Annotated in this window: 100 protein-coding genes, 1 tRNA gene, 4 pseudogenes and 1 riboswitch (1 of these 106 running past the window's edge); of the genes and pseudogenes, 42 read left to right on the top strand and 63 right to left on the bottom strand. The window is 71.3% G+C overall.

The window, feature by feature from the left end; genetic code table 11:
* The 4 genes from PV396_RS06930 to PV396_RS06915 all read right to left on the bottom strand — a co-directional run.
* On the bottom strand, positions 1–381 hold the 5' portion of the coding sequence (locus tag PV396_RS06930; protein ID WP_319201485.1) for a flavodoxin domain-containing protein. Its footprint begins 123 nt before the window's first position; the window shows 381 of its 504 coding nt (coding positions 1–381); its start codon is at positions 379–381; its stop codon lies beyond the left edge, outside the window.
* A 16-nt stretch (positions 382–397) separates the two neighbouring features.
* Positions 398–1,129 (bottom strand): CBS domain-containing protein, encoded by a 732-nt coding sequence (locus PV396_RS06925; RefSeq protein ID WP_319201483.1) that lies wholly within the window; start codon positions 1,127–1,129, stop codon positions 398–400.
* 23 nt (positions 1,130–1,152) lie between these two features.
* Positions 1,153–3,867 (bottom strand): acetate--CoA ligase family protein, encoded by a 2,715-nt coding sequence (locus PV396_RS06920; RefSeq protein ID WP_319201482.1) that lies wholly within the window; start codon positions 3,865–3,867, stop codon positions 1,153–1,155.
* A 61-nt stretch (positions 3,868–3,928) separates the two neighbouring features.
* Entirely contained in the window at positions 3,929–4,873 is a 945-nt protein-coding gene (locus PV396_RS06915) for a universal stress protein (protein ID WP_319201480.1), read from the bottom strand.
* Between the two features lie 455 nt (positions 4,874–5,328).
* On the opposite strand from PV396_RS06915, the gene PV396_RS45025 reads away from it, so the two are divergent.
* From PV396_RS45025 to PV396_RS06895, 6 genes and pseudogenes are all read left to right on the top strand, one after another.
* Complete coding sequence (locus PV396_RS45025) at positions 5,329–5,775, top strand: SulP family inorganic anion transporter (protein WP_416071348.1); 447 nt, start codon at positions 5,329–5,331, stop codon at positions 5,773–5,775.
* Positions 5,661–6,085, top strand: a pseudogene (locus tag PV396_RS45020) (SulP family inorganic anion transporter); the annotation flags it as partial. The gene PV396_RS45025 and the pseudogene PV396_RS45020, both read left to right, overlap by 115 nt.
* Positions 6,082–6,552, top strand: a pseudogene (locus PV396_RS45015) (STAS domain-containing protein); the annotation flags it as partial. The pseudogenes PV396_RS45020 and PV396_RS45015, both read left to right, overlap by 4 nt.
* A gap of 470 nt (positions 6,553–7,022) precedes the next feature.
* Positions 7,023–8,237: a globin domain-containing protein gene (locus tag PV396_RS06905; RefSeq protein WP_319201478.1), complete on the top strand. Its 1,215-nt coding sequence runs from the start codon at positions 7,023–7,025 to the stop codon at positions 8,235–8,237.
* Between the two features lie 40 nt (positions 8,238–8,277).
* Positions 8,278–8,697, top strand: a complete 420-nt coding sequence (locus tag PV396_RS06900) for a hypothetical protein (RefSeq protein WP_319201476.1) — start codon at positions 8,278–8,280, stop codon at positions 8,695–8,697.
* 53 nt (positions 8,698–8,750) lie between these two features.
* Positions 8,751–10,496 carry an oleate hydratase gene (locus tag PV396_RS06895; RefSeq protein WP_416071363.1) on the top strand — a complete coding sequence of 582 codons (1,746 nt, stop codon included), beginning with the start codon at positions 8,751–8,753 and terminating at the stop codon, positions 10,494–10,496.
* Positions 10,497–10,577: 81 nt separating this feature from the next.
* On the opposite strand, the gene PV396_RS06890 is transcribed toward PV396_RS06895, so the two are convergent.
* Positions 10,578–10,991: a hypothetical protein gene (locus PV396_RS06890; RefSeq protein ID WP_319201474.1), complete on the bottom strand. Its 414-nt coding sequence runs from the start codon at positions 10,989–10,991 to the stop codon at positions 10,578–10,580.
* A gap of 134 nt (positions 10,992–11,125) precedes the next feature.
* Here PV396_RS06890 and PV396_RS06885 point away from each other — a divergent pair, with 134 nt between their 5' ends.
* Positions 11,126–11,269, top strand: coding sequence for a hypothetical protein (locus PV396_RS06885; RefSeq protein WP_319201473.1), 144 nt, complete (start codon positions 11,126–11,128; stop codon positions 11,267–11,269).
* Positions 11,266–11,679: a hypothetical protein gene (locus PV396_RS06880; protein WP_319201471.1), complete on the top strand. Its 414-nt coding sequence runs from the start codon at positions 11,266–11,268 to the stop codon at positions 11,677–11,679. The genes PV396_RS06885 and PV396_RS06880 overlap by 4 nt, the downstream gene beginning before the upstream one ends.
* 21 nt (positions 11,680–11,700) lie before the next feature.
* Here PV396_RS06880 and PV396_RS06875 read toward each other — a convergent pair whose 3' ends face one another.
* A complete protein-coding gene (locus tag PV396_RS06875; protein WP_319201469.1) occupies positions 11,701–12,609 on the bottom strand; it encodes a universal stress protein in 909 nt (302 codons plus the stop codon).
* 459 nt (positions 12,610–13,068) lie between these two features.
* Between PV396_RS06875 and PV396_RS06870 the strand changes: the two genes are divergently transcribed.
* A complete protein-coding gene (locus PV396_RS06870) occupies positions 13,069–13,794 on the top strand; it encodes a CBS domain-containing protein (RefSeq protein WP_319201467.1) in 726 nt (241 codons plus the stop codon).
* Positions 13,795–14,153: 359 nt separating this feature from the next.
* Entirely contained in the window at positions 14,154–14,888 is a 735-nt protein-coding gene (locus tag PV396_RS06865; RefSeq protein ID WP_319201465.1) for a dienelactone hydrolase family protein, read from the top strand.
* Positions 14,889–15,130: 242 nt separating this feature from the next.
* On the opposite strand, the gene PV396_RS06860 is transcribed toward PV396_RS06865, so the two are convergent.
* The 3 genes from PV396_RS06860 to PV396_RS06850 form a co-directional block, all read right to left on the bottom strand.
* Complete coding sequence (locus tag PV396_RS06860; protein ID WP_319201463.1) at positions 15,131–15,346, bottom strand: hypothetical protein; 216 nt, start codon at positions 15,344–15,346, stop codon at positions 15,131–15,133.
* A 171-nt stretch (positions 15,347–15,517) separates the two neighbouring features.
* Positions 15,518–16,393, bottom strand: coding sequence for a universal stress protein (locus PV396_RS06855; protein ID WP_319201461.1), 876 nt, complete (start codon positions 16,391–16,393; stop codon positions 15,518–15,520).
* 41 nt (positions 16,394–16,434) lie between these two features.
* Positions 16,435–17,340, bottom strand: coding sequence for a universal stress protein (locus tag PV396_RS06850; protein ID WP_319201459.1), 906 nt, complete (start codon positions 17,338–17,340; stop codon positions 16,435–16,437).
* Positions 17,341–18,049: 709 nt separating this feature from the next.
* Between PV396_RS06850 and PV396_RS06845 the strand changes: the two are divergent.
* A pseudogene (locus PV396_RS06845) lies at positions 18,050–18,412 on the top strand (tyrosine-type recombinase/integrase); the annotation flags it as partial.
* Between the two features lie 100 nt (positions 18,413–18,512).
* On the opposite strand, the gene PV396_RS06840 reads toward PV396_RS06845, so the two are convergent.
* Positions 18,513–18,586 (bottom strand) — tRNA-Pro (locus PV396_RS06840).
* Between the two features lie 137 nt (positions 18,587–18,723).
* Between PV396_RS06840 and PV396_RS06835 the strand changes: the two genes are divergently transcribed.
* Both PV396_RS06835 and PV396_RS06830 read left to right on the top strand, forming a co-directional pair.
* Entirely contained in the window at positions 18,724–19,455 is a 732-nt protein-coding gene (locus PV396_RS06835) for a transketolase (RefSeq protein WP_319201457.1), read from the top strand.
* Positions 19,456–19,536: 81 nt separating this feature from the next.
* A complete protein-coding gene (locus PV396_RS06830) occupies positions 19,537–20,433 on the top strand; it encodes a transketolase (protein ID WP_319201455.1) in 897 nt (298 codons plus the stop codon).
* A gap of 33 nt (positions 20,434–20,466) precedes the next feature.
* On the opposite strand, the gene PV396_RS06825 is transcribed toward PV396_RS06830, so the two are convergent.
* The 4 genes from PV396_RS06825 to tdh all read right to left on the bottom strand — a co-directional run bounded on the left by PV396_RS06825 (position 20,467) and on the right by tdh (position 24,124).
* A complete protein-coding gene (locus tag PV396_RS06825; protein WP_319201453.1) occupies positions 20,467–20,826 on the bottom strand; it encodes an MmcQ/YjbR family DNA-binding protein in 360 nt (119 codons plus the stop codon).
* 91 nt (positions 20,827–20,917) lie between these two features.
* Positions 20,918–21,820, bottom strand: coding sequence for a LysR family transcriptional regulator (locus tag PV396_RS06820; RefSeq protein ID WP_319201451.1), 903 nt, complete (start codon positions 21,818–21,820; stop codon positions 20,918–20,920).
* An 8-nt stretch (positions 21,821–21,828) separates the two neighbouring features.
* Positions 21,829–23,067 carry a glycine C-acetyltransferase gene (locus PV396_RS06815; protein ID WP_319201450.1) on the bottom strand — a complete coding sequence of 413 codons (1,239 nt, stop codon included), beginning with the start codon at positions 23,065–23,067 and terminating at the stop codon, positions 21,829–21,831.
* Positions 23,068–23,095: 28 nt separating this feature from the next.
* Positions 23,096–24,124: an L-threonine 3-dehydrogenase gene (tdh, locus tag PV396_RS06810; RefSeq protein WP_319201449.1), complete on the bottom strand. Its 1,029-nt coding sequence runs from the start codon at positions 24,122–24,124 to the stop codon at positions 23,096–23,098.
* A gap of 221 nt (positions 24,125–24,345) precedes the next feature.
* Between tdh and PV396_RS06805 the strand changes: the two genes are divergently transcribed.
* Positions 24,346–26,232, top strand: coding sequence for a DUF2264 domain-containing protein (locus tag PV396_RS06805; protein WP_319201447.1), 1,887 nt, complete (start codon positions 24,346–24,348; stop codon positions 26,230–26,232).
* A gap of 9 nt (positions 26,233–26,241) precedes the next feature.
* On the opposite strand, the gene PV396_RS06800 is transcribed toward PV396_RS06805, so the two are convergent.
* The 7 genes from PV396_RS06800 to PV396_RS06770 form a co-directional block, all read right to left on the bottom strand.
* On the bottom strand, positions 26,242–26,820 hold the full coding sequence (locus PV396_RS06800; protein ID WP_319201445.1) for a GAF domain-containing protein: 579 nt from the start codon (positions 26,818–26,820) through the stop codon (positions 26,242–26,244).
* Entirely contained in the window at positions 26,817–27,425 is a 609-nt protein-coding gene (locus tag PV396_RS06795; RefSeq protein WP_319201443.1) for a GTP-binding protein, read from the bottom strand. The genes PV396_RS06800 and PV396_RS06795 overlap by 4 nt, the downstream gene beginning before the upstream one ends.
* The gene (locus PV396_RS06790) at positions 27,403–27,774 is read right to left on the bottom strand and encodes a DUF742 domain-containing protein (protein ID WP_319201441.1); all 372 of its coding nucleotides are present in this window, start codon (positions 27,772–27,774) and stop codon (positions 27,403–27,405) included. The genes PV396_RS06795 and PV396_RS06790 overlap by 23 nt, the downstream gene beginning before the upstream one ends.
* 2 nt (positions 27,775–27,776) lie before the next feature.
* The gene (locus PV396_RS06785) at positions 27,777–28,211 is read right to left on the bottom strand and encodes a roadblock/LC7 domain-containing protein (RefSeq protein ID WP_319201439.1); all 435 of its coding nucleotides are present in this window, start codon (positions 28,209–28,211) and stop codon (positions 27,777–27,779) included.
* 92 nt (positions 28,212–28,303) lie between these two features.
* Positions 28,304–30,664, bottom strand: a complete 2,361-nt coding sequence (locus tag PV396_RS06780; RefSeq protein ID WP_319201437.1) for an ATP-binding protein — start codon at positions 30,662–30,664, stop codon at positions 28,304–28,306.
* 588 nt (positions 30,665–31,252) lie between these two features.
* Positions 31,253–31,783: an ABC transporter substrate-binding protein gene (locus PV396_RS06775; RefSeq protein ID WP_319201435.1), complete on the bottom strand. Its 531-nt coding sequence runs from the start codon at positions 31,781–31,783 to the stop codon at positions 31,253–31,255.
* Positions 31,780–32,082: an Ada metal-binding domain-containing protein gene (locus PV396_RS06770; RefSeq protein WP_319201433.1), complete on the bottom strand. Its 303-nt coding sequence runs from the start codon at positions 32,080–32,082 to the stop codon at positions 31,780–31,782. Before PV396_RS06770 ends, PV396_RS06775 begins: the two co-directional genes overlap by 4 nt.
* Positions 32,083–32,272: 190 nt before the next feature.
* Here PV396_RS06770 and PV396_RS06765 point away from each other — a divergent pair, with 190 nt between their 5' ends.
* Positions 32,273–33,256, top strand: coding sequence for a carbohydrate kinase family protein (locus PV396_RS06765; RefSeq protein WP_319201431.1), 984 nt, complete (start codon positions 32,273–32,275; stop codon positions 33,254–33,256).
* Positions 33,253–34,152, top strand: coding sequence for a methylenetetrahydrofolate reductase [NAD(P)H] (gene metF / locus PV396_RS06760; RefSeq protein WP_319201429.1), 900 nt, complete (start codon positions 33,253–33,255; stop codon positions 34,150–34,152). The genes PV396_RS06765 and metF overlap by 4 nt, the downstream gene beginning before the upstream one ends.
* A gap of 67 nt (positions 34,153–34,219) precedes the next feature.
* Here the strand turns inward: metF and PV396_RS06755 are convergent, their stop codons facing one another.
* Positions 34,220–35,728, bottom strand: a complete 1,509-nt coding sequence (locus PV396_RS06755; protein ID WP_319201427.1) for an FAD-dependent monooxygenase — start codon at positions 35,726–35,728, stop codon at positions 34,220–34,222.
* Between the two features lie 105 nt (positions 35,729–35,833).
* Positions 35,834–37,486, bottom strand: coding sequence for an FAD-binding oxidoreductase (locus PV396_RS06750; protein WP_319201424.1), 1,653 nt, complete (start codon positions 37,484–37,486; stop codon positions 35,834–35,836).
* Between the two features lie 217 nt (positions 37,487–37,703).
* On the opposite strand from PV396_RS06750, the gene PV396_RS06745 reads away from it, so the two are divergent.
* The 4 genes from PV396_RS06745 to PV396_RS06730 all read left to right on the top strand — a co-directional run bounded on the left by PV396_RS06745 (position 37,704) and on the right by PV396_RS06730 (position 42,131).
* On the top strand, positions 37,704–38,510 hold the full coding sequence (locus tag PV396_RS06745) for a 2-amino-3,7-dideoxy-D-threo-hept-6-ulosonate synthase (protein WP_319202280.1): 807 nt from the start codon (positions 37,704–37,706) through the stop codon (positions 38,508–38,510).
* The gene (locus PV396_RS06740) at positions 38,507–39,616 is read left to right on the top strand and encodes a 3-dehydroquinate synthase II (RefSeq protein ID WP_319201422.1); all 1,110 of its coding nucleotides are present in this window, start codon (positions 38,507–38,509) and stop codon (positions 39,614–39,616) included. The genes PV396_RS06745 and PV396_RS06740 overlap by 4 nt, the downstream gene beginning before the upstream one ends.
* A 69-nt stretch (positions 39,617–39,685) precedes the next feature.
* On the top strand, positions 39,686–41,071 hold the full coding sequence (locus PV396_RS06735; RefSeq protein WP_319201420.1) for a fatty acid--CoA ligase family protein: 1,386 nt from the start codon (positions 39,686–39,688) through the stop codon (positions 41,069–41,071).
* A gap of 103 nt (positions 41,072–41,174) precedes the next feature.
* Positions 41,175–42,131 (top strand): bifunctional transcriptional activator/DNA repair enzyme AdaA, encoded by a 957-nt coding sequence (locus PV396_RS06730; RefSeq protein WP_319201418.1) that lies wholly within the window; start codon positions 41,175–41,177, stop codon positions 42,129–42,131.
* A gap of 549 nt (positions 42,132–42,680) precedes the next feature.
* Here the strand turns inward: PV396_RS06730 and PV396_RS06725 are convergent.
* The 3 genes from PV396_RS06725 to PV396_RS06715 are packed head-to-tail and all read right to left on the bottom strand — an operon-like array spanning position 42,681 to position 46,094.
* Entirely contained in the window at positions 42,681–43,916 is a 1,236-nt protein-coding gene (locus PV396_RS06725) for an MFS transporter (protein WP_319201416.1), read from the bottom strand.
* Position 43,917: 1 nt separating this feature from the next.
* Positions 43,918–45,498 (bottom strand): 4-hydroxyphenylacetate 3-hydroxylase family protein, encoded by a 1,581-nt coding sequence (locus PV396_RS06720; protein WP_319201415.1) that lies wholly within the window; start codon positions 45,496–45,498, stop codon positions 43,918–43,920.
* A gap of 26 nt (positions 45,499–45,524) precedes the next feature.
* Entirely contained in the window at positions 45,525–46,094 is a 570-nt protein-coding gene (locus PV396_RS06715; RefSeq protein ID WP_319201413.1) for a flavin reductase family protein, read from the bottom strand.
* A 201-nt stretch (positions 46,095–46,295) separates the two neighbouring features.
* Here PV396_RS06715 and PV396_RS06710 point away from each other — a divergent pair, with 201 nt between their 5' ends.
* The gene (locus tag PV396_RS06710; RefSeq protein WP_319201411.1) at positions 46,296–46,958 is read left to right on the top strand and encodes a class I SAM-dependent methyltransferase; all 663 of its coding nucleotides are present in this window, start codon (positions 46,296–46,298) and stop codon (positions 46,956–46,958) included.
* A gap of 63 nt (positions 46,959–47,021) precedes the next feature.
* On the opposite strand, the gene PV396_RS06705 is transcribed toward PV396_RS06710, so the two are convergent.
* Positions 47,022–48,698, bottom strand: coding sequence for an FAD-binding oxidoreductase (locus tag PV396_RS06705; protein ID WP_319201409.1), 1,677 nt, complete (start codon positions 48,696–48,698; stop codon positions 47,022–47,024).
* Between the two features lie 221 nt (positions 48,699–48,919).
* Here PV396_RS06705 and PV396_RS06700 point away from each other — a divergent pair, with 221 nt between their 5' ends.
* The 3 genes and pseudogenes from PV396_RS06700 to PV396_RS06690 form a co-directional block, all read left to right on the top strand.
* Positions 48,920–49,546, top strand: coding sequence for a cupin domain-containing protein (locus tag PV396_RS06700; RefSeq protein ID WP_319201407.1), 627 nt, complete (start codon positions 48,920–48,922; stop codon positions 49,544–49,546).
* Between the two features lie 126 nt (positions 49,547–49,672).
* Complete coding sequence (locus PV396_RS06695; RefSeq protein WP_319201405.1) at positions 49,673–50,479, top strand: SDR family NAD(P)-dependent oxidoreductase; 807 nt, start codon at positions 49,673–49,675, stop codon at positions 50,477–50,479.
* A gap of 470 nt (positions 50,480–50,949) precedes the next feature.
* Positions 50,950–52,503: pseudogene (locus PV396_RS06690) on the top strand (MFS transporter); the annotation flags it as partial.
* Between the two features lie 180 nt (positions 52,504–52,683).
* Here PV396_RS06690 and PV396_RS06685 read toward each other — a convergent pair.
* Complete coding sequence (locus PV396_RS06685) at positions 52,684–53,556, bottom strand: AfsR/SARP family transcriptional regulator (RefSeq protein WP_319201403.1); 873 nt, start codon at positions 53,554–53,556, stop codon at positions 52,684–52,686.
* Between the two features lie 142 nt (positions 53,557–53,698).
* Positions 53,699–55,408: an FAD-dependent monooxygenase gene (locus PV396_RS06680; protein WP_319201401.1), complete on the bottom strand. Its 1,710-nt coding sequence runs from the start codon at positions 55,406–55,408 to the stop codon at positions 53,699–53,701.
* 227 nt (positions 55,409–55,635) lie between these two features.
* Between PV396_RS06680 and PV396_RS06675 the strand changes: the two genes are divergently transcribed.
* From PV396_RS06675 to PV396_RS06625, 11 genes are all read left to right on the top strand, one after another.
* Complete coding sequence (locus tag PV396_RS06675; RefSeq protein WP_319201399.1) at positions 55,636–57,354, top strand: class I adenylate-forming enzyme family protein; 1,719 nt, start codon at positions 55,636–55,638, stop codon at positions 57,352–57,354.
* A 2-nt stretch (positions 57,355–57,356) separates the two neighbouring features.
* Complete coding sequence (locus PV396_RS06670; protein WP_319201397.1) at positions 57,357–58,400, top strand: methyltransferase; 1,044 nt, start codon at positions 57,357–57,359, stop codon at positions 58,398–58,400.
* A gap of 17 nt (positions 58,401–58,417) precedes the next feature.
* Positions 58,418–60,388: an FAD/NAD(P)-binding protein gene (locus PV396_RS06665; protein ID WP_319201395.1), complete on the top strand. Its 1,971-nt coding sequence runs from the start codon at positions 58,418–58,420 to the stop codon at positions 60,386–60,388.
* Entirely contained in the window at positions 60,385–61,794 is a 1,410-nt protein-coding gene (locus PV396_RS06660) for an adenylosuccinate lyase family protein (RefSeq protein WP_319201393.1), read from the top strand. The genes PV396_RS06665 and PV396_RS06660 overlap by 4 nt, the downstream gene beginning before the upstream one ends.
* A 34-nt stretch (positions 61,795–61,828) precedes the next feature.
* Entirely contained in the window at positions 61,829–63,049 is a 1,221-nt protein-coding gene (gene metK, locus PV396_RS06655) for a methionine adenosyltransferase (RefSeq protein WP_319201391.1), read from the top strand.
* 90 nt (positions 63,050–63,139) lie between these two features.
* Positions 63,140–64,108 (top strand): PfkB family carbohydrate kinase, encoded by a 969-nt coding sequence (locus PV396_RS06650; protein WP_319201389.1) that lies wholly within the window; start codon positions 63,140–63,142, stop codon positions 64,106–64,108.
* A gap of 263 nt (positions 64,109–64,371) precedes the next feature.
* Complete coding sequence (locus PV396_RS06645) at positions 64,372–65,148, top strand: AfsR/SARP family transcriptional regulator (RefSeq protein WP_319201387.1); 777 nt, start codon at positions 64,372–64,374, stop codon at positions 65,146–65,148.
* 52 nt (positions 65,149–65,200) lie between these two features.
* Positions 65,201–65,791, top strand: a complete 591-nt coding sequence (locus tag PV396_RS06640; RefSeq protein WP_319201385.1) for an RNA polymerase sigma factor — start codon at positions 65,201–65,203, stop codon at positions 65,789–65,791.
* Complete coding sequence (locus PV396_RS06635) at positions 65,788–66,588, top strand: MGMT family protein (RefSeq protein WP_319201383.1); 801 nt, start codon at positions 65,788–65,790, stop codon at positions 66,586–66,588. The genes PV396_RS06640 and PV396_RS06635 overlap by 4 nt, the downstream gene beginning before the upstream one ends.
* Positions 66,589–66,645: 57 nt before the next feature.
* Positions 66,646–67,194, top strand: a complete 549-nt coding sequence (locus PV396_RS06630; RefSeq protein ID WP_319201381.1) for a methylated-DNA--[protein]-cysteine S-methyltransferase — start codon at positions 66,646–66,648, stop codon at positions 67,192–67,194.
* Positions 67,195–67,359: 165 nt separating this feature from the next.
* A complete protein-coding gene (locus tag PV396_RS06625) occupies positions 67,360–68,046 on the top strand; it encodes a 2OG-Fe(II) oxygenase (protein ID WP_319201379.1) in 687 nt (228 codons plus the stop codon).
* 112 nt (positions 68,047–68,158) lie between these two features.
* Here PV396_RS06625 and PV396_RS06620 read toward each other — a convergent pair whose 3' ends face one another.
* The 3 genes from PV396_RS06620 to PV396_RS06610 form a co-directional block, all read right to left on the bottom strand.
* Positions 68,159–69,016, bottom strand: coding sequence for a caspase family protein (locus tag PV396_RS06620; RefSeq protein ID WP_319201376.1), 858 nt, complete (start codon positions 69,014–69,016; stop codon positions 68,159–68,161).
* A 196-nt stretch (positions 69,017–69,212) separates the two neighbouring features.
* Positions 69,213–70,379, bottom strand: a complete 1,167-nt coding sequence (locus PV396_RS06615) for an FAD-binding oxidoreductase (RefSeq protein ID WP_319201374.1) — start codon at positions 70,377–70,379, stop codon at positions 69,213–69,215.
* 34 nt (positions 70,380–70,413) lie between these two features.
* Positions 70,414–71,124, bottom strand: a complete 711-nt coding sequence (locus PV396_RS06610) for a GntR family transcriptional regulator (RefSeq protein WP_319201372.1) — start codon at positions 71,122–71,124, stop codon at positions 70,414–70,416.
* A 215-nt stretch (positions 71,125–71,339) separates the two neighbouring features.
* Between PV396_RS06610 and PV396_RS06605 the strand changes: the two genes are divergently transcribed.
* Complete coding sequence (locus PV396_RS06605; RefSeq protein WP_319201370.1) at positions 71,340–72,326, top strand: NAD-dependent epimerase/dehydratase family protein; 987 nt, start codon at positions 71,340–71,342, stop codon at positions 72,324–72,326.
* An 80-nt stretch (positions 72,327–72,406) separates the two neighbouring features.
* Here PV396_RS06605 and PV396_RS06600 read toward each other — a convergent pair whose 3' ends face one another.
* From PV396_RS06600 to PV396_RS06585, 4 genes are all read right to left on the bottom strand, one after another.
* Positions 72,407–73,138 (bottom strand): alpha/beta hydrolase, encoded by a 732-nt coding sequence (locus tag PV396_RS06600; RefSeq protein WP_319201368.1) that lies wholly within the window; start codon positions 73,136–73,138, stop codon positions 72,407–72,409.
* 55 nt (positions 73,139–73,193) lie between these two features.
* Positions 73,194–74,837: an NAD-dependent malic enzyme gene (locus PV396_RS06595; RefSeq protein ID WP_319201366.1), complete on the bottom strand. Its 1,644-nt coding sequence runs from the start codon at positions 74,835–74,837 to the stop codon at positions 73,194–73,196.
* 103 nt (positions 74,838–74,940) lie between these two features.
* Positions 74,941–78,285 carry a BTAD domain-containing putative transcriptional regulator gene (locus PV396_RS06590; RefSeq protein WP_319201364.1) on the bottom strand — a complete coding sequence of 1,115 codons (3,345 nt, stop codon included), beginning with the start codon at positions 78,283–78,285 and terminating at the stop codon, positions 74,941–74,943.
* Positions 78,286–78,497: 212 nt separating this feature from the next.
* Positions 78,498–79,685, bottom strand: coding sequence for an MBL fold metallo-hydrolase (locus PV396_RS06585; RefSeq protein ID WP_319201362.1), 1,188 nt, complete (start codon positions 79,683–79,685; stop codon positions 78,498–78,500).
* A gap of 225 nt (positions 79,686–79,910) precedes the next feature.
* Between PV396_RS06585 and PV396_RS06580 the strand changes: the two genes are divergently transcribed.
* On the top strand, positions 79,911–81,101 hold the full coding sequence (locus tag PV396_RS06580; protein ID WP_319201360.1) for a Glu/Leu/Phe/Val dehydrogenase dimerization domain-containing protein: 1,191 nt from the start codon (positions 79,911–79,913) through the stop codon (positions 81,099–81,101).
* A gap of 119 nt (positions 81,102–81,220) precedes the next feature.
* Positions 81,221–81,835 carry a TetR/AcrR family transcriptional regulator gene (locus tag PV396_RS06575; RefSeq protein ID WP_319201358.1) on the top strand — a complete coding sequence of 205 codons (615 nt, stop codon included), beginning with the start codon at positions 81,221–81,223 and terminating at the stop codon, positions 81,833–81,835.
* Positions 81,836–82,001: 166 nt separating this feature from the next.
* On the opposite strand, the gene PV396_RS06570 is transcribed toward PV396_RS06575, so the two are convergent.
* The 4 genes from PV396_RS06570 to PV396_RS06555 all read right to left on the bottom strand — a co-directional run bounded on the left by PV396_RS06570 (position 82,002) and on the right by PV396_RS06555 (position 87,288).
* The gene (locus PV396_RS06570) at positions 82,002–82,787 is read right to left on the bottom strand and encodes an SGNH/GDSL hydrolase family protein (protein WP_319202278.1); all 786 of its coding nucleotides are present in this window, start codon (positions 82,785–82,787) and stop codon (positions 82,002–82,004) included.
* 122 nt (positions 82,788–82,909) lie between these two features.
* Complete coding sequence (locus PV396_RS06565; protein WP_319201356.1) at positions 82,910–83,629, bottom strand: DUF6250 domain-containing protein; 720 nt, start codon at positions 83,627–83,629, stop codon at positions 82,910–82,912.
* Between the two features lie 142 nt (positions 83,630–83,771).
* Positions 83,772–84,728, bottom strand: a complete 957-nt coding sequence (locus tag PV396_RS06560) for a LysM peptidoglycan-binding domain-containing M23 family metallopeptidase (protein WP_319201354.1) — start codon at positions 84,726–84,728, stop codon at positions 83,772–83,774.
* 3 nt (positions 84,729–84,731) lie between these two features.
* Positions 84,732–84,911: riboswitch (cyclic di-AMP (ydaO/yuaA leader) on the bottom strand.
* A gap of 283 nt (positions 84,912–85,194) precedes the next feature.
* Entirely contained in the window at positions 85,195–87,288 is a 2,094-nt protein-coding gene (locus PV396_RS06555) for an alpha-galactosidase (protein WP_319202276.1), read from the bottom strand.
* Between the two features lie 170 nt (positions 87,289–87,458).
* Here PV396_RS06555 and PV396_RS06550 point away from each other — a divergent pair, with 170 nt between their 5' ends.
* Complete coding sequence (locus tag PV396_RS06550) at positions 87,459–88,256, top strand: tyrosine-protein phosphatase (protein WP_319201352.1); 798 nt, start codon at positions 87,459–87,461, stop codon at positions 88,254–88,256.
* An 18-nt stretch (positions 88,257–88,274) separates the two neighbouring features.
* Here PV396_RS06550 and PV396_RS06545 read toward each other — a convergent pair whose 3' ends face one another.
* From PV396_RS06545 to PV396_RS06455, 20 genes are all read right to left on the bottom strand, one after another.
* A complete protein-coding gene (locus PV396_RS06545) occupies positions 88,275–88,397 on the bottom strand; it encodes a DUF6126 family protein (RefSeq protein ID WP_319201351.1) in 123 nt (40 codons plus the stop codon).
* On the bottom strand, positions 88,394–89,008 hold the full coding sequence (locus PV396_RS06540) for an XRE family transcriptional regulator (protein WP_319201349.1): 615 nt from the start codon (positions 89,006–89,008) through the stop codon (positions 88,394–88,396). Before PV396_RS06540 ends, PV396_RS06545 begins: the two co-directional genes overlap by 4 nt.
* Before the next feature lie 69 nt (positions 89,009–89,077).
* Complete coding sequence (locus PV396_RS06535) at positions 89,078–90,487, bottom strand: aspartate aminotransferase family protein (RefSeq protein WP_319201347.1); 1,410 nt, start codon at positions 90,485–90,487, stop codon at positions 89,078–89,080.
* Positions 90,484–92,406, bottom strand: coding sequence for a 1-deoxy-D-xylulose-5-phosphate synthase (gene dxs, locus PV396_RS06530; RefSeq protein WP_319201345.1), 1,923 nt, complete (start codon positions 92,404–92,406; stop codon positions 90,484–90,486). The genes PV396_RS06535 and dxs overlap by 4 nt, the downstream gene beginning before the upstream one ends.
* A gap of 42 nt (positions 92,407–92,448) precedes the next feature.
* Positions 92,449–93,606, bottom strand: a complete 1,158-nt coding sequence (gene ispG / locus PV396_RS06525) for a flavodoxin-dependent (E)-4-hydroxy-3-methylbut-2-enyl-diphosphate synthase (RefSeq protein WP_319201343.1) — start codon at positions 93,604–93,606, stop codon at positions 92,449–92,451.
* A 4-nt stretch (positions 93,607–93,610) separates the two neighbouring features.
* Entirely contained in the window at positions 93,611–94,633 is a 1,023-nt protein-coding gene (gene hpnH / locus PV396_RS06520; RefSeq protein WP_319201341.1) for an adenosyl-hopene transferase HpnH, read from the bottom strand.
* Positions 94,634–94,638: 5 nt separating this feature from the next.
* Positions 94,639–95,274, bottom strand: a complete 636-nt coding sequence (locus tag PV396_RS06515) for a 1-hydroxy-2-methyl-2-butenyl 4-diphosphate reductase (RefSeq protein ID WP_319201339.1) — start codon at positions 95,272–95,274, stop codon at positions 94,639–94,641.
* The gene (gene shc, locus PV396_RS06510) at positions 95,274–97,271 is read right to left on the bottom strand and encodes a squalene--hopene cyclase (RefSeq protein ID WP_319201337.1); all 1,998 of its coding nucleotides are present in this window, start codon (positions 97,269–97,271) and stop codon (positions 95,274–95,276) included. Before shc ends, PV396_RS06515 begins: the two co-directional genes overlap by 1 nt.
* Positions 97,272–97,385: 114 nt before the next feature.
* Complete coding sequence (locus PV396_RS06505) at positions 97,386–98,453, bottom strand: polyprenyl synthetase family protein (RefSeq protein ID WP_319201335.1); 1,068 nt, start codon at positions 98,451–98,453, stop codon at positions 97,386–97,388.
* 62 nt (positions 98,454–98,515) lie between these two features.
* On the bottom strand, positions 98,516–99,955 hold the full coding sequence (gene hpnE, locus PV396_RS06500) for a hydroxysqualene dehydroxylase HpnE (protein ID WP_416071347.1): 1,440 nt from the start codon (positions 99,953–99,955) through the stop codon (positions 98,516–98,518).
* Positions 99,931–100,071 (bottom strand): DUF6380 family protein, encoded by a 141-nt coding sequence (locus tag PV396_RS45010; RefSeq protein ID WP_416071346.1) that lies wholly within the window; start codon positions 100,069–100,071, stop codon positions 99,931–99,933. The genes hpnE and PV396_RS45010 overlap by 25 nt, the downstream gene beginning before the upstream one ends.
* The gene (gene hpnD, locus PV396_RS06495; protein WP_319201331.1) at positions 100,071–101,021 is read right to left on the bottom strand and encodes a presqualene diphosphate synthase HpnD; all 951 of its coding nucleotides are present in this window, start codon (positions 101,019–101,021) and stop codon (positions 100,071–100,073) included. The genes PV396_RS45010 and hpnD overlap by 1 nt, the downstream gene beginning before the upstream one ends.
* Positions 101,018–101,950, bottom strand: coding sequence for a squalene synthase HpnC (gene hpnC / locus PV396_RS06490; RefSeq protein WP_416071345.1), 933 nt, complete (start codon positions 101,948–101,950; stop codon positions 101,018–101,020). The genes hpnD and hpnC overlap by 4 nt, the downstream gene beginning before the upstream one ends.
* Before the next feature lie 353 nt (positions 101,951–102,303).
* Entirely contained in the window at positions 102,304–103,083 is a 780-nt protein-coding gene (locus PV396_RS06485; protein WP_319201327.1) for an ABC transporter ATP-binding protein, read from the bottom strand.
* Positions 103,076–104,005, bottom strand: a complete 930-nt coding sequence (locus PV396_RS06480; protein WP_319201325.1) for an ABC transporter permease — start codon at positions 104,003–104,005, stop codon at positions 103,076–103,078. Before PV396_RS06480 ends, PV396_RS06485 begins: the two co-directional genes overlap by 8 nt.
* Positions 104,006–104,106: 101 nt before the next feature.
* Positions 104,107–104,979 carry a glycosyltransferase family 2 protein gene (locus tag PV396_RS06475; RefSeq protein ID WP_416071362.1) on the bottom strand — a complete coding sequence of 291 codons (873 nt, stop codon included), beginning with the start codon at positions 104,977–104,979 and terminating at the stop codon, positions 104,107–104,109.
* 8 nt (positions 104,980–104,987) lie between these two features.
* Complete coding sequence (locus PV396_RS06470) at positions 104,988–105,770, bottom strand: CDP-alcohol phosphatidyltransferase family protein (protein ID WP_319201321.1); 783 nt, start codon at positions 105,768–105,770, stop codon at positions 104,988–104,990.
* A complete protein-coding gene (locus tag PV396_RS06465; RefSeq protein ID WP_319201319.1) occupies positions 105,748–106,809 on the bottom strand; it encodes an iron-containing alcohol dehydrogenase family protein in 1,062 nt (353 codons plus the stop codon). Before PV396_RS06465 ends, PV396_RS06470 begins: the two co-directional genes overlap by 23 nt.
* Positions 106,797–107,549 (bottom strand): phosphocholine cytidylyltransferase family protein, encoded by a 753-nt coding sequence (locus PV396_RS06460; protein WP_319201317.1) that lies wholly within the window; start codon positions 107,547–107,549, stop codon positions 106,797–106,799. Before PV396_RS06460 ends, PV396_RS06465 begins: the two co-directional genes overlap by 13 nt.
* Positions 107,546–109,375 carry a DUF5941 domain-containing protein gene (locus tag PV396_RS06455; protein WP_319201315.1) on the bottom strand — a complete coding sequence of 610 codons (1,830 nt, stop codon included), beginning with the start codon at positions 109,373–109,375 and terminating at the stop codon, positions 107,546–107,548. The genes PV396_RS06460 and PV396_RS06455 overlap by 4 nt, the downstream gene beginning before the upstream one ends.
* A gap of 400 nt (positions 109,376–109,775) precedes the next feature.
* Between PV396_RS06455 and PV396_RS06450 the strand changes: the two genes are divergently transcribed.
* Together PV396_RS06450 and idi are read left to right on the top strand one after the other, a co-directional pair.
* Positions 109,776–110,714: a cation diffusion facilitator family transporter gene (locus PV396_RS06450; protein ID WP_319201313.1), complete on the top strand. Its 939-nt coding sequence runs from the start codon at positions 109,776–109,778 to the stop codon at positions 110,712–110,714.
* A 231-nt stretch (positions 110,715–110,945) separates the two neighbouring features.
* Positions 110,946–111,542, top strand: a complete 597-nt coding sequence (idi, locus tag PV396_RS06445; RefSeq protein WP_319201311.1) for an isopentenyl-diphosphate Delta-isomerase — start codon at positions 110,946–110,948, stop codon at positions 111,540–111,542.
* 6 nt (positions 111,543–111,548) lie between these two features.
* Here the strand turns inward: idi and PV396_RS06440 are convergent, their stop codons facing one another.
* Positions 111,549–112,073 carry an ATP-binding protein gene (locus tag PV396_RS06440; RefSeq protein ID WP_319202274.1) on the bottom strand — a complete coding sequence of 175 codons (525 nt, stop codon included), beginning with the start codon at positions 112,071–112,073 and terminating at the stop codon, positions 111,549–111,551.
* 245 nt (positions 112,074–112,318) lie between these two features.
* Between PV396_RS06440 and PV396_RS06435 the strand changes: the two genes are divergently transcribed.
* The gene (locus PV396_RS06435) at positions 112,319–113,083 is read left to right on the top strand and encodes an enoyl-CoA hydratase/isomerase family protein (RefSeq protein WP_319201309.1); all 765 of its coding nucleotides are present in this window, start codon (positions 112,319–112,321) and stop codon (positions 113,081–113,083) included.
* On the opposite strand, the gene PV396_RS06430 is transcribed toward PV396_RS06435, so the two are convergent.
* Together PV396_RS06430 and PV396_RS06425 are read right to left on the bottom strand one after the other, a co-directional pair.
* On the bottom strand, positions 113,070–113,705 hold the full coding sequence (locus tag PV396_RS06430) for a DJ-1/PfpI family protein (RefSeq protein WP_319201307.1): 636 nt from the start codon (positions 113,703–113,705) through the stop codon (positions 113,070–113,072). The two genes, PV396_RS06435 and PV396_RS06430, sit on opposite strands and share 14 nt — an antisense overlap.
* 10 nt (positions 113,706–113,715) lie before the next feature.
* Positions 113,716–114,678, bottom strand: a complete 963-nt coding sequence (locus tag PV396_RS06425) for a GlxA family transcriptional regulator (RefSeq protein WP_319201305.1) — start codon at positions 114,676–114,678, stop codon at positions 113,716–113,718.
* Positions 114,679–114,868 lie beyond the last annotated feature (190 nt).

Here is a 114,868-nt window from a genome sequence, read left to right as displayed (position 1 = left end):
GCCCTCCTCCAGGCAGCCCCCGAAGGTGACGTGCTCCCTGGCGTCGAGCCGGGTCATGGCCTTCTTCACGCCGGGTACGGGCGGGATGTCCCGCTCGGAGGCCGAGGCGTCGAGCGGGCCGCTGCTGAACATCCACAGCGGGCGTCCGGCCAGGGCACGGCTGTGCTGGCGGACGAAGCGGCGGGCGTGCTTCTGCCAGCGCCCGGCGTACACGCCGCCTCCGACCACCACGGCCTCGTACGAGGCCACGCTCGCCACGGACTGGGCGGGCAGTACATCGACCGTCAGTCCGTCCTTGCGCAGGACCTCGGCCACGGCCTCGGCGATCTGCGCGGTGGATCCGTTCGTCGTCCCGTAGGCGACCAACACGCTGCTGGGCATGGCGGTGCGCCTCCTCTCATGTCCTGCGCAGCCAGTCGTCGGCCACGCCGTGGAGCGCCTGTTCCTGGATGCGCAGGTGTGCGTCGTCCAGTCGGTAGGTGAGTTCGTCGACCACGCCGACCACGCCGTCGACCCGGCGGGTCATCGACGAGGCGATCTCCGTCTCGCTCTTGCGTTCCATGTGACCGGTGAGCGTGACAACGCCCTGCACCACGGACACGTCGATGCTGCGGGGCGCCAGCCACAAGGTGCGTACAAGTACGTCCTCGATCACCTCGTCGCGGATCTCCTCGTCGGGTCGCAGGAAGACCTGGAGCAGGTCCCGCCGGGTGACGATGCCGACCAGCCGGTCCGCCTCGTCGAGCACCGGCAGCCGTTCCACCTGGTGCTGGGCCATGGTGCGGGCGGCCTCGACGATGGTGTCGTCGGCGTGGGCGGTGACGGGCGGGGCGGTCATGAGCCGGCCGGCGGTGCGGGCGCGCACCTTCGCTGCCTGCCGTCGGGTGCCGCGCGTCAGCCCGGGGAACGTGAAGCGGCGGCGCGGAGCGTACGGGTCGGGGGTGGCGGCCTGGCGTGCGACCAGGTCCGTTTCGGAGATGACACCGATGACCTTGTCGTCCTCGTCGACCACCGGCAGTCCGCTGATCCGGTGGGTTGCGAGAAGCCGCGCGACCTCCTTGAACGGGGTGCCGTACTCGGCGCGGACGACATCCGTGGTCATCACGGAGCCGACCTTGTTGTGCTTCATGTCTGTTCCCTCCTCGGCTTCGCTCAGCGGAGCCGGCGCAGATAGGGGTCCTGGGGCCTTGACGGCACCAGGCGGATTCGCGCGTCGAGCACGGTGACGCCGTCCGGTGTCGCGAGGACCGGGTTGAAGTCGGCCTCGGCGAGCTGCGGCAGGTCCGCTGCCATGCGGGACAGCCGCAGCAGCAGTTGCTCCAGCCCCTTGCGATCGACGGGTCCGTTGCCGTGCGCGCCGAACAGGAGTGGGGCGCAGCGCGGGGCTGTGATCAGGTCGTGCACGTCGTGGTCGGTGAGTGGGGCGAGCCGGGCCGCGTGGTCGGCCAGTACCTCCGTGGCCGTACCGCCGAGGCCGAGCAGGACGAGCGGGCCGAACACCTGGTCCTGAACGACGCCGGCGAACAACTCGGTGCCACGGTCGGCGAGCGGCTGCAGCACGACGCCGGTCATCAGCCCGGCGAAGCGGGCCTCCAGGTCGCGGAACGCGGCCCGGATCCGGGAGTCGCCGCGCAGGTCGAGGTGGACGGCGTGCTGCCGGCTCTTGTGCACCAGACCGGGCCAGTGCGCCTTCATGACCACGCGTCCGTCGACGCCACACAGCCGGTCGGCGGCCAGGACGGCTTCGTCCTCGGTCTCGGCCCAGGCCCACGGGATCTGCGGGACGCCGTACAGGGCCAACAGGTCGGCGCAGGTGCGTGGTTCGAGCCAGCCGCCGTCAGGGTGTGCGGCGAGGTAGTCCTCGACGACCGCGTGGGCACGCTCCGTCTCGACGCGGTCGAGGTCGGGGACAGTCCCTGCGGGCCGGGCCAGCCAGGCCGCGCGGTGGGCGGCATGGGCCAACGCCCGTGCCGCGGCGTGGGGCTCGGCGTACGACGGGACGGTGCCGCCTTCGGCGGCGGGCAACAGCTCGACGGGCAGGCCCTGTTCGAGCCGTACCGCGACGACCGGCTTGGCCCGGCGTCCGGGGGCGCCGGTGAGGGCCCGGACGAGATCGTCGCCGGTCGCCGCGGCGACCGCGGTGGGCACGAGGGCCACGAGGACGGCGTCGACACCGCCGTAGCGCATGATCCGCTCCACACACTCGGTGAGCTGTTCCTCCGTGACGGCGGCGGTGGCGTCGACCGGGTTGCCCACCGCAGCCCCGTCCGGCAGGACGGCGAGCAGGTCGTCGACCAGCTCGGAGGTCGGCGCCGGCAGCGACAGCCCGGCCTCGGCGCAGGCGTCGGCCGCGAGGACACCGGCCCCGCCCGCGTTGGTGACGATCGCCACCCGGCTGCCTGCGGGCAGCGGCTGCGAGTGCAACAGCGCGGCGGTTTCGAGGAGTTCACCGACCGAGCGGGTCGCGGTGATGCCGGCCTGGGTGAACAGCGCGCCGCGGGTCATGGTGCGGGTGGCGGCGGCCGCGGTGTGCGAGGCGGCGGCACGGCGGCCCGCGTCGGTACGTCCGGCGTCGACGGTCAGCACCGGCATGCGGCGGGTGACGCGCCGGGCGGTGCGGGAGAACGCGCGCGGGCTGCCGAAAGACTCCAGGTGCAGCAGGGCGAGGTCCGTGCGACCGTCGCTCTCCCACCACTGGAGCATGTCGTTTCCGCTGACGTCGTACTTGTCGCCGAGCGAGACGAATGAGGACACGCCGATGCCGAGCCGGGACATGCCGTCGAGCAGGGCGATGCCGACGCCGCCGGACTGCACGGCGACGCCCGCCGTGCCGGGGCGCGGATGCCCGGCGGCGAAGGTGGCGTCGAGCCGCAGCTCCGGATCGGTCTGGGAGATTCCGAGACTGTTGGGGCCGACGAGCCGCATCCCGTGGGCGCGGCAGGCGGCCAGCAGGGCGTGCGCCTGGTCGGCGTCGAGACCGGCTGAGACCACGAGCAGGGCCCGTACGCCCGCCTTGCCGCACTCCTCGGCGGGCGCCGGCACCGCGGCGGCGGGCACGGCGAGGTCGGGGGTTCGGGGCAGGGCGCTCACCGAGGAGTAGGAGGGCACACCCAGGATCGACTGCGCTGCGGGGTTCACCGCGAACAGGCGCCCGGTGTAGCCGCCCGCGTGCAGCTGGTGCAGAACCGCCCGGCCCACCGAGCCCGGTGTGCGCCCGGCGCCGATGACGGCGATCGCACCCGGCCGCAGCAGCGTCTCGAGGCTGGCGACGCCGGCGGCCCGGCCGCGTTCCTCCACGGCCGTGAGGTAGGCGTCGCTCTGGTCGAGGGCGATGGTGCAGCGCACCTCCGGGCCGTCGAAGTGGCGGGCCGTGTGGTCGGTGGTCTCGTGCGCGGGGCAGCGCCAGGCGCGTACGGCCTCCAGAGGCACCCCGCGTCGTCGCGCCTCCTCGGCGGCGAACCTCGTCACCGCCGCCGACTCCTTCGCGTCCTCGCCGACGCCCAGCACGACCTGCCTGTGGACCGGGGGCGTCGCCTGGTTGTCGTGGCTGCCGCGCAGCACGATCACCGCGGAGGCGTGCCGGGCCTCGCGGACCAGGGCGTACTCCGGCTCCTCGAACACCACGTCGGTGCTCACCTGCAGGCCGGGGTGGCGGGCGAGTGCCCGCTGAGCTGCGGCGCCCACCACGTCCTGGGCCAAGGGCAGCCTGGTCGGCTTGCCGATGTCCCGGGCGAGGGCGGCACCCTCGTACCGCTCCCACAGGCAGGCGTACACCATCCGCAGCGGGACCCCGCGCAGCACGGCCTCGTCGGCCGCCCGGTCAACGGCGCGCAGGCTCGGCTCGGAACCGTCCACGCCGGCGACCACGGGCTCACTGAGGGCCCGTCGACTGCTGCGTCCATGATCTCCACTCCCTCGGGTGGTGCGTTCAGTCGTGCGCGATGACGGCGACAGGGGCGGTGGCGTGGTGCAGTACGGCGTGCGTGACGGGTCCGATGTGGGCGCCGATCGGGCTGCGGCGGATCCGGCGGCCGACGACGACCAGCGATGCCTCGCGGGAGGCGTCGATGACGTGGTTGGCGGGGCTGCCGAGGCGGGACTCCTCGAGAACCTCGACGGCCGGGTACTTCTGCCGCCAGGGGCTCAGAACCTGGGCCAGAGCGGCGGCGTCCTGCCGGCCCAGCTCCGTGCCCACCTCGGGGGCGGCGGGCAGGCTGGAGACGTAGTAGGGCGGCAGGATCCAGCCGTGTACGACCCGCAGGGACGTCTGCCGTCGGGCGGCCTCATCGAACGCGAAGGCGATCACCGTGTCGTCGGGGTGATCGGTGTCGAGGCCGAGCACCACGGGCCGGTACGCGGTGGCGGCGGACGGGATGCCCGCGGGGTCCTTCTCGTGCTCGTCGGCGGCATGCTCTCCGGATCGCACGAGGACGACGGGGGTGTCGGTGTGCGCGATCACGGCCATGCCCACGGACCCGACGAGAAACCCGCCGATGCCGCTCAGCCCACGCGAGCCGAGGACCAGCAGCTCAGCGTCCTTCGACGCCTCCGCCAAGACGTCCACCGGCCTGCCGGGAATCTGCTCCCTGTCCACATGCACGCCGGGGTGGCGCAGGCGGAGCCCCTCGGCCGTCTCGCGCGGAATCCTCCCCCAGCCTTCGGCCGGGGGTGCCCCCATCTCGCTTCGCTCGCTCCAGTGCGCTTGCGTCTCGGCGCCCAGGAGCGGGGCCTGCGCCATCGGCTCCGGGACGGGTTCCCAGACGTGCACCAGCCGCAGCGGCGCGCCGCGCAGCCGCGCCTCACGGGCCGCCCACTCGGCAGCGGCGCGGCTCTCGGGCGAGCCGTCGAGGCCCACGGTGACGTTGCGGGACATGCTGTCCACCTCCTGAATCGGGGTTCCGATCCCAGGGTGGTGTCGGGGGAAGGCCACGGCGCAGAGACCGCAGGTCCCCGGTCGGGGGCCGATAGGCCCCATGGGCCGAGCGGCGTCCCCGCCGGGGCAGTACCGGCCCGTTCCTCAGGAAGTGCCGACTGCCACTCCCCAGCACGTCGACCAGCCGGGCTGCACTGGCAGACGATGTCCCGCGAGCCGTTCTGCATCTCGCGGTCGACCAAGGTCCCGGAGGATCCTGAGATCCTTCCGCCCAAGGAGGATCATGTCCCAGAGCTCGGCCGGCCGTGCTCCGCGGTGGCGCCGTCCGCTACCCGGGCTCAGTGCCCTGCTCGGCTGTCGGCGCTCCTGACCGAAGGGCGACGTCCTGGCCGGAGTGACAGTGGCCGCGTATCTCGTCCCCCAGGTGATGGCGTATTGATGGCGTACGCGAGGGGGTGACCGGCCTGCCCCCGGTCGCCGGGCTGTGGGCCATCCTGCCCGCGCTCGCCCTGTACGCCCTGCTCGGCTCCTCTCGCCTGCTCTCGGTCGGCCCCGAGTCCACGACCGCGCTGATGGCGGCCACGGTGATCGGGCCGCTCGCCGCCGGAGACCCGGCCCGTTACGCGACGCCGGCGGCCACCCTCGCGATCCGGTCGGCCTGCTGTGCCTGCTGGAATGGGCGACACGACTCGGATTCGTCGCGGATCTGCGCTCCCGGCTGGTCCTCCCCCAACTGTGTTCCTTCGCAATGCACTTGTCACAGATCCACCTGGCCACAGCACTGTTCTCCCTCGTGTCGCTCGGGGTCCTCTGCACAGTGGCGCATCTCCTCCGCTCCTTCCCCTCCTTCCCCGGTCCCCTGCTCGCCGTGGTCTTCGGCACGGCTGCCGTGTCCCTGTTAGACCTGGACGACGGATACGGAATCCAGGTGATCGGCGACGTCCCGTCGGGCCTGCCCGCCGTCTCGACGCCAACCGGGAGTTCCTCGCGCTGGACGCGGCCGGCCTCGGCGCGGGCACGCTGCACGGCTTCCCCGTCAGCAGCAGCGCCGACCGTACCGCTCCGGCGTCCTCAGCGGGTGGGCGCAGCCAGGCGTACTCACTGGTCGCCGGCGCGGCTGTCCTCGCGGTCCTGCTCTTCCTGAGCCGGCTGCTCTCTCGCACCCCACGGCGGTCCTCGGCGCGCTCGTCGTCCACGCGGCCGTCCGCATGATCGACCTGGCGGGTTTCCGGCGCCTGGCGTCCTTCCGCCGCCGCGAACTCCTGCCGGCGCTCGGCTGCCTGGCCGGAGTCCTGGCCCTGGACATCCTGTACGGCGTACTGGTCGCCGTCGGACTGTCAGTCGCCGAACTGCTCACCCAGGTGGCCCACCCGCACGACGCCGTCGAGGGCCTGGTGCCCGGCGTGGCCGGCATGCACCACATCGACGACTACCTCGAGGCCCGCACCGTCCCCGGCCTGCTCCCCGGCCTGCTCGTCCACCGCTACGGCTCTCCGCTGTTCTTCGCGAACGCCGAAGACTTCCACCGCCGGGCCCTGGCCGCCGTGGACGAGCAGACCGAACGGGTCCGCTGGTTCGTCCTCAACACCGAGGCCCATGTGGAGGTCGACATCACGTCCCTGGACGTGGTCGACGAACTCTGCCGCGAACTCGCCCACCGCGACATCGTCTTCGCCCTCGCTCGCGTCAAGCAGGACCTGCTGGACGATCTGACCGCGTGCGGTCTGGCGAACTCCGTCGAGAGCGAGCGGTCTTTCCCACACTTCCGACGGCGGTGGCCGCGTACCGGGTGTGGTGCCGCGACCAGTAGGCCGTCTCCCAGGTCCGGGCTCCGTGGCACTGCGCTCGTCGGGATCGGGGGCTTTCACTTGAGTGCCAGGCTGACGCCCACGCAACCGCTGTCGCTCCTCGTTCGCCTCAACCGACCGCGAGGCAGGGCCGTCGGTACACCGTTGCGGCTCCGTCCGACCCTGTCTTCGGGATGTCCCGTTGGGCCTATGCGCCCGAGTCGGTGGGGCCGTTCGGCCCCTCTTCGCCCTGCGCCGCGAAACGACGCCGGAACGCGGCTCGGTGCCTGCTACACAGGAGTCGGCCGCCGTCGTCGGACGCGGTCCCCCTTCCCCCTCATCAGCCCTGTCCGGGAGGCATCATGCTGTCCGCAGAATCCGCCGCCGTGGTCCGTGCCACCCTGCCCGCCGTGGCCGGCGCGCTCGACGAGATCACGACACGCTTCTACGGCGCGATGTTCCGCGACCGGCCGGAACTGCTGGATGGGATGTTCAACCGCGGCAACCAGGCCGGCGGAACCCAGCGCCGCGCGCTGGCCGGCTCGATCGCCGGGTTCGCGACCGCGCTTGTCGACGCCCCGGACACCCGCCCGGACGTCCTGCTGGAGCGGATCGCGCACAAGCACGCCGCCGTCGGGGTCACCGACGACCAGTACACGATCGTGCACAAGTACCTGTTCGGCGCGATAGCCGACGTGCTCGGCGACGCGGTCACCCCGGAGGTAGCGGCAGCCTGGGACGAGGTGTACTGGCTGATGGCCGGCGCCCTGATCGGCCGGGAGGCCCGCCTGTACCAGGACGCGGGCGTGGAGCCCGGCCGGATCTGGCGGCAGTGGACGGTCGTCGAGCGCCGCACCGAGACCCCGGACGTGGTGTCCTTCCTGCTCCAGCCGGCCGACGGCGAACAGGCACCTCGTGCGCGAGCGGGCCAGTACGTCAGCGTGCGCCTGCGCATGCCCGACGGAGTACATCAGCTGCGCCAGTACAGCCTCTCCTCCGACCCCGGCGGGGATCTGCGGCGCATCACCGTCAAGCGAGTCGCCGGCACGGCCGACGCGCCGGACGGCGAGGTCTCCAACCTGCTGCACCACCATGTCCGTACCGGAGACGAGTTGACGCTCTCCGCTCCCTTCGGCGATGTCTTCCTCGACGACGCGGCCGACGCCGGCACTCCGGTCGTCCTGGTCTCTGCGGGCATCGGCGGCACTCCCATGACCAGCATCCTGGCCCATCTCACCACCCTCGGTTCCACTCGCCCGGTGCTGGTCCTGCACGCCGACCGCTCCCCCGCCGACCACGCCCTGCGCACCGAGACAACCGGGCTGGCCGAGCAACTGCCGGGCGCCCGCGCCGTCTTCTGGTACGAGCACCCCGGCCCGGAGGAACCGGACGCCCGCGATGGCTTGATGAACCTCGACGGCATCGAACTGCCTGAGAACGCCGGCGTGTTCCTGTGCGGCCCACTGCCGTTCATGCGCGACATCCGCGCACAGCTGCTGAGCGCCGGAGTTCCCCCGCAGCGCATCCGCTACGAGGTCTTCGGCCCCGACCTGTGGCTGCCCGGCCCGGCGGCCTGAACGCCGGACGTCCCACCGCACTCCAGGAAAGGAAAACGGCATGACCAGCAATGACACCCAGACCGCCGCCCCCACCGTGCTGCTGCGTTCGGAAGGCGAGGTGGACGAGGAGGCCCTCTCGTACGCCCGCGAGAAGATCGACGCCGTCGTGGGTCGGCCGGGGCTGCCCACCGTCACCGGCGAGGTGCGGATCACGCGAGTGGCCGCTCACCACGCGGACCGTCCCTGGACGGCGACGGCCGCCCTGCACGTCGGACGGCGAGAGGTTGCCGTGCTCGCCGAAGAGGCCACCGGCCGGGAAGTCGTCGACCGGCTCCAGGACCGGCTGCGCCGCCAGATCGACAAGGCGGCCCGCGCCGGACACGACGACCACCGGACGGCGGCCCCGCCGTGGCGCGGCGGCCCCGGTATCCGTCCGGCCGAAGGCAGCGGCCCGACGGCGGACTCTCACCCGGCGTGAGTCCGCGGTGAGCACAGGCCCGGTCGGTGGCGTGTTCCAGCGACCGGGCCTCTGTGATTCCGCGCCGGCGCGGCGTCGGTGAGCGTGCAGCGCTCCCGCACGTGGGAGCCGACCTGGCGGGCCGTTCGGCTCCCTCGGGTGACCAACGGCCCACTGACGGCGCTCACTGTCACCGGAAACGCTGCTGGTGTGCGGTTCCCGGTCAACCGGCCAGAACGAGGAGTTGTGTGATGGCAAAGGCTTATCTGGTGGGCAGCGGTATCGCGGCGCTCGCCGCCGCCACGTTCCTGATCCGCGACGGCGGATTCGACGGCGGCGACATCCACCTCTTCGAACAGCAGGAACGCACAGGCGGCAGCCTGGACGCCGGCGGAACGCCCGAGGCCGGCTACACCATGCGCGGCGGGCGGATGTTCGAAGCCGAATTCCGCTGCACCTACGACCTGCTGTCCACCATCCCCACCCTCGATGATCCGTCGGTGTCGGTGACCGAGGAGATCCTCGCCGCGTACGAGGAGTTCGGCTGGGACGACGCCGCACGCCTCGTCGACGCGGACGGGAAGATCACCGACGTACGGTCCATGGGGTTCTCCGAGCTCGACCGGCTGGAGCTGGTGAAGTGCCTGGCGACCCCGGAGGCGGTGCTGGACGGCGAGAAGATCAACGACTGCTTCGGCGAACACTTCTTCACCACGAACTTCTGGTCCATGTGGTGCACCATGTTCGCGTTCCAGCCCTGGCACAGCGCGATCGAGTTCCGTCGCTACCTCAAGCGGTTCATCCACCTCTTCCCGTCGTTCGCCTCGATGACGGGCATCCAGCGCACCCGCCACAACCAGTACGACTCGATCGTCCGCCCGTTGCAGGCGTGGCTGGCCGGGCAGGGCGTCACCGTCCACACCGGCTGCGCGGTGACCGACCTGGACATCGCACCGGGCCCCGGAACCCGGGTCGAAGGCATCCGGCTGGACCGCAGCGGCCGCCACGAGCGCATCCACGTGGCACCCCAGGACCTCGTCCTGATCACCAACGGATCCATGACGGACTCCTCCAGTCTCGGCTCGCACACCACCGCTCCCCCACCGCACCCGCGGCGATCGGACGCCTGGCTGCTGTGGCACCGGTTGGCGAGGGGGCGCGACGACTTCGGAAACCCGGACGCCTTCGACAAGAACATCCCCGCCTCCCAATGGGAGTCGTTCACCGTCACCGGCACCGACCCCGTCTTCCTCGACGCCCTGGAGAAGTTCAGCGGACGTCAGACGGGCAAGGGCGGCCTGATGACCTTCACCGCCTCCAACTGGCTGCTCACCATCGTCGCCAACCACCAGCCCGTCTACCGCGACCAGCCCGACGGCGTGACGGTCTGGTGGGGCTACGGCCTGTTCCCCGACCGCCCGGGCAATCGCACCGGCAAGCCGATGACCGCATGCACCGGCCGGGAGATCCTCCAAGAGGTCCTGCACCACCTGCGGTTCGACCCGGAGCTGACCGACCGTGTTCTCGCCAACTCCACCGTCGTCCCCTGCGTGATGCCGTACATCACCAGCCAGTTCCTGGCCCGTCGGCGCGACGACCGGCCGCAGGTGGTGCCCGAGGGGTCGGTGAACCTCGCCTTCATCGGCCAGTTCGCCGAAGTACCCGATGACGTCGTCTTCACCGTCGAGTACTCGGTGCGCACCGCCTGGACCGCCGTCGCCGACCTCCTCGGCCTCGAACGGCGCCCGCCCGAGGTCTACAAGGGACACCACGACCCGCATGTCCTGATGGAGGCGCTGGAGACCATGCACCGGCGGTGACCGCCCGATGCATGAGGGGACCGGGCCGCAGGCGCAGCTTCCCGAGCGCCCGCGATTCACGTGGAGGGCCCGAGGCGTTGATCACTGCTCGCGCTCGGCGAACCACTCGTCGAGGGCATCCGTACAGCCCCCGTACCACTCGTCGGGGTTCAAGTGGAACCCCGTGGGGGCCTGCCCGCCCGCCATGATCCGCTGGACGATGACCTGGCAGTTCTTGAGCAGAGTGTCTTGTTCGGTCCCCGGTCCGAAGCCGGGGACCTCCAGCATGATCTGGTGGTTGGCCAGCACGGTCTTGGTGATCGAATACCCGTTCTCGTACACACTGGCGGAGCCCTTGCCGCCGGACGCCTCCGGTGCACCGCCGACGTCGGTGTCTCCGTTCCAAAGGGTCCGTCCCGAAACAAGGATGACCGCGAAGAGGGCTAACCAGACGAGCCCCTGGAGCACCGCGGGGAGGTTGCAGAACCATCGGTAGACACGAGACACAACGCGCACCGGTCAAGGTTACAAGGCACCCGAACGCCGCTACCCCTCCCGGAAGTTGACCACCGCCCGTCACCAGGCCGGGGCCGTCCCGGGCAACGAGTGACCGTACCGCTGGGTGCACTCCGTCGCGGAGACTGGCGCTCATGGACCGGCTCTCACCCGTATCCGGACTCGTCGGCGCCCTGGTGGGTGCCGGGCTGTCCTACCTCGCCACCCACCGGGCAGAGGCCAAGCGCCGGCCGACGGCCACCAAGCGCGCCTTGAAGCCAAGCAGGACCAAGCCGTGACCACACTGGCGCAAGCCTTCGGAGACCTTCACCAGCACGTCCGGAGCGTCCCCGACGACCGGGAGCCGGGGATGAGCGCCGAAGACGCCGCCGCGCTCACGACGGCGCGGCAGGCGTGGGACGAGAAGCTGCAGGACCACATCGCGCCCGCCCGGCCGGCCATCGGCGTCATCCGGGACAGGAAGGTCCGCCATCGCCTCGACGAGGCGCGGGAGGAGACGTTGCCGGAACCGAACCGCCCTTTCGGGCAGGCCCGGGAATCGTTGGCGGCCAAGAACGACGAGTGGGGGCCATCGCGGAGGCCGAGGAGGAGGACCGGCGCCGACGGCGCGCCCAGAGGGCAGGCAACGGCTCGTAACCGCCCGGATCGGCGCCGAATACCGACGTTGACAATGGGGAGAAGCCGATGACACCCAGGCACGGATGCTGGTTCAGACGTGAGGCACAACGGCGACGGGGCAGCCGACGTGGTGCAGCACCGCGTGAGTGACCGGACCGGTGTGGATACCGAGACGGCTGTCCCGTATCCGGCGCCCTACCACCACCAGGGCCGCCCCGGCAGCGGCACGGACCAGTTCGGTGGCCGCCCGGCCCTCGGCGACCGTCTCGGTGACGGCGACCTGGGGAAACTTCTCGCACCACGGGCGCAGAGCAGCGACCACCGCATGCTCGTGCTCCGCGAGCAGTTCCGGGCCGGGCGGCGGGACGACCCGGTCGGCGGTGGCGTGTCCCGGCGGGACGGTGAAGGTGTGGACCACGCGCAGCCCGGTGCTGCGGCGCCGGGCCGCCGCGAAGGCGAACTCGATGAGGTCGTCGCAGGGTTGGCCGGTGTCGAGGCCGAGGACGACGTCGCGGTACGGAAGCTCGGGGATCTCCTCCGGGAAGACACCGCCGGGGGCCGGGAGGTGTTCGGCGGCGGAGCTCTCACCTGCCCGGACCAGGACGACGGGGCGCGGGAACCTGGCCAGGACCCGCTGCGAGACCGAGCCGAGGAGGAAGCCCGTGACACCGCTGAGACCGCGGGAGCCGAGCACCAGGAGGTCGGCGCGTTCGGCCGCTTCGAGCAGGGCGGCAACCGGTGACTCCTTCACCTGCTGGTCGGCGATGCTCAGCGCGGGGTGCGCGGCACGGACACTGTTCGACACCTCTGCCAGGATCTGCTTGGCCCAGCCGCGCTCGGTCATGCCCATGGGCACATTGGCCGGAGGGCGCGCGTGCACCTGCCAGGCGTGCACCAACTGCAGCTCCGCGCCGCGGCGCAGGGCCTCCCGGGCCGCCCAGTGCGCGGCGGCGAGGCTCTCGGGAGAACCGTCGACCCCTACGGCAACGTGTCGATCCATGACCTGTGCCTCCTCTGTGTCCGCGCGTGCGCGCGTCCGCTCTGAAGCCTGCTACGAACACCGAGCAGCGCGCAGGGACCGAAGGTCCCTTTCCTCGGGCTTCACGGCCCCCGTGCTTCTCGCGTTGTTTCCCGGGGGCGTTGTCCCGCGATGCCGACCGTGGGTGCATCCCTCACCGCCCCTCGCGCGCCACGAGAAGGGGACGGTTCGGCCCGGACCGTCCGGGACGACCGGCCCTACCTCCTCACGTCGTTGCACGAGAGGCTGAAGTGGCATCGCGGGGCCGGTTACCCGGGACAGTCCACAGGGACAGCAACGGCCGGACCGGCCGCTCGAACCCGCGAGTCCCGGCCCCGATGCACATCGCGGGGCCACGACACCCCGCGGTGTCCGTCAGGCCCGTACGCGCCACAGACCACGTCACGCTCCGCATGACGCCGTGAAGGAGGGAGGACAGCCATGAAGACCCGCACGGTCGGCGAGGTCATGACCAGGGAGGTCGTCGGCACCCGCCAGGAGACACCCTTCAAGGAGGTGGCGCGCCTGCTGGGCCGGCATCGGATCAGCGGCCTGCCGGTGGTGGACGCCGACGACAAGGTCGTGGGCGTGATCTCCGAGACCGACCTGATCCTCCGGCAGGCGGCGCAAGCCGAACGGGAGCGGGGACGCGGCTTCCGGCTCCCGGCACTGCGCCGCAGGACGCGGCGCACGACCGCCAAGGCCCGTGCCACCACCGCCGGGCAGCTGATGTCGACGCCCGCGATCACGGTGCACCCGGAACAAGGTGTCACGGACGCGGCCCGGGTGATGGAGCGTCATCACGTCGAACGGCTGCCCGTGGTCGACGAGGAGGACCGCCTCATCGGCATCGCCACCCGCCGTGACCTGCTGCGGGTCTTCCTGCGGACCGACGACGAGATCCGCCAGGAGATCATCGACGAGGTCCTCACCCGCACCATGTCCCTGCCGCTCCACACGGTCATCGTCTCCGTCCACGACGGCGTGGCCACACTGGAAGGCCGCCTGGAACAGCGCAGCGACATCCCGCTGGTGCTCCGGCTGACCTGGAAGGTGGACGGCGTCGTCGGCGTGATGAACAGCCTCACCTTCCACTTCGACGACACCCACCCACCAGAGAAGCACCCCTCACGCAGGATCGAGCACTACTGGCTTCCTGCGCGGTGACCCCCAGCGCCGTTCGGGCGGCGTGCCGCCGGGACGGCCACGACCGTCCCCTCCCCTGTGCCGGCGATGCCCGCACCACCGCCGACTCTCCGACCTCCGACCGGCTCCACAGCCACCGGACAGAACCGTAGGTCGGACCGGGGTGCCGGCATCGGCATTCGCCTGGTGGGCTAGGCTGTGCGGCCATGAATACCGGGACGGCATTGCGCCACACACGGATTGGTGACCCGGTGCTCTTCTGAGCGCCGTGCGGGCCGGCGCGGGCCCGCTGTTCGATCGAGGATCGTGCACCGCTGCGCGGGCTCCACCTCCGTCGTGTTGATCACAGGCTGTACACATCAACCACGACAGGGGAATTCATGCCCACCAAGACGTTGCGGATACCCACCACGGACGGCCAGGCCGACGCCTTCGCCGTCTTCCCCGACCACGGGGAGCGGCACCCAGGGGTGCTGATGTACGCGGACGGCTTCGGCATCCGGCCCGTGCTGCGGGAGATGGCCCGCGAACTGGCCGGGCACGGGTACTACGTCCTCGTCCCCAACCTCTTTTACCGGCACGGCCCGGCACCGCTGATCGAACTTCCCGAGCACATCGGAGAAGAGGAGCGGCCCGCGCTCATGGCCCAGCTGATGCCGTTGATCGAAGCGCACACCGTTGAACGCGTACGGCGTGACGCCGACGCCTACCTCAGGTTCCTCACCACCCGGCCAGAGGTCGCCGCCGGACCGGTCGCGGTGACCGGCTACTGCATAGGCGGCCTCCTGGCGACGCGCACCGCCGCGGCCCACCCCGGCCAGGTGGCCGCCCTCGCCGCATTCCACGGCCCCGTGGGCGCGGACGGGCCCGACACCCTCGCCGGGATCACCGCTCAGGTCCACTTCGGCCACGCGGAAAGCGACCTGACGCCCGAGGCCCTGGGCGAGCTCAACCAGGCCCTGGACGCCGCGAAGGTCGACTACACCTCCGAGATCTACCCCGGCACCGTCCACGGGTTCACCATGTCCGACACCGACGCCTTCGCCCCCGCCGGACTGCAGCGCCACTGGGACCGCCTGCTCCCCCTCCTCGACCGCACACTGACCAACACCTGAGGTTCCGGCTCGGAAACCAAAACCTGAAGTACACGGCCGCGACCGGCAGACGGCTCGGCCGGCCACGCCGATGTCGGCATGGCCGACCCGCCCGGCCACCGAACGCTGGACGGCCGACGAACAGGCTGACTTCGTCCAGGAGCCTTCGGCCGGCGCGGCGGAAAACGGATTCCCGTGGGTCTGGCTGGGCCGACCGCGACCACCCCCTCCCGCCACCCGGTTGCGGGCAGCTGCTTCGGCGGCTACCGGGAGTGCCCGCCCACCGATGCCTGGGCGGGCGTCCCCGTCGAGGAGCCGGCACGGGGACGACGACGGCGGATGGCCGCCTGCCGGCACGTGTGCAGGCGCCGCACGAGCAGTTCGTCGGCGACCGCGGCCACGACGCATGTCGCGGCCGTCGCCGCGACCAACAGCACGGCGAACATCTGGTAGAACTCCGGCGTGAGTGTCGTACGCACTGGCCTTGCCTCCTCCGGGACTGCTGCGCATCGGTCAGTTCGTTCAGGTTCATCCAAGCCGCCCGCTGTGCACGGCACTTGAGTCGGGCGGTACCCGCTCGGGTGCCGGTCGGCCCTGTCATCCGGGCGCGCGGGCCTACGTCCCGGCCACGCGGCGAACCGCTGCACCGGTCAAGTCCACTGGGGTACGACCGCCACTGGGCAGGAAGAGTGGTGCAGGGCCGCGTGGGCGACCCTGCCGAGCTGGAGCCCGGCGTGTCCGTGGCGCCGCTGGGCGCCGACGACGAGCAGATCGGCGGTGTGCGAGGCGTCCAGCAGCACCTGGTGGGCGGGACCCTCGACCGTGCGTCGGCGCACCGGCACGGACGGGTGGGCGGCCGCCGCGTCGGACAGGGCCGCTTCCAAAGTCCCGGCGGCGTGCTGCTCAGGATGAGGGGCGGGCTCTCCCGCAGGCAGGGCCTGTGTGGGGCGGTGCCAGGCCCGTACGGCCTGCAGGGTGGCGTAGCGGGCTGCCGTCTCCGCGAAGGCGAAGCGCACGGCTGCCCTGTTTGCCGGTTCCTCGTCGAGGCCGAGCACGATGCGCTGGTAGGTCCGGGACGTGCGGCGGTTGTCGTGGCCGCCTCGCAGCACGATCACCGGGCAGTGGGCGCGGGCGGCGACGGCCAGGCTGACCGAGCCGAGCAGCCGCTCGGCGATACCGCTGCGGCCCCGCGATCCGACGACGAGTGCGCCGGCGTGGTGGCCCTCGTCGAGCAGCGCGCTGACGGCGTCATCGGGCAGGACCGCTGTGGTGATTTTCAGCTCCGGGGCCCGTCGGTGGGCGCGGCGCGCGGCGTCCTCGACGATGTTGTCGGCCAGCACCTGTTCCGAGGATCTGCCCAACCCTTCCGCGAGGGCGGCGCCTTCGTACCGTTCCCGCAGGGAGGCGTACACCAGCCGCAGCGGCACCCCGTGCAGGGCGGCCTCGTCGGCCGCCCAGTCCACCGCCCGCATGCTCGACTCAGAGCCGTCGACGCCCACGGTCAGGGGCAGCTCCACGTTCCTCATCCCCCTTGCTGTCCCTTCCTTCTACTCTTCTGCCAAGCGGCTCAGTCGTGCGGGACGACGGCGACGGGGGCAGCGGCGTGGTGCAGTACGGCGTGCGTGACGGGGCCGATGTGGGCGCCGAACGCAGAGCGGCGGATCTGGCGCCCGACCACAACCAGGGAGGCGTCGTGGGAGGCGGCCACCAGTTGGTCGGCGGCCTTCCCGACCCGGGAGCTCTCGACGATCTCCAGGGACGGGAACTTCTGTCGCCAGGGACGCAGGACCTCGGTCAACGCTGACGCCCATTCTGCGGCGATCAGGGCGTTCAGCTCCGGGTCGTCGGGCAGCCCGTAGGCGAAATAGGGCGGCAGGGTGAAGCCGTGGACGACCTGCAGCATGGTGGCGCGGCGCATGGCCGCGTCGATCGCGAACTCGATCACCGCCTCGTGGGGATGCCCGGTGTCGAGCCCGAGGACGACGGGCCGGTACCCGGTCGCGGCGGACGTAATGCCTGCTGGGTCCATGGCGTGCTCGTCAGCGGCCGCTTCCCCGGCCCGTACGAGAACCACGGGCCGCTCGGTGCGCGCGACGACGGCCTGGCCGACCGAGCCGACCAGGAACCCGCCGACGCCACTCAGGCCCCGGGATCCCAGCACCAGGAGCTCAGCCTCCTCGGCCGCGTCGGAGAGCACCTCGCCCGGTCGCCCGGTGAGCTGTTCCCCGACGACCTCCACGCCGGGGTGGCGCAGCCGCAGCCCTTCGGCTGCCTCGCGCAGGATCCGATCCGGCCACTTCTGCTGCGCTTCGGTGCTCACCAGGGGTGCCAGGGCCATCGGCGCCGGCACCGGTTCCCAGACGTTCACCAGCCTCAACGGCAACCGGCGCAGCTGCGCCTCACGGGCCGCCCACTCGACGGCGGCCCGGCTCTCGGACGAGCCGTCGAGCCCTACGGTGACGGTGCGGGACATGGGACGTACCTCCTGGGGCAGGTCGAGCGCATGGAGTATCCGGCTACAACCTCGCAGCCGGGGACGGTGTGTTGGAGAGGCCACAGGCCCCCTGGCACGGGGCCGATCGGCCCCATGTGCGGGCCCAGAGCGTGTGCAGAAGCGCGATCGCGGCACAGGGGCTGCGGGCCCGCGTGTGCGCAGTACGGTGACGATCGCCAGCGCCAAGAGCGGTGCGCCGTCGCGACGGCGGTCGGTGATCCGGAGGGCAGGGAGCCGTGAGGGCCCGGGCCGCCACGGTGCGGCAGTGTTCAGGCGTGCTTGCGGCCCAGTGCGGTCCGGCCTCGGCCCATTCGCGTTCCCACCCGGCCGCGCGGCGCGTGTCCAGGCGCCGTCGGACGACCCAGGAGCCGGTCAGGAGCACGGCGCAGGCCCCGACTGCGGCCAGGACCCCGGACAGGCCGGCCGTGGTTTCCACCTCGGCCGGGCTGAGCGGTCCGTCGCGGAGGGCTCCCGTGTCATCGGTCCAGGCGGTGGCACGGTCACCGGCCTTGAGGCCCGCCTTCACCTGCGCGTCGCCGGTACGGGTGGTTCCGTCGGGCGCGGTCCACCGCGCCGCCGCACGGACTGTTGCCCCGCCGATGGCAGGTCGCGCCGGATTCCGGCCACTCCGAAAGCGCGTCCTGCTTGTGGCCGCCGGCCGACGACACTGAGAGTCACCACGACGACTGACCGCATCCTCTCCGCCGGCCCCGCCCCTGACGCACGTCTGTTCACCGGCCCGCGCGGAGGACGCGTCTCCACCGCGGTCCTGCGCGACGCGACCCACTGGGAGGAGGTTGTCACCCGCCTCGGCTACGAGCACCTGCGCCGCCACTGTCTCCGCCACACCGGACCGACCTGGTTCGCGGACGCCGGAGTCCCCCTCCACGTACTGCGCAGGATCGCCGGCCACGGATCGCTGACGACCACTCAGCGCTACCTGCACCCGGACGTCCACAAGATCACGGCTGCCGGTGCGGCACTCTCCGCACACCTCAGCGTGCTGCGCGCCCCGCGCACGCTTCCCGTAACGACGGTCCTCACCCGGTGACACCGGTCAAGGACCGCTGGTCCCCATCTGGTCCCCAAGAATGATCGAGGGGCGGTTTCGGATTCCTCCGAAACCGCCCCTCACCTGCGACTCCATAGAGTCGGGACGACAGGATTTGAACCTGCGACCCCTTGACCCCCAGTCAAGTGCGCTACCAAGCTGCGCCACGTCCCGATGCTGTCTGACCTGGGGTTTCCCCTGGCCGAACGCGCATGGAAACCATACCGCACTCGGGTCGATGGTCGCGCACCTGTTTATCCACCCGGCCACCGCTTGACCTCAAGTTTGCTTGAGGTAGCACGATCGTCCTCATGACGACAACAGCCACGCATGTCGACCCGAACCGGACACACGGCACACGCACGTACGCGTACGACGAGCTGACCGGCCTCATGGGTCTGATGACCGGCGACGAGAAGCACGGCCCGGCGGCGACCTCCACGTTGGACGTCCTCTGGGTGCTCTACGACCGGGTCCTGCGGGTCGGCCCGGACCGAATGACGGACCCCGGGCGCGACAGGTTCCTGCTGTCCAAGGGGCACGGGCCCATGGCGTACTACGCGGTACTCGCCGCCAAGGGTTTCCTGCCCGTGGACCGGCTGCCGGGGTTCGGCTCGTACGACTCGCCGCTCGGCCACCACCCCGACCGGGTGCTCGTGCCGGGGGTGGAGATCGGCAGCGGTTCGCTCGGGCACGGTCTGCCGATCGCGGTCGGTACGGCGCTGGGGCTGCGCGGACAGCGGCTCGACGAGCCCGCGGTGTGGGTGCTGGTCGGCGACGCCGAACTGGACGAGGGCAGCAACCACGAGGCGATCGCCTTCGCCGGTCCCGCCGGCCTCGAGCGCCTCCACACGGTCGTCGTCGACAACGCGTCCGCCAGCCATGCCCGGCCCGGTGGCATCGCCGCCCGCTTCGAGGCCGCCGGCTGGTCCACGGCAACGGTGGACGGCCGTGATCACGAGGCCCTGTACAGCGCCTTCACCGCACCCCATCCCGGCCGCCCGCACGCGGTCGTGGCACGGGTCGAACCGAAGTCCGACTGACCCGGCGGGCCAGGCACGACCGAACCGGCCCCTGCCACCCGCATCTACCGCCTTCCCAGACCTGAAGGGATCCACTCCCCCATGGACACCATGCGTGACCGCTTCGCCCCCGTCCTCTCCCGGCTGCTCGACGAGGATCCACGTGTCGCCGTCGTACTCGCCGAGATCGGCACGGCCCAGTTCACCCAGGCCCAGGCCAGGCATCCCGACCGGGTGATCAACGTGGGCATCCGTGAGCAGCTGCTCATCGGTACGGGCGCCGGTCTGGCGCTCACCGGTCTGCGCCCCGTCATGCACACGTTCGCGAGCTTCCTCGTCGAGCGCCCCTTCGAGCAGGTCAAGCTCGACCTCGGGCACCAGGACGTCGGCGCGGTGCTCGTGAGCGCCGCCGCCTCCTTCGACTGGCCCGCGGGCGGCTACACGCACATGGCGCCCGGCGACGTGGCCCTTCTCGACACCCTGGACGGCTGGACCGTCCATGTGCCGGGACACCCGGACGAGGCCGAGACGCTACTGCGGCACGCCGTCGCCGCAGGGGACGACAGGGTGTACGTACGCCTCTCCACACAGTCGAACAGGGAGGGGCTCCCGGTCGACGGCGAACGGTTCCTCACCGTTCGCGAGGGCCGCTCCGGCGTCGTGCTCGCCGTCGGGCCGATGCTCGACGCGGTCCTCGACGCCACGGAGGGGCTCGACGTCGCCGTCCTGTACGCGACGACCGTACGGCCCTTCGACACGGCCGCGCTGCGCCGGGCCACGGAGACGGCGGGCACGGACGTCGTCCTCGTCGAGCCGTATCTCGCGGGCACGTCGACGGCCGTCGTGAACGACGCGCTCCACGATGTGCCGCACCGCGTCCTGGGCCTCGGCGTTGGCCGTCGCGAACTCCGCCGTTACGGGGACGTCGAGGAGCATCTGGCCGCGCACGGGCTCGACGCGCGAACGCTCCGCGAGCGAATCCGAGGATTCGTGTCCTGAGCCCTCCGTTCCGGTGCCGACATAGGTTCAGGTTCAGCGGGCATTCGGCATCCCCAACTCCGGGTAGGCGTCGATCAGTCGGGGCGGGGCGGCCTGGCGCCAGGAGTCGGCGAGGATGTCGTGCAGTTCACCCTCGTCCTCCAGAGCGGCCAGGCGCACTCTCACCCAGGCGAACCCCGCCTCGTGGTCGGCGATCCAGAACTTCTCCGGCTCGGCCAGCACGAGTTCGTCGCGCTCGTCCTTCGGGCAGCGCACGGCGATGGACGTCTCGTCCTCGGGCAGCGTGGCGAACATCTTCCCCGCGACTCGGAAGGTGGGCATGCTCCAGGCGATCTTCTCGGTCGTGTCCGGCAGAGAGAGGGAGATACGGCGTACGTCTTCGGCTTCCGGCATACAACGCACCGTAGCCAATGCCACTGACATTCACCCGCGGTGATCCGCGATCGTCGGCGGGAGTGCGCAGACCTTGCGCGAAGGGGTGCGCCTACGCCTGGGCGGCCGTGCCGAGCGCGCCCAACACCGGGCGGATCAGCGGGTGTTCCTCCGCTCCCCTGCGGACGGCCGCGAAGACCCTCCGGGTGGGGGCGACCCCGTCGACCGGACACACGACGACACCCGTCAGATCCATGCCCCGCAGCGCCGAACGCGGTACGAGGGCCACACCGGCGTCGGCCGAGGCGAGGGCCACGACCGCGCGGAAGTCGTCGGAGGAGTGTTCGAGGCGAGGCCGGAAACCGGCGTTCTCGCAGGCCAGGACGACCACTTCATGGCAGGGATTGCCCGGGTAGGGCCCGATCCACGGATCCTTGGCCAGTTCCGCGAGCTGCACCTCGCGGGCGTCGGCGAGACGGTGGGTGACCGGGACGACCGCGTCGAAGGGCTCGGCGTAGAGCGGGACGTGGGTGAGACGGGGGTCGTCGGCGGGCGGCGCTCCCCGGTACTCGACGGCCACCGCGACGTCGACCTGCCGGTCCAGCACCATCGGCAGACTGGCGTCACCCTCGGCGTCCTGGACGCGGAGACGGATTCCGGGGGCGGTGTCGGCGAGGCGGGCCAGGGCGGGCGCGACGACCAGCGCGATGCCGGTCGCGAAGGCCGCGACGGTGACCGTGCCGGCGGCGCCCTTGTCGTAGGCGGCAAGCTCGGCCTCGGCCCGCTCCAGCTGGGCGAGGACCAGGTTGGTGTGCACGAGCAGGATCTCGCCGGCCGGGGTCAGCCGTACGCCCTTGGCTCCGCGCTCGACGAGCCGGCGGCCGGTCTCCTGCTCCAGGGCCGTGAGCTGCTGGGAGACGGCCGAGGGAGTGAGGTACAGCGCGGCGGCAGCCGCCGTCACCGTGCGATGGTCGGCCACCGCACGCAGGATGTGGAGCCGCCGCGCTTCGATCATGCGATCGATTATCCAGTAGGTCCGGAACGGTGCGCCTGGGCCCTCCGATCAGCCACCAGATCCTCCGAGGCCGCGTGGAAGGCGTCGACGGCACGATCGACGTCTTTGGACGAGTGCGCCGCCGACAACTGGACACGGATCCGGGCCTGCCCCTGCGGCACGACCGGGTACGAGAAGGCGATCACATACACACCGCGCTCCAGCAGAAGCTCCGCCAGCCGACCGGCCCTCGCGGCGTCCCCGATCATGACGGGCACGATGGGGTGATCGCCGGGGAGGATGTCAAAGCCGCTCTCGCTCATCCGGTGGCGGAATCGGGCGGTGTTCTCGGCGAGCCGCTCGCGCAGGTCGTCCGCGGACTCCAGCAGGTCGAGCACCTTCAGCGACGCGGCGGCGATCACCGGGGCAAGGGTGTTCGAGAACAGATACGGCCGTGAGCGCTGCCGCAGAAGGGCGACGATCTCGGCGCGCGCGGCCACGTAACCGCCGGACGCGCCGCCCAGCGCCTTGCCCAGCGTGCCGGTGACGATGTCCACGCGGTCCATGACGCCGTGCAGCTCGGGGGTGCCCCGGCCACCGGGGCCGACGAAACCGACGGCGTGCGAGTCGTCGACCATGACCATCGCGTCGTGGCGGTCGGCGAGGTCGCAGATCTCACGCAGCGGGGCCACATGGCCGTCCATGGAGAACACGCCGTCGGTGACGATCAGCTTCCGGCGCGCGCCGCCCTCCGCGGCCTCCTTCAACTGCCGTTCCAGATCGGCCATGTCGCGGTTGGCGTACCGGAAGCGGCGAGCCTTGGACAGACGGATGCCGTCGATGATCGAGGCGTGGTTGAGGGCGTCGGAGATCACCGCGTCCTCGGCGTCGAGGAGTGTCTCGAAGACACCTCCGTTGGCGTCGAAGCAGGAGGAGTAGAGGATCGTGTCCTCCTGCCCGAGGAAGGCCGACAGCCGGGCCTCCAACTCCTTGTGCACCTCCTGCGTACCGCAGATGAACCGCACGGAGGCCATGCCGTAGCCCCAGCGGTCGAGAGCCTCGTGGGCGGCGGTGACGACCTCGGGGTGGTCGGCGAGGCCGAGGTAGTTGTTGGCGCAGAAGTTGAGCACCTCGCCGGGGCGCCCGCCCGCGGTCACGGAGACGGTCGCGGACTGCGGGGTGCCGATGACACGCTCCGGCTTGTGCAGACCGGCGGCGCGGATGTCGTCGAGGGTGGCGCGCAGGTCGTCGCGCACGGAGTCGAACATGACAGGGGCTCCTGAGGCTGTGAGGGAGTTAGGTGGTCCAGTCGAGGATGACCTTGCCGCCCCGGCCGCTCGCCGCGTCCGCGAACGCGGCCTCGTGGTCGCGGTGGTCGTAGCGGCCGGTGATGACCGGGGCGAGGTCGAGGCCGCCCTCCAGCAGTACGGACATCGCGTACCAGGTCTCGAACATCTCCCGACCGTAGATGCCCTTGATCGTGATCATGGAGGTGACGATCCGGGACCAGTCGACCGGAAACTCCTCGGACGGCAGGCCGAGCATGGCGATCCGTCCGCCGTGCGTCATGTTGGCGATCATGTCGCGCAGGGCCTCCGGGCGGCCGGACATCTCCAGGCCGATGTCGAAGCCCTCGCGCAGCCCGAGGGCGCGCTGTCCGTCGGCGACGGTCGCGCCGGAGACGTTCAGCGCCAGGCTCGCGCCGATCTTGCGTGCCAGTTCGAGCCGCTCCTCGCTGACGTCGGTGACGACGACGTTCCGCGCCCCCGCGTGCCGGGCGACCGCCACCGCCATCAGCCCGATCGGGCCGGCCCCGGTGATCAGGACGTCCTCGCCCACCAGCGGGAAGGACAGAGCCGTGTGCACGGCGTTGCCGAACGGGTCGAAGATCGCCGCCACGTCGAGGTCGACGGGCACGCGGTGCACCCACACGTTGGCGGCGGGCAACGCCACGTACTCGGCGAAGGCACCGTCCCGGCCGACACCGAGTCCCACCGTGGCTCGGCACAGATGACGGCGCCCGGCGAGACAGTTGCGGCACCGGCCGCACACGAGGTGCCCCTCGCCGCTGACCCGGTCGCCGACACCGATGTGGGTGACATCGCGGCCGACTCCGACGACCTCGCCGACGAACTCGTGCCCGACGATCAGTGGCGTACGGATCGCCTGTCGCGCCCAGCCGTCCCAGGCGCGGATGTGCAGGTCGGTGCCGCAGATCCCGGTCCTGAGCACCTTGATCAGTACGTCACCGTGGCCGACTGCCGGTTCCGGTACGTCCGCGAGCCACAGCCCGGGCTCCGCCTTCTTCTTGACCAGCGCTTTCAAGGCAGCGGCTCCTGTGGGTGAGGGCCCGTGGCAGGGCATGAACGCGAGAAGAAATCTGCCGTACGACGGCTCGCCGGTCCATCGAGGATTTCTTAAGCTCCGCCGCAGCTTTCCTTCACGTGTTGATCCGACCGGAACCATCAGCCGTATCCCTTCTGAGAATCGCGCGAATCCCCATGTGAGACCCCGCCGGGGCCCATCGAAGGAGTCAGGAACCCGTCATGCCCGCACCGCACTTGGCGCTCCCGCCCAACGACCGGGTCCTGTCGCTGTTCACCGGCTGGACCCGGGCACACTGGGAGACGCTTGCAGACCGGCAGTTGGCGGCGCTGGTCCCCTACGCGACGCCGGGTCTCGCGCAGTACCGGCTGCCGGGCCGCAGCTCCTCCGCCGGCGTGGTGGCGGACGGACTCGAGGGCTTCGCGAGGTCGTTTCTGCTGGCCTCCTTCCGGATCGCGGGAGCGGCGGGCGAAGCCGATCCCCGTCTCGTGGAACGCTACGCCCGGGGTCTGACAACGGGCACGGACCGTGACAGCGGCGAGGCCTGGCCCGAACTCACCGACTGCTCCCAGCCGATGACCGAGGCGGCCTCGATCGCCATCGGGCTGCACGAGACCCGCCCGTGGATCTGGGACCGGCTCGACGTGGACGTGCAGGAGCGGATCGTCGACTGGCTGTGGGGTTTCGTGGGCCGCCGTACCCGGGACGACAGCGGGCGGCTGTGCCAGGTGGTCGCCGAACAGTTCCTGGCGTCGGTGGGCGCGCCGCACCGCCAGGAGGACATAGACGGCGGACTCGACCGGATGGACGACTGGTATGTCGGCGGCGGCTGGTACAGCGACGGCGACGGCCGTACGTTCGACCACCACGTCGGCTGGGCACTGCACATCTATCCGCTGCTCTGGGCCCGGATGACAGGCGGCGAGGACGGCGGCCGCGGCCGGGTCCACCGGCGTCGGCTCGCCCAGTTCCTCGCCTCCTACCCCCACTTCTTCGGCGCGGACGGCGCCCCCGTCCACCAGGGGCGCAACCTGACGTACCGTTTCGCCGCGACGGCTCCCGTCTGGCTGGGCGCGCTGGCGGAGTGCACTCCCCTGGCGCCGGGGCTGACCCGTCGGCTTGCCTCGGGCGCGGTGGCGCACTTCGTGGAGCGCGGGGTGCCCGACGAGCGCGGGCTGCAGCCACTGGGCTGGTACGGCACGTTCCTGCCGGCGACCCAGGCGCACTCGGGGCCCGGATCGCCGTACTGGTCGAGCATGGCCTTCCTGGGGCTGCTGCTCCCGCCGGAGCACGCGGTGTGGACCGCTCACGAACGCCCGCTGCCCGTCGAGGAGTCCGACCAGTACACGGCGCTGCCGGGGCCGGGGTGGCTGCTGCACGGCACCCGGCACGACGGCATCGTGCGCCTCGTCAACCACGGCAGTGATCGCAATCCGATGGAGGGACCCGCCGACGACGATCCGCACTACGCCAAGTTCGGCTACTCGACGGCCACCGCGCCGGAGACGGGCTCGGTGGCCTGGGAGCGGAACGTGGACGGTCACCTCGCGCTCCTCGCCCCCGACGGCACGGCGTCGCGTCGGCGCAGAATCCTTCCGCTGCACTGTTCGGGACGGGTTGCGGCCTCCCGGTGCGAAGCCGAACTCCCGGGTTTCGAAGGGGAGTTCCGGGTCGAGTCGACAAGCCTGCTGCACGGTACCTGGGAGATCCGCGTGCACCGGGTCCAGGCGCCGGCCGACGCGGCGGTCCGCGAGGGCGGGTACGCGGTGGCCGACACCGCCCTGCCCAGGGCCGAGCGGGGTGACGGCTGGGCCCTGACCCGTACCGGCTCGGGGCTGACCAGTGTGGTCGTCGCCCTGCACGGCTGGGACGACGCGACGGGCGTGGCCCGGGAGGTCGACGCGAACGCCTTCGGGCCGCACTCGGCGACGCCCTACCTCCAGCGCGCGGCCGAATCACCGGGAGCGACCAGGCTGTTCGTGACCCTGGTCGCGCTGACCCGGGACACCGTGCATCCGCAGGCCCTGCGGGAGGCGGTGTCGTGCGCGGTGACCGAGGAGGGCCGCGCCCTGATCATGTTCCCGGACGGCGAGACGGTCTCCGTGTGATCCACCGAGTCACCCTCCCGGCGCGAGTCGCCCCACCAGTTCCGCCGCCATCGCCTTGATGGTCTCGAGGCCCGCCCTCCCCCACGGGCGCGGCTCGAAGGCGGCGACACACACCGTGCCCAGCGCCATGCCCGTGCTGTCGATGAGCGGCGCGCCCAGATAGGAGTGGATGCCGAACTCGTCGACGACGGGGTTGCCCGCGAACCGCGGATAGTCCCGGACGTCCTCCAGGACGAGCGCCTTGCGCCGCACCACCACATGCGGGCAGAACCCGTGATCGCGCGGCAGCCGCCGGCCCACGCACGGCTTCACCTCGTCGGAGTCGGCACCGGCCGCGCGACGGCCCGCGGTGTCGGCGTCGCCGGGGACATGGAGTCCGGCGAAGAACTGCCGTTCCTCACCGATGAAGTTGACCATCGCGTACGGCGTGCCCACCAGCTCCGCGAGCCGGTCCGCGAAGGCGTCGAGGGCCGGCTCGGGCCGTTCCCCGAGGCCGAGGCCGTGCAGCCGCCGGGTGCGGGCGGGAGCCTCGCTGTCCTCGGGAGTCAGCAGCAGACGACCGGCCGGGCGTGGCGGGTCGTAGCTCATGGGCGGGCTCCCTCACTGTGGGCGCTGGGTGCGGGCGCGGGCGCGTGGGCGAGCAGATGCCGTACGAGAGTGAGCAGGGTCTGCACGCCCGAACTGGAGATACGGGCGTCGCAGCGCACGATCGGGATGTCGGGGTCCAGGTCGATCGCGGCGCGCACCTCCTCGGGGTCGTAGCGGTACGAGCCGTCGAACTCGTTGATCGCCACGATGAAGCCGAGGCCGCGCTGTTCGAAGAAGTCGACGGCCGCGAAGCAGTCCTCCAGGCGCCGGGTGTCGGCGAGGATCACCGCGCCGAGCGCGCCCTCGGAGAGCTCGTCCCACATGAACCAGAACCGCTCCTGTCCGGGCGTGCCGAACAGATAGAGGACGTGTTGCGGGTCCAGGGTGATGCGGCCGAAGTCCATCGCCACGGTGGTCTCGACCTTGTTCTCGATGCCTTCGAGACTGTCGGTCGAGGCACTCACCGTGGTGAGCAGTTCCTCCGTACTGAGCGGCGCGATCTCGCTCACCGCGCCGACCAGGGTCGTCTTGCCGACTCCGAACCCGCCCGCCACCAGGATCTTCAAGGCGGTGGGGAAGGGATCAGAGCTGTCGTCGTAGTCCATCGAGCACTGCCTCCAGAAGAGACCGGTCAGTGGGGTTGTGGTAGAACTCGGGCGGTTTGGTGGTGAGCGCCCCGCAGTCGACGAGGTCGGAGAGCAACACCTTGGTGACCGCCGCCGGCAGCTTCAGATGGGCGGCCATCTCGGCGACCGACACGGGCACCCGGCACAGGTCGAGTGCAGTTGCGTGTTCGGGGCCGAGGTAGCCGAGAGGGGTGGCCCCGGTGGCCATCACCTGGGACATGAGGTCGAGGGCGGTGGACGGCCGGGTCCGACCGTTGCTGACGGTGTAGGGGCGCACGAGCCGTCCGGCCGCGTCGTCGAGCCAGGGCCCGTCGCCGGCCGCCGTCACGCTCAAGGCCTCATCGCCGACGGTTCGACGGCGGACTGCCGGGGCGCGGTCATCAGATACGGACGGACGCTCTTGACCAGCATCGCCATCTCGTACCCGAGCACCGCGGCATCGGCCTCCCGGCCCGCGAGCACGGCGAGACAGGTGCCGGAGCCCGCGGTGGTGACGAACAGCAGGGTCGAGTCGAGTTCGACGACGACCTGCCGGACCTCACCGCCGTCCCCGAACCGGACGCCCGCGCTGCGTCCGAGGGAGTAGAGACCGGAGGCCAGGGCGGCCATGTGGTCGGCGCTGTCCGGGTCGAGTCCGTGCACGGACTTGACGAGTCCGTCGCAGGACAGGAGTACCGCGCTCGTGGTGTGCGGTACGCGCTGGACGAGGCCGCTCATCAGCCAGTCGAGGTCGGATACCTGGCCGGTCGGCACATCGCTCGCCATGGTGGATCGACTCCTTGGGGTACGAAGGTCTGCGGGAGCGCTGGGGGTGGGGGCAGGACTGGTGGTGCGGGGGATGGTGCTGTGGGGGATGGTCATCCGGCCGGTGCGCTCCCGTCGTGCCGGGCAGTGAGGTCCAGGTCGTGTCCGGGCGCGCGCAGCCGGTGCGCCTCGGGTATGGGGGAGGTGTCCGGGGGCGGTACGGCGATGAAGCCGCTGCCGTCAACGGCCTCCGCAGAGTCCCGGTGGCCCGCGGCGGCATCGGTACGGCTCGTGTCCGGAGCCGCCGGGGTCAGGCCGGGCCCGGTCGCCCTCGGCGACACCCGTTCCATGGACGCGGGTTCCAGGGGCGCGGCTCCCGAGTCGGCCGGGTACGCGGGCTCCGCGTACGAGGGCTGCGGGGACGCCGGTAGCCCGGAGGGCACTTCCGCACGCGCCCGCTCCCCCGAGTCGGCCGGGTACGCGGGCTCCACGTACGGCGGCTGCGGCGACGCCGGTAGCCCGGAGGGCACTTCCGCACGCGCCCGCTCCCCCGAGTCGGCCGGGTACGCGGGCTCCACGTACGGCGGCTGCGGGGACGCCGGTTGCCCGGAGGGGACTTCCGCACGCGCCCGGTCCCCGTACCGCGCCTCGTACTCCCGCTCCATCGCCGCCACCGCCGGGTCCGTGTAGTCCGCCTCCAGTTGGCGGGCCTCGGCGAGTCCGATGCCGCGCTGGAAGGCGGCCATGAGGCCGGGATCGTGTTCGACGACCTGTTCGCTCTCCGGGCGGGGAGCCGCCGGGCCGCCGCGCAGTTGGGGTGCGATGTGTTCCTGCGCGCGGCGGCGGGGCAGTTGGGGCTTGCCCATGGTGCCGCGCACGGCGCTGTTGTTGCGGGGGGTGGGCGGCGTGCTCGTGTGGTCCGCGACGGTCCGCCGGTCGTCGGGGCGGATGCCGGGCGTCGCCTCCGCGGGGTTGGGCCGCTCGAGGTGCGCCCCGCGTACGGGCAGCGGCGCCGGGCCCCGGCCGTTCGGCGCCGGTGCGGCGGGGCGGACGGGTGCCTCCGGACGGCGGCTCGCCGGGCCGCCGGGCTGCGTGCCGGGTGCCGGGGACCGTCCCTCGCGGCCGGCGGCCGAAGGACGTTGCCGGGGCGGCTCGGCCACCCTCCGCATGCCCCCGGTCTCCTGGATCTGGGCCTGGGTCTGCGTCCGGGGCTGCGGCGTCGCCTGGGGGCGCGGCTGCGGTACGGCCACGGGGGCGCCCTGCCCCGCGGCGGTGCCCAGCAGCCCCTGCGGCACGACGAGTACGGCCTGCACTCCGCCGTAGATGTTGGTCTGCAGGCGGACGTGGATGCCGTGCCGGCGGGCGAGCTGGGAGACCACGAAGAGCCCGATGCGGCCGTCCTGGAGCAGGCTGGCGACATTGACCTGGTCGGGGTCGGTGAGCAGCGCGTTCATCTTGTGCTGCTCGTCCACGGGCATGCCGAGGCCGCGGTCCTCGACCTCGACGGCGAGCCCCGAGGTCACGAGGTTGGCGCGCAGCAGCACCTGGGTGTGCGGCGCGGAGAACAGGGTGGCGTTCTCGACGAGTTCGGCGAGCAGGTGGATGACGTCCGCGACGGCGTGTCCGCGCAGGGTGCCGTCGATCGGGGGCACGAGCTTGACGCGCGAGTACTGCTCGACCTCCGCGATGGCCGAGCGCAGCACCTCGGTCATGGAGACCGGGTTGCTCCACTGGCGGCGGGAGACGGCGCCGCCGAGGACGGCGAGGTTCTCGGCGTGCCGGCGGATGCGGGTGGCGAGGTGGTCGACGTGGAAGAGGCCCTTGAGCAGGTCGGGGTCCTCGATCTCGTGTTCGAGCTCGTCGAGGATGGAGATCTCGCGGTGCACGAGCGACTGAAGGCGCCGGGCGAGGTTGACGAAGACCTCGACCTTCTGTTCGCTGCCCGCCTGGCTGGACAGCTGCGAGGCCTGGACGACGGCGGTGACGGCGCCGTCGTGTGCGCGGGCGAGGTCGGCGCCGAGGAGCTCGAAGTCGTCGGCGTCGGCCGCCGGTTCACCGCGCGGCCTGCGCGCGGGCGGGGCGTCGCCCCTGCGCAACGCCTCGACCAGGGCCCGCAACTCCGCTTCGCTGCGGGCGCTGGTCTGACGCAGGGCGCCGACACGCTCTCCCACGGATCTGGCGGTGCGGTCGGCTGCGACCAGGGCGATCACGATGCCACCGAGGGCCACGCCGACCGCCCCGGCGAGCACGGCGAACAGGGTGAGGGTGGGCCGCACCCCGCTGGAGCGGACGAGGAACAGGACGGCCGCGCAGGCGCTGAGGGCGACCGCGAGCGGCGGCAGCACGGCGAGCCGCACCAGCTGGGGCCGTATGTGGGTCTCGGGCAGTGAGGGGACGGTACGGGCGACCGGCCGACCGTGCCGTCCGCCCTCACGGCGGTCTGCGCGGGGGGCCGGTGCTCGGAGGTGAGACATCTTCGTCCTCGTACTGGTGCGTCGGGACCTTCGGGACCTGGATGTCGCGCGTCTGCGCGACTCGGGCATGTGCCATCGCGGTGCCGGTCGGGAGCCGAAGAAAACGGCCCTGTGTCGCCCGGCGGCCACTCACAGTAGTCGGCAACGCATCAGGTGCGGTGGGCAGTTGACAAACTCCCCCACACGGCGCCCCGCTCTGGTATGAGACCTGGCACGGCAGACCGACAAGCCTTTCGGACGCCCGTTCCCTTCCTCCGCTCACTCGATCAGAGCTGGTCAGAACCGTTCACAAACAGACGGCGGGGGCCGGGGAGCCCCCTGCTCCCCGGCCCCCGCCGTCCGTACGACTGTCCGCTCGTCGTCCGTTTTCCCCGGTCGCGGTCAGCCCACGGAGCCCACCGCGGGCTCTCCGCCGCCGCCGGCAGTACCCCCGTGAATGTCACCGGCCGTGTCGGTCCGGGGGTCCTCCACATCAGCCGTACGAGTGACAACGGCCGTACGAAGGACAGCGGCAGGCCCCTCGTGGGCGGCGGACCTTTCCGGGTACCCCTTGCGAGGATTCCCCCCGCCTCCGGCCGCGACCGACGGTCACTCGTCGTCGGACTCCACCAGCCAGCCCCGGCGGATCACCCACACCCTGCCGTCCGCCGTCGCGCCGCGCATGCCGTCCAGTACCCCCGGACCCGCGGCGGTCGCCAGCCGCGAGTCGCCCGCGGACGCGAAGCCGAACGTGCGGCGCGGGTCCCAATCGGTGCTGTGCCGCAGTCGGCGGCTCATCTGGGCCCAGCCGGCCGACCCCGCGGCCACCACCCAGGCGTCCGGCTCGGCGCGGGTCAGCCGGCGGGCCTGGCGCAGCCAGGACGCGGCGTCCTCCGGCCAGTCGACCACCTCGGCCAGCCACCCGCCGCTCCCCTGCCAGGCGTGGGCGAACGCCGCGGCGGCGTCCCTGGACGCGGCGTCCCGGCCATGCCCCAGCGCGACACCGCCTCCGCGGAACCCACCGCCTTCCAGCAGCGCGAGCAGCCGCGCGAGTTCGCGGCCGGTGTGCGGCCGGACCTCGGGCCAGGGCGCGTAGTCGGAGAGGGCCGCCGGAAGCAGCCGGGGAGAGCGCTCGTTCATGACGACTCCCCCGTGCGCCACGCCCGGTGGCGTTCGGGAAGGCAGACCGCGCACGGCCGGTATCCCGCCGCGACGGCGGTCGCCTCGTCCGCGAAGAACACTCGGTGGCGTACGTAGTTCCCGCGGGCGATGTGCCGCAGAGCGGAGGGACAGTCCAGCCGTCCATAGATCCGTCCGCGCCGGTAGCCGCCGAACCGGCCGGCCACTTCGCTGCGATACGGCCTCCCGTCGCTGCCGATCATCGTGTATCCGCGTTGCGCCGCCGCGGGGGCAGTGTCGTCCAGCCGTCGTCTGTCCACGAAGGCACTCTGCATCATCCCGGGCGGTCGTTACCAGCGGTATCAGGACGTCCGCCCCGCAGCCGGCGGGCGGGTGACTTCGACCGGCGCTTCAGCGGCGCACGGCAGGCTTTCGTGCCGGGCAGTCCCACGCGACTCGGCCGCCGGGTCGGGCCGCGCCCTTCGACCCCGGGTTCAAGGAGAGACCGTCGTGCGAATCGCCGTGACCGGCTCGATAGCCACCGACCATCTGATGTCCTTCCCCGGTCGGTTCACCGACCAACTGATCGCCGACCGCTTGGAACAGGTGTCCCTCTCCTTTCTCGTCGACCGTCTGGACGTGCGGCGCGGCGGTGTCGCCGCCAACATCGCCTTCGGACTCGCGCGGCTCGGACTGACCCCGCGTCTGATCGGCGCCGCCGGCGTCGACTTCGCCGAGTACGGGGCCTGGCTGCGCGCCGCCGGCGTGGACACGGACTCCGTCAGGATCAGCGAGACACTGCACACCGCCCGGTTCGTGTGCACGACGGACGAGGCGCAGAACCAGATCGCCACCTTCTATGCCGGTGCCATGGCGGACGCCGCGAAGATCGACCTTGCCGCGGCCGCGGCCCGCTGCGGCGGGTTCGACCTGGTGCTCGTCGGCGCCGACGCCCCGGAGGCGATGCTGCGCCACACCGAGACCGCCCGTCGAACCGGCACCCGCCTGGCCGCCGATCCCTCGCAGCAGCTTGCCCGCCTGGACGCCACCCAGGCCCGTCGCCTCGTGGACGGCGCGCACCTGCTGTTCACCAACGAGTACGAGTCCGCCCTGCTGCGGGAGCGAACCGGATGGAGCGAACGGCACATCCTCCAACGTGTCGGTACATGGATCACCACCCGGGGCGGGGACGGCGTCTCCTTGGCGCGGTGCGGTCAGCCCCGGCTGGACGTGGCCGCCGTCCACACCGCGAGGATCGCCGACCCCACCGGGGTGGGGGACGCGTTCCGCTCCGGATTCCTCGCCGGCCTGAGCTGGGACTGGCCCGAGGAGCGGGCGGCGCGGCTCGGCTGTGCGCTGGCGTCGATCGTCCTGGAAACGGTCGGAACCCAGGAGTACAAGCTGCTCGCGGTGGATCTGACCGAACGGGTCGAGCGTGCGTACGGGCACGACGCGGCCCGTGAGATGGAGCCGCGCCTGGTGGGGCTGTCATGAGCGGGCTGTTCGACAAGCCGGCGGGTGGCGTTCCCTCGTTCTCGTTCGAGTTCTTCCCGCCCAGGACCGACCAGGGCGAGCGCGCCCTGTGGAACGCCGTTCGCCGCGTCGAGTCCCTCTCCCCCACCTTCGTGTCCGTCACCTACGGCGCCGGCGGATCGTCGCGTGAGCGGACCGTCGAGGTCACCCGGCGCCTCGCCGCCGAGACCACCCTGCGGCCCGTCGCCCACCTGACGGCCGTAGGGCATTCGGTGGCCGAACTGCGGCACATCATCGGCCAGTACGCCGACGCGGGGATCAGGGACGTGCTGGTGCTGCGGGGTGATCCACCCGGCGATCCGAACGGCCCCTGGACACCGCACCCCGCCGGTTTCACCTACGCGAGGGAACTGGTCGAACTCGTCCGCTCACTCGGGGACTTCACCATCGGTGTGGCGGCGTTCCCCGAGATGCACCCGCGCTCGCCGGACTGGGACAGCGACATCCGGCACTTCGTCGCCAAGTGCCGGGCGGGCGCCGACTACGCCGTCACCCAGATGTTCTTCCGCGTCGAGGACTACCTGCGGTTGCGCGACCGGGTGGCCCAGGCCGGCTGCGACATCCCGATCATCCCGGAGATCATGCCGGCCACCGACGTCCGGCAGATCCGCCGCTTCGCCGAACTGTCCCACGCGACCTTCCCCGAGGACCTCGCCCACCGGCTCGAGAGCGCCCGCCACGACGCGGCCGAGGGCCACCGGATCGGCGTGGAGCACGCCACCGCCATGGCCGGACGTCTCCTCGCCGAGGGCGCGCCCGGCCTGCACTACATCACGCTCAACAAGTCCACCGCGGCCCTCGACATCCATCGCGAGGTGCTGTCGACGCACATCGCGAGGAGCGTGCCCGTCAGCTGAGTACTCCCCCTGCCCGAGCACCTCGACGAGAAGGTCGCGGGCCTCCACCGAGCGGGCGCCCCGCCGTCTACGCGGGGTCCCCGAACCAGCAGCCCAGCGTCCCGGCCAGCGCTTCCGCGTCCCCGGCCTCGCCCACGGCCGACCACGCGATGTATCCGTCGGGCCGCACCAGCAGGGCGTCGGTGCCGATCTGCTCGGCCGCCGTCGCCGTCACCACGTTCACCCGGAAGCGCCAGGGCTCGGCGGCGCTGCGCAAGTCCTCCGAGTCGGTCAGCAGCAGCAGCAACGGCCGCGCGCTGTGGAGGAGTTCGGCGAGGCTGGTGACCGAGTCGCCGGTCTTCAGCAGCACGTCGGGGGCGAAGCGGCCGGCCAGCGGGTCGCCGGGGCGGCTGGTGTCGTAGTAGACGTCGACACCGCTGATCATGCCGCCGAGGAACTGGTTGACATCGTCGAAGTGCATCATCCGGGCGAACAAGGTCCGCAGCGAGTCCATGCGGGGGTCGGGATCCATCAGGGCCACCTGGGCACGCACGTTCTCCAGGACCGCCTCGGCGATGGGCGCGCGCTCGATCTCGTACGTGTCGAGCAGTCCGGGCGGCGCCCAGCCGTGCACCTCGGCGGCGAGTTTCCAGCCCAGGTTGACGGCGTCCTGCAGGCCGAGGTTGACGCCCTGGCCGCCGGCCGGGAAGTGCACGTGCGCCGCGTCGCCGGCCAGCAGGACCCTGCCCACGCGGTAGTGCTCGGCCTGCAGGGCGGCGTCGCTGAAGCGAGCGAGCCGGCTCGGTGAGTCCATCGGCACCGGATGGCCCGCGATCCGCTCCACCTCCGCCCGGAACTCGTCCAGGGTCACCGGTGCCTGCCGGTCCGGGTGCGGGCCTCGGAAGTCGTACGTGCACACCCGGCTGCGTCCGTACAGGTTGAGCCACACCAGGGTCCAGCCCCGCGAGTTGCGCTGCCAGCCGTGCGGCGCCCGGGCCGGGTCCAGCAGGCGGACCTCCCCGATCAGGGCGCCGACGCCGGCGGGCGTGCCGGTGAACGGGATGCCGGTCAGTGCGCGAACGGCGCTTCGGGCGCCGTCGGCGCCGACCACCCAGGAGGCGCGCAGGGTATGGGTGGCGCCCCGGGAGTCGCGTACGGTCAGCCGCATCGCGTCCGCTTCCTCGTCGAGGCCGACGAGTTCGCGGTCGCGCAGGATGCGTGCGCCGAGTCGTTCGGCATCGGCCGCGAACACCTCCTGCGCCCACGCCTGCGGGCTGCCCACCATCACGGGGCCCTCGGTGACGACACGGCTCAGGTCGAGGTCGAACATGCCGGAGAAGTGGAACGGCACGGGTCCAAGGCCCACCGGCGGGGCGGGCGGTCCGGGCTGCACGGCTTCGAGGAGTCCGCGCCGGTGCAGGGTCTGCGCGGTGCGGGCGTGCAACGTCCCCGCCTTCGACTCACCGGTCGGCGCGGACAGTTTCTCCAGGACGGTGACGCGCACGCCCAGCAGGGCCAGTTCCCGGGCGAGCAGCATGCCGACGGGCCCGCCGCCGACGACGGCGACCTGGGTGTCCACGGCTGGGCTGTTCGGCATCGGGGCTCCTGCGGTGCTAGACGGACACTGTGGGCATCCGTTCGGATGCTGTACGTCAGGAGGAACACCGGCCCGCGCCGACGGGTTGCACCGGCAGGCGCCGGCTCAGCTGCCCGGCAGCCGCACCGACTGACGGTGCCGGAAGACGTTGCCGGGGTCGTACGCCTGCTTGACGCGTTGCAGACGACGGTAGTTGCCCTTGTAGTACAGATCGTGCCAGGGCGTGCCCGAGCGGTTGAACTCCGGCGAACCGAGGTCGGCGTCGGGGTAGTTGACGTAGCAGCCGTCGGTGACCGCGCCGGGGACCGGGACGCCGCCGGTGTCGCCGTACATGTCGGTGTAGAACTCGCGCAGCCAGCGCACGCAGTCCTTCTCCTCGGCCGGGTCGTCCCACCAGATCATCCAGGCCAGCTTGTACGCGGCATCGCGGTGTGCGCTCGCCGTGGCGTCCTGGGCGACGGCCGAGACCTGGCCGGCGAAGGAGCTGAGCATGACCGAGCCGGTGGGGTTGCCGAGGTCCGTGCGGGTGAGGTGGCGGTACAGCGCGGCCAGCTGGCGCTGGGGGAAACCGGCCTTCATGTAGGCCGACTTGAAGTCGCTCTTCTGGGTCGGGTCGTTGGTGGTGGGGTTGGCCGTGCCGAGGTAGCGGGCCGCCTGCAGCCAGGGGAGGCGGCGAGGGGTGGCCAGGTCCGGCAGCGCGGTCAGCTCGCCCATCCGCGTGGTGACCGGTCCGTACGCGGCGGTGACGCCCTCGCTGACGGCCGCGAGGAACTCGTCGTGCAGCCGGGCCGCGCCGGGCACGCTCGCGTCGACGTGCGTGATCAGGCCCACGGCTCCGTTCGAGACGTGGTTGAGGGAGAGCAGGCTGCACACGGCGGTCGTCGGGTCGTCGGGGGCCGCGTGCCGTACGTGCCAGTCGGCGTAGTTGCGGACCAGCCGCGTGAAGGACCGCTCGTCGAGGTCGGACCACTGCCAGGAGACCGCGCTGACCAGGACCTCCGGGGGCGGGGCCGGCAGCAGCCGGGCCGGGTCCGTGCCGCTCGCTCCGGGACTGCGGAACCAGTAGCGGGTCACGACGCCGAAGTTGCCGCCGCCCCCGCCCGTGTGGGCCCACCACAGGTCCCGGTTCGGATCGTTGTCCTCACGGGTGGCGACGACGGTGCGCACGGTGTTGTCGGCGTTCACCACGACGACCTCGACCGCGTACAGGTGGTCCACCACCAGGCCGAGCCGGCGGCACAGCAGTCCCCAGCCGCCGCCGCTGACGTGGCCGCCCGCCCCGACCTGGAAGCACATGCCGGCCGGCACGATGACACCCCAGGTGCGGTACAGGCGCTCGTACACGTCGAGGAGCTGGGCGCCCGGCTGCACCATGAAGGCGTTCATGGACGGGTCGAAGTCCACGTCCCGCATCGCCGACATGTCGATGACCGCCTGGACGTCGGGGCTGAAGACGAAGTCCTCCCAGCAGTGTCCGCCGCTGCGCACCGTGAGCCGCTTGCCGGCCTGGACCGCCTGCCGGACGGCGGTGGCGACCTGGGCGGTCGAGCGCGGAACGTAGACCGCCTCGGGCCGGCCGACGTAGCGCTGGTTCCAGCCCCGGACGAGGTCCGGGTAGCGCGCGTCGCCCGGGGTGACGGTCACCAGCTCCTTCGGCGCGGCCACCGCCTGTTCGGCGGGCAGCAGCACGCCGCCGCCGATCGCGGCGCTCGCCGCGAGCACCCCCCGTCTGCTGACCTGCTGTCTGTTGTGCGTCATGGGGCTTCCCCTCCCGCTGTCGCGTGCGGATCACACGCGGATGCAGGCGACGCTAGGCAGCCCGCGGGCGTCGCGGCACTCCGCATCTTGCGGCGTGCTCGGCCCGGGGCACCTGGCTCGATTCTTCAGAGGCCACTGCGAGGGTTCAGCCCGGGACCCGCAGCGGAATCCCATCCGAACCCTGTGACCAGGAACGAGGAGGGGTGTCATGTCGAGCATGCCGCTCACCGGTAAATCGGTGCGCCTCGCGCGATTGTCCCGGCCGGGAGACGGCCGGTTCCTGTTTGTGCCGCTGGATCACTCCGTGTCCGACGGGCCCGTCGCGACCGCCGCCGACTTCGGCGATCTGGTTCGGTCCATCGCGGACGGCGGCGCCGACGGTGTCGTCGTCCACAAGGGCCGGGCGCGCATGATCGCGCCGGAGCTGCTCACACGGTGCTCCCTCGTGGTGCACCTCAGCGCGAGCACCGCGCACGGACCCGACGTCAACGCGAAGGTGCTGGTCGGTGACGTGGAGGAGGCGGTCCGGCTGGGCGCTGACGCGGTCAGCGTGCACGTGAACATCGGCTCCGACACCGAGGCGGAGCAGCTCGCCGACCTCGGCGCCGTGGCCGCGGCCTGCGACCGCTACGGCATGCCGCTCATGGCCATGATCTATCCGCGCGGCCCCCGTGTGACCGATCCGACCGACCCGACACTCGTCGCCCACGTGGTGAACATCGCCGCGGACCTGGGCGTCGACATCGTCAAGACGGTGCTCGCCGCTCCACCCGAGCGCATGGCGGAGGTGATCGCCTCCTCGCCGCTGCCGGTGGTGGTGGCGGGCGGTGGCACCACCGACCGCAGCCTGTACGAGTTCGCGGTCACCGCCATGGACCTGGGTTGTGCCGGACTCGCCGTCGGACGGCGGGTGTTCACCAGCCCGTCGCCCGAGAAGGCGGTCCGGGAACTGGCCTCAATCATTCACCACCGCGAGCTCACGTCCGAGCCCGCGCCGCAGACCGAGATGGCAGGTGTGTTGTGAAGTTTGCCTGGATCGACCTCCGGACCGTGCCCGCCGAACACCGCGAGGCGGTCGTTGACGCCGCGATCCACGCGCGGGTGGACGGGATCGTCGACAGCGACCCGGAGCGCCTCGCCCTGCTGCCGAACACCGTCAAGCGCGTCCTCGCACCGGGCGGGCGCGTCGGTGAGGACGCCCCGGAAGACCTGATCGTGCTGCGCGAGGTCGTCGACGTCGACAGTCTCGGCGTGCTGGAGAACCTGCACCGCGGCGGCGAGAAGGACACGGCCGCCTGGGTGAACGTCGTCGACGACCCCACCCTGAAGCTCGCCTGTGACGCGGCACGTGAACTCCCCTTCACCGTGGTGGAGTTCAAGGACCCGACGAAGATCCCGCTGGAGATCGTGATCGCCGCGGCCGACGCCTCGCCGGGACAGCTGATCTGCCAGGCCGCCGACATCGAGGAGGCGCAGATCATCGTCGACGTCCTCGAGAAGGGTTCCGAGGGCGTCCTGGTGGCGCCGCGCTCCGCCAACGACGTCTTCGCGCTGGTGGAGATGTTGCGGGTGAAGACTCCGGACCTGCAGCTGCAGACGCTCACGGTCGAGTCGATCGAGCACCTCGGCCTCGGCGACCGGGTCTGCATCGACACGTGCACGCACTTCGAGAAGGACGAGGGCATGCTGGTCGGCTCCTACGCGCACGGCTTCGTGCTGTGCGTGAGCGAGACGCACCCGCTGCCGTACATGCCGACCCGCCCGTTCCGTATCAACGCGGGCGCGCTGCACAGCTATGTGTTCGGGGCGGACAACCGCACCAACTACCTGAGCGAGCTCAAGGCGGGCAGTCCGGTGCTCGCCGTCGGCGCCGACGGCCGCACCCGCCGCATCGTGGTGGGCCGCATCAAGCTGGAGTCCCGTCCGCTGCTCGGCATCAAGGCCGTCTCCCCGGAGGGGGTGGAGGTCAGCCTGATCGTGCAGGACGACTGGCACGTGCGGGTGCTCGGTCCCGGTGCGGCGGTGCTGAACGTGACGGAGCTGAAGAAGGGCGACCAGCTGCTGGGTCACGTGGCCACCGACAAGCGCCATGTGGGCTGGCCGGTCGGCGAGTTCTGCGTCGAGAAGTAGGCGACAGGCGTCCGGGGCCGCCCTCGCCGCGGCGGCCCCGGCGCCGGGGCGAGGAGTCCGGTGGAGGCGATGACGGAAAGGTCCTGGTGGTGTGCCGAGCTGCTCGGCCGCCACGCCGACGACATGGTGTGGGCACGTGCCGCGGGCCGCGAGGTCTCGTTCGGCAGACTGCGCCGCGAGACGGCCTGGCTGGCCGACGTGCTGGAGCGGTACGGCATCCGGGCGAGGAGCACGGTCGCCCTGTACGGCAACGCGAGTTTCACGCACCTGTGGACACTGTTCGCGCTGTGGTCGCTCGGCGCCCAGGTGGTGCTGGGGAAGACGCCGGCCGGCCGCCGGTCGCGGGATGTCCCGCTCGGGCCGCGGCGGACACAGTTCTCGGTGTGGCTCGGCGAGAACCGCGGGCGGCCCCATGACTTCGTCGACGAGTGCGAGGTGCTGGTGCGGCGCCACGCCGGCGGCGCTCCGAGCGTGAGCGGGCACTGCCTCGTGCAGTTCTCGTCGGGAACCACCGGGCGCCCCAAGGCGGTCGGCAGGAGCCCGCAGTCGCTGCTGGAGGAGTTGGACCGGCTCGCCGCCGTCGAGGGCATGCCGCGCCACGGCGAGCGGGTGTCCGTGCTGGAGCCGCTCACGCACTCCTTCGGGCTGATCGGTGGGGTGCTGCACTCCCTCGCGGTGGGGGCGACCGTGGTGATGCCGGTCGCCCGTACGGCGGAGGCGACCGTGCGGGCGGTGGCCGACGCGCACGTGGTGCTGGGCAATCCGCACCACTTCCGCCGGCTGGCACGGGCCGAGCCCGGAGAGCTGCCGCACCTCCGGCTGGCCGTGTCGAGCGGAGACGCCCTGCCGCCGGAGATCCCCGCGGTGTTCCGCGGCCGCCACGGGGTGCTCGTCGGCCAGGCCTACGGCACGACCGAGACGGGCATCATCGCCGCCGACCTCACCGGCCGCTTCGGCCCGGCAGGCGTCGGCGTTCCGGTACCCGGCAGCCGTACCCGTGTGGTCGGCGGCGTGCTGGAGGTGCACGTCCCCGAATCTCCGTACCTGTACGACGACACGCCCTGGACGGGCGGCTGGATGTCCACCCGTGACCTGGTCACGCGTGATCCCGATACCGGTGCTCTGCGGCTGCGCGGAAGGGTCCAGGGTGTCGGGGACGCCTCGGTCGACCTGCTGCGCATCGAGTCGGTGCTGCGGGCCCACCGGCACATCACGGACGCGGTGGTCCTCGGGGTCGGCCCGATCGAGGCGCACGTCGCGAGCAGCGCGGAACTGGACGGCGACGAGTTGCGCTCCTGGTGCCGCCGGTTCCTCAACGGGGCGCCGGCGCCGGACCGTTACCACCTGCTGCGGGAGCTGCCCCGCACCGCCAACGGCAAGGCCGTGCGCGACCGCGGCGTCCTGCGCCGTCACAGAACGCATCCGCCCGGTGCGTGCCGCTGCATCAGCTGGTGAGTATCGCGGCGGCCAGGGGCTGCCGCCGACGCGGTGGCGGATGCCTCGCCCCCCGCCCTGCGGACCCTTTCCCTCCGTCAGCGGCGCGACCCGCCGAAATGCCATGGGAAACGACCTCCTGGACGAGTGGAAGGCACGGAGCATGACGGTGACGACGACCGCCGCAACGCTGTACGGCTGTGACGAGGCACGCTGGCAGGCCGTGCGGGACCGCGACGCCCGCGCGGACGGCCACTTCTGCTACGTGGTGGTCACCACCGGCGTGTACAGCCGCCCCTCGTGCACGGTGAAGCTGGCCCGACGCGAGAACGTCCGGTTCTTCCCGGCCCCCGAGGACGCCCGCGCCGAGGGATACCGCCCTTGCCGCCGTTGCTGCCCCGACGACTCCCACCGGCACGCCGCCGCGGCCGAGGCGGTCGCCCGGGCCTGCCGGATCATCGACGAGGCGCCGCTGCCGCCGAGCCTGAACGAGCTGGCCCGCGAGGTCGGTTACAGCCGCTTCCACTTCCACCGCCTGTTCAAGTCGTTCACCGGCATCACCCCGCACGCCTACCTGGCGGCGGCGCGCGCCCGCCGGGTACGCGAGGCGCTGCCGCTGTCCGGGACCGTCGCCGACGCCATGTACAGCTCGGGGTTCAACTCCGGCGGTCACTTCTACGCGGCGGCGACGGAGATCCTCGGCATGACACCGAAGGCGTACCGTGCGGGCGGCGACGGGACGGACATCCGGTACACGGTGACGGGTTCGTCGCTGGGGCCGGTGCTCGTCGCGGCGACGGACAAGGGCGTGTGCGGGGTGCTGACGGGGGACGAGGCTCCGGCTCTGCTGCACCGGCTCCACGCGACGTTCCAGCACGCCCGGCTCGTGCGCGCGGACGACGACTTCGCCGCCGCAGTCGCCGCGGCCGTGAGCGAGGCGGAGCCCCCGCAGCTCGCCAGGGAACTGCCCCTGCGGATAAGACGCTCAGCGTTCAGCGTGCGGGTACGACGGACGGTCCCGGCGGCACTCGCCGTACGCATACGCCGCACGGCGTCGACCACTCCTGTCCCCAGCGGATGACCCGACCCGCGTACAGGCCACCACCACCGGCGGAACCACGATCACGGGTAGGCGCAACCGCCCCGGCAGCGCCCAGCCCGGCGAACCCCGCTCCGCAACGGCGACAACCGACGGCACTCCCCCGCGCACACAACCCACGACGCCGACGACCCACATACACGCCGCCGGTCCCACCACACCGCGCCGCCACCGGCCGAACCACGACCACACGCAACCGCAGCCCGCCCCGCAAGCGCCCAACCCTGTGCGAGGTCCGCTCCGCAACGGCGACGACCGGCCGGCGCTCCCCCGCGCACACAACCCACGACGCCGACGGCCCCCGGTCCCGAGCGGGTAACCCGACCCACGTACACGCCGCCGCCACCGGCCGAACCGCGATCACGGGTAGGCGCAACCGCCCCGGGAGCGCCCAGCCCTGCGTAGCCCGCTCCACCACGGCCACAACCGGCCGTCCCTCCCCCGCGCACACCACGCACGACGGCGACGGCTCCCGTCCCGAGCGGGTAAGTCGACCGGTGTGTACGCGGCTGCCGTGCCGCGCTGCCGCGATCACGCGCGGTCGCGGTCGACCCGCGAGCGTTGTTCTGGCGCGGCGGTCGGCGGGCGTGGTTCGGGCGTCGGGCGCAGGCGTCCGGACGCCCAGGTCGCCGGTAGCGCCGCCGCGCACACCAGCAGTCCGGTGAGCACCGCGTCCGCCGCACCGCCGTGCGAGACGGCCGCGCCACCGGCCACCGCCCCCACCGCGATGCCCGCGTTGACCGCGGACGCGGGCAGCGTCGAGGCGAGGTCGCGCCCGGGACCGGCCAGCAGCCCGACCCGGTACTGCAGTGAGGGGACCAGGCCGAACCCGACCACCCCCCACAGCACGAGGGCGCAGGCCACCACGACCCGAGAGGCGCCAGCGACATGCAGGACCGCCAGCGCCACGACCAGGGCGAGGTTCGCCGCGACGAGTGTGCGCGCCGCGTCCCGGTCCGCGGCCCAGCCGCCCAGGAACGTACCGGCGGCCGTCGCGGCCCCGTAGGCGAAGAGGAACACGGTCAGCCAGGCACCGGACACCCCCGTGACGTCCTCCAGGAACGGCGTGATGTAGGTGAACGCCGCGAACTGGCCTCCCAACAGCAGGAAACCGACGCCGAGCACGGCCAGGACCCGGGGCGCGAGCGCGTGTCCGGCCTGCGCCCACAGGCCGTCGGTGTCCGAGCCGGCGACCGGCGGGACACACACCACCGTCGCCAGCAGCGCCAGCGCGCCGAGGACCACGACGGCCGTGAACGCCGCGCGCCAGCCCAGGTGCTGTGCCGCGAGGGTACCGAGCGGAACGCCGAGCGCGGTGGAGACGGCGATGCCGCCGAAGACCACGGAGATCGCGCGCCCGGTCCGCTCGGGCGGCACCAGGGCGGCGGCCACCGCGAACGCCGTTCCGAGGAACAGGCCCTGCAGTGCGCCGGTGACGGCCCGGGCCGCGAGCAGCGTGCCGAAGCCCGGGGCCAGGGCGGCCAGCAGGTTGCCGGCGACGTAGCCGGCCAGGGACGTCCACACCAGGGTGCGGCGCCGGATCCGGATGGTGAACGCCGTCAGCAGCGGACCGCCGACGCAGATGCCCAGCGCGTACGCGGTGACCAGGGTGCCCGCCGTGTCCACGGACACGGCGAGGTCCCCGGCGACGAGCTTCAGCAGACCGACGACGACGAGCTCGGCGCTGCCCATGACGAACGCGGCCAGGAAGAGGGCGGCGAGGGCCGGGCCCGGTCGCCGCCGCACCGCGGAGGGGACGGAGGTCATGTCAGTGCCAGAAGTTCTTCCTGGCTCCGCGCAGGCCGTGGAACGAGTCGAGGTCGGGGACCGTCCACCCGTCGAGGTCGTACTCCTGGAGGCACTGCTCGGCGAACCCCTTGTAGGCGTCGAGCTGGCCGGTCTCCAGCTGGGTCATGTAGATGTCGCTGCGCACCGACTCGTGGTTGCCGGAGTAGTTGCGCTCGTACAACTCGTGGCGACCGCCGAACTCGGTGCCGACCGCGTCCCACAGCAGCTTCATCAGCTTGACGCGGCTGACGGCGTCGTAGCCGTTGGAGCCGCGCACGTACTTGTCGAGGTAGGGGCGCACCTCGGGGTTCTTGAAGTCCTCGGCGCTGGAGTTGACGTAGATCAGGCCGCTCGCGACGTCCTGCTCGATGATCTCCTTGATGCGCGGGTAGCCGAGGGTCATGAACCAGCGGTACGCCATGCCGTACTCCAGGCGCGGCAGCAGGGCCCCGTCCTTCCACTCCTCGGGGTTGCGGGCGGCGGCGTCGGTCAGGGCCCAGAACATGTTGCGCCAGGCGAGCACCTCACCGACCCGGGCCTGGACACCGCGGAAGTCCTTGGTGCCGGTCATCTCGACGGCCTTGGCCAGCAGCCCGGCGATGAAGTCGATCTTCACAGCGAGGCGGATGCAGCCGTGGAAGGTCAGACGCGGGATGAAGCCGGACTTCGGGGCGAACCCGTTGACCTGGTCGACGTCGCCGTAGAGGAAGACGTTCTCCCAGGGGATGAGGACCTTGTCGAGGACGAAGATGGTGTCGTTCTCGTCCAGGCGCGAGGAGAGCGGGTAGTCGAAGGGGCTGCCCATGACGGCGGCCGTCGCCGCGTAGGAGGGGCGGCAGATCAGCTTCAGGCCGGGCGCGCCCATCGGGATGGTCGCGACCAGCGCGAACTCCTTCTCCTTGAGCGGCAGTCCGTAGTGCGAGATGAAGTTGTAGTGGGTGATGGCCGAGCCGGTGGCGACGACCTTGGCGCCGCTGACGACGAGGCCGGCGTCGGTCTCCTTCTCCACGTGCACGAAGACGTCCTTGACCTCTTCGGACGGGCGGTGCCGGTCGACCGGCGGGTGGATGATCGCGTGGTTCCAGAACAGCACCTTCTCCTGGGACTCGCGGTACCAGCGCCGCGCGTTGTCCTGGAACGGCGCGTAGTAGTCGGAGTTGGCACCGAGCGTGCCGAGGAAGGCCGCCTTGTAGTCCGGGCTGCGGCCCATCCATCCGTAGGTGAGGCGGGCCCACTCGGCGATCGCCTCACGGTCCTCGACGACGTCCTGGACGCTGCGTGGTGTGCGGAAGAACTTGTGGGTGTACCCGTCGCTCCCGGTGTCGGTGCGCGTCGTCAGCACGTCGCGGCGGTCCGGATCGTGCAGGGCGTCGTACAGACGGGCCGTCATCCGGGCGGGGTTGGCGAACGCCGGGTGCTTGGTGACGTCGTCGACGCGTTCGCCGTAGATGTACACCTCGCGGTCGTCGCGCAGGCTCTCCAGATACTCGTCGCCGGTCAGGGGGCGGGTGGTGCGGGGAGCCGGTGCGGAGGCGGAGGCCTCGCCCTGCTGCAGCGTCATGGTGTGTCCTTGTCCGGTCGTGGCGGTCAGTGACCCAGCGAGGAGTGGAGCGCCGCGGTTCCCGACGACCACGCGCCGTCCGCCGGTCCGTCGAGGGTGCCCGCCCACGCGTGGTGGCCGGGCGCGGTGTCGAGGAGGCGGAAGACCCCGCCGTGGAAGACCAGCGGCTCCGCGTCCCAGGTCGAGAAGCCCCGCACCCGCCCGACGTGCAGCACGTGGTCGCCGCCGTCGTACGCGGCCCAGGGCTCGCAGTCGAGGTGGGCGGCGCAGTCGGCCAGGCGCGGCCCCGTCGCAGCGGGGTCCCAGGACACGGAGGTGTCCGCGGGCAGCGGCCGGCCCGCGAAGTGCAGGGCCAGGTCCTGCTGGTGTGCGGCGAGGATGTTCACGCCGAACGACGACGCGCCCGTGAGCAGGTCGCACATCCGGCTGCGCCGGTCCAGGGACACCATCACCAGCGGGGGATCGAGGGAGACGGAGGTGAACGAGCCCACCGTGGCACCGTGCACGCCGTCGCCGCCGTGTTCGACGGTGACCACGGTGACACCCGTGGCGAACCGGCCGAGGCAGTCGCGAAAGCGGCGTTGCATGTCGCCCATCGGCACTCCTCGAAAAGAAATGAGCCCTCGAATCAGGCGCTCTCTCAAGTGGCATTGTGCCGGTGGCCACTGAAGTATCGATCGAGAACAACGGCGGCATTTCTGCGCAATATCCAGGAGGCCGGAAATGATTGACACCGGTGTGTGCCGGCGCCTGTAATTCCTTCTCGGATTCGAGTACCCGACACGAGGTGGCCAATCATGAGACTCCAGGTCGAGTTGACCGACGCACTCCAGGACTACGTCGCCGATGTCTCGCTGCGCGAGCCCGACTTGTTGCGGGAGCTGCGCGAGGAGACCTCGCAGCTCCCGCTGCACCTGATGCAGATCTCGCCGGAGCAGGGCCAGTTCATGCGGACCCTGTTGAAGGCGACTGGGGCCCGGCGGGCTCTCGAGGTCGGCGTGTTCACCGGTTACAGCCTGCTGTCGACGGCGCTCGCGCTGCCCGCCGACGGCAGGGTGGTAGGGCTGGACATCAACGAGGAGTGGGGCGCCATGGCGCTCGACTACTGCAAGCGGGCGGACGTCGCGGAAAAGGTCGACCTGCGCATCGGCGACGCCCGGGCCTCCCTCGAGCGACTGCTGAAGGAGGAGGACTCCGCCGGCACCTTCGACTTCGTGTTCATCGACGCGGACAAGGAGAACTACACGGCGTACTACGAGTATGCGCTCGAACTGCTGCGCCCCGGCGGACTCGTCGTGGTCGACAACGTGCTGTGGCACGGCGCTCTGCTCGACGAGTCCGCCCAGGACTCCGAGACGCGGGCACTGCGCGACTTCAACCCGCGGCTGCGCCAGGACGAGCGGGTGGAGCTGAGCGTGATCCCCTACGCGGACGGGCTGACGTTCGCCGTCAAGCGCTGAGTTCCGCACCGCGCACGCGTGAAGGCCGCCCCCGGAACTCCGGGGGCGGCCTTCACGCGTGGGTCACGGAAGGCGGACGGACTGGGCGTGGCGGAAGAAGTTCGCCGGGTCGTACTTCTTCTTCACCTGCTGCAGCCGCGGGTAGTTGTCCTTGTAGTAGAGCGAGTACCAGGGCGTCGACGACGTGTTGTACTTCGGGTCGTTCAGGTCGTTGTCCGGGTAGTTGACATAGCAGCCGTCCGTGACGCCGTTGGGCACGGGCACACCGCCGGTGTCGGCGTACACCTCCGCGTAGCACTGCCGGTTCCAGGCGATGTACGCGGCGTCCTGTGCCGGGTCGTTCCACAGGGACATCCACATCATCTTGAAGAACGACTCGCGGTGCGGGTAGCCGGTGGCCGACGGCGCGAGCCGGTTGACCTCGCCGCCGTAGGAGCTGAGGGTGATGGACGCGCCGGGCAGGGTGACGTCCTTGCGCGTCAGGTGCTTGTACAGCGCCGCCAGCTGGCGGTCGGGGAACTCCGCGCGCATGTACGCGGACTTGTACTCCTGTCGGTAGGTCGGGTCGGTGAGGTTGCTGTTGGTGGTGCCCAGGTAGCGGGTGGCCTCCAGCCACGGCAGCTTGCGAGGCTCGGCGTAGGCGGCCATCGGGCCGAACTCGGCGAACTGGCGGGTGACGGCCGCCGTCGGTACGTCGACGCCGTCGCCGATCGCGGCGAGATAGCCGTCGAGCAGCCGGCGGGCGTTGGGGACGGTGGCGTCGACCTGGGTGACCATGGCTATCTGGCCGGCGGACTTGTGGGTCAGCACGAGGAAGCTGGCCAAGGCCAGTTCGGGGGTTCGCGGGGCGCTGTGCGCGGTGAACCAACGCGCGTAGTTCTGTGTCAGCCGGGCGAACTTCGCCTCCGTCATGCTCTCCCACGGCCAGGCCTGCGCGACCAGGTACACCTCGCGGGGCGGCTGGGGCAGCAGCTTCTTCGGGTCGTTGCCGGTGGCGCCGGGGGTGCGGAACCAGTAGCGCGTGACCACGCCGAAGTTGCCGCCGCCACCGCCCGCGTGGGCCCACCACAGCTCGTGGTGGGGGTCGCTCGGATCGTTGGTCGCCACGACGGTGCGCACCTTGCCGTCGGCGCCGACCACGACGACCTCGACGGCGCACAGGTAGTCGATGATCAGGCCGAGCTGGCGGCAGAGCAGGCCCCAGCCGCCGCCGCTGACGTGGCCGCCGGCGGCGACGGAGTAGCAGATCCCGCCGGGCACGGTGACGCCGTACACCTGGTACAGCAGGGTGTAGACGTCCAGGAGCTGGGCGCCCGTCTCGACGGCGAACGCGCGCCGCCCGGCGTCGTAGTACACCTGGTTGAGCTGTGACAGATCGAGCACCACCTGGACCTCGGGGTTGAAGACGAAGTCCTCCAGGCAGTGCCCGCCGGAGCGCACGGTCAGACGCTTGCCCGCGGTCACGGCCGCCTGCACCACACCCGCCACCTGGGAGACGTCGTCCACGATCTGGACGGTCTCCGGGTTGCCGACGTAGCGGTTGTTCATGCCGTGCACCAGCTCGCCGTACTGAGCGTCCGCCGGTGTCACCGTCACCGGGGCGAACGTGACGGCGGCGGCGGCCTCCTCCCCCGCTGCCGCCGCCTGCCCGGCCAGGGCCCCGCCCACGGCGGCCGTACCGCCCAGCGCCGCGGCGGTCGTGAAGAACCGCCTGCGGCCCATCCCATTGTTGTCGCGCACTTTAACGTCTCCCGTTCTCGCCATTTTCGGCGCCCGCTTCACGCGCTTCGACTGCGCCGCGACAGTACGAATCAGCCATCGCGGAAAACACTCCGGATCTTGCGGTCGAATCCCTGAACGGCTAATTCCGGGATACGACCGCAAGATGGGGAGTGTCGGACGGCCCACCGATCGCCACCATCGGATTCCAGGCTGAATTCGCCATTGGAAGGAGTCGGCCGGTGACGGTCAACATCGGTGAGGTGTACGAGAACCCGCGGTGCAGGGAGCGGGTCGTGATCAGAACGCCGTCCTCGCACACGGGCGGGGCGCGCACCGTGATGGACGTGTACTCCGAGCCCGGCGGCGCCGTGTCGGGCGAGCATCTGCACCCGGTGAGCGAGGAACGCTTCACGCTGGTGCGGGGCAAGGTCGCCTTCCTGATCGGCGGGCGCCAGGTGACCCTCGACAAGCCCGGGCAGAGCGTGCTCATCCAGCCCGGCATCAAGCACCGCTGGTGGAACTGCAGCGGCGAACAGGCCTTCCACATCTGCGAGGTGCGCAAGAACAGCGACCGCTTCGAGCAGTTGGTGCTGCGCCAACTGTTCGGGCTCGCACAGGACGGCAAGACCACGCCCGAGGGCATGCCGAAGCTGCTCCAACAGGCGGTGACCACGCTGGAGTTCGGCGACGTGGTGCGGTTCACCTCGCCCCCGTGGGCGCTGCAGCGCGCCCTGTTCACCGTGCTGGCCCCGGTCGCCCGGCTGCTGGGACACCAGGGGTGCGACCCGCGGTACATGGACCGCAAGCCGTCCGAGATCGCGGAGTTGGAGGACCTCCCCGAGGAGGTCATGCGCTGGCACCGCTGACTCCGCGAGTCCGGTGAAAAGTGCCTGCAACACCTTCGGGCACGGCGGGGTTTCCCTTGTCGAGAGCACATCGCACCGCGCTCCTCCCCCACCTCAGGGCGGGGCCGACCATTGAGAAGGAACCTTATGGATCTGCAGCTTTCCGGCCGGGTCGCCGTCGTGACCGGCGCGTCCAAGGGCATCGGCCTGGCCATCGTCAGCACGCTCCTCGAAGAGGGCGCCAAGGTCGTGGCCACGTCCCGCAAGAGCACCCCGGAGCTGGACGCCCTGGCCGGCCCGAACCTCGTCCACGTCTCGGCGGACTTCATGGACGAGGACGCGCCGGCTCAGGTCGTCGCCCGCGCCGTGGAGCAGTTCGGCGGGCTCGACATCCTGGTGAACAACGCCGGCGGCCCGCCGCCCGGTGTGACCCTGCCGCGCGGCTCGTTCCTGCACGCCTCCGACGAGGAGTGGCGTGCCATGTTCGAGTTCAACCTGTTCTCGGCCGTGCGTGCCATCCGTGCCGCCATCCCGCACCTGCTGGAGCGCGGCGGCGGCGCGATCGTGAACATCTCCTCGGGCAACGCCCGGCAGCCCTCGCCGATCAACGTCGACTACGGCGCCGCGAAGGCCGCCCTGAGCAACATCACCAAGGTGCTCTCGGGCGAGTTCGGGCCGCAGGGCATCCGCGTGAACACGGTCTCCCCCGGTGTGGTGAAGACGCCGTGGTGGACGGACGAGGGCGGCGTCGCCGACATGATCGCCTCGCAGGCCGGCACCGACAAGGACAACGTCATCAACAGCGTCGTCCCGGAGATGCTGAACCTGGCCACGGGCCGCTTCGTGGAGCCGCAGGAGGTGGCCGACGCCGTCGTGCTGCTGGCGTCGCCGCGCTCCGGCAGCACCACGGGTGCCGAGTTCGTCGTGGACGGCGGGCTCCTCAAGGAGCTCTGAGCACCCCGTGCGGAGGCCGGCGAGTTCCGGTCCCTCCGCACGCGCCCGGCCGCCGCACGGCGGCCGGGCACAGGACGCAGGACGCCCCGTCGGCGGCGTGCGTCGACCCGGTACGGACGGGCCGTCGACGCCGCCGGCAACGTTTTTCCGCGTCCGTCGCCCTCTGTGTGACCCGCCGCTGCCCCACCGGAGGCCCGCCGGAGTTCCGTCTCTTCCCGGACCCGGGCCCCGGCCGGCACCGCCGATCCCGGCCGTGCCGGCCGCGGTGGCGCCGCCCTCGATCTGGCCTCCGCCGCGAACAGGCCCTGTCCCGCCGTAACCGTCAGGTCCGACACCTCACCCGCCGGCGCGCACCGGGCAAGCCGGGTGCCCGCCCGCCATTGATCTCCTGAGCTCCACCACCTTTCCTCGGCCGGAGTCCGCGGCGCCCCGCGTCCCTCCCCCGGCCTCCGTAGGGCCCCGCCCAGCGCATGCCCTCCACGGCGGGCCTCGTCCGCCTCTCCTTTCTCTCCCCTGCCTTGTCCTGCCCCGCCGTGTCGTTTCGCGGCTCCGAGGCCACTCGTTCGGATCGCCGGGCCGACGTGCCCCGCACTCATGCCTGCCGTGTCGCCGCCGGCCGCCACCGCTCCGGTGGGCCTTCGCCCGCGTCCCGTGCCGGCCCGCACCAGGTCCCGCTTCCTGATCCGCGCCGATCCGAACGGCAGGCCGCGGGCTGCTCGTTCCCGCCCGCCCCGCTGTGGGCCCTCGCGCGACGGCATCGGCGCCGACTCCCGGGAATCGTCATGGCCTTGTCCGCCCCTGCCCGCACGCGCGAAGGCGCGGCGCCCCCACTGAACCGCCGGGTGCTCGCGCTGGCCGTCCTCGCACCCCTGCTCGCCAACGCCGACACGGGCATCGTGACGCTCGCCCTCAGCGACATCCGGCGCGACCTGTCGATGTCACTCCACGCCGTGCAATGGGTGACCGACATATACGTGCTGCTGATGGGCGGGCTCCAGCTGCTGGGCGGCCGGCTGGCGGACCTGGCCGGCGCCCGGCGTCTCTTCCTGCACGGCATGGGCGCCTTCGCCGTGACCTCGGCCCTGTGCGGCGCCGCGACCAGCGGCCCTCTCCTCGTCGCCGCCCGCGCCGGGCAGGCGCTGGCGGCCGCCGTGCTCGTGCCCGCCGCGATGTCGCTGCTGGTGACGGCGGCCGCACCGGAGCAGCGGCCTCGCGCCCTGGCCCTGTGGGCAGGCGCCGGCGGCGTCGGTGCGGTGGCCGGTGTGCTGTGCGGCGGTCTCGTGGTCGGCAGCCTCGACTGGCGCTGGGCCTTCTGGCTCAACGTCCCCGTGATCGCCGTCGCCCTGGTGGTGGCCCGCCGCACCCCGCTGCCCGACCCGCCCCGCATCCGCGGCGTCCGCCTCGACCTGGCCGGGGCCGCCGCGCTGACCGGCGCTCTGCTCGCGGCCGTGTACGCCCTGGTGCGGCTGGCCGCGCACGGCACGGACCGGTACACGGCGTACGCCGCGCTCGGCGCGTCGGCGCTGGCAGCCGTCTTCGCGCAACGGCAACGCACCTGTCCCCAACCACTGCTGCCCACCTCCCTGCTCCGCGACCGGAACCTGGTGTGCGGTGCGGCCGGCATCCTGCTCGTGTCGACGGCCGCCGCGCCCGTCGCCTTCCTCGGCGGCATGCTGCTGCGCGACACCTACGGGTTCAGTGCGCCGGCCGCCGGAGCCGCCCTGCTGCCGATGGTCGGGGGCATCTTCGTCGTGGGCCGGGCCTGCAGCGCGCTGCTCGCCCGGTACGGCGCCCGTCTGCCGTGCGTGCTCGGCTGTCTGCTGCTGGGGACGGGCCTGTGGACGCTGGCCGCGCGCTCGCACGCCTCGGGGTACGTCTCGGGCATGCTGCCGGGGCTGGTGCTGGCCGGCGCGGGCCTTCCGCTGATCTGGATGTCGTGCGAGGTCGTGGCGCTGAGCCGGTTCCGGGGTGTCGGCGCCGGGCTGGCGGCGGGCCTGGTGCAGTGCGCGGGGCAGTTGGGGACGGCGCTCGGCACCGTGCTCGCGGTGGCGGTGTGCGGCCGGGGCGCCGGGGTGGCCGCCGGGGCGGGGCAGGCGTTCGGGGTGGCGGCCCTGCTGATGGGGCCGGCGCTGGTGGGCGCCCTGGTCTGGCTGCCCGGCCGCCACCCCGACGCCCCGTCCGGTCTCGCGCCGGCCACCCGGACGTCAGACCCTGACCAGCCCGTCGTCGCGGCCCGGGCCACCCGGAGCGGACACGGTTCGCTCGGCCAGCAGGTTGAGCGACTGCCGGTAGCGCGGGCTGGAGGGGGGCTCCAGCCGCGGGTGCCCGGAGAGCATGTGGGTGTGCAGGCGTTGCAGTCGCGCCGACGGCTTGGTGCCGAGTTCCTCCCGTAGCCGGGCCCGAAGCCGGTGGTAGGCCATCAGCGCGTCGGCCTGCCGGCCCGACCGGTACAGGGCGAGCATGAGGTGGGCGACGAGGTCCTCGTGCGTACCGTACTGGTGCACCAGCGCGGTGAGTTCGCCGAGGATCTCGTGGTGCCGCCCGAGGCGCAGCTCGGCGCCCAGGCGCTGGGGAACGGCGTCGAGCCGGTCGCGCTCGACGACTTCGATGGCGGCCCTGAGCAGCGGACCGGTGGGCACGTCGACGAGTATCGGCCCGGTCCACATCATCTCGGCGGCGCGCAACTGCCCTGCGGCCTCGGCGTACTCGCCCGCCTCCAGCGTGGCGCGCGCGGCCCGCACCTGCTGCTCGTAGCGGTCCAGATCCAGTTCACCGGGGTTCAGCTTCAGCACGTACCCCTGGTCACGGGTCTGCAGCCTGCCGGGGCCGCGGCCCGGGCCGCGCCGGGCCCCGTCCAGGGAGCGGCGCAACTGCATGACATAGGTGTGCACCGCCGCGACCGCGCTCGACGGCGGCCGGTACTCCCATATCTCCTCGACTATCTGCGCCACGGACACGACGTGATTCGCGTTGAGCGCGAGGAGCGACATCAATTGCCGTTGTTTCGGCGCGGTCGGGGTTCTGAGGCGGTCTTCGTCGTTGTACACATTCAGAGGGCCGAGAACGCGAAATTCCATGGTGACTCCCCCATCGTCGCCCGGGCATGGCCAGCAGGAGGTCGACCCTCTGGAACACCCGGTCAAAATGTCGCGATCCGCGCGCGGATTCTACGTCACTCAGGTTCTGCCGGTCCGGCAGCGGGACCCGGATTGCGCTCGGCTACCACCGCCCGCGGGCGGTGGCCGGTGGCCGTGTCGCCACCGTCTCGTGCGGTCCCCCGGTGACCAGCGCCAGGAGCGCGCCGGGGTCACCGGGCTCCCGGTCGGCCCGCCAGGCGACGTACTGGTCGGGGCGGATCAGCACCAGGTCACGCTCGTACCGCTCACGTACGAGCGGATCGTCGAGCGTCAGGGTCCGCAGCGGCACTCCCCGGGCCCGGGCCGCGGCCTCGATCCGTGCGGTTCGCGGCGGACGCGGGCCGAGCCGCAGCAACGTGAACCCGGGGCCGAACCGGTCGAACAGCGAACTGCCGTCCGTGCGGCGGTCGTCGAGCCACAGGTGGGGTGCACGGCCGCCCGGCACGGCTGAGGGCGTGTACGCGGAAAAGGAGTCGGGCACCGGCCCGGACCCGTCCCCGGCGACGATCGGGGAGCTGTCGTAGCGGGCGCCCAGCTGCACCCCGAGGGTGTCCAGGGTGCGCATCCCGTACTCGGCGAGTTGTGCTCCGGTCCTGGCCCGGGCGGCCTCGCCTGCGGCGGAATCCGCTTCCAGCCGGGCGGGCCGGTCGACGGCGCCGAGTCCCTGGCCGAGGGTCCTGGCCGCCGAGGTGTTGCGCAGGGCGATCGACCGGCGCTCGATGCCGTAGGTGTTGAGGAGATCCGGGCCCGCCCAGCCCCGCACGGCCGCCGCGAGTTTCCAGGCGAGGTTGGCGGCGTCGTCGACCCCGGTGTTCATGCCGAAGCCGCCGTTGGGCGTGAACAGGTGCGCGGCGTCGCCGGCGAGCCGGATGCGGCCCGTGCCGAACGACTCCGCGACCAGCGCCGCGCCCGCGGTCCAGGGCCGTTGGCTGAGCACCTCGACCGGCAGGGGTTCTCCCGCCGCCCGCCGCACCAGCCGCACCAAGTCCTCGTCGGTCGCGGTGTCCGGGTCGACGGAGCTGGTGAGCAGGAAGAACTCGTCCACGCCGTTGAGCGCGATCAGGTTCAGGGCGAGGTCCGCGTTGACCACCCAGTTGCTCCACGCGCCGCGGCCGCGCAGGAAGTCCCGGTACAGCGTGGGCACCCGCAGATGGGCGGCGGTGGAACGGCGCCCGAGGATGTCCTGGTCGAGGGTGCCCTCACCCTCGTAGCGGATGCCGAGGTGGCGCCGGACCAGGCTGTGCCCGCCGTCGCAGCCCGCGACGAACGCCGCCCTGAACACGCTCCGGGCGCCGTCGCGTTCGGCGACGACGTCGACGTGCTCCGCGTTCTCGTGCAGGGCGGTGACCGTCCAGCCGTAGCGCAGGGTGATGCGCGGCCGGGTGCGGGCGTGGTCGAGCAGCAGCCGCTCGACGTACAGCTGGTTCGCCCGGTGCATCGGTTCGGGGGACGGGTCCGTGCGGTCGGCCGTGGCCCGCCGGCGCAGCACCTCGCCGCTGCCCGGCCAGGGCAGCAGGGCCAGTTCGGGCGCGTTGTAGCGGGTGAAGAAGGAGATGCCGGCCGAGTGACCGGCAGGCAGACCGAGTTCGCGGATCCGCCCGGCCAGTCCCAGCGTGCGGTAGTGCTCCATGGTCCGCGCGTTGTGGGTGCTGCCGCGTGGCTGATCTGGCACGTCCGGTTGGGAGTTGAGGACGACGCAGGGTACGCCCTGGCGGTCCAGCAACAGCGCAAGCATCAATCCGACCGGACCGCCGCCGACCACGGCGACCGGGGTTGTCAGCGGATCGTCCATCCGACGCGGCCTCCAGCCTTCTCTTGATCGAACCGATGCGATCGTTTCAACCCGCGCTGAAGAACGAAGCAAGATCGTCGACCGGGGGCGGCTTTCCATCGGCCCTTTAGAAGCCGGTTGGAGACTCCACCACGAACCTTTACCGAACCGCTGGGGTATCACGGGCCGCGATGTCTCACCGGTGACCGAAGAATTCGGCGCATCACTGCGGAGTGTGAGGTATTCCTATGTTCCTGTTCGGCACACACAGGTCTGCGGCGCAACGCCTGCGCCTCCACGCGGACCGGGATCTGGGGGCGGGCAACTTCTTCTGGCACGCGTGGCGCGTCGCCCGTGACCGGGACCGTCCGCTGCTGTTCCACCCCGATGTGTCCTCACCCACCTGGGCGACGGACGAGCCCAGGGCGATGTCCCTGAACGACGTGCGCGTCGCCGCGATCCGCTACGCGCACTGGTACCGCGGCCGGGGAGTGGTGCCGGGGGCGCACGTGGGCCTGCACACCCGCGACGGGCTGCTCGGCCTGATCCACCACATCGCCATCACGTCGCTCGGCGCCGCCGCCGTGCACTGCAACCCCAGGATGGCCCCGGCGACGGCCGCCGAATACTTCCTGCGCACCCGGACCACGGTGCTGGTGGGCGACGCCGATCTGCTCAAGGGCCTCACGGACGCCTGGGAGTCGGACGCACCCGGGAAGGCCACGCCCGAGCTCGGGGACATAGCCTCGCTCGCCGTCACCGCTCCTCTGCCGCCCCGGCCGATGCCCGGCTTCCCGCACCGGCACGCCTACGACGACCTGATCATGATCTCGCACTCGTCGGGCACCACCGGCCGGCCCAAGGCCCCGGTGTTCCACCACGGTTCGTTCTTCGCCGGCAAGCGGGAACGGCTGTGGTCCTTCCCCTCGCTGCGCTCCGACCGGCTGCTGACGGCACTGCCGCACAGCCACTCGGCGGGCATCAGCTACCTCAGCCTGGCGATCCTGCTCGGCATCCCGACGCTGATCCTGGACGACGCGAGCGGCGAGGCCGTGGCCCGGGCGGTCAACCTGTTCCACCCCACCACCGTGCTGGCCTTCCCGCTCACCCTGGCCGAGATACCCACCGAGAAGATCGGCCCCGAGGCCGCCCGGCACATCCACACGTGGCACGGCATGGGCGACGCCTCCCACGAGCGGCACATCCGCCCGCTGATCGCCCTGGGCCGACGCTACGAGAACGGCAAGGCACTGAACGGCTCACGCTACCTGGACGGACTCGGTTCGTCGGAGATGGGCATGGTGCTGTTCAAGCAGGCCTACACGCCGGAGACGACCCGGTACGCCCGCCACATCGGACTGCCCGCCAAGGTGGTACGCAAGGCCGCGGTGCTCGACGAGCAGGGCCGTGAACTGCCCGACGGGCAGGCCGGCCGGCTCGGTGTGCGGACCCCCAGCATCACCGCCGGCTATCTGGACGAGCCGGACCTGACCGAGGAATCGACGGTCAACGGGTACTTCCTCACCGGCGACATCATGCGGCGCGACAGCGACGGCACCTGGTACCACCTCGACCGCACCCCCGACGTGATCCACACCGTCGACGGTCCGGTGCACAGCCTGCCGGTGGAGGAGGTCGTCCTCAACGCCACGCAGGCGCTGGACACGGCGGTCGTCGCGGTCGACGATCCGGGCTCCCCTCGTCACTCCCGTCCCCTGGCGGTCGTTCTATTCGCCGACGGCACCCGGCGCGACGCGGCCCGGCTGCTCGAGACGTGCAACGCGGCCCTGGCCCGTGAGGGCCTGGCACCGCTCGGCGGGCTGCTGCTGGCCGCCGACCGCTCCGAACTCCCCGTGGGTGTCACGGGCAAGGTCCTCAAGCGGCTGCTGCGCGAACGGCTGCGCGCCGCCCTGTCCCGCGCCGGCGACCCCGCGCTCGCCGTGTCCGCTCCGGTTCGGAAGGTCTGATCATGCCCCGGAGCGAGACGACGGCCGCGCGTCAGGTGGTGGATCTGATCACCGGCACGTGGCGGGCGCAGGCCCTGCACGCGGCGGCCGCTCTGTCCCTGCCCGACCACATCGCCGCCGGACACGGCACGGTGGCGGCGCTGGCCGATCACACGGGCGCCAGTGAGGACGGCCTCGCGCGGCTGCTGCGGCTGCTCGCGGCGCTGGGCGTGTTCACCGGCGACGAGGAGGAGGGTTACGGGCTCACCGACGTGGGCGCGCTTCTCGTCGCCGACGGCGAACAGTCCATGCGCGACATGGTGTTGCTGTACGGGGAGGAGTTCCACCGCGCCTGGGGTGCGGTGGTGCCCGCGATCCGCACCGGAGCCTCCGGCTTCGAGCACGCCTTCGGCATCTCGTTGCACGCGTACCTGCGCGATGTGCCGGACGCAGGGCCGCGGTTCCTGCGCGCGATGAACGCCGGCAACGTGTTCTTCCCCGAGGCGGCGGCGGCCTTCGACTTCACGCGGGCGCACACCGTGGTCGACGTGGCGGGCGGCAGCGGCCTGCTGCTGTCGGCCGTCCTCCAGGCCCACCCGCACCTGACGGGGACCGTCTTCGACCTGCCGCACATGCTGCCGGTGGCCGAGCGGCACCTGAGCGCCACCGTCGGCGCCCACCGCTACGAGACCATCGCGGGCGACGTCTTCGACAAGGTCCCCGCGGGCAACGACGTGTACCTGCTGTCCCGGGTGCTGCAGGACTGGGACGACGAACGATGTGTGACGCTCCTCGCCAACATCCGCGCGGCCATGGCGGACACGGGCCGCCTGCTGGTGCTGGAGAGGGTCGTGGCCACCGACGGCACGGCGTCCGTGCTGCCGCTGCTGTGGGACATGCATCTGCTGATGGCCGCGGGCGGCCGCGAGCGCACCCTCGACGGTTACCGCTCGGTCCTGGGCGCCGCGGGCCTGCGTCTGGAAAGCGTGCACTCCCTCGCCCTCGAGACGAGTCTGCTGGTCGCCGCACCGGTAGGAGGCACCCCCTCCGCCCCCGCCCTCCCCTGATCCCATGGAGTACACCTATGCCCAGCGGTGATCTCTGCCTGTGCCTCGTCGGTGCGGGACCGCGCGGTCTGTCGGTACTGGAGCGGCTGTGCGCCAACGAGCGCTCCGCACCCGCTCACCGGGCGGTCACCGTGCACGTCGTCGACCCCTACAGTCCCGGAGCCGGGCGGGTGTGGCGCACCGGACAGTCACGTGTGCTGCTGATGAACACCGTCGCCTCCCAGGTGACCGTGTTCACCGACGCCAGCGTGGAGATGGACGGCCCCGTCGAGCCGGGCCCCAGTCTGTACGCGTGGGCCCGCACGCTCGGTGACGGGCCGGGCGAGGCGGCGCTCTACGACGAGGCCGTCCTCGCCGAGGCGCGCCGGCTCGGCCCGGACGACTACCCGTCCCGTGCCTTCTACGGCCGTTACCTGGAGGACGTCTTCGTCCGGCTGGTGTCCGGCGCCCCGCCGCACGTACGGGTGCGGGTCCACCGGGCCCGGGCCGTCGCCCTGCGGGAGCGGCCCGAGGACGGCGCGCAGCAGGTCGTCCTGTCCGACGGGGAGATACTCGACGGCCTCGACGCGGTCGTTCTCTCCCAGGGCCACGTGCCGACCGACGTCTCCTCCGCGCAGCGGCAGCTCTCACGGCGCGCGCGGGCCCACGGGCTGCTGCACGTCCTGCCGGCCAACCCGGCCGACCTGGACCTGTCGGACGTGCGCTCCGGCGAGACCGTGCTGCTGCGCGGGCTCGGCCTGAACTTCTTCGACCACATGGCGCTGCTCACCGTGGGGCGCGGCGGCCGCTTCGACCGCGTCGGCGAACGGCTCGTCTACCGTCCCTCCGGCCGGGAGCCGCGCATCGTCGCGGGTTCCCGGCGCGGCATCCCCTACCACGCCCGCGGCGCCAACGAGAAGGGCGCGCACGGCCGTCACGAGCCGCGCCTGCTGACCGAGAAGGTGGTCGCGGCGCTGCGGGAACGCGCGGTGGACGGTGAGCGCGTGTACTTCGGCACCGACCTGTGGCCCCTGATCGCCAGGGAGGTGGAGAGCGTCTACTACGCGGCGCTGCTGACCGCCCGGGGCCGGGAGGCCGAACGCGAGGAGTTCGTCGAGCGGTTCGTGGCCCTGCCCGAAGGTCCTGTCCACACAGGCGAGTTGCTCGACACGTACCGCATCGCGCACGACGAGCGGTGGGACTGGGACCGGATCTTCCGGCCGCACGGCGACGGGGAGTTCGCCGACCGGGCGGAGTTCCGCCGCTGGATGCTGGAGCATCTGCGCCAGGACGTGCGCGAGGCGCGTGCGGGCAACGTGAGCGGGCCGCTCAAGGCGGCGCTGGACGTGCTGCGCGATCTGCGCAACGAGGTGCGGCTCGCCCTCGACCACGGCGGGCTGGACGGAAACTCCTACCGGGACGAAGTGGAGGGCTGGTACACCCCGCTCAACGCCTTCCTGTCGATCGGCCCGCCCTTCTCACGCATCGAGGAGCTGATCGCGCTGCTCGAGGCGGGCGTCCTGGACCTGATCGGACCGGGCCTGAGGGTGCGCGTCGACGGCACGGCGGGAGCGTTCGTCGCCGAGTCGGACGCGGTGGGGGGCGCCCCCGTGCGCGCCAGGGTGCTGGTCGAGGCGCGCCTGCCGGAACCGGACCTGCGCCGGACCTCCGATCCGCTGCTGCGCGCGATGCTGTCCACCGGGCAGTGCCGTCCGTTCCGTATCCCCGGTGCGTGCGGCACGAGTTACGAGACGGGCGGGCTGGAGGTCACCGAGCGCCCGTACCACCTGGTCGACGCATACGGCCGTGGGCATCCACGGCGCTTCGCGTACGGAGTGCCGACGGAGGCGGTGCACTGGGTCACGGCGGCCGGCATCAGGCCCGGCGTGAACTCGGTGACCCTGGGCGACTCCGACGCCATCGCGCGAGCGGTCCTGGCCCTCGCCCCCGCCCGCGCGGGCGCCTCCCGGAGACGCTCGGGCAGGACGCTGACGGAGGCGCCGGCATGACGGCACACCCGGCGGGACCGGATGCCGGGCTGCTCTCCCCGGTGCGGGCGGGCACCCCGGTGGAGCGGGCGGTCGGCGACGAGGCCTGGCTCCAGGCGATGCTGGACGCGGAGGCGGCGCTGGCGCGCGCCCAGGCCGGGCTCGGCACGCTGCCGGCGGAGGCCGCCGCGGTGATCACCAGGGCCGCCCGCGCGGAGCGGTTCGACCTGCGCCGGCTCGCCGTCGCGGCGCGGGAGAGCGCCAACCCGGTGGTGGGCCTGGTCCGCGACCTCACCGCGGCCGTCGCCGAGGAGGACCCGAAGGCCGCCGAGTACGTGCACCGCGGTTCGACCAGCCAGGACATCTTCGACACCGGCGCCATGCTGGTCTGCGACCGGGCGCTGCGCCTGGTCCACGCCGATCTGCTGCGCACCGCGGCGGCACTGGACCGGCTCGCGGCACGGCACCGGGACACGCTGATGGCCGGGCGGACGCTCACCCTGCACGCAGTTCCGACCACCTTCGGGCTCAAGGCGGCCGGCTGGGGACTGCTGGTGCGCGAGGCGGCCGACCGCGTGGACCGGCTGCTCGACGGCCGGCTGCCGGTCTCGCTCGGTGGTGCGGCCGGCACCCTGGCCGGCTATCTGGAGTACTCGGCCGTGGACGGCGCGCCGGCCGCGGACCCCGCGGCGTACGCGGCGGCGCTGTCGAAGGCGTTCGCGGCCGAGACCGGGCTGGCCGCGTCCCCGCTGCCCTGGCACGCGCTGCGCTCCCCCATCGCCGACGCGGCCGCGGCCCTGGCCTTCGTGACCGGGGCGCTGGGGAAGATCGCCGTGGACGTGCAGTCGATGGGCCGTACCGAGGTCGGTGAGGTCGCCGAGCCACCCGTGGCCGGGCGCGGTGCCTCCTCGGCCATGCCGCACAAACGCAATCCGGTGCTGGCCACCCTGATCCGTTCGGCCGCGCTCCAGGTTCCCGCGCTGGCGGGTGCGCTGACGCAGTGCCTGGTGACCGAGGACGAGCGCTCGGGCGGTGTCTGGCACGCCGAGTGGCTGCTGCTGCGGGAGTGCCTGCGGCTGGCAGGCGGCGCCTCGCACACGGCCGTCGAGCTGTGCGAGGGGCTCGTCGTCGACGAGGAGCGGATGCGGGCCAACACGGCCGCGACGGGCGCCCTGATGTCGTCCGAGCGGATCGCCGCGGTCCTGGCGCCCAGGCTCGGCAAGGCCACGGCGAAGCGGCTGTTGTCCGAGTCGGCCGGGACGGCCGCGCGCACCGGACGGCCCCTGGCCGACGTCCTCGCCGAACACCCCCTGATCGGGCCGTCACTGGGCCCGGGGGAACTGGCGGAGCTGCTCGATCCCGCCACGTACACGGGCGCGGCCGCCTCCCTGGTGGACCACGCCCTGGAACGTCACCGCACATCCTGACGCACGCCCCGCCGTACCGACCCCTGGAGTTCTCATGTCTGCCCGGCTCTTCACCTCGGAATCGGTCGCCGAAGGCCATCCCGACAAGATCGCCGACCGTATCAGCGACACGATCCTCGACGCCCTCCTCGCCCAGGACCCCACGGCCCGCGTCGCGGTGGAGACCCTGATCACCACCGGTCAGGTCCATGTCGCGGGCGAGGTGACCACCAGCGCGTACGTCGACATCCCCGCCCTCGTCCGCGAAGCCGTCCTGGAGATCGGCTACGACTCCTCCGCCAAGGGCTTCGACGGTGTCTCCTGCGGCGTGTCCGTCTCCATCGGAGCCCAGTCCCCCGACATCGCCCAGGGCGTCGACACCGCCTACGAACAGCGGGCCGACGGCGCCTCGTCGGCCCAGGAGGACCGGCTGGCCCTGCAGGGTGCCGGTGACCAGGGTCTGATGTTCGGTTACGCCTGCGACGAGACCCCCGGTCTCATGCCGCTGCCCATCCAGCTGGCCCACCGCCTGTCGCGGCGGCTGTCGGAGGTGCGGCGCGACGGGACCGTGCCGTACCTGCGCCCGGACGGCAAGACCCAGGTCACCGTCGAGTATCTGGGCAGCAAGCCCAAGCGTCTCGACACCGTCGTCGTCTCCTCCCAACATGCCGGTGACATCGACCTGGACTCCCTGCTCACTCCCGATGTGCGCGAACACGTCGTGGAGCACGTCCTGGAGGAGCTGGCCCATGAGGGCGTCAAGCTGGAGACCGAGGGCTACCGGCTGCTGGTCAACCCCACCGGGCGGTTCGAGATCGGCGGCCCGATGGGCGACGCGGGCCTGACCGGCCGCAAGATCATCATCGACACGTACGGCGGCATGGCCCGCCACGGCGGCGGCGCCTTCTCCGGCAAGGACCCCTCCAAGGTCGACCGCTCCGCCGCCTACGCGATGCGCTGGGTAGCGAAGAACGTCGTCGCGGCGGGGCTGGCCTCCCGCTGCGAGGTGCAGGTCGCGTACGCCATCGGCAAGGCCGAGCCGGTCGGCCTGTTCGTGGAGACCTTCGGCACCGCCACCGTCCCGCAGGCCGCCATCGAGAAGGCCGTGACGTCGGTCTTCGACCTCCGCCCGGCGGCCATCATCCGCGACCTGGACCTGCTGCGCCCGATCTACGCCCGGACCGCGGCCTACGGCCACTTCGGCCGTGAACTGCCCGACTTCACCTGGGAACGGACCGACCGCGTGGACGCGCTGCGGCGGGCCGTCGGACGGTAACGGTCCGACCGCACGCGGCCCCGGACCGTTGCGGTCCGGGGCCGCGTCGTCGCCTCCTGACGGGTCCTGGCTCCCTAGGAGTTGATCAGCATGCGCATAGCCGTGACCGGCGCCATCGCGACCGACCAGGTGCTGACCGTCGCGGGCCGGCTCACCGACGGCACGGCGATGGACCGCGGCGCCGCCGCCGTGCGGGCCGAGACCCTGCGGGTGCGCCGTGGCGGGGCGGGCGCCAACATCGCCGTGGGACTGGGACGTCTGGCCCTGCGGCCGCTTCTGGCCGGGGCGGTCGGCAGGGACTTCGCCGACTACGGCCGTTCCCTGCTGTCGTACGGCGTGGACCTCGAACTCGTCCGAGTCAGCGAGGAACTGGACACGGCGCGGGCGGTGGAGATCAGGGACGCCGAGGACGGCCGGCTCAGGCTGTCGTACGACGGCGCGCAGACGGAGTCCCGGCACATCACCCTGCTGCCGGCCGCACGCCGTATCGGCGGACTGGACCTCGTCGTCGTGGCGGCGGGGGACATCGAGGCGATGGTGCGGCACACCGAGGAGTGCAGGCGGCTCGGCATCCCCTTCGCGGCCGACCCCGGCGACCGGCTGCCCCTCCTCACCGGCAGGCAGGCCCGCAGACTCGTCGACGGGGCCCGCTACGCCTTCACGGACGAGTTCGACGTGCCGCTGCTGCGCGACCTCACCGGGTGGGGCGAGGCGGAACTGCTCGGCAGGGTGGGTACCTGGGTCGTGACACGCGGGCCGCGCGGAGCGGCCGTCATGCGGCGCGGGCGGCCCACGGCCGGTGTCGAGGGGGTGTGCGCGGTGCGGGAGGGCGATCCGTCGGGGACCGCCGAGGCGTTCCGCGCCGGCTTTCTGGCGGGTGCCGTCTGGGGGTGGTGTGCCGAGCGCGGGGCGCAGCTCGGGTGCGCTCTGGCGGCGGCCGCGCTCGAGTCGCCCGAGGCCCAGGGCTACCCGCTGGTGCGGGAACGGCTGACAGCCCGCATCCGTTGCGCCTACGGCCCGCAAGCCGCGGATCAAATAGCCGCCGGACTGCCTTCCTGAATGGCTGCAACACCCTGCACCTGGACGGTGTTTGTCTCAGTGATGGACGACAGGGCAGAGCGGCTGACAGCCCGCATCCGATGCGCCCACGGCCCGGACACCGCGGGCCCTTCTGGATTTCGACGCAAAAGAACCGGTCGGCCGACCTGATTCCTTATCGCTCCTTTTCCGTTGACACCGACGCGAGGCCCTCCTAGCCTTAATTTCGCGAAATAGAATGCCAGTTCGAAGTGTTACAACATTCACGGGGATAGGAACTCTTCATGAACTCGGGTATTCTCGGCCCTCTCTTATTGTCCGACACTGGAGTAAATCTGGTACCCAGCGCACCGAAACCCCGCCAGCTCCTCGCATTCCTGATGCTGCACGCGCCACAGATGGTGCGGGCCAGCGACTGCATCACCGAGCTGTGGAGTTCGACTCCCCCCAAGAGCGCGATGTCCACGCTCCAGACGTACGTGCTCCACATACGACAGTCCCTGCGCGGCCCCCGCAGAGACCGCAGGCATCTGCTCCTGACCAAGAACCAGGGCTATCAACTCGCCCTCGAAACAACCGATTTCGACCGCTCCCGGTTCACGGAGCTGACCCGGCTCGGGCGTCTGGCAGCCGCCGCAGGGGACCACCGGACGGCCTCGCGGAGGTTCACCCTGGCCCTCGCGCAATGGCGCGGGCCCGCTCTGTCCGACGTCTGCACGGGCCCTCTCAGCTCACCGCACCTGGCGGAACTGGCGGAGACCCGGCAAGGGGTCCTGGAACAGCGCATAGAGGCCGATCTGGCGCTCGGCAAGCATCGTGAGCTGATCGACGAGTTGAGCGCTCTGGCCACGCGCCACCCCACCCACGAGAATGTGCACGCACAGTTGATGGTGGCGTTGTACCGGTCCGGCGAGCGCAAACGAGCCAGTGACGTCTTCCACGGCCTGCGCCGGCAGCTCGGCGACTCCCTGGGCATCGAGCCCGTCCCCCGGATGCAGCGCCTGCATCACGCGGTCCTGGTCGGCAGCTCGGCACTGGACGCTCCGGTCGTCCGTCGATGACCGCCCCCGCACGGCTGCAACACCCTGCCCCTGGACGGTGTTTGTTTCAGTGATGGACGACAAGGCAGAGCAGCTGACCGATCTTCTGGCGGCGCACCTCGAAGCCGGCTTCACCGAGCTGGTCCGGGTTCACGCCGGGGCGGTGCACGCGTTCCTGTACCGCGTCTCCGGCTCCCTCGCCGAGGCGGACGACCTGGGACAGGACACGTTTCTGCGCGCCTACACGGCCCTGCAGGGATACCCCCCGGCACGGCGCCGTGAGCTGCGCCCCCGTGCGTGGCTGATGACCATCGCGGCGAACGTGTGGCGCAATCACGTGCGTACACGCAGTCGGCGTCCGGTCACGGCCGGGCTGCCCGTGGAGGAGACCATGGACGTCTGGCCGGACCACAGCCCCGGCCCGGCGGAGCGCGCGGTGACAACGGAGGACCGGTCGCGCCTGGTCACGGCACTGTCGTCCTTACCGGAGCACCATCGGATACCGGTCGTGCTTCACCATGTCATGGGGATGAGCTACACAGAGGTGGCCGAGGTGCAGGGCTGTGCGGTCGGCACCGCCAAGGCGCAGGTCTCCCGCGGGCTGGCCGGCCTGCGGCGCCTGCTCGCATCGGAGCCGACAGCTCTGAAGGAGGTGACATTGTGAACGGGAGCAACGGCGACGACTTCACACGCCGTCTGCCGGATCTCGCATCAGCCGCGCCGCCGGACTTCGCGCTGCGTGTGCTGCGCCGAGTGGGCATCTCCGAGGACCACTACGACAGTTACGTACGCCTCGACACTGCCGCGGGCGGTCTGTTCGTGGCCGCGAGCCCGCAGGCGGTGACCGGTGCCTGCCTGGACTCGGCAGGGCTGACCGGGGCCGCGTTCGAGGAACTGCACCGCGCACGCACCGGCCGCTCGGCGATCCCGGGCAGCAAGCCGTGGCCCGGGATCGTCCCCGCACTGCGCACGGGCCGGGCCCACCGGCTGGCGATCGACCTGTCCGGTCTGCCGGAGGAGCAGCGCGCGGTCCTGGAGGCGGTACGGAACATTCCCGCGGGGCAACTGCGTCCGCTCAGCTGGATCGCCCGCGAGGCCGGCACCGGGAGTCCGCCCTCGGCCGCCGACATCCTGCGCGCGCTGGCGGCCAACCCCGTCGCCGTGCTCATTCCGTGCCACCGGGTCACGCACGACAACGGCTCGCCCTGCGACGCCGCCTACCTGCCGAAAGCCGGCGAGGCCCTGCGCCGGGCCGAGCACATCGACATGACCCGGGTGACGGAGCTGTCCCGGGCCGGCACGGTGTTCCTCGGCAGCGACACCACCTTCATCTACTGCCACCCGACCTGCGCCCACGCCCGCCGCATCACTCCTGGGCACCGGGTGCACTTCCGCACCGCGCACGACGCCCGCGAGGCGGGTTACCGGGCCTGCAAGAGCTGTCGGCCCATCACCGTCTGACCCGGCGGCGCCAGACGCCGTTACAGAGCACCACAGAGCACCACAGAGAGGTTCCCCATGCACACCCCACTCACCGCGGCACTCGCCACGCGCGACACCCCGCTGGGCACCCTTACCCTCGCGGCCACCGACGACGCTCTGGTGCTGTGTGCCTTCGACGAGCGCGAGCAGGCGGTGGCCCGCGTCACCCGAGGTGGCCTCACCGTCGTGGACGCCGACGGCGCCACCGCCGCCCAGCTGCGGATCATCGAGGAGGCGGGCCGTCAGCTGGACGCGTTCCTGGCAGGCCACAGCCGCTCGTTCACCGTGCCGATGGACCTTCGCCTGGCCACACCGTTCAGCCGCACGACCGTGGAACGGCTGGACGGAATCCTTCCGTACGGGGCCACCGGCACCTACGCCGAGCTGGCCGCGGCGCTCGGACGGCCGCGGGCCGCGCGGGCCGTGGGCACCGCGCTCGGGGCGAACCCCCTGTGCGTGGTCCTGCCCTGCCACCGGGTCGTCGGCTCGGGCGGTCGGATGACCGGCTACGCGGGAGGTATCGCGGCCAAGCAGTTCCTGCTCGACCTGGAGTCCGGCCGCACGGCGGCCTCGGCCTCCCTTTGAACCGGCGGGCGCCGGAGCATCCCCCGTCTCCGGCGCCCGCCTCCTTCCACAACCGCGGAGCCGACACTGACCAGCTACCACACCCCTCACCTGCCGGGACTGGAGCACGACCACGTCCCCACCGCGACCGACGCCGGCCTCGGCGACACGATCGAGCTGCCCGCCGTGGACGCGCTGGACTGGCCGACGCTGACCACGGCACTCGACGCCGAGGGTGTTGCCGTCACCCCGCCCCTGCTGTCGCCGAGTGAGTGCGAGGAGATGCGCGCGCTGTTCGACCGGGACGACTTGTTCCGCAGCACGGTCGACATGAGCCGCCACCGCTTCGGCAGCGGCCACTACCGCTATTTCGCAGCCCCTCTGCCTCCGGTGGTGACCGCCCTGCGCAGACGGTTGTATCCGCCGCTGGCCCGGATCGCCAACCAGTGGGCGGAGCGCGTGGACGGGCCCCGGTTCCCGCAGACCCACTCCGAACTGGCGGCGGCGTGCGCTGCGGCCGGGCAGTTGCGGCCCACGCCTCTGCTGTTGCGCTACGGACCGGGCGACTACAACTGCATGCACCAGGACGTCTACGGCGAGCTGACGTTCCCCCTGCAGGTGGCGGTGATGCTGGACCGTCCCGACGTCGACTTCACCGGTGGTGAGAGTGTCTTCGTGGAGCAGCGTCCGCGCGCCCAGTCCCGTCCGGTGGTGAAGCGGCCCGGCCAGGGGCAGGGGCTGATCTTCGCGGTGCACGACCGTCCGGTCCCGTCGGCACGGGGCTGGAGCCGTTTCATGCTGCGCCACGGAGTGAGCGCGGTGCATTCCGGCCAACGGCACGTCCTCGGCGTGATCTTCCACGACGCCCCGTGACCCGACGACGTCGAGGAAATTCACATACCGGTGCAGCGCCTTTTCGTTGAAGGAGTGAGAATTCTCCCCGCGGGGATTACCACCAATGTCGCCCCGCACTCGGCGATGTTCCTCAAACGGTGAAGGGCCGCTGCTGCAGGAACTCGTTGTTGGCGCTGCCGGTCACGAAGAGACCAGGGCTCTGGTTGGGGGGCATCCTGCGGAGGATTTCACGCTGGAAGGACTTGTGACCGCCGGTGAATTTCCCTTCGCCCCAGACTTCGCGGAGTGTGCCGGTGAACAGCCCGTTCTCCCAGCCGTCGGCGGCCAGCTGATTGTCCGCGCAGGCGGAGATGAGCAGCACGCTGGCCGCCAGTTCGACGGTGTCCTTCGGATCCAGGTTCTGCTGGATCGTGTCGTAGAGCGTCTTGTCCCTCGCGTACGTCTCGCGTTGTACGTCCGGTGGCATGACCCGGGAGGTGACCTCGATGTGGTCCGGGTCGCGAGTCTGGTACTGCTCCTCCATCGCGTCCGGGGTGAGGAGTCTCCGCATCGCCTTGACGGCCGTCTCGCTGTGGCAGCAGTCGAAGTAGGCGGAGATGCGCACCCCTGGGGCGAACGCCTCGAACTCCTTGTACAGCTCGTCGTCGATGAACTCGCGGTCATAGAAGACCAGGGTCTCGTCGAGACGGTCGGACTCGTCCTCGGGCCCGTTCTTGTCCGGCACCTGACCGCCGTGACCCGAGTAGGTGAGGAGCAGGATGTCGCCGGGGGTCAGGACCCTGGCCGCCTGGCGGAGTTCGGCGGTCACGTTGTCGACCGTGGCGTCCGCCGTGAGCAGCATCGTGCGGTTGTCGAAGCCGGCGTTCCTGGCGATCTGTTCCATGTCGCGGGCGTCGTTCTCGCACGCCATGAGCTTGCCGTCCCACCCGCCATATCTGGTGGGGTCGACGCGGTTGAGCCCGATGTGGAGCGATATGCCGTTGCCCATGGGCGGGCCTCCTTCCCTGCGGACGGGAAGCGTCCGGAGCGGATCCCCCAAGCCTGGGCTGAACACCCATTGCGTCCAACGGTATCCAGCTTTGCCCCATTTGGCGCCTTTTCGGCTCCCACCACACCCTGAGGCGAGGCCGGCCCCCAACGACCCGACGGTCGCGGCGTCGTACGCGCGTGTCCAGAGCTGTCGGCTACTGCTCGCCCAACCTGGTGGCGTGTTGGTCCACCTCGATGTCCAAGCGCCGTACGCCGGTGAATCGTGTGGGCCGGAAGGCTCCGAGGAGGTCCTGCTCCTGATCGGTTGTGATCTCGGCCGCGACCAGGCGTCCCAGAATCGGTGCCAGGGTGATGCCGCTGTGCGAGACAAGGCAGTAGACGCGGGACCGCGCGGAGGCATAGCCGGCGACGGTGTGGCCGTCCGCGGGCAGTGACCGCAGGCCGATGCGCAGGTCGATCTCCGGTGCTCGGCCGGGATCGGGCAGCAGTGCGCGGAACCGTCGGGCGAGCGTGCGTGCGATGTCCCCGTCTTCGGACGGCGGATCTGCCGGATCGACGTGGGCGTTCAGATCGAGAGCCTGCAGGACGGTGTGCCCGTCGGCCTCAGGGCGGAGGTTGAGACCGGGGCCGTGGATCACGCAGCGCAGGTCGAGTCGTGGCGACCTGGCGTATCCGAGCAGGCCGACGGTCTGCGCTCCGCGACCGGCATCCGTCACCATGGGAACGTCGATCCCGGCCCGCGCGGCGAGCCGTTCCGTCCAGCGGCCTGCCGCCAGGACGACACGGTCGCCCGTGCGTTCCTCGCCTCCGGCCAGGGTGACGGATACGTGCTCGGGCCCGTCGTTGATGGCTACGACCTCGCCGATCGCGAGCCTGGCGCCGTGCTGCTCGGCGTCCGCCAGCAGGTTGTTCACGAAACGGCCCGGCAGAACATATCCCTCGCTGGGAAAGTGGGCGATGGACTTGATGGTCTCCGGGATACGGAGGCCGCCCGAGGTCCGCGCCGCTTCGTCGGAGGTGACCCAGCGCGCGGGGTAGCCGAGTGCCCGCAGTCGTTCCACGTTGTCGGCGAGCCGCTGCTCGTTCGCGGCGTCCGCCCATTGCAGCGCTCCGCTGGGGAAGTACGACGGTGCGCCGCGCAGTTGCCCGGCGAGCCTGGCGTGCTCCTCCATCCCCGCGAGGTTCAGCCGGTGGTAGTCCGGGTCGGGTTTCCGGCTGGAGTTGGTCCAGGCGAAGGTGGTCGCGGTCGTGCCGGTGCCGGCTCCCTTCTGGTCGAGCAGGAGAACGTCCTGGCCGGCGACGGCAAGCTGCCTCGCGACGCTCACGCCCAACACACCGGCACCCACGATGATGACCTTCATGGTATGTACATCCTTTCTGGCAGCGGCACGCTGCTCACATATCGGGGACGGGAAGCTCCAGGAAGAACTCGGCGGTTCCCGGACGGACGAGGGTCGTCACCACCTCGACGGTGCCGCCGTCGGCACGCAACTCCCGGCGCCTCATCAGCGCGGGTGTCCCGTTCTCGCTGTGCAGCAAGGCGGCGTCGTGCTCGTCGAGGGCCACGGGGTCGAGGTAGAGCCGGATCGAGTCGATCGGCACTCCTCTGCGCTGTAGATACGGGAGGGTGACGAGGTCTTCGAGGTTCTCGTTCAGCAGGTCGGGGGCGACCGCGAAGAGGACGACGTGCCGCTCGACCGACTGCGGCTCCTCGCGGACGTTCAGTTTGCGGCGGACCAGTTCGACCACGGCTGTGTCGGCGGAGGCGCCAGGGAGGGTCAGGATGGCGTCGGCGGCCCTGACGATCCGCGCGGAAACCACTTCGTGTCTGCCCGGCGTGCCCTTTGCGGCTGCCGCGGGGGTGACGAAGTTCAGCAGATTGATCTGCCGCGTCACGTCCGCCACGAACGATCCGTGGCGCCGGCGGCGGATTGCCAGCCCCGCCTCGGCCAGGTCGTTGAGGACCCGTTGGGCCGTGGCACGACTGACGCCGTACTCGGCGGAAACATCCATCTCGCTCGGCAGACGCGAGCCGGGCGGGAGGGCCCCGGACAGGATCTTCGCTTCGAACTGTCGCCTGATCTGTACATAGAGGGGCACGGTCATGGCTAGACCGTACATTCACTGGATTGACTGGTGAGAGCGAGCTGACCAGCACAGTCTTCAGCATCTGAGCCCCTCCGCCTGACCTGCACCGTAATAGGCGCGACCCTTAGACCGTACAATCCATGAATTGACCGGTCAATAGGTCTGACGGCCGACCCTCTGCTGTCAGCGAATCCGCCTGGCCGGGGCGATGAGCCCGGTGCTTGTGTGTCGGTATGGAGATCCTGGTTCTGGGTGGAACGGCATGGGTGGGTCGGGAGCTGTCGCGGCAGGCGCTCGTACGGGGCCATCGGGTGACGTGCCTCGCGCGTGGCGAGAGCGGGGAAGTCGCGGACGGAGCGACACTCGTCGTCGCCGACCGGCGCGATCCGTCGGCGTACGAGCCCCTGCTCGACCGCGTTTGGGACGCGGTCATCGAGGTGTCGTGGCAGCCGGGCTTCGTTCGTCGAGCGCTCGACGTGCTGGGCAGCAGGGCCGGCAACTGGGTGTATGTCTCGTCCGGCAACGCCTACGCCTCCCACGCCACGCCGGGGGCGGACGAGGCCGCGGCCCTGCTCGCCCCGACCGACCGGAGCGAGGTCGACCTCGAGTTGTACGGCGCGGCGAAGGTCGCCTGTGAGCAGGCGTCGACGGCCGCTGTGGGCGACCGTCTCCTCATCGCACGAGCCGGGCTCCTCGGCGGCCCGGGCGATCACAGCGGGCGCTCCGGCTACTGGGTCACCCGCGCCGCACGCGATCCGCGAGGGCCGATGCTGGTCCCCGACACACCGGCCATGCCCACCCAGGTGGTCGATGTGCGGGACCTCACCGCCTGGCTGCTCGACGCCGCGGAAACGGGAACCACCGGCACATACAACGCTGTCGGCCCGAGCGTTCCCTTCGAGCGGTGGATCGAGCTGTCCCGCGCCGTCGGCGGGCACACCGGTCCGGTGGTCACCGCCGAATCGGCGTGGCTGGTCGCCAACGGCGTGGCTCAGTACATGGGGTCCGAATCGCTGCCGATGTGGCTGGTCGAGCCTGGCTGGGAAGGGTGGTCGGCCCGGGACGGCTCCGTGGCGCGCGCCGCGGGGCTACGTCACCGAGCCCGGGCGGAGATGCTGGCCGACACCCTGCGCTGGGAACGCGAGCAGGGGCTCGACCGGGAAAGGCGCGCCGGCCTCAGCGCGCAGCGCGAGCGCGAGCTGCTCGACGCCCTCGGCTGACGGCGCTGGACCGGTCTCGTACGCCCGATTGTGCGGGATCCCTTCGTGGGCGTTCGCCGGCGGCGTGGGCCACAGGCGGGTCAGACCAGCCGGCGGGCGAAGAAGTGCAGCGAGTCGTCCGTCTCGAACCGCGGCAGATCTCCGTGCCCGCCGGGGTTGGCGTGCAGTGTCTTCTCGGTTGAACCGATGGCATCGAACAACGCCAGGCTCTGCGCACGGGGCATCAGCTCATCGTCCCACTGGACCAGAAACCGCACCGGCACGGTGATCTGCGCAGCGGCCCCGGCCAGCACGGGTGACCCTTGCAGACCCAGCACCGCGGCGCGGACTCGAGGTTCTGCGGCGACCAACGGTATTCCGAGCGCGCAGCCCAGCGACACGCCCCAATAGCCCACCGGTCCGCCGCCGATGTGGTCGAGTTGCTGGACTGCGGTCAGGACCGCCTGCCATTCCGCGACGGTCTGCCCGACCACAAGCGTGTACATGGCGGTGTCCAGCTCAGCCGTGTCCTCTCCGGCGGTCGTACGCGCCCGGTACTCGGTCGCGAGCCGGTCGAACTCCTCGCCCCTCGGCCGCTCGCCGTGGTGGGGCACGTCGATCGCGGCGACCGCGAACCCGCCTTCGGCGGCGAAGCGATGCGCGCCGGCCAGGATGCCGGGTGCCTTCTTGTGTTGTCCGCCGCCGTGTCCCATCAAGATCAGCGGGCGGGTACCGCAGGCGCCTTCCGGCATCCACAGCACGCCGGGGATCTCGTCGAGGGTGAAGAGCTGTTCGCTCACGCCACCCGACGATGTCCTGGAGACGAAGCGCATGGCGTTTCAAGCCTTTCGGGACATGCACGGGGCGGTACGTCCGCGAGCGGGCGCGTCACTGTGCGTACTCGGGGTTCCATTGAGCGGCCTCGACCGCCGCGCGCATTTCCTCCTGCGTGGCTTTGGGGGCGACGCCGTCCTGCACCGCCGCCGTCGCCGCGGCCAGCGCGATCTCCCGGACCGCGTCCCGCATGTCCCGTAGTGGCGGCAGCAGGGGCGCGGGGGTGCCACCGTCGCCCGGGGCGTACCGGGCGGCGCAGTCCCCGACCGCGCGGGCCGCGGCCACCATCATCCGGTCCGTGACGCGCGTGGCCCGGCTCGCGGTGACGGCCAGGCCGATGGCCGGGAACACGTACACGTTGTTCGCCTGCGCGACCGGCACCTCACGGCTCCCGACCGTCACGGGCGGGAACGGCGAGCCGGTGGCCACCAGCACCCTGCCGTCCGTCCAGCGCACCAGGTCCGCCGGGTCGGCCTCGGCATGGGAGGTCGGGTTGGACAGCGGGAAGATCACCGGGCGGTCGCAGGATGCCGCCATCCGCCGCACGATCTTCTCCGTGAAGGCGCCGTGCACGGTGGACAGCCCGATCAGCACGGTCGGCTCGACGCGGTCCACCACCTCGGCCAGACCGTACGGCTCCTGCTCGTCGTCGCGGGCGTAGATCCGCTGCTCGTCGGTCAGATCTTCGCGGGAGCCGGTCAGCAGCCCGTCGACGTCCACGAACCAGAACCGGGAAGCGGCCTCCTTCTCCGGCACACCGTCGTCGACCAGTGCGCTGCGGATCATGTCGGCGACGCCGACCGCGGCGGAGCCCGCGCCGAGGATCACGATCCGCTGGTCGGCGAGCCGGGTCCCCGCCACCCGCGTCGCCGTGGTCAGTGCGCCGAGCGCGACGGCGGCGGTGCCCTGGATGTCGTCGTTGAAGGTCAGCAGCCGGTCCTGGTAGCGGGTGAGGATCGGCCGGGCGTGCGGGGTCGCGAAGTCCTCCCACTGCAGCAGTGTCCCCGGCAGTTCGGCCTCCACGGCCGCCACCAGGGCTTCCACCAGTTCGTCGTACTCGGCCCCGGTCACCCGGTGCTCGCGGCGGCCCAGGTAGTGCGGGTCGCTCAGCAATTCCTCGTTGTCCGTCCCGGCGTCCAGCAGGATCGGCAGCGTACGAGCGGGGTGGATGCCGCCGATCGCCGTGTAGAGACTGAGCTTGCCGATCGGGATACCCATACCGCCCACCCCCTGGTCCCCGAGGCCCAGGATGCGCTGGCCGTCGGTGACGACGATGACGTCCACGTCGTCGTGCGGGCGGTTGCGCAGGATCTCGCGGAAGCGGTGACGGTCCTCGTACGACAGGAACAGGCCGCGTGGGCGGCGGTAGATCTCACTGAAGCGGCGGCACGCCTCGCCGACGGTCGGTGTGTAGACGACCGGCAGCATCTCCCCCAGATGGCGGGTGACCAGCCGGTAGAACAGCACCTCGTTGGTGTCCTGAAGCTGGCGCAGGTAGATGTGCCGGTTCAGTGGCTTGTCGTAGCCGAGGAACGCCGCGTACGCCCTGTCGGCCTGGTCGTCCAAGGTCTCCACGGCCGGCGGCAACAGCCCGTCGAGCCCGAGTTCTGCCCGCTCCGCCGTGCTGAAAGCGGTCCCCTTGTTCCGCAGGGGGTCGTTCAGGAGTCCGGTGTTCTGGTGGGAATCGTTCACTGTCATGCCTCCCCGCCTGCCCCGCCCGCCACGACCCTCACGCCCACCATGGGCAAGGCATCGGAAAGGAACGGGGAAAGCGCGTCTACCTGGCAGTCATGAACCGGCATCACGGGACGGCAGAACCGGCAGCGCCCTCGCCGACCTGTTCCAGGATGGCGAGCGCGTCCGCCTGCCCCCTGAGGTAGCCGGTACCCCGCTGGAGGGCCAGCGCCTCGCGGGCGTGAGCGGCGGCGCGAGCCCGGTCTCCGTGGTCCAGGGCACCGCGCGCCAGCAGGGTGAGCGCTTCGCCCTCCACGAGCACGTACTCCGTACGCCGGGCGATCTCCAGAGCCGTGGCCGCCTGGTCGAGGTCCACGGGAACGGCGAGGGACGCGAGCCCGAGGAGGGCCCTGGCCTCCTGGTCGTACGCGTCACGCTCGCGGGCCAGCTTCAGCGCCTCCCGGTAGGTCTCGGACGCCTCGCCGCGCCGGCCGAGGGCTCGCTGGACGCCGCCGAGGGTGATCCGGGCCGCGGCGCGGAAGTATTCGTCGACATCCTCGTCGCTGAGCTCGGCGGCGGTACGGGCAAGCTCCAGGGCCCCGGTGAGGTCGCCCGCGTCCCGGCACGCCGACGCCCGCAGGCGCAGGACGTACCCCTCGCTGCCCCGGTCACCCGCCTGCCGGGCCATCGCCAGGGCGGAGTCCAGCCGGCATGCGGCACGCGCCGGTTCGCCGAGCAGGTGCAGGGTGAGGCCGATGTTGGCCTGTCGGTGGATACGACTGTGCTCGGAGTCCAGTTCGAGCGGCAGGCGTTCGGCGCGCAGGAGACAGTCGAGCGAGTCGGTGAGACGACCCAGGTCACGAAGGATGTGCCCGAGGTTGTCGAGGACGACCGGGTGCTCGCCGACGAGTCCGCTGCGCCGGTCGAGTTCGACGGCCGCCTCCAGATGTGCGGCGCTGCGCCGCAGTCGGCCGCTGAAGCGGGTGACCGTGCTGAGGTTGGTGTGCGCGGTGGCGGCGCCCGCGTGCCAGTCAGCTGCCTCGGCGAGGGCGAGGAACCGTTCGAAGTGGTCGGTCGCGGCGTCGGCGCGGCCGAGTTGGAGGTGGGCGTGGCCGAGGAGGTTGTGGGCGCCTGCCTGCGCGAGCGGCTCGTCCTCCGCACGTGCGGATTCGAGGGCCGCCACGCCCACGGCCGTCCAGTCCACGGCGAGTTTGCGGGTCCACGCGTAGCCGCGCAGCCCGTCGGCGAGCCACCAGGATGCCGGGTCACCGTCGGCTGCGGCCTGGTGGACGGCCGCCGCCAGGTTGGTCAGTTCGGTGTCGAGCCAGCGCATCGCCGTCGTCGCGTCGGTGATCTCCCTGGGCGGGGGCACCGCGGCGGCGTGTTCCCGGGCACCGGGCAGGCGTTGTTTGCCGGGGTAGAGGAGGTGGGCGCAACGGTCGACGGCGGCGAGCAGCCAGGCGTACAAGGCCGTCGCGGCGGCCCTGCGGGTGGTGTCGGTCTCCTCCAGGCGCAGCCGTTCGGCGGCGTAGAGGGCGAGCAGGTCGTGGAAGCGGTAGCGGCCGGGGCGGTGTTCGCGCAGGAGGTGCGCGGCGGTGAGCCGGTCCAGGACCCGGGCGGTCTCTCCCGGTCCGGTACCCGCGACGGCCGCTGCGGCGTGCAGGCCGGTCTCCGGTCCGGGGATCAGCGAAAGCAGCCGGAACATGCGGCGGGCCTCGGCGTCGAGAGCCTGGTACGACAGAGCGAAGGCGGAGCGTACGGCGGTGCTGCGGTCGCCGGTCACGGACAGGGCGCTGAGACGGTCGCCCTCGCGCAGTTCGTCGGCCTGTTCCCGCAGGGTGTGATCCGGTGAATGACCGAGGTTGGCGGCGGCGATCCGCAGGGCCAACGGGAGGTGGCCGCAGGCCCGCGCGAGGTCGGCGGCGGCTTGGGGGTCGGCGTCGACTCGGGCCGCACCGACGGTCCGTACCAGCAACAGCCGTGCCTCCCGCGGGGTGAGCACGTCGACACCGATGCGGTGGGCGCCGTCGCGCGCCGCGAGCCCGGCCAGCCTGTCCCGGCTGGTCACCAATACCGCGCAGCCCGGCCCGCCCGGCAGCAGCGGACGGACCTGCTCGGCGTCCACGGCGTTGTCGAGAACGACCAGCATGCGCCGCCCGGCGGCGAGGGTCCGGTACAGGTCTGCGGCGGCCTCGGGCGTCCCCGGAATCCGCTCCGCCGGCGTACCGAGCGCCAGCAGGAACCGCGCGAGCGCCTCGTTGGGCCGTACCGGCGCCTGCTGCGAGTGGCCGCGCAGGTCCACGAAGAGCTGGCCGTCCGGGAAACGGTCCCGTGCGCGATGCGCCCAGTGCACCGCGAGCGCGGTCTTGCCCGCCCCCGCGGGTCCGGTCAGGGCACCGATCGCCGACCCACCATCGGCGAACAGGGCGTCGAGACGGCTGAGCTCGTCGGGGCGGCCGGTGAAGAAGGGAACGTCGTAGGGCAGCAGCGCGGGGGGCCTCGTCACCGGGGCTGTCGCCGTACGGGGGACCTGGCCCTGTACGACGGTCAGGTGAGCCTCCGCCACCTCCCGTCCGGGGCGTACACCGAGTTGCTCGTCGAGACGTTCCCGGAGGCGTTGGTACAGGTGCAGGGCGGCGGCCTGCTGGCCGGAGGCGGCGAGCGCCAGCATCAGCCGGGCGTGCACGCCCTCGTGCAGCGGCTCCAGGTCGGCGGCCTTCTGGAGTTCGGGTACAGCGTCCTGGGCGCGGTCGAGCGCGAGGGCACCGTCCGCGTACGCCTGCAGGACGGACAGCCGCAGCCTCGTCAGGGCGGTGGCGGAGGGGTATTCGCGTACCGCGGGCAACGCCCCTTGGAGGACCGGGCCGCGCCACAGCCGTAACGCCGTCTCGGCGGTGCCGTACGACTCGCCCGGGGTGCCGGTCGGGGTGGGGAGGCAGCTCTCCCGCGTGACCCGGGCGGCGAGTGCGGTGAACCGTGCCACGTCCGAGCGGTGCTCCTCCAGGGCCAGCAGATAGCCGTCCCGGGTGCGGTGCAGCACCCCGTCCGAGGCGAGGAGACGGCGCAGCCGGGTCACGTACGTGTGGACCAGATTCAGGCAGGTCGCGGGCGGGGCGTCAGCCCACAGGACGTCCACGATCTCGTCCCTGGACACGGAAGTGCCGGGGTGCAGGCCCAGCAGGGCGAGCAGGCCGGCCTGTTTCGGAGTCCCGGACTCGACGGGCCGCCCGCCCACCCGGAGGACCAGCGGGCCGAGGACATCCAGCTCGACGGGTTCGGCTTCGGCCTTGAGAAAGGCGAGCAGCCGCAGCACCGGACGACCGTACGGCGTGCGGGCACGGCCGTGCTCGATCTCGCGGATGCTGCGTGTGCCGACCCGCGCCAGCTCGGCCAGCTCCGGCTGGGTCAGGCCGAGTTGTCTTCGACGCTCCCGGAGCCATGCCCCCAACTCCCCAGGCGTGTGCTCCACCATGTTCCGTCCCCGTGCAGGCCCGCCCACACGGTGCAGGTCAGTGGCACCTGCGGCGCGTGCTTGACGGTACACCGCCACCCGAACGGCAGAGAGGCACTTCTCGGCCAACACGTTCACCCAGCGGCTCGTACGCGGACCGGTCGAAGCCGACGGTGCCTTCCACCGCGTACCTCCCGATCACGGCCTCGCAAGATCATCCGTCAGTGCCAGGGTCAGACCTCGCCCGCCAGGTCGAGTTCGTCCTTGACCGCCGGCGTGGCAGTCGCGCCCTTCGGGCGGCGCCATGGGCGCGCGATCGGCGCGGACACCGCCCGCCACCACGCATCGACGGGCAGCTTTCCAGCCGGCTCGAAGGGTTCACCGGGCCGGGGAGTCGCCACCGCCTGCCCCGCGTCCTCGGCGGCGTCCTTCGTCCACTCGCCCGGCTCCGCCCAGGCGTGCGCCGCCAGATTGAAGGTGCCCCAGTGGATCGGCAGCAGCACGCCGTGCGCCGCGCCGCCCTGGAGGTCGAGGTGGGCGCGCATGCCCTCCTCCGGGGTCATGTGGATGTCGGGCCAGAACTCGCTGTAGGCCCCGATCTGGATCATCGTGACGTCGAACGGGCCATGGTCGGCGCCGATGTCCCGGAAGCCCTCGAAGTACCCGGTGTCGCCGCTGTGGTAGACGCGGTGCTCCTCACCGGCGACGACCCAGGAGGCCCACAGGGTGTGCTGGGCGCTGCGCACTCCACGGCCGCAGAAGTGGCGGGCCGGGGTCGCGGTCAGGGTGAGGCCGCCGACCTTCGTGGCCTCGTGCCAGTCCAGCTCACGCAGCCGGTCGGCCGAGACACCCCAGCGCTCGAGGTGGCCACCGACTCCGAGCGGCACCGCGAACAGCGTGTCCGTGCCGGCCAGCGCCTTGATCGTGGGCATGTCCAGGTGGTCGTAGTGGTCGTGCGAGATGACGACGACGTCGACCGGGCCGAGCGCCGCCAGCGGCAGAGGCACCGGATGCAGCCGCTTGGGTCCGGCGAAGGAGAACGGCGAACAGCGCTCGCCCCAGACCGGGTCGAAGAGCACTCGCCGGCCGTCGATCTCGGTGAGCACGCTGGAGTGGCCCATCCAGGTCACCCTGAGACCGCTGACCGGCGGCTTGGCGAGGTCCGCGAGCGTCGTGGCGTGCACCGGCACGGTGCCCGCCGGGACGCGCCGGATCCGGTCCTCCTTCCGCAGCGAGGCCTTGGCGAACTCGATCATGGCGCCGCCCTCGGGCCTCGGCGTACCCGCCGGATTCTTGAAGACACCGTCCGCGAAGTGCGGCGATCTGTGGATCCGCGCCAAGCGCTCCCCACTCGGTTCCGCGCCGAAGGCCTCGGGCCGCAGGGCGCGCAGCCCGGAACTCGGAGAGGGAAATCCGGTCACGGTACCTCCAGGTGGAGTCGGTCAGACATTCCATTATGGTCGCCCCGTCCGACACTCCCGTGCCGCCTGTGTAGCGGCCGGGTCTCGGCAGGGAAAAACCTGGGTTTCCGCACGGCGGACCAAGACTCCGAACGGCCGCCGGGTGGCTACCCGACGCGGCCGGACTAATACCTTACGTGTGCACACCCAGGGCCCAACTGAACGGCGAGTCAGTATATTGCCCGCATGGCAACCCATCAGGGCGCTCCCCTGCTCTCCCTCACCTGGACCGATCACCTCACCGGCCGTCAGGGCTTCCTCGTCGTGGACAGACTGGTGCGGGGCGTGTCCAGCGGCGGCCTGCGGATGCGCGAGGGCTGCACCCTGGACGAGGTCACCGGACTGGCCCGGGGCATGACCATGAAAGAGGCCCTGCACTACAACCCCGAGGGCCGCTACATCCCCCTGGGCGGCGCCAAGGGCGGCATCGACTGCGATCCCCGGGACCCGGCGGCGTACGGCGTGCTGGTTCGCTACCTGCGCGCGATGCGACCGTACGTCGAGAGTGTCTGGACCACCGGCGAGGACCTGGGCCTCACCCAGGATCTCGTCGACCGGGCCGCGGCCGAGGCCGGGCTCGTGTCGTCGATCCAGGCGGTCTATCCGCTGCTGGACGACGGGATCGCGGCCCGGAAGCGGCTCGCGGACGCGTTCGCGACCGAGGTGGACGGGATCGGCCTCGACGAGCTGGTGGGCGGCTGCGGGGTCGCGGAATCCGTGCTCGCGGCGCTCGACCGGGCCCGGGTGCCGCATGCCGGGACCCGGGTCGCCGTGCAGGGGCTCGGCACGATGGGCGGGGCCACGGCACGCTTCCTCACGCGCGCGGGCCTCACCGTGGTCGCCGTCGCCGACGTCAAGGGCACGATCGTCAACCCGGCGGGACTCGACGTCGAGGCGCTGCTCGCGGCCCGGGACTCCTACGGCACGGTGGACCGCGCGGTGCTGCGCCCCGACGACCGTGAGCTGCCGGGTGAGGCCTGGCTGTCCGTGGCAGCGGAGGTGCTGGTGCCGGCGGCGGTCTCGTACGCCGTCGACCCGGGCAACCAGCGGGAGATCGCCGCGCGTTGGATCGTCGAGGCCGCCAACATGCCCGTGCTGCCGGAGGCCGAGGAGCTGCTCGCCGCGCGCGGCATCGTCGTACTGCCGGACGTGGTCGTCAACTCCGGGACGAACGCCTGGTGGTGGTGGACGCTGTTCGGGGACATCGGCGCCGACCCCGAGGAGGCCTTCGCGTACACCCGGCGGTCGATGCGCGCCCTGATCGACCAGGTGCTCGCGCGCGCGGAGACAGACGGGACGACTCCGCGTGCGGCGGCGCACGCGATCGTCGAGGACCGGCTGCCGGTGATCGCAGAGCGGTTCGGCTGGTACCGGTAACGGCGTGGCGGAGTCCGACGGAGGGCCGCTGTCCCGTGAACAAGCCGTATGGGCGTGGATTTACGGGCATTGCCGGACCTGGCCCGACATCGTGTCCGGCGGCGGATTAGTGTGGCCGGGTGGCAAGGGTGCGGTTGAGCGTGGCCGAGCGGCGCGAGGAGTTGTTGCGGGCCGCCGTCGAGCAGATCGAGGCGCGGGGCGTGGCGGCGGTGCGGATCGCCGACGTGGCCGCCGTGCTCGGGGTGAGCAACGCGCTGGTGCTGTACCACTTCTCGACCAAGGAGAAGCTGGTCGCCGCCGCTTTCCGGTACGCGGCCGAGGCCGATCTCACCCACCTCGGCAAGCTGCTCGGACGCCGGTCCCCGGCGCTGCGCCGACTGCGGTCCGCCGTGCGCTGGTACGCGCCGACCGGTCAGGCCAAGGGCTGGCGACTGTGGATCGAGGGGTGGGCGGCGTCCCTGCGCGACCCCGCGCTGCGCGAGGTCGCCGGTGATCTTGACCGGCGCTGGAAGGCCGCGATCACCGAGGTCATCACGGAGGGGGTGGCCGCGGGCGAGTTCGAGTGCCCCGACCCCACAGGCACGGCGCTGCGGCTCACGGCGCTGCTGGACGGGCTGGCCGTCCAGATGACGGCGTACGACGGGGTGTCCCGGGCGCGGGCCGAGCAGTGGGTGGACGCTGCGCTGGCTGGGGAACTGGGGCTGGAACGGGGGGCGTTGACCGGGTCCAGGTGAGTGATGTGGTCGTCCGCCGGGGGCTGCGCCCCCAGACCCCCCTTTCGGCCTGGACGGCCTCGTCCTCAAGCGCCGGACGGGCTGGTTGTGCCCGCCCGGCGCTGAAAACCGTGCTGCAAACCGCGCTGAGAACCGCACTCAGAACCGCGCTGAAAGGCGGCAGCGCTCACGCGACCCGGCCGATGCGGCTCTTGATGTCGTCCGGCGACAGATGCCCCTTCGCCGTCACGTAGTCCCCCGACGACTCGCCCCGCAGTCGCCGCCCGATCCACGGGACCAGGTACTCGCGGGCCCAGTGGACGTCGTCGCGGCGGATCTCCAGCGTGCCGCGCGGCGGCAGCACGGGCCACGGCTGGTCGGGGTCGGCGGGGATGTCCAGGCCGAGGACCTGCCCGGCGCGCAGCGCCACGCGCGTGTGCCCCTCCGGCGACAGATGCAGCCGGTCGCCGTCCCAGGCCCTGCGGTCCTGGATGGTCTTGAGGGACCACAGGTCGAGCACGGGACAGTTGTACCGGTCGGCGATGGCCCGCAGATGCCCGTTGTACGTGGCGATCTTGCCGCGCATGTGCTTCAGCACCGGGACGTTGCGGGTGTCGAAGCCGGTCGTCACCATGACCGTGCCGACCGCCGAGGTGAGGCCGATCACCGCTCGTTCGAAGCGCTCGGCGACCTCGTCCGGGTCGCTGCCGGGTCGGATGATGTCGTTGCCGCCCGCGCAGAAGGAGACCAGGTCCGGCGCCTGTTCCCTGGCTGTCGGAAGCTGCTCGGCCACGATCTGGTCGAGCAGCCTTCCGCGTACCGCCAGGTTCGTGTAGTCGAAGTCGCCCTCCGGGCGCCGGTCCGCGAGAAGTACGGCGAACCGGTCGGCCCAGCCGACGAAGGCCCCGTCCGGGCCGGGGTCGCCGACGCCTTCGGTGAAGCTGTCCCCCACCGCCACGTACGACCCGATCACTGCTCTGCTGTCATTCTTCGAATCGTCTGCCACAACAGAGCATGATTCACCTTCCGATGTGAGCTACGCGACCGTAGGAAGGGCTTGACTGGCGGTGAGATAAGCCACTCGTCAAGTATTGGTCAACTCGGAATAATGGGAAGACGCAGCTCACGGACGCTGAAGTCGGAGATCCGGAAGTGGCTCCACGTCGTACGGAAGGCGAAGTGCCCATCCGTGTACGGCTCCGGGTCGCTGTAGTCGAAGACGAGCCGCCCGTTGATCCACCATTGGACCGTCGAACCGGCCGAGACGATCCGCACCCCGTGCGGTTCGTTCGGGACCAGGAGCGGCTCCGGGTAATCGTAGATCAGGGGGCGCACCCCGGCCTCGCCGACGTAACGGCGCAGCCGGGTCGTGGTGTTGGTGTTGGCGCCGTAGCCGACGTAGTACGTCCTGAGGTAGTCGTACTCGGCGAGGGCGCCGCCGCGCGTGGTGGCGAAGAGGTCGTCCGGGGAGCGGACGTCGACGGCGTTCCAGAAGTTGTTCAGGTCCGAGACCCGGTCGTTCGCTCCGCCCGCCGAGACGGGTGTCGCCGTGTACTCGATGACGTACGGACCGCGCAACCTGCGCTTGAACCAGATGGTTGCGCCGCTCGGCACGTCGACCTCCAGGACGCCTCGGGCCGCCGTGACGCTGCCGCCGTCCTGGAGTTCGACGGCCCACTGGCCGAGACCGCGGCGGAAGTCGTCACGGGCGAGGAGGCGTCCGCACGCGGCGGCACTGGCACTGGTGGCCGGGGCGAGCGCGGTGAGAGCCGCGCCTGCGGCGAGGGCTCCGAAGGCTCTGCGAGTGGTCGTCACGAGGCGGCTCCTTGAGGCAGAAAGCGCTTGCACGGATAGGGAGTTGACTATCACACCCGCACGCGCGCGCGTGAACGCGTCGAAGGCCGGACCCGGGAATCGGGGTCCGGCCTTCGACGGATGTCCTCGCCGCGAACGTTCGTCAGCCGACGGCGACGCCCTTCGAGCGGAGGTACGCGACCGGGTCCACGTCGGAGCCGTAGTCCGGGGTGGTGCGGATCTCGAAGTGCAGATGCGGTCCGGTGACGTTGCCGGTCGCGCCGGACAGGCCGATCTGCTGACCCGCGGTCACGGACTGCCCGGCCGAGACGGAGAGCTGGGAGAGGTGGCCGTACTGCGCGTAGTAGCCGTCGGCGAGCTTGATGACGACCTGGTTGCCGTACGCGCCGCCCCAGCCGGCGGAGACGACCGTGCCGGCGCCGACAGCCTTGAGGGAGGTGCCGGTCGGGACGACGAAGTCGACGCCCGTGTGGTAACCGCTGGACCACATGCTGCCCGACACGTGGTACCCGGTGCCGATGGTGGCACCGGCCACGGGGAGGTTGAAGCCACTGGAGCTGCTGGTGTTGGTTGCCTCGGCCGCCGTCGAGGTCGCGGCCGTCGCGCTCTCGGCGGCCGGCTGGGTGGCCTCCGTCTGCGAAGACTTCGAGGAGCTCGAGGACGCTTCCGCAGAGCCTGAGCTCGAGGTGGGCGACGAGGTCGACGCGGCCTTCCTGCCGATCGACAGCTTCAGACCGGGGTGGATCAGGCTCGGGTCGGCGCCGATGGCGGTGCGGTTGTCCGAGTAGAGCTTCTTCCAGCCGCCGGTGACGCCCTGCTCCTGGGCGATCTTCGCGAGGTAGTCGCCGGCCCGGACGGAATAGGTCCGGGACTTCTTCGAGGCCTTTTCCGACTTCGCGGAAACTGCCTCGGCCGCAATGGAATTCGCGGTTACCGAAAGGGACGACACGGACTGAGTCGCGGACTCCGCCGTGGCCGCGTGGGCGCCGGTGGCTCCCAGCAGCGGAAGAGCGAGAGCCGCTCCGCCGGTTCCGGCGACGGCTATCGAGCGGATGAAGCGCTGGGACTTCGGACGGCGGTGCTTACCCTTCGCGGGCATGGCGAATTCCTTCTCCGTCGCCTGCGAGGTGAGCTGTCGGGTGCGGACTGGAGATGTCCGGTCACGCCTGGACGTGACTTGACCCCAAGCCTGTTCCGGAGACCGGAGCAGGCGTTCTACCTGTGGGTCCCCCGCTCCTGCCGTTGTCGGGTGGTCGAGACGGGATCCGGGCGGCGGCAGGATTGGGCGTCCGTCCGGATGGGTGGCGAACGTAAGCGACCAAGACGCACGGAAACAAGCTTGGGGTTCCCTGTGTGCGGGTTTTCTGTGATCCACCCCAGAATTCCCGGTCACGGTCCGTGAATTATGGATCTTTCCGTCGCGTGAACACCCTTAAAAGCCGCCGAAATTACGTGCACATGACGGCGACACACGGTCACGAATATGACGCTGCTCACTCGCCCGATTCACAGGAGCCCGCATTCCGAAGCGAGTTGGAATCAATGCTCCATAACGGACAGAAGCATCAGATGCGACGCAAGCGGAAAACTGCCGCATCGAGGTCACCCTTGAGTCCGGTTCGCAAGCCATGGTGCAACAACACGGCACCTCTGTGGATTTCACCCGTTTCACGGCATTCGTATGTCGCCGACGGGTCGATTCCCCGCAGCCGCAGCGCCGGTACCGGCTCGCCGTGGTGCTGCGCCTGGAGCCAGGCGAGGACGACGGTCTCGTCCCCGAGCACGTACTGCACCGCACTCAGCCCGCCGACCGGGCGCCGCAGCCGGTGGAGGTCGCCGCGCTGCACGACGGGCCGGATCTCCTTGTAGAGCCCCACCCACTCCCCGGCCTCGGCCAGCTCCTCCTCCGTCCACGTCGTGAGGTCACCGCCGACGCCGAGCACCCCGGCCATCGCGCTCACGAACCGGAAGCGCAACGAGCTGACCCGGTCGTTCAGCTGGGTGTTCGGGCTGTCCGTGACCCAGGCGGCCATGACCCGCGCCGGATGGATCTGGCTGAAGCCCTCCTGGATGGCGAGGCGGTCCAGCGGGTCGGTGTTGTCGGAGGTCCACACCTGGTCCGTACGGGCGAGGACACCGAGGTCGATCCTGCCGCCGCCGCCCGAGCAGGACTCGAAGGCGACGTCGGGATGGGCCGCCCGCAGCCGGTCGAGGAGGGCGTACAGCCCGTGCACATGGTCGACCCACAGGCGCTGCGGGTAATCCTCACCGGGCCAGCCGGCATCGCTGAAGCAGCGGTTGAAGTCCCACTTCACATAGTCGATGGGGGCGCTGGAGAGCATGGCGTCGAGCTGCTCCCAGAGGTACTCCCGGACATCCTCGCGGGCAAGGTTCAGTACGAGCTGGTTGCGGAACTCAGTCCGCTTGCGTCCCTGCTGGAACTGCACCCAGTCGGGGTGCGCGCGATACAGGTCGCTGTCCGGGTTGACCATCTCGGGCTCGACCCAGATGCCGAACTGCATCCCCAGGGCGTGCACGTACTCGGCGAGCGGCCTCAGCCCCGACGGGAAGCGGTCCGGGTTGGGCGTCCAGTCGCCGAGGCCGGCCCGGTCACTGGTGCGGGCGCCGAACCAGCCGTCGTCCACGACGAACAGCTCGACGCCGATCGCGGCGGCCCGCCGGGCCAGCGTCCCCTGCTGCTCCTCGGAGATGTCGAACTCGGTGGCCTCCCAGGAGTTGTAGAGCACGGGCCGGTCCTGGTCCGCGCCCGGTACGACGAACGCGCGCTGGTACGCGTGCCACGCCCGACTCGCCCCACCGTGCCCGGAGTCGGTCCACAGCCCCGCGAAGACGGGCGTGGTGAAGGACTCGCCCGCCGCCAGGCGCAGCAGCCCCGAGTCGTCGTATCCGGCGCCGCCGGTGACCTGCACGCGCGCGTCGGGCAGCTGGGCGACGGCGATCCGCCACGACCCCGACCAGCCGAGCGCGCAGGCGTAGACCTCGCCGCGTTCCTCGGTCGCGTCGGTGTCGAGCGCCACCCAGGGCAGATGCTGGTGCCCGGTGTGACCACGCCGACTGCCGATGACCTTCTCACCGTAGGTGAGCTCCGTCCTCACCAACCGGGACTCGGCGGCCCAGCGTCCGTGCAGCTGCGAGAGGCGCCAGCCCTCGCGGTCGGGGAGCGTCCAGGTGGCGGAGTCGGCGCGCAGCAGCTCCAGCGGGCCGGTCGCGTCGGTCACGTCGTGGGTGAGGGTCACCCAGCGCTCGACGACGTCGTGGCGCATCCGGTAGTGCAGCGTGATCGCCAGCCCGGCGTCACGGAACCGCAGCCGCAACTCGTCCCCGTCGGCGCCGGTCTCGGTCTCGCACGCCTCGAACCGCCACTCGGTGCCCCGGCGCTCCTCGGTCCGCACGGACAGCGCGGGCCGTACGAACCGGGGGCCGCCCTCGACCGGGTACTCCTCACGGCCGTCGAGCGGGGACTCGAAGGGCCAGTAGTCCGGCAGGGGCCGCACGGCGAGCGCCTCCGCGTCGGCGAGGGCGATCCGCGGGCCCCAGTGCAGATGCAGCAGTTCGTCGTCCTCGGTGAGATGGACGGCGTAACTGCTCGTGGGCCCCGAGAGAAGCCACGTACGACCGGTTCCGGCAATTTCCAGCATCATGTCCCCACAGATTCGAACAGGCGCGCTCAAGCATCAACATCATCAGGGCCACGGCGTCCGACGGCAACGCCTGTGGAAAACTCCTGGGCCTGCTCACCCGTGTCGTATCGTCGAAGCGCGCCCGTCGACGAGCAGCGTCCGCGGGGCGGTGTGGGAGGGGAGCACTCGTGACGCAGCAGGTCCCGTCGACCGAGCCCGAGCTGGGCGGCGTACGAAACTTCCGTGACGTGGGCGGGCTGCCGACCGTCGACGGTCGGCGGGTGGCGCCCGGACGGCTGTTCCGTAGCGGCCACCTCGCCCACGCGACCGACGAGGACGCGCTGTTTCTCGGCTCCCTCGGGCTGCACACGATCTTCGACTTCCGCAACTCGGCGGACATCAAGCTGGAGGGGCCGGACGTCGAACTGCCGGGCGTGCGCAACGTGAACATCCCGCTGTCCGACCCGGCGCACGGGGCGGAGTTCTGGAAGATGGTCCGGGACGGCGATCTCGACGAACTGCGCGCCCTCCTCGCCGACGGCAAGGGCGAGCAGCGGATGATCGACTCCTACCGCGAGATCATCAGGTACCGCACGGCTGAGCACTCCCGGTTGCTGCACGCGCTGGCCGAGGAAAGTGTCCCGGCCCTGATGCACTGTGCGGCGGGCAAGGACCGGGCGGGCCTGTCCATCGCGGTGACGCTGCTCGCCGTCGGGGTGGAGCGCGATGCCATCGTCGCCGACTACATGGAGTCGGACGCACTGCACCGGCGCTACAAGGTGCGCCGCAACGGCGCTGCGGCCAAGGCCTACAGCCCCGAGGTCCTGGAGCTGCTCAACCCGCTGTTCGGCACCCGCCCGGAGTATCTGACGTCGGCCATCCGGACGGTCGAGGAGACCTGGGGCAGTGTCGACCGCTATCTGGACCAGGGGCTGGGTGTCACTCCGGAAACGCGGGAGCGGCTGCGCGAGCGGTTCCTCGACTGAACCGGTTGTCCGTGGCCGCTACTGCTTCGCGCCCACCTCGAACAGCAGGTAGATGAAGCCGGCGAAGAGATGCCCGACCGCGATGTAGATGATCAGCCGGACCCACAGGGCCCGGGGAAACCGCTCTTCCATGTCCTTCATGGCGTCACTCCAGTGGTCGGGCCGAGGCAGAGGGCCGTGGTGGGGCTCTGCAGCAGGGTGTGGACGAAGAGCAGGTCGGTGCCGGCGCGGCCGTCGGCGGCGAGGCGGTGCGGGGTCAGCGAGTCGAAGTGCGCGCTGTCGCCGGGCGCGAGGACGTGCGCGGCGTCGCCGAGGCTCAGCCGCAACCGTCCCTCGATGACGTACAGCCACTCCTCGCCGGGGTGGACGCGCACGATGTCACCCTGGGCGCCGTGCGGCACATGGACACGCAGGGCCTGCATTCCCCGTCCGGAAGCGCCGGCCTGCCAGTACGACCAGCCGCCCGCGGCCGTCGGCTCCATGTCGGCGGCGCGCACGATGGCGTCCCGGTCGGCGACGGTCTCACCGAGCAGCTCCGAAACCGTCGTACCGTAGATACGCGCGAGCCCGAGCAGCATCGGCAGGGAGGGCTGGCGTTGTCCGGTCTCCAGGCGGGAGAGGTGAGCGGGCGACAGCCCGGCGGACCGGGCCGCGGCCTCCAGGGTGAGGGAGGCCCGGCGGCGCAGCGCCCGGAGCTGTGGTGCGACGACGGGCAGGTCCTCGACCGGCCCGTCCTCTTCGGGAAGGCTCATGCCGCCATTCAGCCGCACCTTTGCCTCTGAGGCAAATTCCTTGCCTCAGAGGCAAAAGACGTGGCTCTCCTACCTGTTCGCCACCGCCTGCTTGACCAGGGTCTTCCCGAAGTCCCACATCAGCCCGCTCCCGCCGTGCGCGTCGTCCATCACGGCGGTGAAGGCGTCCACGAACCGGTCCACCTCCCGCTCCCCCACGACCAGGGGCGGAATCAGCTTGATCACCTCCAGGTGGTCACCGGAGACCTGCGTCAGGATCCGGTGCCGTTGCAGCAGCGGTACGACGACCATCTGCGCGAACAGCCCCTTGCGTGCGGCCTGGAGCATCGTCCAACGACCGCGCAGCTTCAGTGACTTGGGCTTGCCGAACTCGATGCCGATCATCAGTCCCCGGCCGCGTACGTCGGCCAGCAGCTCGTACTTGTCGACCAGTGCGGCCAGCCGAGACCTCAGCAGCTCCCCGGTCGCCCGGGCGCCCGCGACGATCTGCTCGTTCTCCATGACCGACAGCACGGCGAGGCCGGCCGCCATGGCCTGGGCGTTGCCCCCGAAGCTCGCCGAGTGCACGAGGACGCGGTCGATCGACGAGTAGACCTTCTTGAAGATCCACTCCTTGCCGATCGTGGCACCCACCGGCACATATCCACCGGACAGCGCCTTCGCCACGCACACCAGGTCGGGCTCGACCCCGTCCTCGTGCTGGTAGGCGTAGAAGTCGCCGGTCCGCCCGAGCCCGGTCTGCACCTCGTCGGCGATGAGCAGCGCCTTGTGCCGGTGCAGCAACTCCTGGGCCGCGCGCAGGTATCCGGGGGGCGCCTCGTGCACACCCTTCCCCTGGATCGGCTCGACGATCAGGGCGGCCACATCACCCTTCTTCAACTCCCGTGCCAGGGCGTCGAGATCACCGAGGGGGACGGCGGTGTCGGGCAGCAGCGGGGCGAAGCCGTCCCGGAAACCGTCCTCGCCGTTGACGGAGAGGGAGCCGGTGGTCAGGCCGTGGAAGGCGTGCGCGCAGTACAGGACGCGCGGCTTCCCGGTGGCGTACCGGGCGAACTTGAGCGCGGTCTCCACCGCCTCCGTGCCGCTGTTGCCGAAGAACACCCGGTCCAGATGCGGGCTGTGGGTGAGGAGCCGCTCGGCGAGCAGCCCGGGCAGCGGCGGGCAGTCGAAGCGGGTGAGGTCGGCGAGACCGGCGTCCAGGACGTCGTGCAGCGCCTTGCGGACGACGGGGTGATGGCGGCCGAGGCCCATCACCCCGAACCCGGCGAGCATGTCGAGGTAGTCGTGGCCGTCCGCGTCCCAGAAGTACGCGCCCTCGGCCCGCTCGTAGACCTTGTCGAAGCCGATGGTGTGCAGCATGCGCGGGAGCTGGTGGTTGAGATGTCTGGTGTGCAGCTCGTAGCGCTCGGCGCCGCGCTCGGCCAGCAGCGAGCCGAGGTCGAACTCCCCCGACGGGGAACCGGGTTCAGCGGTTGTCATTCCTGTTTCTCCTTGGCCTTCCCCTTGGACTTCCCCTGGGACAGCTCTTTCCTGGCGGCCAGCCCGGCGCTGATCCGTCCGGCGATCTCTACGGGCGTGAGGCCGATGTCGGCGAGCACCTCGCCGCGCTTGGCGTGCGCGAGGAACTGCTCCGGAATGCCGAACCTCCGTACGGGTACGTCGACTTCGGCATCGCCGAGCGCCAACGCGACCGCGGCGCCGACCCCCGAAGCGCGGCTGTTGTCCTCGACTACGGCCACCAGGCGGTGTTCGGCGGCCAGGCCGGGCAGCGCGGGATCGACGGGCTTGACCCAACGCGGGTCGACGACCGTGCAGTTGATGCCGCGCGCCGCCAGCAGCTCGGCGGCCTGCAGGCACACCGGAGCCATCACCCCGACGGCCACCAGGAGTACGTCGGCGGCCTCCTCGGACCGGTGCAGCACATGCATCCCGCCCACATGGCCGACCGCCTCGATCGCCGGGCCCACCGACTCCTTGGGGAAGCGGATCAGTGTGGGCGCGTCGTCGACGGCGACCGCCTCTCGCAGCTGGGCGCGGAGCTGGTCGGCGTCGCGCGGTGCGGCGATCCTCAGGCCGGGCACAACCTGGAGGATGGACAGGTCCCACATACCGTTGTGGGACGCTCCGTCGACCCCGGTGACCCCGGCTCGGTCCAGCACGAACGTCACCCCGCACCGGTGCAGTGCGACATCCATCAGCAGCTGGTCGAAGGCACGGTTGAGGAAGGTGGCGTACACGGCGACGACCGGATGCAGTCCGCCGGTCGCGAGTCCCGCCGCCGACACGGCCGCGTGCTGCTCGGCGATCCCGACGTCCCACACCCGGTCGGGGAACCGCTCGGCGAACCTGCCGAGGCCGACGGGATGCAGCATGGCCGCGGTGATCGCGACGACGTCGTCCCGCTCTTCCCCGATCTTCACGATTTCGTCGCCGAACACCGAGGTCCAGGAAGGCCCGTTGGACGGCGCGAGCGGCTCGCAGGTGAGCGGGTCCATCACCCCGACGGTGTGGAAGTGGTCCTCCTTGTGCGAGCGGGCCGGCTCGTAACCACGTCCCTTCTCCGTCAGGCAGTGCACGAGCACCGGCCCGTGGAAGCGCTTCGCGCGCCGCAACGCGGACTCCACCGCCCCGGTGTCGTGGCCGTCTATCGGGCCTACGTATTTCAGCCCCAGGTCCTCGAACATGCCCTGCGGATTGAACGCGTCCTTGAACCCCTTCTTCGCGCCGTGCAGCGACTCGTAGAGGGTGTTGCCGATGAGGGGGGTGCGCAGCAGTACGTCCTTGCCCCAGGCCAGCACCTGCTCGTAGCTGTCCGTCGTCCGCAGGGTCGCGAGATGGTTGGCGAGGCCTCCGATGGTCGGCGAGTAGGAACGTTCGTTGTCGTTGACGACGATGATCAGCGGCCGGTCCTTGGCGGCCGCGATGTTGTTGAGCGCCTCCCAGGCCATCCCGCCGGTGAGCGCGCCGTCGCCTATGACCGCGACGACATGCCCCTTCTCGCCCTGCACCTGGCGGGCCTTGGCGAGCCCGTCGGCCCAGCCGAGCGCGGTGGACGCGTGGCTGTTCTCGATGACGTCGTGCTCGGACTCCTCCCGCGAGGGATAGCCGGACAGGCCGCCCTTGCCGCGCAGCTTGGAGAAGTCCTGACGCCCTGTCAGAAGCTTGTGTACGTAGCTCTGGTGGCCGGTGTCCCACAGGATGCGGTCGACCGGTGACTCGAAGACCCGGTGGAGGGCGATGGAGAGTTCCACCACCCCCAGATTGGGTCCGAGATGGCCGCCGGTCCTGGCGACCGCATGCACCAGGAACTCCCGTATCTCGTCCGACAGTTCGCCGAGTTCCGCCTCGGACAGCGCCTTCAGGTCGCGTGGTCCCCGGATGTTCTCCAGAATCGTCACGCTCGGGCCCCCTCTTCTTCCGTACTCGTCAGCCCGTGCTGTTCAGCTCACGGTGACCGCCGGTTCCCCCGACGCGACGCCGTCCTGCTCCATCTGTTCGGCGATCTTCATCGCCTCCTCGATCAGGGTCTCCACGATCTTCGACTCGGGGACGGTCTTGATGACCTCGCCCTTCACGAAGATCTGGCCCTTGCCGTTTCCGGAGGCGACCCCGAGGTCCGCCTCCCGCGCCTCGCCGGGGCCGTTGACGACACACCCCATGACCGCGACGCGCAACGGCACCTCCATGCCCTCCAGACCTGCCGTGACCTGGTCGGCGAGCTTGTAGACGTCGACCTGGGCACGCCCGCACGACGGACAGGACACGATCTCCAGCCGCCGTTGCCGCAGGTTCAGCGACTCCAGAATCTGGATGCCGACCTTGACCTCCTCGACCGGCGGCGCGGACAGGGAGACCCGGATCGTGTCGCCGATGCCCTCGCTGAGCAACGCCCCGAAGGCGACCGCCGACTTGATGGTCCCCTGGAAGGCGGGACCAGCCTCGGTCACACCCAGGTGCAGCGGATAGTCGCACCGTTCGGCGAGCAGCCGGTAGGCGTTGACCATGATCACCGGGTCGTTGTGCTTGACCGAGATCTTGATGTCCCGGAAGTCGTGCTCCTCGAACAGCGACGCCTCCCACAGCGCCGACTCCACGAGCGCCTCGGGGGTGGCCCTGCCGTACTTCTGGAGCAGCCGCTTGTCGAGCGAACCGGCGTTGACGCCGATGCGGATCGGCGTGCCGTGGTCCTTCGCGGCGCGCGCGATCTCCTTGACCTGGTCGTCGAACTGCTTGATGTTGCCGGGGTTCACACGCACGGCCGCGCAGCCGGCCTCGATCGCGGCGAACACGTACTTCGGCTGGAAGTGGATGTCCGCGATCACCGGGATCTGCGACTTGCGCGCGATGGTCGCCAGCGCGTCCGCGTCGTCCTGCGTGGGGCACGCGACGCGGACGATCTGGCAGCCCGACGCGGTGAGTTCGGCGATCTGCTGGAGCGTGGCGCCGATGTCGGACGTACGCGTCGTCGTCATCGACTGCACCGACACCGGGGCCCCGCCCCCGACCGCCACCGGTCCGACCTCGATACGCCGGGAGACCCGGCGCTCGGCGATCGGACGGACCGGTACCTCGGGAACGCCCAAGGAGACGGCGGTCACGACGTCACTCCCTGTTTCCGGCGACGGTCTCGCGCATGGCGCGCAGGGACTCCTTCAGGGACCCCATGGTGGCCATGACGGCCGTCGGCTCGTAGCCGCAGTGCGCCATGCAGTTGGCACACCGGTCGTCCTTGCCGCGGCCGTAGGAGTCCCAGTCGGTCTCCTCGATGAGCTCCTTGTACGTCGTCACGTACCCGTCGCTCATCAGGTAGCAGGGCTTCTGCCAGCCGAACAGCGAGTAGTTGGGGATCGCCCACGCCGTGCACGGGAAGTCGACCTTGCCCTCCAGGAAGTCGAGGAAGAGCGGGGAGTGGTTGAGCCGCCAGCGCCGCCGGTTGCCGCCCCCGAATGCCTTCTTGAACAGCTCGCGGGTCTGCTCGACCCCGAGGAAGTGCTCCTGGTCGGGTGCCTTCTCGTAGGCGTAGGCGGGCGAGATCATCATCTCGTCGACCTGGAGCTCGTCGTTGAGGAAGTTGAGCACCTCGATGATGGTCTGCGGGGTGTCGGTGTTGAAGAAGGTCGAGTTGGTGGTGACCCGGAATCCGCGCCGCTTGGCCTCCTTGATGGCGGCCACGGCCTCGTCGAACACCCCCTCCTTCGCGACGGACTCGTCATGCCGCTCCCGCAGACCGTCGATGTGCACGGCGAACGCGAAGAACGGCGAGGGCGTGAACTTGTCCATCTTCTTGCGCAGCAACATGGCGTTGGTGCAGAGGAAGACGTACTTCTTCCGTGCCACCAACTGCCACACGATCTCGTCGATATGAGGGTGCATCAGGGGTTCGCCGCCCGCGATGGACACCATCGGGGCCCCGGACTCGAGCACCGCACCGACGGCCTGGGCGACGGGCATGCGCTGCTTGAGCACACCGGCCGGATGCTGGATCTTCCCGCAGCCCTCGCACTTGAGGTTGCAGGCGTAGAGCGGCTCGAGTTCGACGATCAGCGGGAACTTGTCCCGCTTGCGGATTTTCTGTTCGGCCAAATACGTAGCGACCTTGATGGTCTGGCGGAGCGGCATGGCCATCTGGCTCACCTCCTGGGGAGCAGCAAGGAACGGTGCCATTCGACAAAAGCGGGGAGGACCGAACGAAGAACGCGGAAGGCCGATATTCCACCGCGAAGCGTGCCGATCCGGACGAGTTCATGTTCTGGAGCGTCCACGACCACCCGTACGGCCGCAACGGGGCGCGCGCCTGTGCGCACGGCGCTGTGGAGCGTGGCCGCCGACTCCATGTCGACCGCGATCGCGCCGGTCGCGAGCAGTTCCGACCGTTCGTGACCGCGTACGACATGATCGGAGCCGGTGAGCGGACCTGTGTGGACGGTGCGCCCGGGTACCGCGCGCACCAGTTCCTTGACGAGCAGTTCGGTGCCGACGCAGGGGGTGGCGCCGCGCCGGTCCCGGGTCTCCTCGGCGACCACCAGGTCACCGGGGTGCATACCGGGTGCGAGTCCCGCGCAGAAGCCGGTCGCCAGGACCGCCGCGTCGCGCAGCACCGAGTCGGCGAGGGCCCGGATGACGGCCGCTTCTGCGGCCTCGGGCCCCATTCCGGTACGCAGCACGGTGACCGGTCCCGCACCTCGTGCGCCCCGGCGCAGGGCGAGCCGCTCGATGCCGAGCGCGCAGGCGATCAGCAGCGGGGCCGGCCCGGGCTGGCTGTCCATCAGCTCCCCTTGGCGTCGGCGAAGGGCTCTCCGTGGACGTACCTGCCGAGCGCGGTGAGCGGGAAGACCTGTCGGTAGAGGTGGTAGTTGATCGAGAAGTCCCAGGGGAAGCCGGTGCCGGTGAAGTACGGCTCGTCCCAGGAGCCGTCCGGCAGCTGGGTCGCGGCCAGCCACTCGACACCGCGTTCGACGGCCTTCGAGTCGCGCTCCCCGGCGGCCAGCAGGGCGAGCAGTGCCCAGGCCGTCTGGGAGGGGGTCGAGACGCCCCGGCCGCTCCAGCCCGCGCTGTCGTGGTAGGAGCGCAGGTCCTCGCCCCAGCCGCCGTCGTCGTTCTGGACCTTCTCCAGCCAGCCCACCGCCCGCCGGATGGCGGGGTGCGCGGCGGTCAGACCGGCGGCGGTCAGTGCGGGCACCACCGACCCGGTGCCGTAGACGTAGTTGACGCCCCAGCGGCCGAACCACGCGCCGTTCGGCTCCTGTTCGGCGAGCAGCCACTCGATGCCGCGTCGGGTGCGCGGATCGTGGGACATGCCCTCGACGGCGAGCATCTCGACGACATGGGCGGTGACATCGGCGGACGGCGGGTCGATGACCTCGCCGAAGTCGCAGAACGGCAGCTTGTTGGGGAGGGAACTGGTGTTGTCGACGTCGAAGGCCCCCCAGGCGCCGTTCTTCGACTGCATCCCGAGGTTCCAGCGGACCCCGCGTCCGATGGCCTTCTCGACCCGCTCCGGATCGTGGTGGCGGACCCGGCGGAGGGCAAGGACGACCTCGGCGGTGTCGTCGATGTCGGGGTAGTTGTCGTTGTGGAACTCGAACGCCCAGCCGCCCGGCGGCAGTTCGGGCCTGCGTACGGACCAGTCGCCAGGCCGGACCACCTGCTCGCCCAGCATCCAGTCGGCGGCCTTGACCAGTTGGGGGTGGTCGGCGGGCAGGCCCGCGTCGGCGAGGGCGATGACGGCAAGGCAGGTGTCCCACACCGGCGACTGGCAGGCCTCGATCATCCGGGCCCCGTCCTCGCGCCACACCGTGAAGCGGTCGAGGGACTGCAACCCGGCCCGCATGACCGGGTGTGCGAGGTCGTAGCCGAGCAGGTGCAGGGCGATCACCGAGTAGACGGCGGGCGGCTGGATACCTCCCCAGCAACCGTCGTTCTCCTGGCGCTCGATGATCCAACGGGCTGCGGCGTTCATGGCCGCCCTGCGCAGGCGGCGCACCGCCACCTTGCGGTAGCCGTGCAGGACCCGGTCGAGCCGCTGGAAGGCGCCGTCCCAACTGGCGAGAGGGGCAAGGGACTTGCCCGGGTTCGGCAGGTCGGGGTCGGTGTGCAGCTCGTCGAGCGGAAAGGGCGCCGGACGGACCGGGCGTTTCGCGCTGACGATGGTGAGCGGCACGATGGTCTGCCGGGCCCAGCAGCCGAAGTCGTAGATGTTGAGCGGCATCCACTTCGGGAAGTAGATGAGTTCCGGCGGGAGTTCGGGGAGGTCGTCCCACTTCCACCAGCCGAACAGGGCCAGCCAGATACGGGTGAAGACCCGGGCGGCGGCGATGCCTCCCCGGTCGCGGATCCAGGCGGACGCCTTCGCCATGTGCGGCGCTTCGGGTGCGTCTCCGGCCAACCGCAGGGCGACGTACGCCTCGATGGTGGCGGAGAGTTCGGCGGGTCCGCCGTGGAAGGTGGCCCAGGTGCCGTCGGCGCGCTGCTCGCCGCGGATGAACAACGCGGCTGCCTGGGTGGTGTGTTCGTCGCGGATGCCCAGGAACTGACGGAGCAGCAGGTCCTCGGCGTCCATCGTGACGTTGGTCTCGAGGTCGCCCTTCCACCAGCCCTCGGCGTCCTGTCGCGCGAGCAGGTGATCGGTGGCACGCCTCATGGCGTGCGCGGCGGCATCCTGAACCCCTGCCGTCACTGGGGCATTGGTGGCGGTTTCGGTTTCGCTGGCCGAGGCAGCGCGGGGCGGCAGGGCCCCGGTGCTTCCGTCGGTCGTCGCTGTCATGGCTTCCCCTTCGTGCAGTGGCATGTCTCTGCTGATTGGGTCCGCCGTCGGCCGGTGCGCCGCTGAACGCGACGCCGGCCGGCGACTACGCGAGGCTTATTCGACCGATAGTGATCATCTCTTTCGTACGACGACGAAGTCGGCGAGTGCCGTGAACTGCGCACGCACCCGGTCGGGCATGTCGATGGCGCTCAGTGCGTCGACGGCGATGGTGTGCTGCCGGCGCGCCTCCTCGGCGGTCCACTCCCGGCCGCCGGCCTCTTCGATCAGGGCGGCGCGGGCGGCGAACTCCTCCTCGGAGAAGTTCTCGAAGTCGCTGCTCTTCGCGTCGGCGGCGAGGAGTTCGCCGAGCCGCTCGGCGGCCGGGCCGCGCGCCGCGAGGGCGGCGACGACGGGCAGGGACTTCTTGCGCTGGCGCAGATCGCTCCAGGTCTGCTTGCCGGTGGCCACCGGGTCGCCCCAGATGCCGAGGAGGTCGTCGACGGCCTGGAAGGCCAGGCCGAGGTGGTAGCCGTACTTCTCGAGGGTGTCGGCGGTGTGGTCGTCCGCGCCGCCGAGGACCGCGCCGATGGAGCTGGCGCAGGCGAGCAGGGCGCCGGTCTTGTTGCCCTCCATCTCCAGGCACTCCTCGACGCTGACGCGGTCGCGGTGCTCGTAGGAGATGTCCTGTGCCTGGCCGTCGATGAGGGCACGGGTCGCGGTGGTGAGGCGGCGGGTGGCGCGGCCGGCCTCGACGGTGCCGAGTTCCAGGAGGATCTCGTTGGCCAGCGCGAACAGGGCGTCGCCGACCAGGATGGCCTGGGCGGGGCCGTGCACCTTCCAGACGGTGTCGCGGTGGCGGCGCTGTTCGTCGCCGTCCATCAGGTCGTCGTGCAGCAGGGAGAAGTTGTGCACCAGCTCGACGGCGACCGCGCCGGGGATGCCGACCTCGGGTTCGGCCCCGGTGACCTCGGCGGACAGCACGGCGAGCGCGGGGCGTACGGCCTTGCCGCCGTCTCCCGCGGCGGGCCTGCCCTGGGCGTCGATCCAGCCGAAGTGGTAGGCGGAGACGGTGTCCATGGGCGCCGCGAGACGGTTGATCGCCGCCCGCAGTACCGGAGTGGCCAGGGTCCGGCCGCGCTCCAGGAGCGCGGTCACGTCCACCGCGTCGGCAGCCTTCGGAGCCGGGGGCACAGTGGGCACAGTCTCTCCTCTTGTTCTGGTGCTGGGGGTGCGGGAACCTGCCGCGGGCTGATGATCGAGCATCAGGCTGCCTCCTCCACGTCGAAGAGGTGGTGCCGGGGCCGGCCCAGGGTGCTCAGCGCGGCGCCGGCCGCACTGACTCCGCTGCGGACCGCACTCTCCATGGTCGCGGGCCACCCGGTGGCGGTCCACGAGCCGGCCAGGTACAGGCCGGGGGTTTTGGTACGGGCGCCGGGCCGCAGCCGCCCGACGCCGGGGGTGGGGGCGAACGTGGCCGTCCGCTCCCGGGTGACGAAGAAATCCCGTACTACGGCGCCCCGTGCGCGGGGCAACAGCCTTTCCAGCTCGGGCAGATACCGCTCGCGCAGCGCCGCCACGGGCTCGTCGATCTCGTCGTGCGCGGCGGACTGGGACAGCGCCAGATACTGGCCGTCGCCTTCGAGCCCGGACGCCTCGGTCCGGTCGAAGACCCACTGGACCGGGCTGCCGAGCGCGGTGAGGAACGGTGTGTTCAGCACCCTGCGGTCGTAGACCACGTGCACGTTGAGGATCGGTGCGGTGCCGATCTCCAGCAGCCGTTCGGGGGCGTCGAGCGCGCCCTGGGGCAGGAGATCGTGCGCCTCGCGCTGGGGGACGGCGAGCACGACGGCGTCCGCGTCGAGGGTCTCGCCGGGAACCTGGACGCTCCAACGGCCGTTCTCGGTGTGTTGGACGGAGGTGACGCGTGTACGGATCTCGGTACGCACGCCCGCGGAGTCGAGCGCCTTGCGGGCCAGAGTGTCGTGCAGTTCGCCCAGCGGGACACGCGCCCAGCCGATGTCGGCCGCGCCCGGGTCGGACAGCAGACCGGTCTTGAACACCATCGCGGCGAGCCCCAGGGACGAGTCCCCTGCCACCGCGTTGAGGGTGGCGACCCCCACCAGGTCCCACAGTGCCTCGACGGCACGCTCCGACTGACCGTGCGCGGCCAGCCAGCTGCCGAAGTCCCGCTCGTCCAGCGCGGGGTCCGCGAGGTCCAGCGCCTTGAGCGCGAGTGCGGCACGCCCCACTCTGGCGCGCTCGCCGAGCGAGAGATGCGGATAGGTGGCCAGGCTGCGCCCGAGATGCAGCGGTACGGGCAGCGCGTCACGCCGGATTCTCCCCAGGCGCCGCCCCGCCGGCTTCGCCAGGTCGACGACCGGCACGTCCAGCCGGGCCTGCACCGGAGCGAGCGCCGCGCCGTCGACGCGGTCGAGGAACCAGCGGTAGGCGGTGCAGCAACGCAGGTACACGTGCTGGCCGTTGTCGACGGTGAGTCCGTCGCGCTGGAAGGAGAAGGCGAGCCCGCCCAGCCGTGGCCGGCCCTCGATCAGCGTGACACGGACTCCGGCGTCGGCGAGGGAGAGCGCCGCGGTGATGCCCGCCAGTCCGCCGCCGACCACCACCGCGGTCTTCTCACCGTGGTGGCCCGGACGTTCCCCCGGCTGCGTGCCCTCGCTCATCGCGTACTCCCCCCTGTGCACCCGTCGCGCACGATGAACGCCGCACGGCGGGCCGTCGACATCAGGGACGCGGTCCCCGGCCGGAGGGTTGCGCGCCGCTTCGCCGCGGCCGCAGCACCTTGGACCGAATTGTCCATCAGGTGCGCCTCCTGACCATCCGCCGGGACACATGCCGGGCGTCCAGACCGGACAGGCCACGCACCGCGACATACGCCTTCTCGCGTCCGGGCAGCGAGACCCGGCCGCGCAGAACGGCCTCCGGCTCCCGCTCGATGCGGTCGAGGAGTCGTCGGTAGATGCCGGCCATGGCGGCGACACAGGCGCCGCTGCGGCGGTCGAGCATGGGCAGCAGCCGGTAGCCCTCGGCGAACAGGGCTCGGGCGCGCCGCACTTCGAAGTGGACGAGGCCCGCGAAGTCGGAGCCCTCCGGCGGCGTCGACCCGCTGAACCCGGCCGAGCAGCCGAACTTGGCGAGGTCGTCGGCGGGCAGATAGGTCCGCCCGTCCTCGGCGTCCTCGCGGATGTCCCGGAGGATGTTGGTCAGCTGGAGTGCGAGCCCCAACGTGTCGGCGTACTCGGGGGCGCGTTCCGCACCGCGCGCGCCCCGTTCCGTACCGAACACCCCGAGCGAGAGCCGCCCGATGGCCCCGGCGACACAACGGCAGTAGACCTTCAGGTCGTCCCAGGTCTCGTACGTCTCACCCCGGACGTCCATCACGACGCCGTCGATGAGTTCGTCGAGGCCGCCGAGCGGGATCGGGAAATGGGCCCCCGCATGACTGAGGGCGACCGCGACGGGATCGGTGTCGTCCTCGTCGACGGCGCCCTCACGCACCCGGGTGAGCAGGGCTCTGGTGTCCTCCAGCCGTGCGGCCTTGACCTCGGGGGCCAGCGTGCCGTCACCGATGTCGTCGACGCGCCGGGAGAACGCGTACAGGGCGGACATCGCACGCCGCTTCGACGTCGGCAGCAGCCTGATGCCGTACGCGAAGTTGCGGGCCTGCTGCCCGGTGACGGTCTCGCAGTAGCTGTAGGCGGCGAGTACCGGTGCGGACACGTGTGGTTCCGACTCCACGCTCCGGATCACCCCTTTCCTCGCAGGGTTGTGCCCACCTCGCGCAGCAACTGGATCCTGCCGGGCTTGGGCGGGCCGGGAAGTACGTCGTATTCGGCGGCGGCGATCGCGTGGACCGCCGCCTTTCCCCCCGCCACGAAACCCGCGAGCAGCAGCTTCAGCCTGCCGTGGACGCTACCCACGAGAGGGGTGCCTTCATTCAGCAGGTTCAGTGCGCGTTCGGCTTCGTATGCGATCAGCGCGCGCACCGAGGCGCCCGCGGTGGGGGCGGCGAGATCCGGCTCCTGGACGTGGAAGCGCTTCATGTCCTGGGCGGGCAGATAGACACGGTCGCGGCCGAGGTCCTCGGCGACGTCCTGGAGGTGCTCGACGATCTGGAGGGCCGTGCACACGGCGTCGGAGAGCCGGATCCGCTCGGGCGTCGCGGTGCCGGTGACGGCGAGGACGAGCCGGCCGACGGGGTTGGCGGACAGCTCGCAGTAGGCGAGGAGATCGTCGTAGGTCTCGTACCGCTTGATCAGCTGGTCCTGGCGGTTGGCGGCGATCAGGCCGAGGAAGGGCTCGGGGGTGAGGTCGCGGCGGCGTACGGTCGGCCGGAGGCGGCGCAGCAGCGGGTGGCGCGGGGTGCCGTCGAAGACCCGGCGCAGGTCGGCCTCGAAGGCGTCGAGGAGGACGAGCCGGTCGTCGGCGTCCTCGGGGGCGACGCCGAGCAGTCGGGCGTCGGCGCCGCCGGGGGCGAGGTCGCCGTCGCCGATGTCGTCGACGAGGCGGGCGAAGCCGTAGACGGCCATGAGGTCGGTGCGCCAGGCCCTGGGCAGGAAAAAGGGCGCGACGGGAAAGTTCTCGTCCGCGGCCTTGTCGAGCGTGCCGCGCTCCGGGTCGCCGGTGCGCTGGTGGCCGGTTGTCGTCACTGTTCGCTGCCCGGGGCGGGGACGGCGCATGCTGTGGGGTGCTGGGGAGTTTCCGTAGCCATCGCCGTCACATCTCCCGTTCTACACTGCGGACCCAATAGGCACTATTTCGGACACGCCGCTCAGCCGTCCACACGGCGGTTTCGGATGACGGGTGTCGCGTGTTATCGCCCTACTTGCCGCGATTCAGCACTGGTACAGCTTACGTTGTACAACGCGGCATGGTCCGTCGGGGTGCACCGCGCATCACAAGAAGACACCGATTGGCGTCAAGATTCCCATGGCGAGCCGGAGTTGACGTTTTCTTTGCAGACGCAGGGCCCCGCCGGAACAGTTCCGGCGGGGCCCTGATTCGTCCGGCTGATCACCGGTGAAGCCCCCGGCTACCGGCCGGTGAACTTCTCGTATTCCTTGAGCACCTCGTCCGTCGGCCCGTCCATGCGCAGTTCGCCGCGTTCCAGCCACAGCACACGGTCGCAGGTGTCGCGGATCGACTTGTTGTTGTGGCTGACGAGGAACACCGTGCCGGCGTGCTTGCGCAGCTCCCGGATGCGTTCCTCGGAGCGCTTCTGGAAGGACCGGTCGCCGGTCGCCAGGGCCTCGTCGATCATCAGGACGTCGTGGTCCTTGGCGGCGGCGATGGAGAACCTCAGTCGGGCCGCCATCCCGGAGGAGTAGGTGCGCATCGGCAGCGTGATGAAGTCGCCCTTCTCGTTGATGCCGGAGAAGTCGACGATCTGCTGGTAGCGGTCCTTGATCTCCTCGCGGGACATGCCCATCGCGAGGCCGCCCAATATGACGTTCCGTTCGCCCGTGAGGTCGTTCATCAGGGCGGCGTTGACGCCGAGGAGGGAGGGCTGCCCGTCCGTGTAGACATGACCGCTCTCGGCGGGCAGCAGGCCGGCGATGGCACGCAACAGGGTCGACTTGCCCGAGCCGTTGGAGCCGATCAGCCCGACGGCCTCGCCGCGGTAGGAGACGAAGGAGACGCCCCGTACGGCGTGCACCTTGCGCACGCCCGGTGAGTCGCCGCGTCTGACGATGCGACTGAGGGCGGAGGTGGCGCTGCCCTTGCCGGTCTTGGCGCCGTTGACGCGGTAGACGATGTGGAGCTCGTTCGCGATGACGGTGGGGATCTTGTCCCCGGGAATCGGGTCAGCCACGGCCGTACCTCTCCTCCGACTGCCAGAAGTACACGAATCCGCCGACGGCGAAGAGCGCGGCCCAGGCTCCCGCGACCGCCCAGACGTGCGGCGGCAGGTTCTCCGGGCCGTAGCCGTCGATGAGCGCGAAGCGCATCAGGTCCATGTAGATGGCGGCCGGGTTCCACTGCAGCACGTCGGCGAGCCACTGGGGCTTGTCGGCGAGCATGACCGGGATGGAGAACATCACGCCGGACGCGTACATCCACGTACGCATCACGAACGGCATCAGCTGCGCGAGGTCCGGGGTCGCCGAGCCCCAGCGAGCCATGATCAGCGCGAGTCCGGTGTTGAAGAGGAACTGGAGAGCCAGCGCCGGCACGATCAGCAGCCAGGACAACGTGGGGTAGCTGCCGAAGCCGATCGACACCACGAACAGCACGATCATCGAGAAGAGCAGCTGCTGGAGCTGCTGCAGCGCGAAGGAGACCGGCAGGGCGGCACGCGGGAAGTGCAGGGCGCGCACCAGGCCGAGGTTGCCGGAGATCGCGCGTACGCCCGCCATCACCGAGCTCTGCGTGAAGGTGAACACGAAGACGCCCGTGACGAGGAACGGGATGTACACCTCGCGGGGCATGCCCCGGTCGGCCTCGAGGATCACGCCGAAGATGAAGAAGTACACGGCCGCGTTCAGCAGCGGTGTGGCCACCTGCCACAGCTGGCCGAGTTTGGCCTGGCTGTACTGGGCGGTCAGCTTCGCCTGCGAGAAGGCGAGGATGAAGTGACGCCGTCCCCAGAGCTGGCGGACGTACTCGACGAGTCGGGGACGGGCGCCGCTCACGGCGAGTCCGTACTTCGCGGCGAGCTTGGCCGCGGAGAGGCCGTCGTCGGGTGACGGTCGGTCGCTCACCGCGACACCGCCGTCATGCTTTGTCTCACTCACAAATGGAAACTTTCGTCTTCAATATGCGCAGCTGAACGGGGCAGAGCGCGGGCTGTTGACCGGAACGCGGTCGGCCCGCGGGAGCTCTCAGGGAGAGCTTGTCAGATCACTGGGGGGCGGCCCAGTCGGGTCAGCCGCCACACCGTACGCCACCGGATGGGCCGGCGGGGCCCGCACGGGGTGGTCAGGCCCTCCTTGAACCCGCCCCACCAGGCTCTGAGCGCCGGGCGGGAGGGTCTGCGGAGGAGTGTGAGCAGCAGCCAGTCTCCCAGATACACGGGTACCAGGGGGGCCGGCAGGTTGCGGCGGGCCAGCCAGACCCGGTTGCGCGCGACCATGCGGTGGTAGACCGCGTGCCGCGAGGGCGCGGTCGCGGGGTGGTAGAGCAGCATGTCGGCCCGGTAGTCGATCATCCAGCCCGCGTCGAGGGCCCGCCAGGCCAGGTCGGTCTCCTCGTGGGCGTAGAAGAACTCCTCGGGGAGGATGCCCACTTGGGCGAAGACCTTGGTACGGATCGCGACGGCGCCGCCGAGGAAACTGGTGACGCGGGAGCTGCGCATCGGGTCCGTGGTGCCCGGGCGGGGCACATGGCGGCGCTGGGTGAGACCGGTGTCGGGGTCGGCGATGCGGAAGCTGATGATGCCGAGCCGGGGGTCGGCGGTGAAGGCCTCGCGGCACAGTTCGGCGGTGTCCTGGTGGCCGAGGAGGCCGTCGTCGTCCAGGAACATCAGGATGTCGACGTCGCCGCCGGCCGGGCCGAACGCCTCGATGCCGACGTTGCGTCCGCCGGGGATGCCGAGGTTCTCGGGCAGCTCGATGCCGCGTACGCCCTCGGGGAGGTCCGGGACGGGCGAGCCGTTGCCGACCACGACGACCTGGACCGGGTCGCCCTCCTGTTTGGCGATGGAGTCGACGAGGGCGCGCAGTTCGTCGGGGCGGTTGCCCATGGTGATGATGACCGCGCCGACCCGCATCCCGGTACTCACCGCAGCCTGCTCGACGCGAGGATGGACACGAGGTGCAGCAGGGTCTGCAGGATCGCGATGCCGGCCAGTACCGCGATGCCCAGGCGGGTCCAGAAGAGGTCGCCGCCGAACAGGTCGAGGACCGCGACGACGAAGATGAACAGGCTCGCCTCGATGCCGCCGATCAGCCGGTGGAACTTCAGGGCGGCGGCTGCCTTGCGGGCCATGGCGAGCCCCTCGGAGCGCGGCACCGACAGCTCGTCCTTCGCGGCGGGCAGGCCGCTGCGGGCGCGCGCCACGTCCACCAGGTCGGTCTCCGCCTTGATCAGGATCGCGCCGAGGGCGGCCAGGGTGCCGAGAAACGCCCACAGCCACTCGGGACTGCCGGAGCCGTCCCACAGGTCGGCGCCACGCAGCCCGAAGCCGATCAGCAGCGCGGCCTCGGACAGATAGTGGCCGATGCGGTCGAGGTACACGCCGGTGATCGAGGTCTGGTTCCGCCAGCGGGCGATCTCGCCGTCGACGCAGTCGAGGAGCAGGTACAGCTGCATCAGTACGACGGCCAGGACCGCCCCGGTGAGGCCCGGCACCAGGAGCGCCGCGCCCGCCAGACCACCCGCGACGACCATCAGGTACGTGAGCTGGTTGGGCGTGATCCTGGTGTTCACCAGGTACGGGTCGACCCGCAGGGACACCTCGCGCATGTAGAGGCGTCCCGCCCAGTGCTCGCCGCTGCGCCGGTCCTTCACCCCTTCGGGGTGGACGACAGGGCGTAGTTCAGCTACCGATGGCCTTGACATAGTCCGCGTACGTGTCCTTGATCTGGTCGTTCGTGAGGTCGAGGTGTTCCAGGATCGTGTAGCGACCGGGTCTTGTCTGCGGGGCGTACTCGACGACCCGTACGAACTCGTCCGTGGTGAAGCCGATCTCGTCCGGCAGCACCGGCAGCCCGTGCCGGCGCAGTACCTCGGCCATGTAGGCCGCCTCCTCGGGCGCGCCCCGCAGGTACATGGCGAAGGCGGCGCCGAGGCCGCACTGTTCGCCGTGGCTCGCGGCCCGCTTGGGGTACAGCAGGTCGAAGGCGTGGTTGATCTCATGGCAGGCGCCGGAGGACGGGCGGGAGTCGCCGGACACCGACATGGCGATACCGGTGAGGACCAGTGCCTCGGCCAGCACCTGGAGGAAGGCGTTGTCGCCGACTCCGCCGGGGTGGCGCAGCACGGCCTCGCCCGCCTGGCGGGCCATCGCGGCGGCGAGGCCGTCGATCTTCTCCCCGTTGACCTGGCCGGCCAGCTCCCAGTCGGCGACCGCGGAGATGTTCGACATGGCGTCGCCGATCCCGGAGCGCACGAACCGCGCCGGTGCCTCACGGATCACGTCGAGGTCGATGACGACGGCGATCGGATTGGGTACGCCGTACGAGCCGCGCCCCGCGTCGTTGTCGAGGGTGGCGACCGGGGAGCACAGGCCGTCGTGGGCGAGGTTGGTGGCGACGGCGACCAGGGGCAGGCCGACACGGGCGGCGGCGAACTTGGCGCAGTCGATGATCCGGCCGCCGCCGAGGCCGACCACGGCGTCGTAGTGGCCTGACTTGATGGCGTCGGCCAGCCTGATCGCGTCGTCGATGGTGCCGCCGTCGACCTCGTGCCAGCTCGCGCCGGGCAGCGCCGGGGCCAGCCGGGCGCGCAGTTTCGCGCCGGAGCCGCCGCTGACCGCGACGGCGATCTTCCCGGAGTGCGAGATCCGCTGGTCGAACAGCACGTCCGCCAGGTCGTTCAGGGCCCCACGGCGGATGTCGACGACGACCGGCGAGGGGATCAGCCTCGTCAGTACCGGCACGCGATCTCCCGTCCTCGGGCGAGATCCTCGTGGTTGTCTATCTCGACCCAGGGCACCTCGCCGATGGGCGCCACGTCGATCCGGAAACCGCGGTCGACCAGTTCCTGGTAGCCGTGCTCGTAGAACTGCTGGGGGTCGGTCTCCCACACGGTCTTCAGGGCGTCGGCAAGTTCGGCCGCGGCGGCGCCCTCGATGAGGGTGACGCCGATGTACTCGCCGGTGGCCTCGGCCGGGTCCATCAGCTTGGTGATCCTCCGCACGCCCTTCTCGGGGTCCACGACCACCTTCATCTCCTCGTCGGCGAGATCCTTCACCGTGTCGAGGGCCAGGATGATCCGCTTTCCGTCACCGCGCGCGGCGAGCAGCGTCCGCTCGACGGAGACGGGGTGCACGGTGTCGCCGTTGGCGAGGATCACCCCGTCGGCGAGGGCGTCCCGGCCGCACCAGAGGGAGTAGGCGTTGTTCCACTCCTCGGCGCGGTCGTTGTCGATGAGGGTGAGCTTCAGCCCGTACTTCTCCTCCAGGGCCCGCTGCCGCTCGTACACGGCCTCCTTGCGGTAGCCGACGATGATCGCGGCCTCGGTGAGGCCGATCTCGGCGAAGTTGGCGAGGGTGAGGTCGAGGACCGTGGGTCCGTCCTCGTCGCCCGTGGGGCCGACCGGCACGAGAGCCTTGGGGAGACTGTCGGTGTAGGGGCGCAGACGCCGTCCGGCGCCGGCCGCCAGCACGAGGCCGATCATGCGGGTACTCCTTCGTCGTGTACGGCGGGCGCGCCGCCCTGGTGGGCGGCCACCCAGTAGCGGATGCTCTCGGCGAGCACCAGCAGGGCCACGACCACGGCGAGGACCGTGAGCGCGACCACGAACTGCGAGGCACTGAGCAGCGCGGCCAGTACGACGACCAACAGTGTCCGGCCCTCGTGCCCTCCGCACGCCCGTACCAGCCAGCGCGGGGGCGCTCCGGCGTTGCCACGGATGCGGTACACCGTGTCGTAGTGATGGTAGGCGACGGCGGCCACGAGGCCGAAAGCCGCGGGGAGTGCTCCGTTTGCCTCCGCTTTGCCCGCGAGAAGGAGGACTGTGCCGTATTCGGCGGCCCGGAAGAAGGGCGGGACGAGCCAGTCGAGGGCGCCGTCGAGGGGCCGCAGGACGGCGATGGACGACGTGAGGACGTAACCGAGGCAGCACAGCACGGTCTGCCAGCCGGCGCCCCACAGGGCGGCCGAGCACAGCACGAGGACCGCGCCGGACAGGGCCACCGTGGCCGGGGCGGGGCCGGCGGTCCCGCGTGCGGTACGGGCCAGCAGTTCCGCGAGGGGCCCGCTGTCCGCGAGGTCCGCCAGCGCTCGCGTCGCGCGTTCCGTGCGCTGAGCCTTTCGGGTGAGCGAACGCAGGACGCGACCGGTTGTGGTGTACGTCGCGGCGAAGCCGCAGCCGATCAGCAGCACGGTGAAGGTCGTCCGGGGAGTGGTGAACGCCGTGAGGACGGCGATCAGGGCCCAGCGCTCGCCGATCGGCAGGACGATCATCCGCCGCACCCAGACCGTCCAGCCCACGGCGTCGAGGCGGTCGGAGAGGGCGGCCGTGGGACTGGTGTTCGTCGTCGCGTCGTGGTTGGCCTCGTTGAAGGCGAAGTCGACGACGTGCCGGCAGGTCTGCAGGATCATCGCGCCGAGTGCCAGCGCCCATACGTCGTCGCCCCCGCGCGAGGCCCCGAGGGCGAGGCCCGCGTAGAAGGCGTACTCCTTGGCGCGGTCGAAGGTGGCGTCCAGCCAGGCGCCGAGCGTCGAGTACTGGAGGGAGTAGCGGGCGAGCTGGCCGTCCGTGCAGTCCAGGACGAAGGAGACCAGGAGAAGCACGCCCGCCGTGACGAAACCGCCGCGGGTGCCGGTGGCCGCGCAGCCGGCCGCGATCAGCGCGGTGAGCAGCGAGGCGGTGGTGACCTGGTTCGGGGTGAGGCCTCGGCGGGCGCACCAGCGGGCCAGGTAGCGGGAGTACGGGCTGACGCAGAAGGTGGTGAAGAAGCCGTCCCGGGACTTCACGGCCGACTTCAGGCGTACGGCCTCGTCGTCGACGGCTGCGACGGCCTGCCGTGCCTCGTGGCGGGCCTCGGGGTCGGCGGGGACGGCGGCGGTCAGGCTGCCCAGTTCGGGGCGGTGCACGGCGACGCCGTCCGCGTCGAGGGCGAGGGCGATGCGGTCGGCGAGGTTGTCCGCGACGGCGAGAGCCGCCGGCCGGGACGCCGTCGGGGCGTCGCCGCTCGCGGAGATCTCCCGGGCCAGTACCCGGGTCAGGGCGGTACGGCCGGCGCCGGGCTGTGCCGTCACGGCGCCCGGTACCGCGGCGAGCGGGAAGCGGGGGTCGGTGAGGCCCAGGCGCAGCGCGTGCGGGTGGCCGACGAAGCGGGCGTCCACGACGGCGATCCGCTCGTCGCAGGGCGACTCGGCGACGAGGGTCTCGGTCTCGGGGACATCGGTCGCGCTCCGCACGTCGAAGCCGAGGGACCGCAGGTCGGCCTCGATCGACGACCCGGGAACCGGCTGACCCGTGAGGATGGCGGTCGGCAACCGAACTCACTCCCTGGACACCGACGCGCGCACGCCGGTCCTGTACATGTTGGTGGGGGAAACCCTGACCCACGGTGGCCGGGCAGCATGTCGGCAGAGGTTATCGGATGGGGCCACGCCTGTGTTCACCGGCTGTTCGGGGGCCGATCCCGGCCCGGCCGACAGGCGCGTCCGCCCGGTCATCATGGGCGACCCGGCATGCGGCGCACAAACGGTGGCCCGGGTCGCACAGTTCCCGCCCGTCGATTGGCGGTGATCTCCGCACCCCCTGACCTGGGTTTCGTTTTCGCAGGTCAGGGCACATGACAACGGTGTTCAGTGCCGCGTTGCCACATACCCCCCACCCGTAGTTCACTGATCTCGGGACGGGACTCGGCACGAACACCAGGAGGCGGCTTCCATGGGGGCTGGGCACGATCACGGACACGCGCACGGCGCGCCGACCACGGGTACGGCGGCAGCGGCGTACCGCGGGCGGCTGCGTTTCGCGCTGGCCATCACGCTCACCGTCATGGTCGTCGAACTCGTCGGCGGGGTCGTCGCCGATTCGCTCGCGCTCATCGCGGACGCGGCGCACATGGCGACGGACGCGCTGGGTCTCGGCATGGCGCTGCTCGCGATCCACTTCGCGAACCGTCCGCCCACCGGCAACCGCACCTTCGGGTACGCCCGTGCCGAGATCCTCGCCGCGCTCGCCAACTGTCTGCTGCTGCTCGGCGTCGGCGGATACGTGCTGTACGAGGCGATCCAGCGGTTCGTCACACCCGCGGAGACCGAGGGCGGGACGACCGTCGTCTTCGGTCTCATCGGCCTGGTCGCGAACATGATCTCGCTGACGATGCTGATGCGCGGCCAGAAGGAGAGCCTGAACGTGCGGGGCGCCTTCCTGGAGGTCGCCGCGGACGCGCTGGGCTCCCTGGCGGTGCTGATCTCCGCGGTGGTCATCATGGCGACGGGTTGGCAGCGGGCCGACCCCATCGCCTCGGTGATCATCGGTCTGATGATCGTTCCGCGCACCTGGAAGCTGCTGCGCGAAACCCTGGACGTCCTTCTGGAGGCGGCTCCCCGGGGCGTCGACATGGCGGAGGTACGGGCCCACATAGTGGCGCTGCCCGGCGTGGAGGACGTACACGATCTGCACGCCTGGACGATCACCTCCGGCATGCCGGTGCTGTCGGCCCATGTGGTCGTCAGCTCGGAGGTGCTGAGCGGGATCGGGCACGAGAAGATGCTGCACGAGCTCCAGGGCTGTCTGGGCGACCACTTCGACGTGGAGCACTGCACCTTCCAGCTGGAGCCCGGCGGGCACGCGGAGCACGAGTCGAAGCTCTGTCTCTGAGCCCGGCCGGCACGTCTCGGCGGCGGAACGCAGCCGTCCGGCGCGCACCCGCGTCCCCTTCTTCAAGCCCCCCTGAACGGCGGTTCCCCGGCAGCCGGACGGGGCACGATGGACTTTCGGGTCACTGTCGACACGCTTTCGCGCCGGACATGCGGGGGACGCCGGGAAGTGCCGGGAGTGCCGGATTCGTACGGCAGACTTGGGGCTCGAAGACCGAGGCGAAGGATGGGTATGCCGATCACACCTGCCACCGCGACGCACAAGAGTTCGTCGAACGGCACCGCAGAAGCGATCTTGCTCGAGCTGGTCGACGAGAACGGCACGACGATCGGCACCGCCGAGAAGCTCTCCGCCCACCAGCCACCGGGTCTGCTGCACCGGGCGTTCTCCGTCTTCCTCTTCGACGAGCAGGGCCGACTGCTCCTCCAGCAGCGCGCGTTGGGCAAGTACCACTCCCCCGGCGTCTGGTCCAACACCTGCTGCGGCCACCCCTATCCCGGTGAGGCGCCCTTCGCGGCGGCGGCCCGGCGGACGTACGAGGAGCTGGGGGTCTCCCCGTCGCTGCTGGCGGAGGCGGGCACGGTCCGCTACAACCATCCCGACCCGGAGTCGGGCCTGGTGGAGCAGGAGTACAACCACCTGTTCGTCGGGATGGCGCAGTCGGCGCTCGCGCCGGATCCGGAGGAGGTCGGGGACACGGCCTATGTGACCCCGGCCGAGCTGGCCGAGCGGCATGCGAAGGACCCGTTCTCGGCCTGGTTCATGACCGTGCTGGACGCCGCGCGCCCGGCGGTCCGGGAGCTGACGGGCCCCTCGGCCGGCTGGTGACAGCCGCTACGGCAGCTGCGTGGGCCTGAGCGGCAGGGCCGCCCAGACGACCTTGCCGCCGCTCGCGGTGTGCTCGATGTCGCACACCCCGCCCGCCTCCCTGGCGATCTCGCGGACCAGGAGCAGACCCCGTCCTCCGGTCCGGCCGTGGTCGGCCTCCAGGGCGGAGGGGCGGTAGGGGTGGTTGTCCTCCACCGACACCCGCACCCACTCGGCTCCCACTGCCACCTCCACGGCGAGCGTCGGCGACAGGACCGCCGCGTGCCGGACGGCGTTCGTCGCCAGTTCCGAGACGATCAGCAGGAGCCCGTGCACCAGATCCGGGGAGGCGGGCACCTGCTGGCGGTACAACAGGTCCCGGACGGCGTGCCGCGCCTGTGGGACGGAGGCGTCGACGGCGGGCGCGTTGAACCTCCACACCCCTTCGTAGGGAAGCGGATCGGGGGTTCTGTGTCTGTGCTCACAGGGTGGACCGTCGGGTACGCCGTCGTCCGCTGGGCGTGAGTCGGACTCTCGCCCATGGTCGTCCATCGTTCGGTCGCCGCCCTCGCGCTCGATTGTCACCACACGACGAGTGTTGGTAGGGGGCGGGCCCCCGGCGGAGAACTGAACAGAAGTCAGCACGTTTCGAGCGCTTCTGGCGGATGACGTGCGACATGGGCGCAACCACGACCGAAGCTGCCCGGGCGGTGCCGACTTCGTGAACTATTCGGGTTGTACGGGTTTGGTTACCTCCGTCGTTCGGTCGTTCGGCACCGGCGGATACGATCCGGCGCATGGAGCCGCAGCTGACCCACAGTGCCGCCGACGGGATCGCCACCGTCGTCATCCGCCACCCGGCCAAGCGCAACGCCATGACGGCCGGCATGTGGCGCGCGCTGCCGCCGCTGCTCGCCACCCTGGCCGCCGATCCGGACGTCCGCGTCCTGGTGCTCACCGGCGCCGGCGGGACCTTCTGCGCGGGCGCCGACATCTCGACGCTCCAGGGCTCGCCGGAGGAGGCGCAGCGGCTGGCTGTGCTGGCGGAGGACGCCCTCGCGGCCTTCCCCAAGCCGGTACTGGCGGCCATCCGCGGCCACTGTGTGGGCGGCGGGGCACAGCTCGCGGCCGCCTGCGATCTGCGGTTCGCCGAGGAGGGGTCGATCTTCGGGGTGACCCCGGCGAAGCTCGGCCTGGTGTACGCGGCGTCGTCCACCCGGCGGCTGGCGGCCCTGGTGGGTCCGGCCACCACCAAGTACCTGCTGTTCTCGGGTGAGTTGATCGACGCGGAGCGGGCGCTGCGCACCGGCCTCCTCGACGAGGTGCTGCCGGCGGGTGAACTCGACAAGCGGGTCGCGGAGTTCGCCCGCGTCCTCGCCTCCCGCTCACGGCTCACCCAGGCGGCGGCGAAGGAGTTCGCGGACGGTCGTACCGACCGGGACGCGTACTGGGCCGGACAGGCGCGCGAGAGCGACGAGGCCGCCGAGGGCGTCGCCGCATTCCTGGAACGCCGTCCGCCGGCCTTCTCCTGGAGCGGACCGACGTCGCCTACGCCGCGCTGAACCTGCTGCGGGACCGGAGCCGTTCGACCAGGTGTGCGGGTGCCTTGTGCGGGGCGCCTGCGTCGTAGGGCGGCTGCGGGTCGTACTCCGTCGCGAGCTGTACGGCCTGTGCGTGCTCGTCGCCCGCGATCCGGCCGGTCAGGGTGAGGGCCATGTCGATGCCGGAGGAGACCCCGGCGGACGTGACGTACTTGCCGTCGGTCACGACCCGCTCCCCCGTGGATTCGGCGCCGTACTTCGCCAGCTCGCCCAGGGCCAGCCAGTGCGAGGTCGCGCGGCGCCCGTCGAGGAGTCCGGCGCGGGCCAGGAGCAGGGAGCCGGTGCACACGGACGTCGTCCAGGTGCTGCTGGCGTCGGCGCTGCGCAGCCAGCCGAGCAGGGCCTCGTTGTCCATCTGCGCGGACTGGCCCGGCCCGCCGGGGACGACCACGATGCCGGGGTGCGGTACGTCGGCCAGGGTGCGGTCGGCGGTGAGCGCGAGGGTGCCGAAGTCGTCGCGGACGGGCCCGGCCTCCTCGGCGACGAAGACGGTCTCCGCGCCGGGGAGGCGGCTGAGGATCTCGTACGGGCCGACGGCGTCGAGGGCGGTGAAGCGGTCGAAGAGCAGCAGGGCGATCTGCATGGCGTGCCTTTCAGCGGGCGGAGGGTGCGGGGTCGAAACGGCGGCGGTACTCGGCCGGGGCCGTGCCGAGGCTTCTGACGAAGGCGCGGCGCATGGCCTCCGGGGTGCCGTAGCCGCTGGCGCGCGAGATTCGCTCGATGCCGTCGGAGGTGTCCTCCAGGAGGCGCCGGGCGTGTTCCAGGCGGACCCGGTCGACGTACCGGCCGGGGGTCATGCCTGTCTCGGTGCGGAAGGCGCGGGCGAAGTGGCGGGGTGAGAGACGGGCGCGGGCGGCGAGGGACTCGACGCTCAGATCGTCGTCCGGGTGTTCGGTGATCCAGTGCTGGACCTCGCGCAGCGGCTCACGCCGGGCGGTCTGCGCGGAGAGCTGGGCACTGAACTGGGCCTGGTTGCCCGGCCGGCGCAGGAAGACGACCAGATGCCGGGCGACGGCGAGCGCGGTGTCGCGGCCGAGGTCCTCCTCCACGAGCGCGAGGGCGAGGTCGATTCCGGCGGTGACACCGGCCGACGTCATCACGCGGCCGTCGCGTACATAAATGGGCTCGGGGTCGACCTCGACGGCCGGGTGATCGCGGGCGAGCCTGTCGCAGTACGCCCAGTGGGTGGTCGCGCGCAGACCGTCCAGGAGACCGGCGGCGGCGAGCAGGATCGCGCCCGTGCAGACGGCCACCAGTCGCTCGGGGTGCGGCCCGTGCAGGCGCAGCCAGTCGACCAGGCGCGGGTCGGCGGCGCGGGAGCCCGGACCGCCCGGGACCAGGAGGGTGTGCGGTGCGGGCGCCTCGGCGAGCGTCCCGTCCGGTACGAGGGTGAGGCCGCTGGAGGTGCGCACCGGCTCGCCCGTCAGCGAGGCCGTACGGATGCGGTAGCTGCCCGGGTGCCGGGCGGAGGCCTGGGCCAGCACCTCGACAGGGCCGGTGACATCGAGACTCTGGACGCCGTCGAAGAGGACGACGAGGACGGTTCGCTGCGCCATACCTCGATTCTTGGCGGGTGCTCCCGATGGCCGCAATGCCGATTTCCCCACCTTTCCTGCCATCCACGTGCGACTGCGCGGGCCGCCTTCGCGGCCGGTGACCCGCGTGCCGTGTGGCGCCCTGATCCCCGGTTGTCGGTGCCACCTGCCACAATTGCCGCGCAACCTCAGTGGAGAAGGCGGTACGGGA

Origin of the sequence: Streptomyces sp. ME02-8801-2C (assembly GCF_033793965.1) — a bacterium.
Lineage (GTDB): Bacteria > Actinomycetota > Actinomycetes > Streptomycetales > Streptomycetaceae > Streptomyces.
This window is presented reverse-complemented; position numbering and strand designations above follow the sequence as displayed.

Excerpts from the sequence above, each read along its gene's own strand:
- PV396_RS06925 (WP_319201483.1), bottom strand. The coding sequence starts at position 1,129 with ATGAAGCACAACAAGGTCGGCTCCGTGATGACCACGGATGTCGTCCGC.
- PV396_RS06915 (WP_319201480.1), bottom strand. The coding sequence starts at position 4,873 with ATGTCCCGCAACGTCACCGTGGGCCTCGACGGCTCGCCCGAGAGCCGC.
- PV396_RS06905 (WP_319201478.1), top strand. The coding sequence starts at position 7,023 with ATGCTGTCCGCAGAATCCGCCGCCGTGGTCCGTGCCACCCTGCCCGCC.
- PV396_RS06900 (WP_319201476.1), top strand. The coding sequence starts at position 8,278 with ATGACCAGCAATGACACCCAGACCGCCGCCCCCACCGTGCTGCTGCGT.
- PV396_RS06885 (WP_319201473.1), top strand. The coding sequence starts at position 11,126 with ATGGACCGGCTCTCACCCGTATCCGGACTCGTCGGCGCCCTGGTGGGT.
- PV396_RS06875 (WP_319201469.1), bottom strand. The coding sequence starts at position 12,609 with ATGGATCGACACGTTGCCGTAGGGGTCGACGGTTCTCCCGAGAGCCTC.
- PV396_RS06870 (WP_319201467.1), top strand. The coding sequence starts at position 13,069 with ATGAAGACCCGCACGGTCGGCGAGGTCATGACCAGGGAGGTCGTCGGC.
- PV396_RS06865 (WP_319201465.1), top strand. The coding sequence starts at position 14,154 with ATGCCCACCAAGACGTTGCGGATACCCACCACGGACGGCCAGGCCGAC.
- PV396_RS06855 (WP_319201461.1), bottom strand. The coding sequence starts at position 16,393 with ATGAGGAACGTGGAGCTGCCCCTGACCGTGGGCGTCGACGGCTCTGAG.
- PV396_RS06850 (WP_319201459.1), bottom strand. The coding sequence starts at position 17,340 with ATGTCCCGCACCGTCACCGTAGGGCTCGACGGCTCGTCCGAGAGCCGG.
- PV396_RS06835 (WP_319201457.1), top strand. The coding sequence starts at position 18,724 with ATGACGACAACAGCCACGCATGTCGACCCGAACCGGACACACGGCACA.
- PV396_RS06830 (WP_319201455.1), top strand. The coding sequence starts at position 19,537 with ATGGACACCATGCGTGACCGCTTCGCCCCCGTCCTCTCCCGGCTGCTC.
- PV396_RS06825 (WP_319201453.1), bottom strand. The coding sequence starts at position 20,826 with ATGCCGGAAGCCGAAGACGTACGCCGTATCTCCCTCTCTCTGCCGGAC.
- PV396_RS06820 (WP_319201451.1), bottom strand. The coding sequence starts at position 21,820 with ATGATCGAAGCGCGGCGGCTCCACATCCTGCGTGCGGTGGCCGACCAT.
- PV396_RS06815 (WP_319201450.1), bottom strand. The coding sequence starts at position 23,067 with ATGTTCGACTCCGTGCGCGACGACCTGCGCGCCACCCTCGACGACATC.
- PV396_RS06805 (WP_319201447.1), top strand. The coding sequence starts at position 24,346 with ATGCCCGCACCGCACTTGGCGCTCCCGCCCAACGACCGGGTCCTGTCG.
- PV396_RS06800 (WP_319201445.1), bottom strand. The coding sequence starts at position 26,820 with ATGAGCTACGACCCGCCACGCCCGGCCGGTCGTCTGCTGCTGACTCCC.
- PV396_RS06795 (WP_319201443.1), bottom strand. The coding sequence starts at position 27,425 with ATGGACTACGACGACAGCTCTGATCCCTTCCCCACCGCCTTGAAGATC.
- PV396_RS06785 (WP_319201439.1), bottom strand. The coding sequence starts at position 28,211 with ATGGCGAGCGATGTGCCGACCGGCCAGGTATCCGACCTCGACTGGCTG.
- PV396_RS06780 (WP_319201437.1), bottom strand. The coding sequence starts at position 30,664 with ATGTCTCACCTCCGAGCACCGGCCCCCCGCGCAGACCGCCGTGAGGGC.
- PV396_RS06775 (WP_319201435.1), bottom strand. The coding sequence starts at position 31,783 with ATGAACGAGCGCTCTCCCCGGCTGCTTCCGGCGGCCCTCTCCGACTAC.
- metF (WP_319201429.1), top strand. The coding sequence starts at position 33,253 with ATGAGCGGGCTGTTCGACAAGCCGGCGGGTGGCGTTCCCTCGTTCTCG.
- PV396_RS06755 (WP_319201427.1), bottom strand. The coding sequence starts at position 35,728 with ATGCCGAACAGCCCAGCCGTGGACACCCAGGTCGCCGTCGTCGGCGGC.
- PV396_RS06750 (WP_319201424.1), bottom strand. The coding sequence starts at position 37,486 with ATGACGCACAACAGACAGCAGGTCAGCAGACGGGGGGTGCTCGCGGCG.
- PV396_RS06745 (WP_319202280.1), top strand. The coding sequence starts at position 37,704 with ATGCCGCTCACCGGTAAATCGGTGCGCCTCGCGCGATTGTCCCGGCCG.
- PV396_RS06735 (WP_319201420.1), top strand. The coding sequence starts at position 39,686 with ATGACGGAAAGGTCCTGGTGGTGTGCCGAGCTGCTCGGCCGCCACGCC.
- PV396_RS06730 (WP_319201418.1), top strand. The coding sequence starts at position 41,175 with ATGGGAAACGACCTCCTGGACGAGTGGAAGGCACGGAGCATGACGGTG.
- PV396_RS06725 (WP_319201416.1), bottom strand. The coding sequence starts at position 43,916 with ATGACCTCCGTCCCCTCCGCGGTGCGGCGGCGACCGGGCCCGGCCCTC.
- PV396_RS06720 (WP_319201415.1), bottom strand. The coding sequence starts at position 45,498 with ATGACGCTGCAGCAGGGCGAGGCCTCCGCCTCCGCACCGGCTCCCCGC.
- PV396_RS06715 (WP_319201413.1), bottom strand. The coding sequence starts at position 46,094 with ATGGGCGACATGCAACGCCGCTTTCGCGACTGCCTCGGCCGGTTCGCC.
- PV396_RS06710 (WP_319201411.1), top strand. The coding sequence starts at position 46,296 with ATGAGACTCCAGGTCGAGTTGACCGACGCACTCCAGGACTACGTCGCC.
- PV396_RS06695 (WP_319201405.1), top strand. The coding sequence starts at position 49,673 with ATGGATCTGCAGCTTTCCGGCCGGGTCGCCGTCGTGACCGGCGCGTCC.
- PV396_RS06685 (WP_319201403.1), bottom strand. The coding sequence starts at position 53,556 with ATGGAATTTCGCGTTCTCGGCCCTCTGAATGTGTACAACGACGAAGAC.
- PV396_RS06680 (WP_319201401.1), bottom strand. The coding sequence starts at position 55,408 with ATGGACGATCCGCTGACAACCCCGGTCGCCGTGGTCGGCGGCGGTCCG.
- PV396_RS06675 (WP_319201399.1), top strand. The coding sequence starts at position 55,636 with ATGTTCCTGTTCGGCACACACAGGTCTGCGGCGCAACGCCTGCGCCTC.
- PV396_RS06670 (WP_319201397.1), top strand. The coding sequence starts at position 57,357 with ATGCCCCGGAGCGAGACGACGGCCGCGCGTCAGGTGGTGGATCTGATC.
- PV396_RS06665 (WP_319201395.1), top strand. The coding sequence starts at position 58,418 with ATGCCCAGCGGTGATCTCTGCCTGTGCCTCGTCGGTGCGGGACCGCGC.
- PV396_RS06660 (WP_319201393.1), top strand. The coding sequence starts at position 60,385 with ATGACGGCACACCCGGCGGGACCGGATGCCGGGCTGCTCTCCCCGGTG.
- metK (WP_319201391.1), top strand. The coding sequence starts at position 61,829 with ATGTCTGCCCGGCTCTTCACCTCGGAATCGGTCGCCGAAGGCCATCCC.
- PV396_RS06650 (WP_319201389.1), top strand. The coding sequence starts at position 63,140 with ATGCGCATAGCCGTGACCGGCGCCATCGCGACCGACCAGGTGCTGACC.
- PV396_RS06645 (WP_319201387.1), top strand. The coding sequence starts at position 64,372 with ATGAACTCGGGTATTCTCGGCCCTCTCTTATTGTCCGACACTGGAGTA.
- PV396_RS06640 (WP_319201385.1), top strand. The coding sequence starts at position 65,201 with ATGGACGACAAGGCAGAGCAGCTGACCGATCTTCTGGCGGCGCACCTC.
- PV396_RS06630 (WP_319201381.1), top strand. The coding sequence starts at position 66,646 with ATGCACACCCCACTCACCGCGGCACTCGCCACGCGCGACACCCCGCTG.
- PV396_RS06620 (WP_319201376.1), bottom strand. The coding sequence starts at position 69,016 with ATGGGCAACGGCATATCGCTCCACATCGGGCTCAACCGCGTCGACCCC.
- PV396_RS06615 (WP_319201374.1), bottom strand. The coding sequence starts at position 70,379 with ATGAAGGTCATCATCGTGGGTGCCGGTGTGTTGGGCGTGAGCGTCGCG.
- PV396_RS06610 (WP_319201372.1), bottom strand. The coding sequence starts at position 71,124 with ATGACCGTGCCCCTCTATGTACAGATCAGGCGACAGTTCGAAGCGAAG.
- PV396_RS06605 (WP_319201370.1), top strand. The coding sequence starts at position 71,340 with ATGGAGATCCTGGTTCTGGGTGGAACGGCATGGGTGGGTCGGGAGCTG.
- PV396_RS06600 (WP_319201368.1), bottom strand. The coding sequence starts at position 73,138 with ATGCGCTTCGTCTCCAGGACATCGTCGGGTGGCGTGAGCGAACAGCTC.
- PV396_RS06595 (WP_319201366.1), bottom strand. The coding sequence starts at position 74,837 with ATGACAGTGAACGATTCCCACCAGAACACCGGACTCCTGAACGACCCC.
- PV396_RS06590 (WP_319201364.1), bottom strand. The coding sequence starts at position 78,285 with ATGGTGGAGCACACGCCTGGGGAGTTGGGGGCATGGCTCCGGGAGCGT.
- PV396_RS06580 (WP_319201360.1), top strand. The coding sequence starts at position 79,911 with ATGGCAACCCATCAGGGCGCTCCCCTGCTCTCCCTCACCTGGACCGAT.
- PV396_RS06560 (WP_319201354.1), bottom strand. The coding sequence starts at position 84,728 with ATGCCCGCGAAGGGTAAGCACCGCCGTCCGAAGTCCCAGCGCTTCATC.
- PV396_RS06555 (WP_319202276.1), bottom strand. The coding sequence starts at position 87,288 with ATGCTGGAAATTGCCGGAACCGGTCGTACGTGGCTTCTCTCGGGGCCC.
- PV396_RS06545 (WP_319201351.1), bottom strand. The coding sequence starts at position 88,397 with ATGAAGGACATGGAAGAGCGGTTTCCCCGGGCCCTGTGGGTCCGGCTG.
- PV396_RS06540 (WP_319201349.1), bottom strand. The coding sequence starts at position 89,008 with ATGAGCCTTCCCGAAGAGGACGGGCCGGTCGAGGACCTGCCCGTCGTC.
- PV396_RS06535 (WP_319201347.1), bottom strand. The coding sequence starts at position 90,487 with ATGACAACCGCTGAACCCGGTTCCCCGTCGGGGGAGTTCGACCTCGGC.
- hpnH (WP_319201341.1), bottom strand. The coding sequence starts at position 94,633 with ATGGCCATGCCGCTCCGCCAGACCATCAAGGTCGCTACGTATTTGGCC.
- PV396_RS06515 (WP_319201339.1), bottom strand. The coding sequence starts at position 95,274 with ATGGACAGCCAGCCCGGGCCGGCCCCGCTGCTGATCGCCTGCGCGCTC.
- shc (WP_319201337.1), bottom strand. The coding sequence starts at position 97,271 with ATGACAGCGACGACCGACGGAAGCACCGGGGCCCTGCCGCCCCGCGCT.
- PV396_RS45010 (WP_416071346.1), bottom strand. The coding sequence starts at position 100,071 with ATGGACAATTCGGTCCAAGGTGCTGCGGCCGCGGCGAAGCGGCGCGCA.
- hpnC (WP_416071345.1), bottom strand. The coding sequence starts at position 101,950 with ATGCGCCGTCCCCGCCCCGGGCAGCGAACAGTGACGACAACCGGCCAC.
- PV396_RS06475 (WP_416071362.1), bottom strand. The coding sequence starts at position 104,979 with ATGCGGGTCGGCGCGGTCATCATCACCATGGGCAACCGCCCCGACGAA.
- PV396_RS06470 (WP_319201321.1), bottom strand. The coding sequence starts at position 105,770 with ATGTCAAGGCCATCGGTAGCTGAACTACGCCCTGTCGTCCACCCCGAA.
- PV396_RS06460 (WP_319201317.1), bottom strand. The coding sequence starts at position 107,549 with ATGATCGGCCTCGTGCTGGCGGCCGGCGCCGGACGGCGTCTGCGCCCC.
- PV396_RS06450 (WP_319201313.1), top strand. The coding sequence starts at position 109,776 with ATGGGGGCTGGGCACGATCACGGACACGCGCACGGCGCGCCGACCACG.
- idi (WP_319201311.1), top strand. The coding sequence starts at position 110,946 with ATGCCGATCACACCTGCCACCGCGACGCACAAGAGTTCGTCGAACGGC.
- PV396_RS06440 (WP_319202274.1), bottom strand. The coding sequence starts at position 112,073 with ATGGACGACCATGGGCGAGAGTCCGACTCACGCCCAGCGGACGACGGC.
- PV396_RS06435 (WP_319201309.1), top strand. The coding sequence starts at position 112,319 with ATGGAGCCGCAGCTGACCCACAGTGCCGCCGACGGGATCGCCACCGTC.
- PV396_RS06430 (WP_319201307.1), bottom strand. The coding sequence starts at position 113,705 with ATGCAGATCGCCCTGCTGCTCTTCGACCGCTTCACCGCCCTCGACGCC.
- PV396_RS06425 (WP_319201305.1), bottom strand. The coding sequence starts at position 114,678 with ATGGCGCAGCGAACCGTCCTCGTCGTCCTCTTCGACGGCGTCCAGAGT.